Here is a 115,343-nt window from a genome sequence, read left to right as displayed (position 1 = left end):
AAACCTCTGCCTTGTTCACCTGCACGGGCAGCTTCAATCGCAGCATTAAGTGCAAGTAAGTTAGTTTGATCAGCTATTTCACTGATTGCGACGCTAACATTACTGATGTTCTGGGTGTCTTCAGCAAGCTTATTGAGGGCTGCTTGGCTCTGTTTAAAATCCAATTGTAGTTCTGCCATATGTTGGCTTAAATTGAGGGTATTTTGGCTGCCTTGCTGCACATGAATACTTGCTTCTTTTGCTAAGGTTTGTGCATCAGTGGCTTGTTGTTCAACAGCTTGTGCAGAACTACTCATGTCACTCAGTTGGCTTGAAATTTCAGCTATTTTTTGCTCTTGTTGAATTGCATCTTGACGGCTTGCATCACTTGCGTCTGCTAATAAGGTCGTCGCTTGATTAAGTTCGAGTGCCGCGTGCTGTGATTGTTCAACGAGCTCAGCAAATTGTTTCAACATAAAATTAATTTGGTGGCCAATTGCCGCTAACTCATCATCGCTTTCGAGATTTACCTCAATATTCAGCGAGCCACTCGCTGCTTCACTCACAGTGCTTGATAGTCGAGAGAGGGTACGGACCACAGCAAAATAAAAACCTGCGACTAAATAAAGTGCTAACACTATAAAAATAATTGAAGCAGCGAGCACACTATTACGAATAAATTTCGCGTCGGCCATCTGCTGACTTACTTTTTGTGTTAAATGTGGTAGTAGTGTATTTGTGAAGTTTTCTAAGCTGGCGATGGTGTTGCTATTAAGCTCGGTAAATTGCGAGCGCGATAGTGCGATGGAGTCGGGGTCGAGTACTTGTTGCTTAATTACTTTATGATAGTTGAGCAGAGATCTTTTGGTGTCATCAACAGTACTTTGTAAAGTAATTTTGGTTGGTGCGTGATGAGTCATTGCAACCATCACTTTACTTTCAAGATTACTAATAAAATTTGGCAGCGCTTTATTTTGATTGGACAGCTGAATAAATGTATCCGGGGTAAAGCTACCACTACTTATAACAGTATCAGTAGCTTCTTTTACAGCATAAAAGTTTGCAACAAGTAATGGAAAGTCATCCACAATGGTGCGATTTAAAAAGTTGCTTGCTAAGTCGTTATCAGTGGCAAGATGACTTTTTATCGAAATTTTATTAAGGGAATCTATAACGTTGTCTGTTGATATATTAAAGTCGTTGGGGACTACTTTACTAAGATCATTATCCGTTACTGCTTGTAATAAAGGCACATAATTCTTCAGCCCGGTTAATTCTCTTTGATGCTGTGTTATCTGATTATTCAATTGCACATTTAAAAAAATCAAACTGATTGCCAAAGGGATCAGTAAAACACATACCACCACAACAATTTTTTTAGAGTAGTTTAATTTTCCCATTAAACTGACAGCGGGAAGAAGAAAGGCATTGGGTTGTGGCATAAACTCAGGTCCTGTTAAGTAGCGCAGTGGTATAAGTTTATAATAAGAACGGGTTTTTGCCTTTTTTTGTTCAAAAAAAACCACGCATTTGCGTGGTTTAGTTTATTCAATACTTTTACTCAGCTTACAGTTTAGCGAATGCGCGCTCTGCAGCTGCAATGGTAGCGTCAATTTCAGCATCACCATGTGCGGTTGACACAAAGCCAGCTTCAAAAGCACTTGGCGCAAGGTATACGCCTTCATCAAGCATTAAGTGGAAGAACTTTTTAAAGCGTTCTAAGTCACATTCTGTCGCTTGCTGGTAAGTGGTTACTGTTTCTTCAGATGTAAAGAAGAAACCATACATGCCGCCAGCGTAGTTGGTGGTAAGCGGAATGCCTGCTTTTTCAGCAGCAGCTTTAAAGCCTTCACAAATACGCTTACTTTTTGCTTCTAATTCATCATGAAGACCGTCAATATCTAGCAGCTCAAGGGCTTTTAAGCCTGCTGCCATGGCAATTGGATTACCTGAAAGCGTACCTGCTTGATATACTGGGCCAACAGGTGCGATGTAATCCATGATTTCAGTTTTACCACCAAATGCACCTACCGGCATACCGCCACCAATCACTTTACCTAAACAGGTTAAATCAGGTGTAATGTTGTAATACGCTTGTGCACCGCCTTTTGCAACGCGGAAACCAGTCATTACTTCATCAAAAATAAGCACTGATTTGTACTCATCACAGATAGCACGTAACCCTTCTAAGAAGCCAGCAACGGGTGGGATGCAGTTCATGTTACCTGCAACAGGTTCAACGATGATACACGCGATATCCTCACCGAATTTTGCGAAGATCTCTTTTACTTCATCAAGTTTGTTAAACGATACAGTCAGCGTATGCTTGGCAAAATCTTCAGGAATACCCGGTGAGTTCGGCACGCCCATGGTCAGTGCACCAGAACCTGCTTTTACCAGTAGTGAATCAGCGTGACCATGGTAACAGCCTTCAAACTTTAAGATTTTATCTTTGCCGGTAAAACCACGGGCAAGACGAATAGCACTCATGGTTGCTTCGGTACCCGAACTTACCATGCGCACTTTTTCGATTGATGGCACAAGTGCTTTTACTTTTTCGGCCATTAGGATTTCAGTTTCAGTGGGAGCACCGTAGCTTAAACCGTTTTCTACAGCTTCCAATACAGCTTGCTTAATCGCGCTGTGATTGTGGCCTAAAATCATTGGTCCCCAAGAACCAACATAGTCAATATACTTGTTATTGTCAGCGTCATAGGTAAATGCGCCTTCGGCTTTTGTAATAAACCGTGGTGTACCACCTACACCATTAAATGCACGCACCGGTGAGTTCACACCACCTGGGATAGAAGCTTGTGCTCTATCAAATAAATCTTGGCTAATTGTCATCATTTGTTCCAAATAAGATTAGGTATTTTGCTTACGGCTAAACCATGGCACTTCGGTTTCATATTTGTCGACGAGACCGTCAACACCTAGCGTTAATGCAAACAGCGCCATACGTACCAGTACACCATTTTGTACTTGACGGAAAATCGCTAGGTTATCGTTACTGTTTAAGTCGTTATCAAGCTCATTGGCATCACCACGGCTGTCGCGCGGCAGTGGGTGCATCAATACTGAGTTTGGTTTGCAGTGAGCATCATAAATCGCTTGGCTAATGCGGAAGCCACCGCGGTATTTATTTGCTTCTTCTTGAGATGGGAAGCGCTCTTCTTGAATACGTGTTTGATACACAATGTCGGCAGCAAGGTTGCCTTCCATTTGGTTAACAAGCTCAATCTGGTGACCGGCATTGGTGACAGCATCAACAATGTAATCTGGCATTTGTAAACCATCAGGAGCAACAAGTGAAAACTTGATATCTTTATAGTGACATAAAAGCTTTGACAGTGAATGTACAGTGCGACCATATTTTAAATCACCTACAAGGGCAATGTGCATACCGTCGATTTTACGATCAAAACGAGCAAGCTCTTTATCAATAGTTAATAAGTCAAGCAGTGCTTGGGTCGGGTGTTCATTTGGACCGTCACCGCCATTAAGTACAGGTACGGTTGAGCCACTGGCAAATTCTGCAACGGAATGTGCTTCTGGATGACGCATTGCAACGGCATCAGCGTATGATGAAATTACGCGAGCAGTATCATAAAGTGACTCACCTTTTGCTAGCGCAGAGGATTGCATTCCCGTTGTTTCACGAACGAGTCCGCCGAGTAAATTAAATGCTGTACCAAAACTTACACGAGTACGCGTGCTTGGCTCGAAAAATAAATTCGCAAGAATGGCACCTTCAAGTACCTTAGTGCGTTTTTGCTTTTTCGCATACGGTTCCATTTTTCGAGCAACATCGAAAATGGTTTCAATCGCATCGCGGTTTAACTCATTTACAGACAGAATATGTTGGCCAACAAAGTTTGACATGATTTAGGTCCTGAGCAGTTGTTTTCGGGCGCTAATATAGCAGATTTTTTAAAAACTTGGTTTCATTACTGCTAAGATCACAATCGCTAGCAATATTAAAACAGGTAATTCATTGAAAATGCGATAAAACCTATCGCTTCGTTTGTTTCTATCATGCTTAAAATCAGCCAGCAATTTAAAGCAATAGCCATGATAGATATAAAGCAGCAGCACCAGCTTGAGTTTAATGTGAAGCCAAATGCTAAGCCTTACCCATTCCATGCCGTACATATGCATTAGGGCAAAGCCGAATACACCGGTTAAAACGGCAAATGGGGTGACAAAAAACAGCAAGCGTCGCTCCATAATTTTAAGCATGGCGCTATTACTGCGCTCTTCAGTCATTGCGTGATAAACAAATAAACGAGGCAGGTAAAATATGCCGGCAAACCAAGCTACCATAAAAAAGATATGTAGCGCTTTAATGAGTAAAAGGGTGTTCATTATTGTTATGTCCTAAAGCAGTGCGTTGCGGATCATTAAAATCTGGCGAATATCGTCCCAGCGAATAATGCCTAAAATATCATTGTCTTTGAGTTGATCATATACGTAGATAACACCTGAACGGTTGTCTCTAAGTATTTCAAATGCATCACCAAGAGTTGACTGGCTGCTCACACCTTGCATTTCAATATAACGAATTTTAACGCTTTCTTCCGCGGTTAAGTTTAAGTCATATTCTGCTAGACGATAGCCATTGTCCTGATCAAACACTATCAGTGGTGTTTGCGCATCTGCAGCATCAAGTGACTCAGCGATAAGCGCTTTATCATCACTGTAAAGTAAATTGAATTTATCACTCATTTCCTCAATAACACCGACTTTTTGTAGTGCTTCAACTGCTGGGGAAACTTGGTATTTCAGACCTTGAAAATCGAGCTGCTGTAAGAAAATAGAGCGATTACCAAAGCCTTGTAGTGCGGTTAAGTAGGCAGACACAATGACCAACATTGCGGGTACAATAATGGTATGGCTAGCGGTTAACTCCATAACGGTCATTAGAGCAGCAAGCGGGGCATTTAATGTGGCAGCAAGTAAACCTGCCATGCCAAGCACCGCATAGGTACCTGTTATATTAACATCAGGGCTAATAAAGGCTGCAAAATAACTCATTAATGAGCCTAATATAACGCCGAGACCAATAACCGGGCCAATGATGCCGCCAGGAATACCTAATCCTAAGGCAAATAACGTCGCTAATAACTTTGCTATTAAAATGGTGGTAAGCAGTTGCACTTGTTCTGGTGAGCTCACTGCAATATCAATTGCGCTCATTCCTGAGCCCATCGCTTGCGGCACTAAGTAGCCAATCGCACCCGTAATAATGCCTGCTAAAATTAAGCGTGGGAACATATTTACCGTTTTAAATGTACGAATTATAAGCATTAAGTTTTTGTTAAAACCATAAGCAACCGCCCCGAGAACTATGCCGCAAACAATTAAATATGGGTAATGCCAAGGTGGAATTGATTCTACTGTAATAAGTGCAAGCTCAGAATCAGAACCAAATACAAACTGGGTTGTGATGGCGCCGGTTACTGATGCCAGAATGACAGGTACGAAAATATGTACTTTGTATTCTCTTAGTACTACTTCCATAACAAAGATTACTGCCGCAAGGGGAGTATTAAATGAGGCAGAAATGCCTGCGGCAACACCACAGCCTGTTAGGGTACGCATTGCATTAAAGGGTAAATGTAGGTAGCTGGCGATGACACTTGCACCGGCGGCACCCATATGAACTGAAGGGCCTTCTCGCCCAACTGAAAAACCGCTGATCAGTGCTATTGCACCACCAACAAATTGGTTCACTGCATTCCAAATTGGCATCTGCCCGTAATTCTGTTTAATCCGGTGAATCACATAGGGGATGCCTAAGCGGTAGTGCTTAAAACCTGTAAGGTAGGCAAATGTTGCAATAAAAACGGCCGCAATAATTGGCAAAATAAGGCGGTCGGTTTCAGGTAGCTGGGTAAAGTTGTCATATTCAGAAACAAAGCCACTTTGACCTATTAACACAACCAATCTAAACATGATGATTAGCATTGCAGCCACAAGACCGGCCAATACACCTAGTAACGCTAATTGAATACTCGATTTTGGTCGAGCAACGACCCTTCTTAAGGCCGCCAAATTGTTGGTTACTTTTTGGCTAAATGTCATGCGCTTGTTGTCGATAATTCAATGGCTTAATTATGACGTAATTATAACAGCATATAGCCAATAAAAAATAAGATAATTTACCCAATAGTTAATGATCTAACGCAATAAATGCGTTAGATGTTTAGCCACTTAAATATCATCAAAGGGAATAGCACTAAACTTGATTAAATTGGTCAGGTATTAGATAATTCGACCATTCACATATATGGGTCGAAGTATGTCTGATCAATTACCAATTAAATTTAGCGACAAAGCTGCAGATAAAGTTAAACAGCTTATTGAGGAAGAAGAAAACCCAGCATTAAAGCTACGTGTTTATGTTACTGGTGGTGGGTGTTCAGGTTTCCAGTATGGTTTTACATTCGATGAGAAAACCAATCCAGGTGACTTAGAAATTGAAAAAAGTGGTGTAACGTTAGTAGTCGATCCAATGAGTCTACAATACTTAGTTGACGGTGAAGTAGATTACACTGAAGGCCTAGAAGGTTCTCGTTTCTTTGTAAATAACCCAAATGCAACAACGACATGTGGTTGTGGGGCATCATTTAGCGTTTAATTTACAAAACGCACTATCCTATTTTAAAAATGCCACTTTTATGTGGCTTTTTTTGTTTCAAAAATCAGCCGTAAATTTATCTAAAAATGTCGAAGGTGTTACACTTTTTAACTTACATCTAAACGTGATAAAGATTATTATCAAACTAGAAAATATTGCCTAAGTTTGTTGGAGAAGGGAATGCACCTATTCAAAAAATTGAGTATTCAACTCAATGAAAAGCCTTATATTATCGCTGTTTTTATTACACTTCTTATTATTCTATGGATGATGTCAGGTGGGTCACAGGCCAATGAACAAGCAACAGAACAAACTGAGCAACGTGTTGCAAAAGTAAAAGTTGAAACCCTATACGCCGATACAGTAAACCGTACACTTCAACTTTACGGCCGCACTGAACCCAATAAAGTTGCTCGAGTTTCAGCGCGACAAGAAGGCGAAATTATTGAAATTTTGGTAAAAGAAGGCCAATTTGTTGAGCAGGGCAAGGTTATTCTTAAATTAGATAAATCTGATTTAGAGCAGCAAATTACAGCAGCAAAAGCATCATTAGAGCAAAGTGAAGTTGAGTACCAAGGTGCGGTGAAACTTAAGCAAAAAGGACTTAATGATCAATCTGCACTCGCTCGTGCAAAAGCAAGCCTTGAGCAAGCAAAGGCGAATTTAGCTAACTTGAAGTTATCGCTAGCGCGCACAGAAATCCGCGCGCCATTTTCAGGCATGATCAATCAGCGCTTAGTTGAACTCGGCGATTACGTAGGTCGTGGCGATCCAATTTTAGAATTGGCAGATTTAAATCCACTGATTGTGCGTGCCAACGTCACTCAAAAAGAAGTGATAGGGCTGAAAGTCGGGCAAGAAGTCGCTGCTTTATTTATTAACAACAAAACATACCCTGGCAAAATTCGCTATATTGCATCGGTTGCCGATGACAACACTAATACATTCAAAATTGAAGCCGCGTTTGATAACCCCAATATGCAATATCGCGCTGGTTTCTCTACTCAACTTGATATTACTTATGATGAAGTGAGTGCGATTCATTTAAGCCCGGCATTTATGGCGCTTGATGAAGAGGGCAATATTGGCGTAAAAACAATTGATGAGGAGAACCGAGTTGTGTTCTCGCCAATTGATGTGGTGAAGTCAGAAGCATCCGGTGTGTGGATGGCTGGTCTCGGTGATAAAGCAAATGTCATTACTTTAGGGCAGGGATTTGTGCGCATTGGTGACACAGTTGAGCCGGTTTTTGCAACTGAGCAAGAGTAGAGGTTATCTATGCGTACTTTAATTGATGCCTCATTGAGTCGCACCCGTACCGTATTATCAATTTTTATATTGTTAATTATTTCAGGTTGGGTGACTTACCAAAACATACCTAAAGAATCGAATCCGGATGTCACTATTCCGTTTATATACGTTTCAATCGTGCATGATGGCATATCACCAGAGGATGCTGAGCGCCTATTAGTTAGGCCAATGGAAATTGAATTACGTGCCATTGAAGGTGTTAAAGAAATGACAGCCGTTGCCAGCGAAGGGCATGCTTCTGTCACACTTGAATTTTTTGCTGGTACTGATCCAAAAGAAGCACTTGCTGATGTGCGCGATAAGGTATCTTTGGCGAAAGCCAAGCTGCCTTCTGAAACTGAAGAGCCTGAAGTACATGAAGTACTGATGGAAGACCAGCAACCAACAATCACCCTTACATTATCTGGAGACATTCCAGAGCGCGGCTTACTTACTATTGCGCGTAATTTAAAAGATGAACTTGAGTCTATTTCGAGCGTACTTGAAGTGGAAATAGGTGGTGAGCGTGAAGACATGGTTGAGATTGTTGTCGACCCACTTTTGATGGAGTCGTATGGTCTTGACCAAAATGATATTTACAGTTTGCTCACTAATAATAACCGCTTGGTTGCTGCGGGCACATTAGATACAGGTAAAGGCCGTTTTGCGGTAAAAATTCCCTCGGTTTTTGAAACCATTCAAGATGTAATGGAACAACCGGTTAAAGTGTCGGGTGATAAAGTCGTACGCTTTATGGATGTGGCGCAAATTAGGCGCTCTTACAAAGACCCTAATTCGATTGCCCGTATTAATGGCCAGCAAGCTGTTTCATTAGAAGTGAAAAAGCGTGCAGGCGAAAACATTATAGACACGGTTGATCAAGTAAAAGCCAAAGTCGAAGAAAGCAAAGCCATCTGGCCAAATCATATTAAGGTGACTTACACCGGAGATATGAGTAAAGACGTGAAAGATATGCTGTCAGACTTACAAAATAATGTACTGTCTGCCGTACTGTTGGTGGTCATTGTAATTATTGCAATTCTTGGCACGCGCTCAGCTTTTTTAGTTGGTGTGGCAATTCCGGGGTCGTTCTTAACAGGTATTTTAGTAATAGCGATATTTGGTTTAACGGTTAATATTGTTGTACTTTTTGCTTTGATTATGGCTGTGGGTATGTTGGTTGATGGCGCTATAGTTGTCAGTGAATTTGCCGACCGTATGATGAGCGAAGGGATGCCGCGTAAAAAAGCCTATGCGGTTGCAGCAAAGCGTATGGCATGGCCAATAATCGCGTCAACTGCCACTACGTTAGCGGCATTTGCTCCGTTAATTTTTTGGCCAGGTATGATGGGTGAGTTTATGAAATACTTACCTATTACCCTAATTGCTACTTTATCAGCATCCTTACTCATGGCGCTTGTATTTGTTCCGACCATTGGAAGCTTGATTGGTAAAGTGCGTCCGCTTAGAGATGAACAAAAGCAAAACTTATTACGTTCAGAAGAGGGAAACTTAACTGAATTAGAAGGGGTTACAGGGCGCTATGTTCGTCTACTGGATCGCGCAATAAGACGTCCACTGTTAAGCTTGTTTGCTGCTATCGGCTTTTCAATTTTAGTGTTTGTTGGCTACGGTATGTCTGGCCTTGGTGTCGAGTTTTTTCCTGACGTTGAACCCAATGGTATCAATTTAAAAGTGCGTAGTTACGGTGATTTGTCGATTTATGAAAAAGATCAAATCATGAAAGACATAGAGCAACGCATACTAACTGTTGATGGCATAAAAACGCTTTACTCTCGCTCTGGCGGCAAAGACATCGTTGGTTCATTGCGTATGAATCTAAAAGATTGGGATAAACGCCGTCCGGCGGATCAAATTATCGAGGAAGTTCTAGGCAATACCGCAGATTTAGCTGGGGTAGAAATTGAGATCCGGAAAGATGAAAATGGTCCAGGTGGTGGTAAAGATTTATCGATTGAACTCAGTTCGAAATTCCCTGATGTGCTCAATGAAGAAGCGCGTCGTATTCGTAATGCAATTGAAAATGATGGCGCGTTTGTCAATGTCGATGATTCAGGCTCTAAACCTGGTATTGAGTGGCAATTAAAGCTTAATCGAGCAGATGCAGCACGCTTTGGTGCTGATGCAACCATGTTAGGTGCCAATGTTCAAATGGTGACAAATGGTCTTAAGCTTGGCGAATATCGCCCTGATGATGTGGATGATGAAATTGATATTCGTGTACGTTTCCCCGCTGATAAACGTGATTTGGGCCGATTAGAAACCTTACGTGTAAAAACGCAACATGGTCAGGTGCCGATTACACACTTTATTGAACGAAAAGCTGTACAAAAAGTGGATACCATTAACCGTGTTGACAGTCATCGCGTGGTGACTGTAAATGCTGATGTTAAAGCTGGGCAACAACTCTCTAAAGCATTACCTCGTTTGCAAGCACAGCTTGAAGCACAAGGGTTAGATCCCCGCGTGAAGCTTAAAGTACGTGGTGAGAATGAAGAGCAAGACGAATCAATGGTGTTTTTGGAAAAAGCTTTCTTGGTTGCGTTGTTTGTAATGGGTATTATTTTGGTAACGCAATTTAATAGTTTCTATCAAGCAATGTTGATTTTAAGCGCGGTGCTGTTCTCTACGGTTGGCGTGTTTTTAGGATTGATTATCTTGCAGCAGCCGTTTGGCATTGTTATGTCGGGCATTGGGGTCATTTCGCTCGCTGGGATTGTGGTGAACAATAATATTGTATTAATTGATACTTATAATGTGTTGCGCAGACAGGGAATGGAGCAGCATGAAGCGATACTTCGTACAGGTGCACAGCGTTTAAGACCGGTATTATTAACAACCGTTACTACTATTCTTGGTTTAATGCCAATGGTTCTGCAAATTAATATTGATTTGTTTAACCGCGAAATTGCGTTTGGCGCACCATCAACACAGTGGTGGGTGCAATTATCTACTGCTGTGGCTGGTGGGTTGGCATTTGCGACGGTATTAACATTGGTTTTAACACCTTGCTTATTAGCACTAAGGAAAAAGTCTGTTAAATACCCAGAAGCAGAAATTGTGAAACATAAACTGGCAAGCTAGTTCGCATTCAACTGGCTGTCTTCACTTTTACCTTGTAATTAAAAAGAGCATCGAATGATGCTCTTTTATCTTAATCTGTTTTTGTTACATGTAGCATTAAGGTGAAGAAACCTAAAATAACGCCACTTAAAGCTAAAATGTAAAAAAAGCCTTTCTTTCCTTGTTTCAAAGGAACGTTATTTACTTTTAAAAAGTAAAACCACGCGATACATAATAAAATTGGTAAAAGAAAAAACAGTCTAATCATAGAAATGAATTCTTAGTTATTGTTTTTATAGGGTATAGCAAAATATTAAATCGTGCCAGCAATGCAACTAAAGCGTCTATTATGCTAGTGATTAAGGGTGACACCGCTGTCTATAAAATAGTAAATTTTTATGCAAGATAAATAATTACTTATATTAAATACTTCTGTTTTTTGCATTTAATCGCTATTCTTTGTGGATTAACCGCAAAATTTGTAGGGCAATTACTCAAAGTAGGTAGAATGTCTTAACTAAAATTTATACTAGATATTGTATATTTTAATCAATATTCTAAGTGTGGTTTTGTTTGGTAGATAAAATAAGTATTTCCAATCATCAATAGGAGAAGTAAACATGATGGGGAAAACGGTTGCATCTGAAGAGAATTCGCGCCTAACACAATGGCTTAAAGTAAAGCGCCAAGAAAAAGGCCACACGATGCGCAGCCTTGCACAAGTACTTGGCACGCCACATTCATTTGTTGGTAAAATTGAAAATCAAGAACGTCGTTTAGATGTGGTTGAGTTTATTCGCTACTGCCAAGCGCTTGAAATTGATCCAATTGAAGGCTTAACTATTTTAAAAAGTGAATAATCATTCGCTTCAAAATAGTTCATAATGATGCATGGATGCATTATTGTTTTTTATAAAAATCAGTTTCTAAGGCCATCAAACGGTCTTTTATCACATATAAAAATACTAATGATGGGATCACCATCAAGGCTGTAATTAAGAAAAACAGCGCCCAATTTCCTTCAAGATAATCCACCAAATACCCAGAAGAACCAGACAATAACGTTCGTCCTAAGTTACCAAGCGATGCTAATAGCGCATAATGGGTAGCACTAAAGGCGCGATCACACAGCATCGAGATAAACGCGACCATGGCAACTAATGACCAAGCTTGCGTAAATCCATCGACCAAAATTGCCATAGCATAGAGGCTTTCTTTTGGCCCTACCATGGCAATTAATGAGAACATTAAATTAGACGCGGCCATGGCAATACCACTAATAAATAAGCCTTTAACGATGCCATAACGTGAATTAAATAAACTGCCTAAAAAGGCAAAAACAATGGTAATAAGTCCAGTACCAAGTTTTGAATAGGTTGCGATTTGAGAGTTAGAAAACCCAATCTCTTTATAAAAAACAATCGACATTCGACCTAAAAAGGCTTCACCAATTTTAAAAAGAAAAATAAACGCGAGCAGGGCAAGGGCTGTTTTAACGCCATTGCGAGAGAAAAACGACTGAATGGGAGCTGCAACCGTCACCCAAAGCCATGCGCCAATGCGTTTAGTTAAAGATGAATCATTTTGAATAAATTCAGCTTCAAGGGCTTTATGCACGTACTCTCGATTTGATTTAGGTTCTTTTGCAAAAAATACCCCAAGCATCAGAGTTAGCATAACTATTGCTAAAACAAAGTATACGTGTGTCCACTGCCAACTTGGCAAATCCGCAATATAAAAAGGCATAGCACCGAGTAATGCATAGCCTGTCCACCACCCAGATGTTGCCATTGTTGCAGCTGCAGTGGTTTTGTGGGTTTCATTTTCATCGAGTGTATCAATACGAAAAGCATCGATAGCAATATCCTGAGTCGCCCCCGCCAGTGCAATAACAAAGCAACATAACGCTACAGAATACAGTTGATTTTGAATATCTACTTGGCTTAACCACAGTGTTGCAAACAAGATGCATACTTGGCTTAGTAAAATCCAACTACGGCGTTGGCCAAGGCGTTTGTGTAATAAAGGGAGTTTTACACGATCAACTAATGGCGACCATAAAAAGTTGATGCTATAGCATACAAATACAATGCCAAAAAGACCTATCATTGAACGCGAAAGGCCTTCATCTTTAAGCCAGGCAGACATAACTGAGCCGATTAATACCCAAGGAAAGCCACTGGAGATACCGAAGGCAAAAATGTTAATTAATCGGCGATCTTTAAAATAGCTAAGGTATTGCGAGACTGTAACCATAGTTGTTATGTTTAACCTGTTATTTTTATTGTCGATTTATGGTTTTATTGCAGAGGCTCAAGCACTTGCGCTTTTAAAATAACAACGGGTTCTTTTGGCACAAAACACCAGCCAAGTTTATCATGGCAACCTGTCTCAACACGCATAATTTTATCAAGCGTCTCAGTACCTTCAGTAACATAGCCGAATACTGCAAAACCCCACTCTCGACCTGGGTTTAAATGATCATTGTCATTCATGTTAAAGAAGAATTGGCGCGTGGCTGAATGGGGCTTACGATCTTGATACGCCATTGCGATGGTGTACATATCATTTTTTAAACCATTGCCGCTCTCGTTTGGAATTTCTGGGCCCATATAAGCGCCATCGTATTTTTTATCATAGCCACCACCTTGAATAACAAAGTCTCGCTCTTGTTCGGCATCATGTTCAACGCGATGGAAAACAGTATCTTCGTAGCCACCATCGACCACGTATCCTAAAAAGTTATTAACAGTAATCGGTGCTTTTCGGCGATCAAGTTCAACTACAATGTCGCCCATTGTGGTTGTGAGTTTGACCATTGGGTAGGCGTTATCTTTTTGAATAAATTCACCTTTTTTAACCAGGTTAGCGCTACTTGCAAAGCTTGCAACAACAAGTAATAGGGTCAATATGTATTTCATAAACGTTGCTCCTAGCGATTAACGGCAGTAATAAATTCAGGGTCGGTCACAATACGGGTAATCATTTCTTCAATAAGTCGATTTACTTGTTGTTCGATTTTAGCTTTATCAAACCCAAGCGGTGCTTCACTTTGTTTATTCCCCTTATAGCGCTTTGCAAAGCGATGCTCGGTCGTTTCAATTACAACCTCTAACTCAGCTTTTGTGGTGGTGCTGTGTTTATGTAACTGTTGAACAATTGTAGTGTTTAGCTGTTGAATGTTGACATCAAGTGCTTTGCCCATGCCACTATTGTCAGCGCCAACCTGTGCTAATGCCTGCTCAATGGCTGGCTTAATTGAATCTGCAATGTACTTATCTGCAAGTGCCTGTGTGCCATCACTATTTTTAATGGTCACTGTGGTGAAGCTGGCACGTCTATCATTGACAGATAAGCTGACATCTTGTTGTGCAGATTTTTGATGGGTTTGTGTGTAATTTGGGCTGAAAATAAATTGCTGCGTTGTTGAACTACAGCCAGCCATTAAACCCAATGTTAGTGTGAAAAGGGAGATTTTTAGTTTTGAGTTCATGATTATAATGCTCTCTTTTTAGCGCTTAAAACGACGAATTTCTTATTTGAACCTAATAGCTTATAGCCACCAAATAGGCGTTTTAACTTTTCATGGTAATTTAAATGACGGTTACCAACAATACGTAATTCACCACCTTCACGTAAACAGCGGAAGCTATCAACAAACATTTGCCATGCAATGTGATCGGTAACGGCTTGTTGTTGGTGAAAGGGTGGATTACATAAAATTAAATCCGCTGAGTTATGTTCGACACCTGTCAGACAGTCATTGTGCAAAAAGGTGCAGTTTTCTAGTTGTTCCGGTAAGTTAGTCGCAACATTATGTTTTGCAGATGCGACCGCCATGGCTGATTCATCTACAAAAGTAAGTTGTGCATTAGGGCAGCGTTCAAGCGTTGTTAAACCAATTACACCATTACCACAACCTAAATCGACAATGCGCTGTTTTTTATTGCCTTGAGGCAAGTAGTTTATAAAAAAGCGAGCGCCTATATCCAATGAATCACGACTGAAGACATTAGCATGGTTAGTGATGGTAAACTGCGTTTTTTCAAGAGGCCAAGTAATTGGAAACTTACTTTCTTGTGGCTTGTTGTGTTGTTTACTCAAGATTAAACGCGATTTTTTCACCGCTAATGAGGTTGTTGTTGGCCCTGAGAAGCGTTCAAATAATTGAATAGTAGATGAGTGAATGTCTTTTACCTTACCAGCCGCAATAATCGGGGTGCCTTGCTTTAAAATCTTGCTTAATTGGCTCAGTAAAAAGGTGAGGTAGCCTGCGTTTTTCGGTACTTTTATCAGTACTAAATCAATCTCGTTAGGCAATGTATCTAAACTTTTTAGAAAAACAGTATTGTCATTATTTAGCTGGTTTTGCTCTAAATTGTATTGAGCGGCTTGTTCAGCAACAAATGAATCATTTAAATGGTAGATGGTTGTATGGTTAAATGCACATGCAAGGGCGCCAAAGCCATCATTAATAATAAGAACGTTTGTGTTACTTGTGACCTGTAGGTTTTCTTCAATATAATTAACTAAATATTCGTCAGCAGCATCCCATGCTTGTAGACTCGCATTTTTTTGTTTAAGCGGAAAGCGAGAAAGCGTATAGGTTTTATCGCCTAGTTGTGCGATTTCATTTACCTGTTGGTCTGAAGGGGCTTGCGACATATCACGTTATAAATTTAGTTGTAAAGGTGCATAGTTTATCATGGCTTGGAATGATTCTAACAGCATTGAAAGAATAAATAGGGCAAAGCAAGTTTTGCCAGATTTTTATTATTTTGAGCAGTTTATTACCGAATCAAAAGCAAATGCTTTGTACCAACAACTTGCCTGCCTTAATTGGCAACAACCTACACTTACCGTTTTTAACAAGGAACACAAGATCCCCCGTAAACAAATTTATATGGGGGACGAGGGGACAGGGTATCGCTACTCCAATCAGTTGTTTTTGCCTGAGCCGTGGCAAGGCAGTGTGCTTAACCTAAAAAATACTTTAAACAATTGGTTTAGCACACAATTTAATGCTGTTTTACTCAATTGGTATCGAACGGGGGAGGATAAAATGGGGTGGCACGCTGATAATGAAGCTGAGCTTGGTTTTTCACCAACCATAGCTTCTATTTCACTCGGTGCTGTACGTAAATTTAAAATAAGAGAAAATAGTACAAAGCAGGTCACCGACTTGCCACTGGCTAATGGTAGCTGTTTGCTGATGACGGGGCGCAGCCAGGAAAATTACCAGCATTCTTTACCGGTGCAAAAAAGGGTTGTTGATGGTCGAATAAACCTGACTTTTCGCACTGTTTGTGGCGTATAATGGTGAAAACTTTTAATGAGAATTAAATTATGTCGATGTTAGAGCAAATTGAGTCTAAGCTAAAAAGCGCGTTTTCATACGAACATTTAGAAGTGATAAATGAAAGTCATATGCATAGCCGAGGCACTGAGTCGCATTTTAAAGTGGTCATTGTTAGCAATGACTTTGAAGGTAAACGTTTACTGCAATGTCACCGTATGATCAATGACGTGTTAGCGGACGAATTAGCACACCATATTCATGCGCTGGCGATTCATACTTATACACCAACACAATGGCAAAATGCCGATATTCCAAACTCGCCAAAATGTTTAGGTGGCTCTAAATTTGATTCTTAAATAAAAAGGCTTATGCCTTTGTCCTCTTGTCCAACCTAGAAAGCCTAACAGGTTGGACTTTTAACCCTGTTAATTAAGTGTTACATTTTCCCTTTTGAAACGATAATAATAATTAACATGGATGCAGTCAGTTCCAATTCGTCTTCAACAACTTTACTCAAAATAGCGCATAAGATAGATAGATTTATTGATTTTATTGGGCGCAGCATTGCTTGGTTTAGCTTTGCCATGGTGATATTGATGTTTGCTATTGTGCTATTACGCTATGGTTTTAGCCTTGGCTGGATTGCACTGCAAGAATCTGTACTTTATCTCCATGCCTATCTGTTTATGTTGGGATGCAGTTATGCACTCAAACATGATGAGCATGTGCGTGTTGATGTGTTCTACCGCCGTTTTTCCCCCTTCAAAAAAGCCCTAGTGAACCTATTTGGACATTTAATTTTGCTGTGGCCTGTGGCTATTTTTGTTTTGCTAGTGAGTTTTGATTACGTTTCAGTGTCTTGGCAAATAAAAGAGCAATCGCAAGAGGCTGGCGGTTTACCGTTTGTCTATCTTCTTAAAAGCTTAATTCCAGCGATGAGTATTCTCTTACTGATACAAAGTGTGAGTGAGATTTGTAAAAGTTTAAATGTGTTACTCGAAAAGGAGAAAGTGTAATGGAATACATGGCAATTCTTCTTTTTGTATGCGTTTGTTTAGTGCTGCTATTAGGTTTTCCTGTGGCATTTTCACTTGCTGGTACTGCTCTGATATTTGCCGGTATTGGCAGTCTGTTTGGTATTTTTGATGGTGCGTTTCTGCACGCATTGCCCAACCGCTTATTTGGTATTGTAACGAATAGCACTTTAATTGCCGTGCCGTTATTTGTTTTTATGGGTGTCATGCTAGAGAAATCAAAAGTTGCTGAAAATTTACTGGATGCCATGGCTGTGGTTATGGGTAAACGTAAGGCGGGTATGGGCATTGCGGTAACGTTAGTTGGCATGTTACTGGCTGCAAGTACCGGCATTGTTGGCGCCACAGTTGTTACTATGGGTCTACTTGCTTTACCAACAATGTTAAAGCGTGGCTACAGTGAGCAATATAGTTGCGGCATTATTACAGCAACCGGCACGCTTGGTCAGATTATTCCACCTTCAATAGCATTGGTATTATTGGGTGATGTGTTATCCAGTAGTTATCAGCAAGCACAGCTAAATATGGGTATCTTCTCACCTGAGAATGTCAGCGTTGGGGACTTATTTGCAGGCGCAGTGATCCCTGGCATGATTTTAGTGGGGCTTTATATTCTTTACTCCGTGTTTGTTGCGATACTTAAACCGGAACAAGTCCCAGCATTACTTGATGAAGATATTGAGCATATTAAAAAACGTAAGCAAGTGTCTCTGTTTGTTGCGCTTGTACCGCCATTGATGCTGATTTTTATTGTACTTGGCTCCATTTTATTTGGCATTGCTACACCGACAGAAGCGGCTGGAGTGGGGGCATTTGGCGCCATTATTTTAGCTATTTGGCAAAAGCAGTTTAATCTTGCCAATTTGAATGCGGTGATGCAAAGCACCACGAAAGTAACCGCAATGGTATTTATGATTCTAATTGGTGCATCACTGTTTTCATTAGTGTTTCGAGGCTTTGGCGGTGAAGAGTTAATAGCTGAGATGTTTGAAGCATTACCTGGTGGTTTATTGGGTGCAATGCTTGTGGTAATGATTGTGATGTTCTTACTCGGCTTTATTTTAGATTTTATTGAAATTACGTTTGTAGTGGTGCCAATCGTTGCACCTATTTTACTGATGATGGGAGCTGATCCAATTTGGCTTGGCATTATGATAGCCGTGAATTTGCAAACGTCATTCTTGACGCCGCCATTCGGCTTTGCATTATTTTATTTGCGCGGTGTTGCACCTAAAACAGTGTTAACTTCGCAAATTTACAAAGGCGTGATACCTTTTATAATTATTCAATTGATTTTATTAGCGTTAATGGCTGCATACCCAAGTTTAGTGACTTGGTTACCTAGCCAGCTTTATTCATAAAATTATTGCAATGGAACGCATGGAGGAAGCATGAAAAAAATAAGTACACTGATCACTTCGATTGCCTTGGCAATTGGTTTAAGTGGTTGTGGTCAAGAACAACAAGCAAGTAATGCAAAAGCAAATGCAACACAAGCCCAACAAACGTTTAAGTGGAAATTAGTAACCAGTTGGCCAAAAAACTACCCTGGACTTGGCACCGCCCCTGAGCGTTTTGCGCAAAACGTAGAGGCCATGAGTAATGGCCGCTTAAAAATTAAAGTTTATGGCGCGGGCGAGTTAGTACCGGGTTTTGAGGTCTTTGATACCGTATCGAGCGGTACCGCTGAAATGGGGCACAGTGCAGCCTATTATTGGAAAGGTAAAATTCCTGCAGCGCAATTCTTTACGGCAATTCCGTTTGGCATGAATGCACAAGAGGTTAACGGCTGGTTGCACCACGGTGGTGGTATGGAATTATGGAAAGAGCTCTACGCACCTTATAACTTAATCCCTGCTGCTGGTGGCAATACCGGTGTGCAGATGGCTGGTTGGTTTAAAAAAGAAGTGAATAGCGTTGAGGATTTAAAAGGTTTAAAAATGCGTATTCCGGGTTTAGGCGGTGAAGTACTTGAAAAACTCGGTGGTGTGCCACTTTCTCTTACCGGTGGTGAGATTTTTACCGCATTACAAACGGGTGCAATCGATGCGACGGAATGGGTTGGTCCATACAACGACTTAGCCTTTGGTTTAAATAAAGCAGCTGAGTTTTATTATTACTCGGGCTGGCATGAGCCAGGTGCAAACTTAGAGTTTTTAATTAATAAAGAAGCGTTTGCTTCATTACCAAACGATTTACAAGCGATTGTCACATCAGCAATGCGCACAGCAAACCAAGATATGCTTGATGAATACACAGCTCGCAATAATACAGCACTGGATCAACTTAAGAACAAGCATAATGTGAAGCTTCGTAAATTTTCTCCAGAAGTAATGCAGGCGCTTAAAGCGGCGACCATGGAAGTAATTAGTGAGCAAGCACGTAATGATGAAGCTGTGGCAAAAGTTTGGCGCTCTTACTCTGAATTCTTGCAACAGGTGAAAGCCTATCATCAGATTTCGGAAATGGAATATTATTCGAATCGATAACAAGATAAGATGTTAGGGGGCGTAAGCCCCTTTTTTGTGAAAATTATTTGCTGATCAGACCTGTTTATCAGTGCTTTGCTTTAAACTAGCAACAATTTTAAAAGATTTTATTAGGTAAAAGTGGAATTAACTTATGGTTATCAAGCCTAAAATTCGTGGTTTTATTTGTACAAATGCACACCCAGTTGGTTGTGCGGCTCATGTAAAAGAGCAAATTGATTATGTGAAGTCTCAGGGCCAATTAGAAAATGGCCCTAAGAATGTTTTAGTTATCGGTGCATCTACTGGCTACGGCCTTGCATCACGAATTACTGCAGCATTTGGTGCAGGTGCTAAGACGCTTGGTATTTTCTTTGAAAAAGAAGGTACAGAAAAGAAAACTGGTTCAGCAGGTTGGTATAATACAGCGGCTTTCCAAGCTGAAGCGGAAGCGGCTGGCCTATGGTCTAAAAATATTAATGGCGATGCATTTTCTAATGAATTAAAAGAAAAAACAGTTGCAACCATTAAAGAAGAGCTTGGCAAAGTAGATTTGGTAATTTACAGCTTAGCGTCACCACGTCGAACCGATCCTAATACTGGCGAAACATACTCATCAGTACTTAAGCCAATTGGTAATTCTGTAACTACTAAAAACTTAAATACTTCTAAGCGTATTATTGATGAAGTAAAAGTAGAAGCAGCTAACGACGAAGAAATCGCAAATACGGTTAAAGTAATGGGCGGTGAAGACTGGGAAATGTGGCTTGATGCGCTACAACAGGCTGACGTGCTTGCTGATGGCTTTAAAACATCTGCTTATACCTACATTGGTAAAGAATTAACATGGCCAATCTATGGGCATGCAACAATTGGTAAAGCAAAAGAAGACTTAGACCGTGCCGCTGCCGCAATTAAAGAGAAAACAGCTAGCCTTAAAGGCGAAGCGTATGTTTCTTCGTTAAATGCTGTTGTAACCCAAGCGAGTTCAGCAATTCCAATTATGCCACTTTACATCTCAGGTCTTTTCAAAGTGATGAAAGAAGATGGCACGTACGAAGGCACAATTGAACAAATCGATGGCTTATTCCGTGAAAATCTTTACGGTGAAAATCCACGTTTTGATGATGGCGGTCACTTATTCCAAAACTACAAAGAGTTGGAAGATGATGTTCAAGCACGTGTTCAAACGATTTGGGACACTGTAGATACTGATTCAATTGACGACTTAACAGACTATGTTAGCTATCACAATGAGTTCTTAAAGTTATTTGGATTTGGTATCGACAGCGTAGACTATGACGCTGATGTTAATCCAGTTGCAGATATCGAGTTAGTATAAACTTTTAATCTTGCGATCAGAGTTCAGAAGTTGGGTGCTATACAGCGCTTTCATTCTGAACTCTCAATTCTATAAATCTTCTTTTCCTGAAAAATTCTCACGTAACACTTTTGGCTAATTGATTTAATGGTAATGATGATCGGCCCAGTGATTTTGTACGTTTAGATACTTGTAAAGTACAAATTTTAGGCTTTAATTTGTAAGCATAAATTTCAATTTAGACTCGCATAGTCAACCGAAATAATGTTAAAATTCGGGGAATATGTATAGATTCGATTGTATTGCCTAATATTTGCACTTTCGTGAATGTTTGGTGGTACATGGTAAGATTTTTCAGTTTCTTTTCATTAATGTAATGCAAGTGCGTATGATCAACATAAAAAAAGGTCTGGACTTGCCAATTGAAGGCGCACCTTCGCAGGTGATTCATGACGGTTCTGCCGTTAAACGAGTCGCTGTGCTGGGTGAAGAATTTATTGGTATGCGTCCTACCATGCATGTTCGTGTGGATGACCAAGTCAAAAAAGGCCAAGTTCTTTTTGTAGACAAAAAGAACCCTGGCGTTAAATATACTGCACCAGCCTCTGGTGTTGTTAAAGAAATCAACCGCGGTGCTAAGCGTGTTTTGCAATCTGTTGTTATTGAAGTTAACGGCAGTGAGCAAGAAACCTTTGCGTCTTTCTCGGCAGGTGAGTTAGCGAGCCTTGACCGTGCAAAAGTGCAAGAAGTACTGGTTGAATCAGGTCAATGGCCGGCGCTTCGTACCCGTCCATTCAGTAAAGTTCCGGCATTGGATACAACGCCAAGCTCGATCTTTGTTACTGCAATTGACACTAACCCATTAGCAGCAGATCCAGCGATTGTTATTGCTGAGCAAGCTGAAGCGTTTGAAGCAGGCCTAGCGGTTGTTTCTCGCTTAACTGACGGTAAAGTGTTTGTTTGTAAAGCACCTGGTGCAACAGTTCCTTCTTCATCTGTAGCTCAAGTAGAAGTACATGAGTTCGGTGGTAAGCACCCTGCAGGTCTAGTAGGTACTCACATCCACCACTTAGATGCTGTTTCTACTGAAAAGCAAGTATGGCACTTAGGTTACCAAGATGTGATCGCATTCGGTAAGCTTTTCCTTACGGGTGAAATCTTCACTGATCGCGTTGTGTCTTTAGCAGGTCCAACTGTTAAAAACCCTCGTTTAATCAAAACTCAACTCGGTGCATCAACAGATGATATCGTTGCAGGTGAGTTAGAAGATGGCGAAAACCGTGTGATTTCTGGTTCAGTACTTTCGGGTACTACGGCAAACGGCCCTCATGCTTTCTTAGGTCGTTACCACACTCAGATCACAGCACTACTTGAAGGTCGTGAAAAAGAATTCTTTGGCTGGATTGCTCCAGGTGCAAAGAAATTCTCTGTAACACGTACTTTCCTATCGCATTTAGCGCCTAGTCGTTTATTTAAAATGACGACATCAACAGGTGGCTCAAGCCGTTCTATGGTTCCAATCGGTAACTATGAGCGCATTATGCCTTTAGATATCCTTCCTACTTTATTACTTCGTGATTTAATCGCAGGTGATTTAGATGGTGCGATTTCGCTAGGTGCACTTGAGCTAGATGAAGAAGATTTAGCGCTATGTACCTTCGTTTGTCCAGGTAAATACGAATATGGTCCAATCCTTCGTGAACGCCTGACTACTATTGAGAAGGAAGGTTAATCCCATGGGCTTAAAGAAGTTTCTTGAAGATATCGAGCCGCATTTTGAACCAGGTGGTAAGCACGAAAAATGGTATGCGTTGTATGAAGCAGCTGCGACAATTTTCTACACACCAGGTCATGTAACGAAAACTGGCTCTCACGTACGTGATAATATCGACCTAAAACGTATTATGATCTTAGTATGGATGGCAACATTCCCAGCTATGTTCTTTGGTATGTTTAACATTGGTCACCAAGCGTCTATCGCGCTTGCAAATGGTTTCGCTCTAGGCGATTCATGGCAAGTAGCGTTATTCCAACTATTTGGCGGTGAATTAACTGCAACTTCTGGTTGGGGCGCGAAAATGTTCTACGGTGCCTGCTTCTTCCTGCCAATATATGCAACTGTATTTGTTGTAGGTGGTTTCTGGGAAGTGCTATTTGCATCAATTCGTAAGCACGAAGTTAATGAAGGTTTCTTCGTAACATCGGTACTATTCGCACTTATCTTGCCTGCAACTATTCCGCTTTGGCAGGTGGCACTAGGTATTACCTTTGGTGTAGTTATGGCGAAAGAAGTATTTGGTGGTACAGGCCGTAACTTCTTAAACCCAGCACTTGCGGGTCGTGCGTTCTTATTCTTCGCATACCCAGCTCAGATCTCAGGTGATACTGTGTGGACTGCGGTAGATGGTTTCTCAGGTGCAACATACCTAGGCCAAGCTGTTGTTGGTAGCATTGACTACAACAACATGGAGCTATGGTTAAATGCATTCTACGGCTTTATTCAAGGTTCAGTAGGTGAGACATCAACACTAGCACTTATGATTGGTGGTTTAGCGCTTATCTATTTCCGTATCGCTTCATGGCGCATCGTGTTAGGTGTGTTTGCTGGTATGGTTGCAACATCGTTCCTACTAAACGGCATCGGTTCTGAAACTAACAATATGTTTGCTATGCCTTGGCATTGGCACTTAGTACTAGGTGGTTTTGCATTTGGTATGTTCTTCATGGCGACCGACCCAGTTTCTGCTTCTTTCACAGATAAAGGTAAGTGGGCTTACGGTATTCTAATTGGTGTAATGGTTGTTTTAATCCGTGTTGTAAACCCTGCATACCCAGAAGGTATGATGTTAGCGATTCTATTTGCTAACTTGTTTGCGCCGTTATTCGACCACTTTGTAGTTCAGTCGAACATCAAGAGGAGATTGGCTCGTGGCTAGTAATAACGAATCTATCGGTAAAACACTTGGTGTTGTAGTAGGTTTATGTTTAGTGTGTGCGGTTGTTGTTTCTATGGCAGCTGTTCAACTTCGTCCACTACAGCAAGCAAACAAAACACAAGATGTTCAGCGTAATATCCTAGCAGCAGCTGGTTTTGCTGATGTTAAAGATGTGTCTGCGACATTTAATGCAAACATTGAAGCACGCGTTGTTAATCTTGAATCAGGTGAGTTTGTTGAAACTGATCCAAACAGCTTTGATTTTGAAATGACTAAATTTGATGCTAAGCGCAGCATTAAATTAGACAAAAAAGATGACAAAGCAGGTATTCAGCGCATGACAACTGAATCGCCAGTTTATTTTGCAAAAAATGACAGCGGTAAAGTTGAAACTATTATTTTACCAGTTCAAGGTTATGGCCTTTGGGGTATTATGTATGGTTTCTTAGCGTTAGATACTGACACTAAAACAGTTAAGGCGATTAACTTCTACAAGCACAACGAAACGCCTGGTCTTGGTGGTGAAATCCAAAACCCTAAATGGACTGCTCAGTGGAAAGAAAAGCAGTTACCAGTTGATATCGTAAAAGGTACAGCAGGTTCTGACGTGCATAAAGTGGATGGTTTATCAGGTGCAACGCTTACATCTGTAGGTGTTGATAACACATTCAAGTTCTGGACAAGCGATAAAGCGTTCGGTCCATTCCTTGCGAAAGTACGTGAAGGAGCATTGAACTAATGGCAAATTCAAAAGAAATGAAAGAAGTTTTATTGGGTCCAGTTTTTGCTAACAACCCAATTGCACTTCAAGTATTAGGTATTTGTTCTGCGCTAGCGGTAACATCAAGCCTTAAGAATGCGCTTATCATGTCAATTGCATTGACATTAGTAACGGCTTTCTCGAGCTTATTCATCTCGATGATCCGTAACCATATTCCATCAAGTGTACGTATTATCGTACAAATGACTATTATTGCATCGTTAGTAATCGTTGTTGACCAAACGCTTCAAGCGTTTGTATACGCAACGGCTAAAGAGCTTTCTGTATTCGTTGGTCTTATCATTACAAACTGTATCGTAATGGGCCGCGCGGAAGCATATGCGATGAAGTCACCACCAATGATGTCTTTCCTAGACGGTATTGGTAATGGTCTTGGTTACTCAGTAGTTCTACTTACTGTTGGCTTCATTCGTGAACTATTCGGTAAAGGTACACTGTTTGATGTTGAAATCTTACCATTAGTTTCTGAAGGTGGTTTCTATCAGCCAATGGGTCTTCTAATTCTTCCACCAAGTTCTTTCTTCATCATTGGTTTATTCATTTGGGTACTTCGTACTTATAAGAAAGACCAAGTAGAGAAGGCGTAAGAGGTAAGAGATGGAACATTATATTAATCTATTTATCAAAGCGGTTTTCATTGAAAACTTAGCGCTTTCTTTCTTCTTAGGTATGTGTACATTCCTAGCGGTATCAAAGAAAGTAACTACCTCTTTAGGTCTTGGTGTTGCAGTTATCTTTGTTTTAGGTGTTGCAGTACCGGTAAACAACTTGGTTTACCATAACTTACTTGCACCTGGTGCACTTGAGTGGTTAGGTTACCCTGAAGCTGATTTAAGCTTCCTTAAGTTCCTAACTTTCATTGGTGTTATCGCTGCACTAGTTCAAATTCTTGAAATGGCATTGGATAAGTTCTTCCCGCCGCTATACAACGCGCTGGGTATCTTCTTACCACTAATTACCGTTAACTGTGCGATTTTTGGTGCAGTAGCATTCATGGTTGAGCGTAACTATAACTTCACAGAATCAGTGGTATTTGGTATCGGTTCTGGTGTGGGTTGGGCGCTTGCGATTGTTGCACTAGCAGGTATTCGTGAGAAGATGAAGTATGCTGATATTCCTGACGGTCTTCGTGGTTTAGGTATTACCTTTATCAGCGTAGGTCTTATGGGTCTTGGCTTTATGTCATTCTCTGGTATTTCACTTTAAGGTAGCGAGGAAACTATACGATGGAAACTGTTGTATTAGGCGTAAGCATGTTCATCGCTATTGTTGTAGTGTTAGTTTTAGTGATTATTGCAGCTAAATCTAAGCTAGTACCAAGTGGCGATGTAACAATTGGAATTAATGGCGATCCTGAAAAAGCGATCGTTACTCAGCCTGGCGCGAAGTTATTAGGCGCACTAGCTGATGCGGGTATTTTCGTATCATCAGCATGTGGTGGCGGTGGCTCTTGTGGTCAGTGCCGCGTTGACGTTCATTCAGGTGGTGGCGACATTCTACCTACTGAGCTTGACCATATTACTAAAGGTGAAGCACGTGAAGGTTGTCGTTTAGCATGTCAGGTAGCTGTAAAAGGTGACATGGAAATTGAATTAGAAGAGTCAATTTTCGGTGTTAAAAAGTGGGAATGTACTGTTATCTCAAATGATAACAAAGCGACATTTATCAAAGAGCTTAAGCTTGCGATTCCTGATGGCGAATCTGTACCTTTCCGTGCAGGTGGTTACATTCAGATTGAAGCACCTGCTCACCATGTGAAATATGCAGACTTCGATATTCCTGAAGAGTATCGTGGTGACTGGGAGCACTTTGGCTTCTTTGGTCTTGAGTCAAAAGTTGATGAAGATACTATCCGTGCATATTCAATGGCTAACTACCCAGAAGAAGAAGGCATTATCATGCTTAACGTGCGTATTGCTACGCCGCCACCCCGTGATTTAAGCTTACCTTGCGGTAAGATGTCATCTTACATCTGGTCACTTAAAGAAGGTGACAAGGTGACCATTTCTGGTCCATTCGGTGAGTTCTTTGCAAAAGATACTGACGCTGAAATGGTATTCGTAGGTGGTGGTGCTGGTATGGCGCCAATGCGTTCGCACATTTTTGACCAACTTAAGCGTCTTAACTCTGATCGTAAGATGAGCTTCTGGTACGGTGCACGTTCTAAGCGTGAAATGTTCTACGTTGAAGATTTTGACGGCCTACAAGCTGAAAATGATAACTTCGTATGGCACTGTGCATTATCAGATCCACAACCAGAAGATAACTGGGAAGGTTACACAGGCTTTATCCATAACGTTCTTTATGAAAACTACTTACGTGATCATGAAGCACCGGAAGATTGTGAATACTACATGTGTGGTCCGCCAATGATGAACGCGGCTGTAATTAACATGCTGAAAGATTTGGGTGTTGAAGATGAAAACATCCTACTTGATGACTTCGGTGGTTAATTTAAACGTAAAAAGATAAACTTTTACGATACAATTCAGGCTCCTAAATCAGCTATAATGGTTTAGGAGCTTTTTTATGCAAGATTGAAAACTTATGAAACGATTCTTATATTCTGTTCTTTTCCTATTAATGGCTTTTTTGGTTGGTTGTGATCAAGCACCTAGCAAACCAAAAATGCAGGAAGTGTTGCTGCAAGGAAAGACAATGGGCACCACTTTTACAATTAAGGTGTTCGTGCCAGAGGAAAAAGTAACTGAACTTAGTTTGTTTAGTGATGTTACTGAGATTTTAAAAGACGTAAATCAATCAATGTCTACATACATTCCGGACTCTGAAATAAATCAGTTCAACCGTTTGCCTGCTGGTCAGAATTTTACTATCTCAGAAGATTTTCGCCGTGTTACTGCCGAGTCTATTCGTTTAGGGCAAAGCACAGGAACTCTGGATGTGACTATGGGGCCATTAATTGATTTATGGGGCTTTGGTCCAGATAACCGTCCTGAGACCATTCCTAGCGATGATTTGATCGCTGAAATTAAACAGTTAATTGGTGTTGATAAGTTATCTCTTACTAGCGAAGGTTTGATGAAAAAAGTTGATGGACTGGAAATTAGCTATTCAGCTACAGCCAAAGGGTTTGGCATTGATAAAGTTGCTGAATATTTGGATTCGCTCTCTCTTACCAACTATATGGTAGAAATTGGTGGTGAAATTCGCACATCTGGTCATAAACCAAATCATTCACCTTGGGTATTGGCAATTGAGCAACCAGATGCGGCTCCGGGTACACGCGAATTTCATAAGTTAATTAGGGTAAATGATATTGCTATGGCTACGTCAGGTGATTATCGTATATTTTATGATGTAGATGGTGTGCATTACTCTCACTTAATTCACCCTCAAACCGGTAAACCTGTTCGCCAAGATTTGGTTTCGGTTACTGTGCTTCATAGTTCAGCCATGACAGCTGACGGCCTAGCAACAGCTTTAACAGTTATGGGCACTAAACAGGCGATGCAATACGCCGAGCAGCATAATCTGGCAGTTTATTTAATCAGTAAATCACCAGAAGGGTTGGTAACACAATCAAGCACTGCATTTGAGCCTTATCTCTAATGCCACTTTATATTTAGCTGGGTAAAAAGTGTAGCTTATTACCCAGCTGATTGGTTTTTGTAAATCTACATTTAAAACTGCATTTCGTTCATCACCTGTTTTGGCTCAAGTATTAATCAAGTCGATGTTACATTCTTAACGTTTAAGACGTATAATTAGCAAAGTTTTTTAAGGGGCCCACTATGTCTATTTTTTTCCTTACATTTGGATTATTAGTTATTATCGCACTTGCAATGGCGGTTGGTGTTATTGTGCAAAAGAAATCAATGGCGAGTAGCTGTGGTGGTTTAGGTGCGATGGGAATTGATAAGGTCTGTGACTGCGATGACCCATGTGAAGCGCGTAAGCAGCGATTAGCGAAAGAGCGTCGTTGGAATAAAGATCGCATAATCTAAATGCTCACTTAAAAAAGGCCATCAGTTGATGGCCTTTTTAATTAACTAATTTATCTTATTCTACGTGCAATTCGGCTGCCTGTAACAGGTCTTAAGTATTGGCTTGGGTAGTCAAAGCTAAAAACTTTTCGCTTTTGGGTTTCAACTTTCGTTGTGCCGTTCAAAGCAGGTTCAAAACGCCACTTATTTAGTGCACGTGTGATATTGCGTTTAAAGCTTTTTCCAACACCAGATTGAAACTCAATATTTTTAACCTTACCTTCTGTACTCACTGTAAATGTAACAGCAATATCTTCCTGTCCTCGCAGGCTTGAATAAACACGCGGGTATGATGGCATAACAGATTCGATTAACTTCGCATCGACAAATTTTGGCTGTTCAACAGCTGGTTGAATAGCTTCAATAATGTCAGTTGTTTGCGCTGCTTGAACTGTTTCAGATTTCGTTATACTTGACGTATCTGTTTCTAATACTGCAGGTTGTTCAAACGTTCTAGTGGTAATAGGTGTTTGTTGTTTATTACTAGTTAAAAGCGCTTTTGATGGAACAGTTTTATTTTCTGTTGAGGGATCAGAAGCTTCGTCTGAATCACCTTTAGTTGCGTTGGTATTAATAGCTAAATCAGGAGTTGTCTCAATTTTTTGTGCATCGAGGGTCATCGATATGTCAGAAGTAGGTTTCGTTTGATAAACAACTTCTTTTTGCTGCGCTAAAGCAGGTTTTTTAGTCTGTTTAATCGCAGAAGCATCAGCTACAGCTGTGACATCATTTTCAAAAGTTTGAGCTGTTAAACCCTCTTCAGTAGCAGGTTCAGAGACAATAACAGTATCTTTTTTAACATCTATATTTACAGGCTGTGTTTTTTGAGTCTGAGTAAGCTTAGCGTCGAGCACCATAACTTGCTGATTTTCTGAACGGGGCGTAATTACAGGTTCAGCTTGTGTCATTGCTATTACTTTTGATGCAGTAAAAATACTAGGAATAACAAGTACGGCAGCTAAAGCTGCAAGCCATTGATTACCATATCGTGGTGCACAACTGTGCTGCCCAACAGCACGATGAATACGTGATTTCAAATCACCTCCTGTAGCTGCCATTGCCAACTCAGGGATGTTTTGTCTAAGTACTTCAGCTTCTGTGAGTGCGCGCGCATAGTGCAAATGGTTTCCACAGTGGCTAAGCGCAATATCATCACAACAATATTCACGCTCGATACGCGTTTGTTTCGAAATCCACTTAACTGCAGGATGGAAAAACAGCACTAATTCGACAAATGTTTGTATTAAATTCACTAAATAATCATAACGTTTAATGTGAGCTAGCTCGTGTGCCATTAACATTTCAAGCTGCGCGATTGTAAGGCCACTTACTAAGTTTGCTGGTAAAAGCACTACTGGTTTTACCCACCCAATGGCCATAGGGACTTGCGCTGATAATGAAATAATGAGTCGGGTTCGTTTTGCGACAGCAAGTTGTTGTTTTAAACACTCGAATATATCTTCAAGCTTATTTGATGGTTCAATGATATTAGTAGTTGTTAGCCTATGAACTTGCACCATTTGCCAGCCAAGTCTCATACTGAGGAGAGCCACACCACACATCCAAACAACGGCTATCAATGGCGTAAAATCTGAAAAGTATAATTGACCAATATCATTATGTAGAGATGTAACAGAGTCACTGCTCGAAGATATATAGTTAGATGTAACCGCAGCAGCGTGTTCTGGCTGAGAGATAATTAAAAAAGTTATTGTTGGGGCAATGACACAAAGTGTTAAACATAACAGTGATACTAAATATCGAAGTTCACTGTGTTTGTTGCTCGTGAGTTTTTTTACGCAAAGTAAAATAATTGCAATGGCAAAGCCTTGCCACAAAAAGTGTAATAGTGTTAGAGAGATAGAATGCAGAAGGTCACTTTCTAATAATGAGGGCAATATATCCATAGTGTTTGCTTACTTATTATTTTTTTCGAGAGAGTCTAAAAGGGTGCGTATTTCATTGATTTCTTTTGAGCTTGCTTCATCGCCAAGGGCGCGCATTACAAGGTCAAAACGCGAACCACCAAATGCTTTATTAACAATATCTGATAATAAAGAAGATTGCGTTTGTTCTACTGAATTTGCAGCAGAATAAACATGGGCTCGGGTTGACTCGTCACGAGTAACTAGCCCTTTCTCATGCATAATTTGCAGCATTTTCAGTACAGTGGTGTAGCCAATCTTTTGTGTTTCACTAATGTGGTCATGTAATTTTCGCACAGTAGCGGGCTGAATTCGCCAAAGTACATTAAGTATGTTTAACTCAGCACTGGTTGGTACGCGTTTATTTTTATTCATAATTACGTCACTTTTCGTAGATTATTCTTTACTCTAAGTGATTGAGTTAATTTGTCAACAAATTAACCCATGCATATTTTGTTTATAACGACGTGAGAGGTTGAGGCTTGCACCATCTTTCAATGTCACTATGTAATCGCCATTGTCAGTTGGGCGGATTTCTCGGATCGCTTGTTTTTTAATTATTGCCGAACGATGAATGCGAACAAATCCAAATGGCAGTAGTTGTTGTTCCATTGATGACAATGTTTGACGATGTAAAATGGTACGTTCGTTTTCATTTAAATGGAGTTCAACATAATTTCCTGCACCACCAACCCAACTTATTTCATCAGGCGTTAAAAATTTAATTCTCCCTGCGTCCTTTAAAATAATTTGTTGCTCTTCAGGTTGTCTTGGTGCGAGTTTTTGCATTAAGGAACTAACAAGGTCAATCTGCTTTTTCTCTGGAGTTAATATTTGGGCGAGTTTATCAAGAGTTTTACAAAGTCGAGAATTTGCCATCGGCTCGAGAATGAAATCAAATAAATCAAATTCAAACGCTTTTGCTGCATCGATGCGATTATTTGAAATAAGTATTATCTCGGTTGAGCTAGCCAGAGACTGCAATGTGAGCCAATCTTTTTCCTGAATTAGTTCGTTTTGTATAAAGAGCACTTTTGCACTGGTCTCTTTACAGGCTTTTATTAACTTCGTAAAACAAGATTCAACATTAGCCAAAGAAAAAAGCGAGTTATCGATTTGCTTTGATATTTCGTCTTTAAATGTTGGGTCGCTATGACCAATTACAAGATTAAATCTATCCATTTTATCCACCTAATTACGATGCCTTTCGTATTTAATATTACGAAAGTTGTCGTAATAGTCAATGAATAATTGTAAATGCTTATTGATGAATGGATTTTTATATTTTACAAGAGTGGGGCAAATGTCTTTGCCCCGTTGATTTGGTTAGTGTTTAAGTTGGTTTAAAGCATTCTCGCCCCAACCAGTTAACAGGTTATTCTTGAATACAAGCGGGGTACATTCATCTTTTGTGGTTTTACCGTCTGAATGAATAGAGTTTGTCGCATAATAAAGTACACGAAACTCAGTATCACCCTGTTTTACTAATTCAGAAAAACTTGGCGTACCTAATTTATTAATCACCATTTGGTACTCTTTGCCGAGTTCCATATTTGCAATTACTTTGCGATTTTTTTCGTGTGTTCTTTCCCAGCTAGAAGTGTGGCTGCTTTTGCCTTCACCGCCAACGGCAACAACACAGCCAGTTAATAATGGAAGAGATAGTGCAGATGCTAAAACTAAGTATTTCATAAATGTCCTTGAAAATAATTCGAGTATTATAATTTTTCTTTATGTAGCAGAAAGGGTGCCAATAATGAATTTTTATAAATATCATGTGCTTATATTTTAGTTGGGTCGTTTTAATAGTGAAAAAAACTAAAAAATAGTAACTTTGACTAAAAATAAAAACTTGCTGGTTCTTATTTAAATGGGTCATAATAAAACTGTATAAATAAACAGTGTTTCTATTTTGAAAAAATTTATTCATATCGATATGGATTGTTAATGTCAACATAAAACATAAAAAATGTTCGTTAAAATTTTTAAGTTCATTGTTTTTGCTGGGTTTATGGGTTTTGGTTTAGCGTACAAAAATGCACGTACATTAATTTCGTATTACTCAATATTTCTATTTCAGGCTCTATATGCAGAGAAAGATCGCGCACATTGATATGGATGCATACTATGTCTCGATTGAAGTCAGAGACAATCCATCATTAGCTAATAAGCCAGTCGCTGTTGGAGGCAAATCTGATCGCAGAGGGGTTCTTTCTACCTGCAATTATATCGCAAGACAGTATGGTGTCAGTTCGGCAATGCCAACAGGGTTAGCTCTCAAAAAGTGCCCTGATCTTGTTGTCGTTCCCGGAAGAATGGAAGTGTATAAAGAAACCAGCCAAATCATTCATGGCATTTTTGAAAAGTACACAGATAAAATTGAGCCTTTATCACTCGACGAAGCTTATTTAGATTTATCCGAATCCGCACTACATCAAGGCTCTGCAACCTTGATTGCTCAGGAAATTAGGGAGGAGATTCTAAAAGCTACAGGTTTAACTGCATCAGCAGGGATTGCACCGCTCAAATTCGTCGCTAAAGTAGCTTCAGACCTAAACAAGCCAAACGGCCAATGCACAATAGCACCAGATCAGATTTGGGAGTTTTTGGAGACATTACCGTTAAAAAAGATCCCCGGTGTGGGCAAAGTAACTTTTGAAAAGCTTAAGGCACTTGGATTTGAAACTTGCGGTGATATAAGGCGTTCTGATGAAGGATTCTTAGCAAGTAAGTTTGGGAAATATGGTCACGTATTGTGGAATCGTAGTCACGGAATAGATGATAGAGAAGTGCAAGTAACGCGTATAAGGAAGTCTGTTGGGGTTGAAAGAACTTTTGAGTTTGATATTAGTGAGCAGAGTGAACTTGAAACCATAATAATTGATAAATTACTACCTGAATTAAAGCGTCGTTCATCAAAGTACCTTGAGACTCGTGCTATGAATAAGCTTGGCGTAAAGGTTAAATTTAACGACTTTCAACAAACAACAAAAGATCAGAAAGCTAATGAGATTAGCTTAGATTTGTTGAAGGTACTGTTATCAGAAGCAATTATTAGGGGGCAGGGAAAGCCTGTTAGATTGCTTGGAATTCATATCGGGCTACAAGAACCTGAAGAAAATAGCGTGCAGCTCGGTTTAGGGTTTGAGTAGCACTTCTCCTTATCATTAATAAATATTCAATAAATATTATCTATTTAAAAAGTATTTTAAAATTATTATAGCTATCTTAAAATATGCTAATTGGCTACTCAGAGAAGCCTGTTCCCACCATAGCGAACGAAATGGATATACTCTGGCTTTTAAAAATGTAAACACACTCAAATAAAAAGCAAAACAACGCAGGTGCTGTGGGCCTAGTGTTGTACTGTTTTGGTGTATTTATGTCTTTAGAAACGGAAGAACTGCTTAGTAATATAAAAAGGCAGTCTAAGCGACTGTCAAAAATTTTATCTTGTCCGCTTGGGCAAGCCCAAGAAAATCTAGCTATTTGTATCTACCAATGTACTAGCTATAGTGACTTTTTAAATAAGGTCCAGTCTGGTTCTTTCGAAAACCCCTTATTAGCCTTGACAGCATTGTCGCCCCAATCAGAATTATTTTTATCAAAATTATTAGCCAACAACCTAGATAGAATACTTGGAAATTTTTCAAAAAAATTTCCCGGTTTAGATATCAACGAGGAAATGGTGGTTTCCCTGTTTGGGCTTGGCTTTGAAGAGTTCAACGCCAAGATTTCAAATCAATAATTGTACAAATACGTAACTTGTTTTTTTATTTTTGGCCGATATCATTTAGATAAAGGCTGCGCGGACAGCCTACGCCTACGCATATTCTCAATATGAACAGTGAAGCGGAGCATCCGTAAAAATTAGTGATTCAAATAGTCAAATAAGCAATGTGTTTGTAGGCCATTGTTCGTTTGCAGTATTGTTTGGAGAACTAAATGATTTCACTCTATCAGCTAAAAAATAAACTAAATAAACAAGCTAAAGATTTCTCATTACTTCTAGATATACCAGATTTATATGCCCAAGGACTTTGGAGCAGAGGTGTTTATAGCTGTATTCACTTTACACAAGCACATGAGCGTTTGCATGAGGCTTTTGATAGCCACAATCTTAATTCAATCCTAGAACATGACTCATTTAAATATTTGATGATCAATGAATATGATGATCGGGAAATCATAGAGTCATTGCATAAAAGAATCACTTCAATGGCATCTGAAATTGAAAGTTTGATGCTTGTTGATATTGATACATTAGAACTGATTTCAACGATATACAAAGTTTTAGGTTTGCCCGAAGATGCTCAATTTATAGTTAACACTGGTGCTGACTTTAGATTAGAGTGGCGACCATATTTTGATGCCTTTGATGACCAGTTAATAGTTCAATATGCTGATTTGAAGTTGCATGGTTGCTACTACAGGTTAATCGCTTCAAAATTTCCATTTGAACAACTCTCGATTGAGAATGTTAAAAAGTATATGTACATCAATCATGTGAATCATGAAGGGGAATTTGAGGGCTGTATATCCGAAGGGAATAGTTTCTCTAAACATGAAGATTGGTTAATGTTGACATTTGAACTCTTCACTAGTGGCAAAGTTAGTAAAATTCCATTTAATCCAATAACGTTCAAAATTGAGGGAATGCGCTATCTAATTTATGGCTTCCCACTTGTTCCTTCACTCGTATCTGATTGGCACAAGCCGGAGCTATGCCTAAATGTTAAGAACGTAGATGGCGATCAAAAATTCATAGTTCGTATTGATCAACAAACCCTTGTTTTCTATGCACGCCGTGTTGATACCAATTTTTTTAATACGATTGACTATGAAGAATACATTTCATTGTATCAATCTACCGTTCTGTCTCACTTTGATGTTGACAACAGTTTACTAAAGGTCGATGGGGTTAAGTATCTAAGTTTCTTTCGTCCTTTTTGTGCAGAAGATATGAAAGGAGCATATGTATGAGACCTAGAATTAAACTAACGAAAGCCACACTTATCTCAATTCAATCTAATACAGAGGAAACAGTTGAACAGGTGCTTTACGCTACCTTTGCTGAGGATAATGAAAGCGGTAAAAAAGGTGAGGCTTTGTTCACTACAAAAATTATGGAAGTCAATGGTCTCGAATATAGAACCTTTGGCGCGGATTTTTATACTTTAGATGGTGAACCAAAAGAGTTCGATGTAAGTGTATTTGAGTTCAATTTAATGCATGAGTGTATGTACTCTCCTGAGGAATTTTTAGAATTTCGGGAAATTCTCCCATCTGGCTATTAATTGGGAGTTAACAAATGGATAAAACCTATTTGAAAGATGCCTGCATAGTATCTGCCTACGACTATAAAGAATTTGAAAAACAATTTCTCGGCGAGTTTTTATCAGTAGTTGTTATTGACGATGAAACATTCAGGTTTAGGCCATTTGAGCAAATCGTGACTTCAAAGATTGTTAGTAAATCTGATGTCGAGGATAAATTAGAAATCATCACACATAATGGGAGTTATTATGTGATTGATGCTGACCATAAGTTAATTGATATTTCGTTTGTTAAACTGGTTGTTATGAGAGCAGGAGCTTATTCAGCAGATCGAGTTTTAGAAATGAGGGAGCAACTTAAGTCTCGAAATAAAAGTCTTTGAATAACGAAGATAAGAAGACTGACGAGATTATTATGTGTCACTTATACCGTTGAAAAATTTGACGATAATCAAATATTCATAAATGTTTACATGACATCAATTTACTTATTCGAACATTTGTATTAACATAGTGGGTGTATATTTTTATGAGAATTTTATGTCTAAAGCATTTTCAAAAGTCTTAGTAATAACGCTTATGCTGGTTGCCTTTGTAGGGCAAGCATTTGCGTATTCTGCTATGTCTTGCGAAATGTCATCAGGTTCTCACGAATCACACATGAACATGGATCATTCTAAAATGAGTCATCATGAAGGAATGAATCATGGTGATATGAATAAAAGCAGTAATGGTCAATCAGAAGATTGTTGTGATGTTGAATGTGTTTGTCCTGCAAATGCTTGTTCATCTACTACAGTACTAAGTTCCAGTGTTGACTCGACAGATATTCAAATATTGAGTGAATCTATAGCTGCTCAGCAATCTAATCAACCTCATTCAATTTCCACTTCCCTATATCGTCCACCAATTTTTGCCTAATACAGGATTAGTGCGTCCAAATTTCGCGCACATGTAATTAATTTTTCTGTTAGTCAATATAGCGTCGTAGCGCTATAGCTATTTTCCAGCGATGTCTGGGGGCAAAAATGATCAATAAGTATTTAAAAATAGCAGTTGTAATGCTGCTTTCACCTGCGTTTGCAAACGCTAATGAACATAAACATACACACAATAACGACGTAACACCTTTGGAGTTAATCGTTTATAAAACCCCTACTTGTGGGTGTTGTAAAAAATGGATAACTCATATTGAAGACAAAGGGAACGTTGCGCATTCCAAAGATTTCCGAAACATCGGCAATATCAAAACTAAGTATGGTATTAAGCCTAATTACCGCTCCTGTCACACGGCAGTGAGCAGAAATGGATTTGCCTTTGAAGGTCATGTGCCTGCTAAATTTATTCAGCAGTTCTTATCAGAAGAGCACCCGAATGCGATTGGGCTTTCAGTTCCAGCAATGCCAGTTGGCTCTCCCGGTATGGAAGTCGGTGACCGCTTTATGCCATACAACGTGTTAATTCTATTTAAAGATGGAACGAGCGAAGTCTATGCAAAAGTTAAGGCATACGAGGAGCAATTCTAATGAAATTGAACGCTTCAAACCTTACTTCACTTTCAACTGCACTAATACTCGGATTATCCGTATTCTCAGCTCAAGCTGAGAAAGTGGTGTCACTCGAACAAGCTATCACTTTAGCTCAGGAAAATGATCCTTGGCTTCATGGTAGCCGATTGAAACAAAGTGCGGTTGAAAATAGAAGTATCGCTTCAGGTACTTTGCCTGATCCGAAAGTATCTCTAGGGATAATGAATTTACCAACAGATACTTGGGATTTAGATCAGGAAGGAATGACTCAGCTAAAGGTTGGCGTCTCTCAAATGTTTCCGAGAGGAGATAGCCTAGAGATCAAACAAGACCAGTTAAAAATTGAATCCACGAAATTTCCACTGTTACGCGAGAATCGTAAAGCGAAGTTGAAAAGCCAAGTGTCACAGCTTTGGTTAGATGCCTACTTAGCCCAACAAACCATTAAATTGATTGAATCGGATTGGGCGCTTTTTGAGCAGATGGCGGAGGTGGCTAAAGCTAGCTACTCAAACGTTGTTGGTAAAACCAGACAGCAAGATGTTATTCGTGCTCAGTTGGAAATCGTGCAGTTAGATGACAGATTAACTTCGCAAAAGCAGAAACTAGAAACGACAATCGCTCGTCTTAATGAGTGGCTTCATATTTACGATTCTGCTCGCTTAAATGAATCATTCAACTTTGATGCACAACCACTAGAGTTTAGCGTTTCAAAAGAATTGCCTTCGATTCGATTAAAGAATCCAACCGTTCTTAAAGCATCTAATTACTCACGAAATCGATTGGCTCAGGAACTTGCGAATCATCCAGCAATACTTGCAATTGATGTGAAACGCAAAGCTTCAGAAAAAGGTGTTGAATTAGCTAAACAGCAATATGAGCCGCAATGGGGTGTCAATGCAAGCTATGCCTATCGTGACAATATGCCTTCTGGTGATAACCGAGCTGACTTATTTTCTGTTGGGGTAACGTTTGACTTACCGTTGTTCACAGAAAATAGGCAAGATAAGCAAGTTGCAGCTTCTATTGCTGAATCAGAAGCTGTTAAAACCGAGAAGTTATTGCTGACAAAACAAATGATCAGTGCGTTGGAAAAGGAGCTTAGACAGCTTAAACGCTTATCTGACAGACAATCTATCTATCAAGACCAACTCCTTAAACAAACTCATGACCAAGCGGAAGCGTCTTTGACGGCCTACACCAACGATGATGGTGATTTTGCCGAAGTTGTTCGTGCAAGAATCGCAGAATTAAACGCCAGAATATCAGCCTTAAGAATTGATGTTGATGCACTTAAAACAGTTGCTCGCATCAACTATTTCTTTGCGCATTCTCAATCTAAATCAAATGCTGAACATAAGCCAATGCACACTTCGCACAAAACTAATCAGCACTTATCCAATCAGCAATTTGGAGAAAAATAATGTCAACGAATACTAAAACAGCTATTGCCATCATTATTGGGGCAGCATTAGGGGCAGGAGCATTAAGTTTATATCAAGGTTCAGGTTCAAGCAGTAATGGCAATGAGGCAACATCAGGAGAGAAAAAACCGCTGTATTGGGTTGCACCGATGGATTCAAATTACCGCCGGGACAAGCCCGGTAAGTCGCCTATGGGTATGGATTTGATTCCTGTTTATGAGGACGGTGCATCTGGTGATGACTTTGGTCCCGGAGCAGTAAAAATAGCACCTCATGTAGTGAACAATTTAGGAGTTCGTACAGCACCAGTTGAACTTAAAAACATGCATACTGAAATATCGACTGTAGGTTACGTTCAATATGATGAAGATAAGCTAATTCATATCCATCCGCGTGTTGATGGTTGGATTGAAAAACTCTATGTCAAAGCTGCTGGTAATCCTGTAGAAAAAGGTCAGCCTCTTTACACACTGTATTCTCCTCAATTGGTTAATGCTCAAGAAGAACTTTTGATAGCTTTAAAGCGCAATAATAGTTCCTTAATTACGGCAGCCAAAGAGCGCCTTAAGGCGTTACAGCTTTCGGAAGGCTTTATTCAAAAGCTGGAAAAGACACGAAAGGTTGAGCAAACTACCACTTTTTATTCGCCACAGGCTGGAGTAATTGATGGCTTGAAAGTAAGAGAAGGCTTCTACGTTAAGCCCGGAAATACCTTGTTAAGTATTGGCAAGCTTGACCAAGTTTGGGTTGAAGCAGAAGTTTTTGAACGTGATGCGGCTTTGATTAAAGAAGGGTTGCCAGTATCAATGACTCTGGATTATTTACCGGGTGAGGACTGGGCTGGTGTTGTTGATTATGTCTATCCAACGTTGAACAGCAAAACTCGTACTCTTAGAGTGCGATTGAAATTCGACAACACAGATTACCAGCTAAAACCAAACATGTTTGCACAAGTCTCTATTCACGCTAATCAAGCTGATAACACCATACTCGTGCCTAGAGAAGCCGTTATTAGGACAGGTAAACAAGATAGGGTAGTACTTGCTTTAGGTGAAGGGCAGTTTAAATCAATTGAAGTAACCATCGGTCGGGTTGATAGCAACAATATCGAAATTTTAGACGGGCTTAATGAAGATGATGTTGTGGTGACATCAGCTCAATTCTTGATTGATTCTGAATCAAGTAAAAGCTCTGACTTTAAACGAATGACTCATGATGAAGTACCTAACTCTGTTTGGATGCAAGGTGATGTTAATAGTGTCATGGCTGGGCACCGCATGGTTAATATCAGTCACGGCCCTGCTGAAGCTTGGGATTGGCCTGAGATGGTTATGGATTTTACTGTAGCTGAAAAAGTCGATATTGACTCATTAAAGTCTGGTCAATCTTTGCACTTTGAGGTGAGTAAAACCGAAGATGGTGGATATGAAATTACTGGAGTTCATATCATGAATGAGTCTGCTGATATGAGTGAAGAAGTATCTTTTGCAACAGTATCAGGTCTAATCAATACGATTGATACTGATACACGGATTCTAAATATTAGCCGAGGCCCAATAGATAAATGGGATAGACCTGCTGCGACGATGGATTTTATCGTCGAGGACAACATAGAAATAGTTGATTTCAACGTTGGAGATAACGTCATTTTTACTTTTGAGGTGAAAGATAATTTGGTTATCACTGAAATTTCTCTTGAATCAGATGAGCAACATAAGCATGAACCAAAAAGTGCTGTTGACCATTCAAACCATTAAGTAGGGAGATAAATGATGATTGAATCAATTATTAGATGGTCGATAGGCAATCGCTTCTTCGTTATCTTAGCTACCTTAATTTTGATTGGTGGTGGGCTATTTTCAATAAAGAATACGCCTGTTGATGCACTACCAGATTTATCTGACGTTCAAGTAATAATTAAAACGAATTACCCCGGTCAGGCACCGCAAGTTGTTCAAGATCAGGTTACTTATCCACTGACAACTGCAATGTTGTCTGTTCCCGGCGCTGTTACTGTTCGTGGCTATTCATTTTTTGGTGACTCATTTGTTTACGTCATCTTTGACGAAGACACTGACTTATATTGGGCAAGGAGCAGAGTACTTGAATATTTAAGTCAAGTAGCCCCTTCGCTACCCGCTAGTGCGCGTCCACAACTAGGGCCAGATGCGACAGGTGTTGGCTGGGTTTACCTATATTCTCTTGTAGATAAAACGGGCAACTTGGATATTAGCCAATTGCGTAGTATTCAAGATTGGTTCTTAAAATATGAATTGCAAACTGTCCCCGGAGTGTCAGAGGTTGCTGCCGTTGGTGGAATGGTTAAACAATATCAAATACAAGTCGATCCCGATAAGTTAAGAGCCTACGGTATACCACTTAGTCACATTCAAATGGCCCTTAAGCGTGGTAACCAAGAAACAGGTGCCTCTGTTGTTGAAATGGCTGAAGCAGAGTACATGGTTACCGCTACTGGCTATATCAAAAGTATTTCAGATATAGAGTTGATCCCTCTCGGAGTGAACGAACAAGGAACGCCACTTACTATTGGCGATGTGGCAGAAGTCAACCTAGGTCCACAAATGAGACGGGGCATCGCTGAACTTAATGGTGAAGGAGAAGTTGTTGGTGGTGTGGTTGTTATGCGCTTTGGTGAAAACGCACAAAAAACTATTGATGGAGTAAAAGCCAAATTAGAAGAGTTAAAAAAAGGTTTACCCGAAGGAGTTGAAATAGTTACGGTTTATGATCGCTCTGGCTTAATAGGAGAGGCCGTAGAAAACCTATGGAGTAAATTGCTCGAAGAGCTTGCTGTCGTCGCGATTGTATGTGTTGCATTTCTGTTTCATTTGCGATCTTCGATTGTTGCAGTTGTCACTCTACCTATTGGCATCTTAGCTTCATTTATCATCATGCATATGCAAGGTATCAATGCGAATATTATGTCATTAGGTGGTATCGCTATTGCAATTGGTGCGATGACAGATGGCGCTATAGTGATGATTGAAAATATGCATAAGCATATGGAAAAGACACCGCTAACAGATGAAAATCGTTGGCAAATAGTCTCAAAGGCGGCAAGTGAAGTCGGTCCTGCATTATTCTTTAGTTTGCTCATCATTACAGTCTCATTCTTGCCAGTGTTTATCTTAGAAGCGCAAGAAGGAAGGATGTTTTCACCTTTAGCTTATACAAAAACATATGCAATGGCTGCATCAGCAGGCTTAGCGATAACATTGGTGCCTGTATTAATGGGGTACTTTATTCGAGGCAAAATTGTTTCAGAAAAGAAAAATCCGTTAAACCGATTGCTAATTGCTATTTACATGCCTGTTTTAAAGCAAGTAATGAAGTTTCCAAAATCGACAATTGTAGCAGCAATATTAGTGACTATCGTCGGTTTTTGGCCTGTTGATAAGATTGGTAGCGAGTTTATTCCTCCTCTAGATGAAGGAGATTTAATGTACATGCCGACTACATATCCGGGGATCTCTATTGGTAAGGCAAGAGAGATTCTACAGCAAACCGACAAGCTAATTAAAACAGTGCCTGAAGTTGAAACTGTATTTGGTAAGGTCGGAAGAGCTGAATCTGCAACTGACCCTGCACCGTTAACTATGATTGAAACCTTCATTCAGTTGAAGCCTCAAGAAGAGTGGCGTGAGGGAGTGACAACAGAATCTTTAAAAGCTGAGTTTGATAAGTTGGTTAAGTTTCCGGGCTTAACTAACGCTTGGGTTATGCCAATCAAAACTCGTATTGACATGTTAGCAACGGGTATCAAAACGCCAGTAGGGATTAAAGTAGCAGGATCTGATTTAAATACGATTCAAGAGATTGGACAACAAATAGAGCAATTGTTACCTGAGGTGACCGGGACCGCTTCAGTTTATTCTGAACGAGTTGCAGGTGGACGATATATAAAAGTTGATATTTCTCGTGAGAAAGCAAGTCGTTTTGGATTAAACATCGATGACGTACAACAAGTAGTTTCAACTGCTATTGGTGGGATGAATGTCACTCAAACAGTAGAAGGTCAAGAGCGTTATCCTGTCAACTTGCGATACCCACAAGATTATCGTGACTCTCCAGAGCAGTTGTCGCGCTTGCCTGTTGTCACTCCAAATGGACAACGCATCGCACTAGGTGACGTAGCTGAAATAAAAGTAGAAGTAGGCCCTCCGGGGATCAAGAGTGAAAATGCACGTATTAATGGTTGGACGTTCATTGATATAGAGGGCGTTGACGTAGGTACTTATGTTGAAAGTGCAAAAGAGCATTTAGCTAAAAATCTTATATTACCAGCAGGTTATTCGATTACTTGGGCTGGTCAATACGAATATATGGAAAGAGCCAAAGCCAAGCTTACTTACGTTGTTCCATTGACGCTCGCCATTATTGTTATTTTGCTTTATTTGAACTTCAGAGCGTTTAGCGAAGTTGCGATCATCATTGTGACTTTACCGATGGCAATGATCGGTGGGTTATGGTTGATGTATTTAGAAGGGTTCAACTTCTCTGTAGCAGTTGGTGTAGGCTTTATTGCTCTGGCTGGAGTAGCTGTTGAGATTGGCGTAATAATGTTGGTATATCTCAATCAGGCGCTCGCTGAACTTAAGGAAAAAGCGAAAGAGCGAGCAGAACTCATCTCAGAAGATGAATATCAAGATGCCTTATTGCACGGTGCTGGATTACGTGTTCGTCCTGTAATGATGACAGTAGCGACAATCATTATCGGCCTAATGCCTATTTTATATGGTACAGGAACAGGCTCTGAGGTAATGAGTCGTATTGCTGCACCAATGGTAGGTGGGATGACAAGTGCAGTCCTGCTAACTCTAATTGTTTTACCCGCGATTTATTCAATCGTTAAAAAGCCCGAAGTAAACGCCTTTAACAAGGAACTTTCTAACTCGGAGCTAAAAAACAATGCTTAGAAAAGCTAGGAAGTACCATAAATGGCTAATGGCATTTGTAGGGATACAATTCCTTTTCTGGTCGATTACTGGTGTGTATATGGTGACTTTGGATATTCACTATATACACGGCGAGTCATTGGCTAAGAGTGAGAAATCCAAAATAGATTTAGAAAGTGTCAACTACGCCATTGAAGAGCTTACTAGTGATTACCCTAAAGCTAGCCAAGTCTTGCTGACTCAAAGCATGGGCCGTCCCCATTATTCTTTTGTTAATGGAGTGCAGGGAAAAGTGGCAATTGATGCTAAAACTGGGGCCGTTCAGGCCCTTGTGGATGAAGCCAAAGCTAAAGAAATAGCGCGATATCACTATGCACTGAATCATGAAGTCGACAAAGTCAGATTGATAAAAACTGTTACAGATATGCCTGCTGAATTGTCATCAAGACACTTACCAGTGTGGAGAGTAACGTTTGATCAATTTGCCACACCTACGTTTTATATAAGTCAACAAACTGGGGCTGTTGTAGCCAAGCGACATGATTTCTGGCGTTTGTTTGATTGGATGTGGCGGTTCCACATTATGGATTACGATGATGGTGAAAATGTATCTAACTGGTTCTTGTTTTTAGTTGCAATTTTGGGGCTTGTGGCAGCTATTGCAGGTGCCGTCTTGACTTATTTTAGAGTGTTCTCTGCAAATAAAAAGGAAGTCATTTGATGCGACTATTTAAGTTAAATACAGCTATACATAAATGGCTTTCTTTAGTGGTTGTTTTACAGCTCCTTATCTGGTTAGGAACGGGTCTTTATTTCAATCTGATGGATCACAGTAAAGCCAGTGGTAACGAACTTAGAGTTCATTCTCATCATGAAGGTAAGGTTACAGATTTTAGCTTAATTCCTATTAAAGACATTGCTAGTGAAGCACCACAGGAAGTAAAACTTATATGGGTTTTACATCAGCCTTACTATCATTTTGTATTCGATAGGGGACAGCATAGCTACCAAAAACGCCACTCAATGCTATTTGATGCTGTAACAGGAAAACCATTTATTCTGTCTGAAGAACAAGTGCTAACTATGGCAAAAAACTCCTACTTAGGTGAGGAGAAGTTAACTACTCCAGTGTTATCTCAGCCTCCATTTTCTGATCACGTAAGTCAGCAAAACCCTATGTGGCAAGTTGTCGTTGAGGACGAAAATAATACAACTATTTATTTAGATAGTGTTACGGGTCAGGTACTTCGCCATGCCAATGATGATTTCAGATTAAAAGCTTTAATGATGAAGCTTCACTTTATGGACTATGGCAATTCTGGAGGATTTAACCACTGGTTGATCATTGCATTTGCTTTTGCAACGCTATTCCTTTCAGTTACTGGCGTAACTTGGCTGATACAACAGTATCGAAGTGGTTTGCTGAAGCTAAGTTGGGCCAGCAAAAGGAAAAAAGTGGCTGTGACTTTCTCCAATGAAAATACCATTACTGACATTTCAGTAGTAGGTAGCTCAACAGTATTAGAAGGACTAGCAAGTTCACATGTATACCTACCGTCAAGTTGCGGTGGTGGTGGTACATGTGGCAAATGCACTTTTTTAAGTTCAACTCAATTACCTATCAGACTTCCTGATGAGGAACATATATCTGAGGAACAGCTCAAGGAAGGCTATCGGCTAGGTTGTCAGCATAGGTTCTCCGAAATAACCTCGATTGAGGTTAATACAGATCGCAATATTGAAAATCATGAACTGGTTGTTGTTGCGACTAACTTCATTACTCCTTTTATCAAGGAAGTGAAGTTTAAAGTGAAATCAGACAAAAAATTAGCATTCAAAGCTGGTGCATATATGCAATTTGATGTGCCAGCAGGGATGAATAGTTTGCGTCCAGATGACTTGCCTAAGCATTATGAAAAATACTGGGAAAATTATTCTCACGGTAAATTTTCACATGATGGCGTAACTCGTCACTATTCCTTAGTTAACTTTGACGAAGAAACTGATGAGTTAACGTTTAATATCCGCTGGCAAACAGCAAAGGATGGTTTTAGGGCTGGTGTAGGTTCAAGCTATTTAGGTTCACTCCAAGTCGGTGAAATGATTTCTGCAAGAGGTCCGTTTTCTGAGTTTTATGCAACTTCAAATAAAAGGGTGAGTCGCGTCTTCATCGGTGCTGGCTCAGGGCTTGCTCCTTTGAGAGCTATCATTTTTGAGCAGTTGAAGAAACGTCAATATGAAGGTGACTTGATTCTCATCTATGGTGCACGAACTGAAGATGATTTGCTGTACCACGACGAGTTGAACTCATTGTGCGAGCAGCATGATAACTTTTCTTATATTCCAACACTTTCTAATCCTTCTGAGCAATGGCAAGGGCGTTCAGGGTATGTACAGCGAGAACTTCTGTCGTATGCGAGCCAAAAATCAAAACTACTTTCGACAGAGTTCTACTTGTGCGGTCCAGAAGCAATGATGAGTGAAGTGGAACGAATAATTACTGATGTTGGTATACCCAGTAATCAAATTTTCAAAGACAAATTTAATCGTTAATACATAAATTAAATAGAGGTAAGTATGAAAACATTAATTAAATTTTTAACTGTAATAAGCATTGCTTTTAGTAGTGCGGCATTTGCACATGTGCATCTAGAAAAAAGCGTGCCTGCTGACAATGCAATGCTAATGAAAGCTCCTGAAAAATTAGCATTAGCATTTAGCAAAGAGGTTCGAGTAGTCAAAATCACATTGAAAAACAAAAATGGTGAAAAGATTAAGTTTGGTTTCAAACCTACTAAAGAAGCTAGTACTGAATTTACATGGAAGTTACCGAAACTAACACCTGCTAACTATGTGGTTGATGTGACTTTCTTAGGTAAAGATGGGCACAAAATGAAAAAAAGCTTTGGCTTTATGGTTCACTAACGAAATAGGACAATTGTAATGGAAATGTATATCTGGAATGCGGTCATTGTACTGTCAAAAATTGTGTTCTATATAGGTTTTGCTTGTATTGCTGGGTATACATCTTTCGGGCAAGCTTTTGAGAAAAGTGAACCTTATCCTAATTTGACAATAGAGAATCTAAAATGGATGAAGGCTTCGATAATTGTAGCCTTGGTTGCAAATGTAACTTGGTTCTTTGCGAATACTGGCGCGATGGCAGAAGAGGGGATTCAAGGTGCGTTTGACCCCGATATGTTAGACATAATGTTGGACTCTTCTATTGGTGATGGAACGATACTTAGAGGTCTAGGGTTGGTTCTAGCAATATTCGCAATAACGTCAAACGCTATATTCAAACCTGCTGTGCGGAAAAACAGCGTAAAACAAACCATTTTAGTGCTTAGTCTTACGATACTTACATACACTTTTAGCTTATTCGGTCATGTATCGGAACTAGGAGTGTTCGAAAAAGTATTGCTAATGCTCCATGTGCTTGTTATGGCTTGGTGGTTCGGAGCATTGATTCCGCTTAAACAAGCTTGTCTTGAACAGGACTATGATCAGCTCTACTCAATAATGGATAAATTCGGAAAGCAAGCAAGTATCGCGGTGAGCCTATTATTGGTTGCTGGTCTTTGGTTAGCTTTTCAATTAGTCGGAACTTTTTCAGCACTGTTTAGTTCAAGTTACGGGCAAACATTGTTGCTTAAATTAGCTCTTGTCGTTTCGATATTGGTCATCGCAACTAAGCATAAATTAAAACTCGTCCCACAACTTAAAAATAACGATGGTAGAGAAGCACTATCTAAATCTATTTCGATAGAAATGGTAGTAGCTTTTGCCATTTTATCCATAACAGCAGGACTTACTAGTGCTGTAGGCCCTGCAAATTAAAACTTAAAAGAGAAAATGAAAATGAAAATAATAAATATATTACTCGTTTTATTAATGACGTTTAGTTTCGCAGTAAACGCTCATGGTGATAAGAACAAAGACAAAGGTCTGTTTAAAGGTATAGATACCCCTGCCGCAAAAGTTGTTTTGGCATTTCATCAAGCACTAGAAACGGGCAATAAGGAGCTAGCAAGAGCACAGTTGGCTGATGATGTGACTATCTACGAGGGAGGTCGTGTTGAAAGAAGTGCTGATGAATACGCCCATCACCACATGCTGTCGGATATGAAATATCTTGCTTCTATGAAGAGTGAAACACTTGAACATCAAGTAACTATTCTTGGAAATACCGCTATATCTGCTTCACGCAGTCATACTAAAGGTACTAACAAAGGTAAAGAGCGCGATTATCAAAGCATGGAAACGATGGTTCTGGAAAAACAAAACGGTGATTGGAAGATTAAGCACATTCATTGGTCACATTAATTTATTGGTCAAACAACGGAAAACAACAAATGACTAAATATATATTAATTAGCATTCTGAGTGTGATCGCATTTTTTTCAAATGCGCATGATAAAAGTCGCATAGATGATGAAAAGCAAATTACTCATATCATTCATCAAATTAAATATGGCTGGGAAAACGGCGATGGTAAGCCTTTTCGTAAGTACTTTCTTGACTTCAAAGGAGCAAGGTATTTTGAGTCGGGCGGTCAAAATGTTGGACTTAACGATTTAGTAGAACATCACGTAGAACCAGAAAAGGATGCGTTGGTTTTCTTGAGCTTGGATTTCTCCAATATCCAAATACATATTGAAGATGAATTTGCTTGGGCACTTGCGGATACAGCGGTAAAAGGTGAGGTGAGAAAATCAGGAAAAACTTTCGATAAAACAGGCTTCCAAACGTTTCTATTTAAGAAAGTAGATAGTGAATGGAAAGTGCTCCATACGCATTCCTCAGCAAGAAACCGCCGTTAGTTGATAAAAGCAGGAGTTTTAGCTAAGTCGATAAAAGGACTTATCGCTATCTAGATAACTTAAGTTGGTTATAAAGGGTGTAGTCGATGATTATTTAAATAATTATCGTTTTGATTGTTGTTATTTTTAAGTGTAAGAGAAATGAATTGTATTGTTAAACTAGTAAAAAACTCGATAAGCATAAGTTTAATTTTAGGTTTTAGTCATACGGCTTTGGCGGAAGTAAATAGCCCAAATAGTATTGAGCGCTTGACCATTGTTGGCAAACCCAATGACGTCTATAAAATTCCGGGAAGTGCTCAGGTTTTAGCTGAAAAAGAATTAGCCACCTTTGATTACTCTGACATTATGCGAGTACTAACGAGTGTTCCCGGTGTATATGTGTTAGAAGAAGACGGTTATGGTCTAAGACCAAACATAGGAATGCGGGGATCGGGTCAAAACCGGAGTGAGAAGATAACGGTTCTTGAAGACAATGTGTTAGCTGCACCAGCGCCTTATTCAGCTCCTTCTGCATACTACTTCCCAACCTTTGGGAGAATTCAGCAGGTAGAAGTTCATAAGGGAGCATCGAGTGTGCTTTATGGTCCTCGAAATATAGGAGGAGCTATTAATTTGTTATCTAGACAAATACCAGAAGAGAACCTTTCAGGCTTTTTTCAAGTGAACGGGGGACAAGATGGTTTCGCTAAAATACATACCTATGTAGGAGGACAAGGTGATAATATTGGTGGCTTGATTGAGGTTTTTAGTTATCAAGCCGACGGCTTTAAAGATATTAATCAAACGGAAGTTGATTCGGGCTTCAACAAAAATGATGTATTGATGAAAACGATGTTTAGCTCAGATGCTTTCTTTGGTACTTATCAAGAAGTCGAATTTAAACTGAAGTATTCAGATGAAAAAGCCAACGAAACATACATGGGGTTAACTAATGAAGATTATTCTAAAAGCCCTTATAGCAGATATTCTGCCTCTCAGAAAGACAACATTGAAACAGATCACTTTCAGATCCAAGTAAATCACTTTGTTCAACTAAATAGTTTATCTTCAATCGTTACAAGCTTGTATTTTAACGACTTTAATCGTAATTGGTATAAAGCGAGTAAAATTGGAGGGAAAGGTTTATCTGACGGTGGGATTGAGCTAGCGGCTATGTTTGATCATGGGTTACTAGACGAACCGCTAAACGTCGATTTGAAAGCAAATAATCGAAGTTACATATCTAAAGGGCTTCAGTCTCACTTCGACTTCGATATTGAAGAGCATGACCTAAAACTAGGCATAAGAGTTCATTATGATGAAATGGATAGATATCAGTGGGTAGATAGCTACAATCTGAATACAGACTTTTCCATGACATTAACCTCTGCTGGAGTAGCTGGTACTGATTCAAACAGAGTTGATAGCGCCGAAGCGTTATCTCTATTTTTATTAGATGATTATCAGCATGACGATCTGAATATTCGGTTTGGGTTTAGATTTGAAGATGTAGAGATTAAAAGAAAAGACTGGGGGAAGACCGATCCAAGTAGAACTAACTTACCTAAAGAAACTAAAAATTCTTCATCAGCTTTTCTACCTTCTTTAGGCTTCACATTCGCTATGACAGATAACTTTGTTGTATTAGCCAACGTCAATGAGGGGTTTTCTCCTCCAGCTCCCGGAAATGAGAGTAGTGAGGCAGAGAAAAGTACCAATTACGAAATTGGCTTAAGAAGTAGTCTAGGTTCTGTTAACAGCGAGGTCATAGTTTTTTATTCGGATTATAAAAATATGCACGGAAACTGTACGGTCAGTCAGGGCTGTAGCGATGATAATGTGGGTGATCAATATAATGCGGGTAAAGTGCAAGTAGAAGGGGTGGAGTTAAAGCTAGGGTATGATTTCACTGCGAGTAATATTCGTTTTCCTATAAATGTCTCATACACCTATTCAAAGAGTATGTTTAAGAATAGCTTTAAATCCAAGTTGGATACTTGGGGAGAGGTTTATTCAGGTTTTGAATTACCGTATATCCCTGAAAATCAATTACAGCTATCACTAGGGGCACTTGGAGAAAGTTGGGAAGGAAACTTACTCGTTAGGTATGTTGGGGAATCGCGTTCTTCGGCGGGTAAGGGAAAAATACCTTTTGAACAATTAATCGAAGCAAGAACACTACTAGACTTTCGAGCGGTTTATGAACTATCTGATAAACAAAGAATGAGTCTTAGTGTAGATAATTTGTTAGGAAAGAAATACATGGTTTCTCGCGTACATGGGTCGATTATGGTTGGAAAACCGCGCTCAATAATATTGGGGTATGAATACTCTTTCTGATTTGAGTTTATTTAGGTCGATTATTTTTTATAGGGGCTAATCATGAAAGTAGCTTATTTTGGCGGAGATATGTTTTTTTCCTGCTTTAAGTCAATTTTAGATAAAGGCTTTGATGTTGTTAAGGTATATATTAATGAGCCAATATGCAGTGCCTTCAAAATTTCACATTACTGTGAAAAATTAGGAATTGAACAGGTGTCAACTAGACCCTGTTATGAGGATTTATTGCGGTTAATTGACGACGGAGTTGAGCTATTCGTTGTTGCTAGCTACAAATTTAAACTACCTCAAACAAGAATCAAATATGCAATCAACATTCATCCGACTTTACTGCCTGCTGGCCGAGGTCCCACTCCTTTACCCTATGTTGTTGAAGCCCCATCTTTAGCAGGTGTCACAATTCACAAATTGTCAGATGAATTTGATGCTGGCGATATCATTATACAAGAGAAGTTATTGGTTTGTGATGAAGAGTCCTCATCGTCGATAATGGTGAAGACAAGTTTAATCGCAGGTAAGTTGATAACCAAGTTTCTAAATAACATGGAAAAAACTTATGGAAAGGCTGTTCCGCAGTCTAGCGTCGAATCAAGTTATTACCCATTAATAACTGTAGAAGATAGAGCGCTTAAGTGGGGTATGGATATAGATCAAATAAGAAGTTTAGTTCGACGTTTTGGTCATTGGGGCATTTTTATGAAAATAAATAACAACCTAGCCTTAATACGTAATATTGAAACTAGAAAATTTGAACATGAAATGAGTGCAGGAACTATTATTTATGAAGATTGTGATCTATTAGCTATTGCCGTAATAGGTGGTTTCATATGTATCCCTAGCGATCGGTTATTTTAATGTAGGAAAAGGAGCTACGTTTATCTTCATTGGGTAATACACAATGCGAGACGCATCTTAGCGAGCAGTATAAAAATATTGTTTAAACAAATAAATATCAAATAATGTAGAAGTGCAGTAATAATATCTATTTTACAATTGAGTACGGAATTCGAGTGCTAATATAGTTAATCTTCGAGTTTTTCTGCAACTTTAACTGGTAGCATGAAAATTCGAATATATTTTATTACTAGAATCTTAGTGCTTATATATTGTTTTCTATTTGATATTATAAATACGTCACTTTGTGAGGCAGAGTATAAGAAAATTTAGTTAGTTAATTTAATGGTATAATTAAATCAATTTTAGGCTTTTTAAAATAAGTTGTAATCAAAAGTTTTCGTTCTAAAAAGGGCATCGGGTGCCTGTCTATTAGCGTGGAATTATGTTGAGGGAGAGTCTCAGATTAAACGCCGGAGTTTAATAACGCTAGAATTTGAAACTTACACTAATACTTCTCAAATGGTTTCGCAAAAATTTGATATTCATCTGAGTAAACAATTTTTCCGGGGGAATTAGTTATAATTTTCTCAACAACTACACCTTTGCTTTCTAACAAAAATGCAAAATCACGGACCATAGATATGTGCTCATTTGCTGATATCTTAAACCAGCTAATAAAGTTGTCAGATTTATTGGATTTCTGTTTGTTTAAATGATCTAGAGGTGATTCGAGGTGTAAGCTAAACCACCCCATTATTTTTTCAACTTGTTCTAGTTCGTAATCATAAAATTTATTTTCATCTTTCATGTAACGAATAGCATGAAAAATCCCTAATCGCTGATTAGAAAGTTCACAAATTTCATTTACGACAAACCGTATATACAAAAAGCACCTCAAACAACAATATCAATCTTTGACTTTACATAATAAAATTATTTACTTAACAATGTGTATGAATATTGAACTAAAATGTTGATAAATACAATACATATGTTACTCTATGCGATCTGAAAGAGTGGAAAAATGTTTAGCATGTTCAATTGGTTAAAAATAGCGATCATAACTATGTTGCTTTCGCAGCATGGCTTTGTTGTTGCCAAACCAATGAATTGTGAAGAACACCACAAGAACTCTTCAGATGTGCATATGTCGCAATCGAACAATAGTATGCATCATCAATCAATATCTAAAGATTCCCATCAGTCAATATCTAGCATTTCTCATCATCAAAAAGAAAACATGAAAGACTCAAAGCATGAGCATGCAGATGAAGAGTGTGAAAAATGTAAAGCTGGAGATTGTATTTGCTGCGAAGGTGGTTTTTGTGCGAGCTTTCATTTAACAGTTTTTCTATCTGAAAAGGAAAAAATTACTGATATTGATTTAAAACTTGAATCAATTGTACAACAGACTTCCCTGCCAAACTCTGGCGTTTACCTCTTGCCTTATCGCCCTCCAATTATTTGTTAGTTACGGGATTAGTGCGTCTTTTTTTCGCCAATCTCATCAAAACATAGTTACTTATTAGTTGGTTTAAAAACCAACTGTTTTGAACAATTAGCATAATATTTTTGGGAGGCATGATGAACATGCTCAAATTATTGCCTATTGCAATAGCTACTGCTGTTGTGAGTGGGCAACTTTTAGCGAATGAACAACAAGAAAATAGTCGCTTCGCAATAGCGGGGTATGGTGATGTAAAATACGAAGACAGTAAAGTAATGGATTCCAGTGCATTTAGTGCACGATTCATACCTATATTCTTGTTTAGTCTCAGTGACAAAATTCATATTGAAGCTGAAACTGAAATATCAATTGATGAACAAGGGGAAACCGAGGTCGAGCTTGAATATGCTGATATTCACTATTTCCTTTCAGACACTACTACCTTTACCGCAGGTAAATTTTTACTTCCATTTGGTCAATATGGCCCTTATCAACATCCTAGTTGGATAAATCGCTCAGTTTTCTCTCCCGGCATTTATGGTGGGATAGGTGGTCATGGTGGGTATCAACCTATGCAAGGTTTACTGCCAGTTATGAGTGATATTGGTGTTGGTATTCAACACATAATTCCTTTGGGTAAAAACCAGAAAATATTATTTGATTTATATATGACCAATGGTCTTGCTGCTGAAGCACCTCATGATGATGAAGAAGAAGGTCATGATGAAGAATCTATTTTGGAAGGGAATGAAGAAGTTGATGAGCATACTTTGGAGCTTCCAGAACTAGCATTTGAAGCAAGAAGTGGGGACAACAATTCTGATAAAGCACTTGGTGGTCGTATTGCCTACGCTTTTTTACCGGGAGTAGAGGTTGGCGCATCCTATTACACGGCAAAATATGATGATGATCAACAACTAGGTTTTACCGCAACTGGCTTTGATATCAACTGGATTGGTAACCACTACATTGTCAGAGGGGAATACATCAGAACAGAAGCCGATGCCTTCGAAGAAGATGAACATGAAGAAAACAAAGTGATCACATTTGATCGCAATGGTTGGTATCTCCAAGCAACCTTTATGGCAGGAAAAATGTTCAGTGTATTACAGGGAACAGATTTCGTCGTTGAATATGCCGAAACCAATAAAATTAACGAAGCAGAGCGTTGGGCTTATGGCATTAATTACTGGTTAGACAGTAGAGCTGTCATTAAGGCGACATATGAAGATACAACTGTTCACGATGGTGAAGATGATAAACGCTTCGCTATTCAATACAGCTACGGATTCTAAGGGGGTTACTAAAATGAAATCAATTTTACAAATATTACTGATTGTCAGTTTACTTCTTTTGTCTGCTTTTAGCTCTTATGCAAAAGAGAAAATTTCAGGTGCAGAAGTGATCAATAACAACTGTGCAAGATGTCATAACGCTCGTGCTGTTCATGAGTTTTCTATTCCTGAATGGAAAGTCATTATGCCGCACATGCGAGCAAAAGCACATTTAACAGGTCAGGAAACGAAAGCTGTTCTTGAATTTTTGGAGCTGACTAGCCAAAGCGTAGCTCAGGCAAAAAAAGTAGTGCCAGAAAACGCGATAGCGCCTGATGGAAAGCAATTGTTTACTCAATTTGGCTGCCAAGGTTGCCATTCATTGCAAGGTGATGGTGGCACTGTTGGCCCTGCATTAGATGAAACGATTAAAAACAAAGGGATCGGCTTCTTTATTAAGAAGCTCCAAAACCCTCAGTTTAACAACTCATCTTCACCTATGCCTAAAATGCCGCTAAATGAGCAACAGATAGAAGCAATAGCTGAGTACATTAAATCATAAGGAAGAGCTTGACCTGTGTCCTAGGCACAGGTCTAAGCTGCGGGTGAGAGTACACACTTAGGTGAAAAACTAAGGAGCAAATATGAAAGTAACAGAGCTGGCAAAAAGCCTTGGAACGACTGCTGATACGGTACGCTATTACACGCGATTGGGACTGTTAAAACCTGCTAAATCAGTGAACGGCTACAAGTCATACTCGAATAAAGAGGTATCGAGACTTAAATTCATTTTAAGTGCAAGAAACCTTGGTTTTTCCGTTGCAGATATCATGCAAATTATTAACGAATCTGAAGATGGCAAAAGTGCGTGCCCATTAGTCAGAAGCCTGATCAAAGAACGGCTTGAAGAAACCGATAAGCAGTTTCAAGCCATGCTAACGCTTCGAAACAAAATGTCATTAGCTATTTCACAGTGGGAAAAAATGGAAGATAAAGCGCCGACACCACATATGGTTTGTCATCTCATCGAAAACTTTGAACAAATATAAAAGACATAGGAGGAAAATGGTGACTACTAATACAAATATTGAAAACCAATCAGGTTGTTGTTGTCAGGCAAAAGCTCAATCCTCTTCGTGTAAAAGTAAGGAGAAAACCTTGGAGAAAGTATCACATAGCCAACAGCTCATCATAGAAGGAGCAGGGTGTGCTAGCTGTGTTGGCAAAATTGAAGGGGCTTTAAAGGCAACTCTTGGTGTAGTCAGTGCAGAAATGAATTTTGCTGATAGGACTGTAACAGTATCAGGGACAGCTAAAATCGAAGAATTGATCAAAGCTGTTGAGTCTGTGGGCTATAACGCGAAACCAATCGATGATAGCTCAGCAATAGAAGCGCTTGATGAGAAAGAGGCTGCTGATTGGGCATATTACAAAAAGCTAATGCGCGATACGTTTATTGCCCTTTCACTCGGCGTTCCTTTGATGATCTACAGCATTGTAGTTGGAGAAATGACAGTTGTAACCAACCTTGAACGTATGTCTTGGTTAGTTGTTGGCATTTTAACTTTTGCTGTTATGTATTTTTCAGGCAAGCATTTCTATATAGGCGCTTGGAAGAGCTTCAAAAATCATTCAGCCAATATGGACACTCTAATAGCTTTAGGAACAGGTACTGCTTGGGTGTATTCAATGGTTGTTGTGTTTGCACCTGACTCGGTTCCATTGATGGCACGGCATGTCTATTTTGAAGCTACTGCGATGATTATTGGCTTAATTGATTTAGGTCTGGCATTAGAAATAAAAGCCAGAGGAAAAACCTCTGAAGCTATCAAACGTCTTATCGGATTGCAGGCTAAAACAGCAACGGTAGTTCGTGATAATAAAGAGGTTCAGATAGGTATCGAACAGGTTTTGCTTCATGATGTTGTGAAAGTAAAGCCGGGTGAAAAAATTCCCGTAGATGGATTAGTCTTGGAAGGACACACCTCTATTGATGAGTCCATGCTGACAGGCGAACCAATGCCTGTTGAAAAAGCCGAAGAAGATGAGGTTGTCGCTGGTACTTTGAACAAATCAGGTATGATTTTGTTTAGAGCGACACGCGTTGGTAAAGATACCGCGCTTGCTCAGATCATCAATATGGTGAAACGAGCGCAAAATTCTAAACCTCCTATTGGTCGCTTGGCCGATGTGATTTCCGCCTATTTCGTTCCTGTTGTCATGATCATCTCAGTATTAAGTGCTCTTGCGTGGCTTAACTTTGGTCCTGAGCCTGCCATTGCTTTTGCCATTGTTTCAGCTACTACCGTACTAATTATTGCCTGCCCATGTGCTTTGGGTTTAGCAACTCCTATGTCTGTCATGGTCGGAGTTGGAAAGGCAGCAGAAGCTGGTGTACTCATTCGAAACGGCGAAGCACTGCAAACCGCTTCTAAAATCACAGCCATGATTTTGGATAAGACGGGCACCATTACTGAAGGATCACCCAAGGTAACCGATATTGTTTTAGCAAAGGCTACAGATGAAAATGAGGTGTTACAGCTTGCTGCAAGTTTAGAGAGTGGTTCGGAGCATCCTTTGGCTCAAGCGATAGTTGAAAGTGCGTTAGAGAAAAATATCGAACTGCTAAAAATTAAAGCCTTTAACGCCATTACAGGCTTTGGTGTTGAAGCACGCTGTGATAATAAAGAACTGCTTTTCGGCAACGATAAACTAATGAAGTTAAAAGGCATAGATCTTACTGGCTTTGTTGGGCAAGCCCAGTCTTTAGCAAAAGAAGCTAAAACACCAATGTACTTTGCTGTTGATGGCGAATTGGCAGCAATTATTGCTGTTGCAGATCCTATTAAGTCAGACTCTATCTCCGCTATCAAACGTCTTCAGGCTAATGGTATACGCGTCATCATGCTTACAGGTGATAACAAGGAAACCGCAGCCGCTGTTGCTAAAAAAGCGGGCATAAGTGAGTTTCTTGCTGAAGTGCTACCAGAAGATAAAGCCAATAAGGTTAAAAAGTTACAAGAGAGTGGCGAAATTGTTGGTATGACAGGTGATGGCATCAACGATGCTCCGGCACTAGCGTTAGCTGATGTTGGTTTCGCTATAGGCACAGGTACAGACGTAGCCATAGAAAGTGCGGACATTACCTTGATGCGTGGTTCATTGCATGGTCTTGCCGATGCCATTGCGGTAAGTAAAGCGACTTTACGTAATATCAAACAAAATTTATTTGGCGCATTTATTTACAACGTAGCAGGCGTACCTTTTGCAGCAGGTGTTTTATATCCTTTCTTTGGCATTCTACTTAGCCCTGTTATAGCTGGGGCAGCAATGGCGTTTTCGTCATTGACCGTTGTGTCAAATGCGAATCGACTTCGCTGGTTTAAAGCAAAAGAGCATTAAGGAGAATCACGATGATGGTAATTAACTTATTAGGCTTAGCATTAATCGCACTGATTGTTTGGTGGTTCTGGTTATACAAACCTAACAAAATTATTGCGAATAACAATGAAGTGTTAATTGAAGTAAAAGATGGTGTTTATTCACCATCGTCAATTCAAGTGTCAGCTAGCCAACCTGTCACCCTGAAGTTTATGCGCAAAGATCAATCACCATGCTCTGAAACACTGCTTATTCCATCATTGGAGATAAGCGAGCAACTTAAATTCAACGACATTACTCAAATTACCTTGGCGAATTTGTCACAGGGGGAGCATGAGTTTCATTGTCAAATGCGAATGTATCGTGGTGTATTGAAGGTCGTGTAGGGGGGGCTTATGAATATGAAAAAAGTAACCGCCATTTTTGATGAAATGGTACTGACGAGAGTGGAAGAGGCATTACTTTCACATGGCTATAAAAGCTTTACCTTACATAAAGCAATGGGAAGAGGGGCATATGCTGATACTTATAACAGAAATCACTTATCTGAACATATAGTGATGACCATTTATGTCGCCTTCGATGATGCGGAACATGTTGCTAAAGTTTTGCTTGATGCAGCGTATACCAACGTTGAAGGAGAAGGACTAGTTAGTATCTCCCCTGTGGATAATCTCTTCTGGATAAATTCTAAGTCTGAAGCTTCAGCGGAAGATTTACGGTCTGTAGGAGGCCAACATGAAAAATGAACACCCAAAATTTTGGTCAACACCGACAGGATGGGCTGCATTATTGCTTATTGCAGCAGCCACCTATTTTTTAATCTTTGAACATGGTCAACATGTTGTGCAATTTCTTCCTTATTTGATTTTATTATTGTGCCCGTTGATGCACGTTTTTATGCATGGAAGTCATGGTAAACATGGTCACGATCATTCGCATGCACCTGATGAGAAAAAGGAGGAGAACTTTCAAGAACTCACTGAAAAAAATACCGCCTTTCGAGATGGCTACATACAAGGGTTAGAGGAAGGGCGAAAAGAATCTCATCACAAGGAGAACGATAATGAATGAGACATATGATTATGGCTTATGGTCAATGGTGATACTAAATTCGGCAATATTTATCTTCTTTGCCTTTAGTTTCGTAAAGCCAAAAACATCTACTGATTGGCGAAGTCTTGGTGCATTCTCTGCTTTTGTGGTCGCCCTATTTACTGAAATGTATGGCTTTCCTTTAACCATCTACTTCTTGTCAGGATGGTTAACTGAAAAATATCCAGAAGTAAACTTCTTTGCACACGAAAATGGGCACTTATTACATACATTTTTTGGTTTTGAAGGTAATGCCCATTGGGATCCATTGCATATTGCTAGCATGGTATTTATAGCTGCTGGTTTCTTCATGCTGTCGTCAGCATGGAACGTATTACATCATGCTCAAAAACACCATCAAATCGCTACTACAGGATGGTATGCAAGATGTCGCCATCCCCAGTACGTAGCTTTTATTCTAATCATGTTCGGCTTTTTATTACAGTGGCCGACAATCCCAACACTTGCGATGTTTCCAATCTTAGTCGTTGTTTATGTCAAGCTAGCGAAACGTGAAGAAGTACAAGCAATTGCTGAGTTTGGTTCGGAGTACCACAAATATATGGAATCGACACCAAGCTGGATTCCAAATTTTAATAAGAACATAGAAGGTAATAATCATGAAAAGGTTAGGTAAATCAATTTTATTTGTTGGCTCACTACTGGCAGTCACAAGTTCATTTGCACAAAGCAACGAGCTTAAACATGAAGGTGCTGGCAAATCTATGCATCAAGGCTTGACAATGTCGCATGAAAATATGGGAAAAATGCGTAAAAAATTTATGGAAATGAAAAAGGAAATTCATGCGATCAAAGCTGAAAATAACTCTGAAAAGCAAAAACAGATGATGGCTGAACATTACAGCTCAATGATGAAAATGATGCAATCGATGCACAAAAACATGGAAGAAATGCCAATGTATAAGCAAATCAAGATGGCTGAACATCATCTGGAAATGATGGAAAACATGATGCCTGAATTGAAAGAAAAGATGGCAGAAATGAAAGATATCAATCGACAACATTCACACTCACATTAGGAGACAAGTTATGAGTGATTTAGATCATAGAGTTGGCGTTAGAGAGCAGAATTTAGTTGTTCGCAATTTGAGGTTAAGTAATGTCACAGAAGAAAACTGTGACCAACTAGTCAAAGAAATTGATCAACTTTTTGGTATAGATGAAGTCAGTTACAACATAAAAGAAGGTGAAATACACCTAGCTTACGACGCAGTAAACATAAACCTTGATGGGGTAGAGGAAGTCATTCGTAAACATGGTGCCGATGTTCATGATGATTGGTGGACACATACCAAAGAAAGCTACTACAAATTTGTTGATCAAAACGTAAAGGATAATTCAGAGCATAAGCCTTGGAGTTGTCACAAAGCTCCTCCGGGTGCAAGTCGGAAAAATAAGTAAGTTCAATCAATTTATAAGCTAGATGAGGAAAAAATGATGAAAACTCTCAATGTAAAAATTCTACTGATATTCGTATTTGGCCTCTTTTTAGCAGGTTGTTCCAATACTCCTTTTTATCACAAAAATATGATGAGGGGCCAAGTGGTTGAGCAGTCTGCTGGTAGAACCCTAATTTGTATTGGGGCTAAACATGGTGCGAAAGTGGGACAAAAATACAGTGTTATTCGATTTCATGAGGAAATAGCGCCCAGTGAAGGTGATGATCCGTACACCATTGAAAAAGTGGGGACGGTACAAATTACTAAGATCGTAAATGATCATTTTGCCACAGTAAAACTCCTGTCTGGTGACATCGAGGCGAAAGACATGGTTGAACTTGAAGAGTAAAAGCTCTTTCAAGAAGAGCGTCCAATTATGGTAGGGCTGTATAGCAAATTGCATTTGCCCTGCCATTTCATTCTAGATTGTATTGCTGTGATGAATAACAAACGAGAGTGTAATGAAATTAAATAAACATATCCTTAAAGCATATGCTATGGGGATTGATACTCACCAAGAGCCAGTCGTTTACATGCGGCAAGATTGTCATATTTGCCGTGCTGAAGGATTTAGTTCAAATGCTCGTGTACTTGTAGAAGCGAATAATAACAAATTAATCGCAACATTAAACGTTGTTCGTAACGAGACATTGTCTTCAGATCAAATAGGTCTATCTGATATTGTTATGGTTGGATTAGATGCAATTGAAGGGCAACCTTTGCGAATAGCTCATGCACCCGTGGTCAATTCTTTGGGGTTTGTAAGAAAAAAGATCTTTGGTTTTGAATTGAGCGACGAAGAAATATCTCAAATTATTGCTGATATTAGTGCGCATAAATTTAGCGATATAGAAATTGCTAGCTTTTTAAGCGTTTGTGCTGGAAAAAGGCTAAGTATTGATGAAATCATATCTTTAACTAAAGCGATGGTTAGCTGTGGCAAAGTGCTAGAGTGGGAAAACCATCGTAAAGTGTTTGATAAACACTGTATTGGGGGTTTACCGGGTAATAGAACAACGCCATTGGTTGTTTCTATTGTGAGTGCTGCTGGTTTGATCATTCCAAAGACATCATCAAGAGCTATCACTTCCCCAGCAGGCACGGCAGATACTATGCAGAGCTTAACAAGTGTTAGTTTAAGTATGGAGGAAATTAAAAGAGTTGTTAACAATACGGGAGCTTGTTTGGCTTGGGGTGGAGCTGTAAACCTTAGTCCAGCAGATGACATGCTTATTCGTATAGAACGAGCATTAGATCTAGATGGTGAAGGTCAGCTTATTGCATCTGTCTTATCTAAAAAGATTGCTGCGGGTTCAACACATGTCATCATTGATATTCCAGTAGGAGAAACCGCCAAAGTTCGAATGAAGGAGGATGCAGAGCGACTAGCAATGCTATTTACTCAAGTAGGTGAAGCGTGTGGTATCAACGTTAGATGTTTGATTACTGATGGTTCGAAACCCGTAGGGTATGGCATTGGCCCTAGTCAAGAGGCAAAGGATATCTTGGCCGTTCTAAAATGTAGAGGTGGTGCCCCAATTGATCTAAAGGAACGCTCACTTATTTTGGCTGCAAACTTGTTTGATATGGATAATGGAGAAGGGCTGGAATCAGGGCTGCTTCGTGCAAGGTCAATTTTAGAAAGCGGAGAGGCTCTAAGCCAATTTAACAAAATTAGAGCAGAACAAGGTGAAATAAAAGCGTTAATAAATTCAAAATATAGTCATCAAGAGCTATCCAGTACTAGTGGGAAACTAGAAGTAATTGATAACCGAAAACTTGCTCGTCTTGCCAAGCTCGCTGGAGCACCTTTCTCTTTAAATTCAGGCTTGAGGCTACATACTAATGTCGGTAGTCAAGTAGCTGATGGAGAACCTTTATTTACGTTATTTAGTGATAGCCAAGGTGAAATGAGTTACGCACTAGATTACTACTTAAACAATCTAGATATGTTCAAAATTCAAGGATAGTTTATGAATTCTTTAACCAAAAAAGTTATTGTTTTTTCTTTAAATTCAGACTTGTTAGCTGCTAGCTTAAGTGAGAAGTTAGGTGGTCATCTAGGTCAATATAGTTCACGTGATTTCCCAGATGGTGAGTCTTATCTGCGCATTGAGAGTAATGTAGAAAATAGTCATTGCATTGTTGTGGCAGACTTATCCCACCCTAACAAAAAGTACCTGCCTCTCATTTTCTTGCTTGATACATTGAAAGAGTTGGGCGCTAAATCTGTCGGTTTGGTCGCACCTTATCTCAGTTACATGCGGCAAGACAGACGATTCATAGATGGAGAAGCCATCACATCCAAGCTATTCGCAAAATCTATTTCTAAGCACATAGATTACTTAGTGACAGTAGATCCACATTTGCACCGTTATCATTCCTTGGATGAAATATATTCGGTGCCTAGCGTTGTAGTGCAAGGAGCACCTGTCCTAGCCCAATGGCTTAAAGGACAGTCAAATTTGTTTTTAGTTGGTCCTGATTCAGAGAGTGAACAATGGATCATTAGTATTGCCAAAGTAAGTGGTCATTCTTTCGTTATTGGCGAAAAAAATAGGAAAGGTGACCGTGATGTAGAAGTATCGTTGCCAGATCTCAGTGCTCAAGCTGGCTTAGCTGCTGTAATAATAGACGATGTTATTTCTAGTGGACAAACGATATTAAGCTGTATTTCAGCGCTGAAGAAAAAGGGAATTAAAGATATTAAGTGTGCTGCCGTCCACGGTATTTTTGCTGATGGCGTTGACCAAAGTTTGCTGGAATCGGGTTTGTCATCACTTATTACGACAAATACCATTACTCACCCTTCAAATGGTGTAGATATTTCTTCTGTGCTTGTAGAGCCTGTTATTGAATGTTTGTCAAAAGTTAAGGGAGTATCAATATGAAAATTACATTTTTAGGTGGTACTGAAACAGTTACAGGATCTAAGTATTTAGTCGAAACAGCTACGACAAAATTGCTAATTGATTGTGGTTTATACCAAGGCTACAAATGGTTAAGAAAGAGGAACCGTGAGCCATTACCCTTAAATATTAATGAATTAGATGCCATTGTTTTAACGCATGCCCATTTGGATCATTCAGGGTTTATTCCAGCTATTTACAAACAAGGCTATCGTGGACCAGTGTACACCCACAGTGCAACATTAGGACTTTGTTCTATCTTGTTGCCGGACAGTGGACATATTCAAGAAGACGATGCCAAGTTCTATAGTAAGCATAAACTTAGTAAACATGAAACGCCCGAACCTTTGTATGACAAGCAAACGGCTCAAGATAGCTTATCTATTTTTGAAACTGTTGACTTTGAAGAAGAAGTTATAGTTGGCGATATCACCTTTTATCTGCAACCAATAGGCCATATTCTGGGGGCTGCCAGCATTATTTTAAAAGCAAATGGAAAAACTATTGGGTTTTCAGGCGATGTTGGCCGTACTAATGATCTGTTAATGCCGCCTCCTAAGGTATTACCCAAATTGGATTTGTTATTGCTTGAATCTACATACGGTAATCGAGAGCACTCTACTGACGACCCTTATGATCAAGTTGCAGATATTATCAATACAACAGTGAAAAAAGGAGGTGTCACCCTTATTCCCAGCTTTGCCGTTGGCAGAACCGAATTAATTCAACATATTCTTGCGACCCTGATTGAGCAAAAAAGAATACCGAAACTTCCTATATTTCTTGATAGCCCTATGGCGATTAATGTTTTTGATTTTTACTGTCAATACAACGAATTAATTGAGCTTTCAAAAGAAGATTGCCACAAGATGTGTAACGTTGCGTCTTTTGTGCGAACTGTAGATGAGTCTAAGTCTTTATCGGAAGTCGCCATGCCGCACATTATCATTGCAGGAAGTGGCATGGTGACGGGAGGGCGCATTCTTCACCATCTTAAGAGACTTGTCGGGGATTATCGCACGACTGTTTTATTTACTGGCTATCAGTCTGGAGGAACTAGGGGCGGGAAAATGTTGTCCGGCGTTGACACAATTAAGATTCATGGCAAATGGTTCCCGATGAAAGCTAATGTAGAAGTGGTACATGGCCTGTCTGGGCATGGTGATTTTAAAGAATTAACTCAATGGCTATTGTCGTCACCCTTAAACAAAAATACTCCCATACAACTTGTGCATGGCGACCCTGAAGCAAGCGAAACATTTCGAGATTATTTGAGTCAACATACGGGTTTTGATGTTAGTGTTGCAAGTTATAAAAGCATCATCAAGGTTGAATAACCCTATTTTAAGCAAGCCGCTAAGTAATGAAGGAAAGTACAATGAAGAGCAGAACCAAGATTCTTATTGTAGGTGGTTATGGAAATGTAGGGCACTTTATTGTAGCAGACTTGGCTAAGGATTATTCTGGCGATCTTATCATAGCGGGTCGAGATTTATTGAAAGCCCAAGTAACAGCAAAAAAGTTTGGTGATAAAGTTTCAGCTAAAGTTTTAGATGTAAATTGCAACGTTTTTCAGGAAGAAGCATTCTCAGATGTTAAGCTGGTGATCATGTGCATAGATCAGCGGAACACTACATTTGTTGAGTTTTGTATCAATCAAGGCATAAATTACATCGATATTACAGCAAGCTATGAATTTATTTATCAGCTTGAAAAATGTCATTCATTAGCCGTTAAAAATAAATCTACTGTCATATTAAGCGTAGGTGTTGCTCCGGGTCTAACAAATTTGCTGGCTAAGCTTTGCAAGCAAAATAATGAGTTAGTTAAATTCATTGATATTTATATTCTTTTAGGTACGGGCGGAAAGCATGGTGACGCTGCATACCGTTGGATGCTTAAAGACATAAACGATACGTTTCACTTTAATGTATCAGGGAAAAATGTAACGTATTCCTCTTTTACTGAAGGAATGTCCACCACTATTGCTGATGAAGTAAACACTAGGACCTTTTATCGTTCAAATTTTTCTGACCAACATGTCATACCGCAAACCTTAAACATTAATTCAGCCAGCACGTATCTTTGCTTTGATTCTAAATTATTAACCACGTTAATTGTTTTTCTAAAATGGACAGGAATAAGTAAGCTGCTAAAAATTCATTGGTTTCAGCGGATTACCATTAAGTTATTCAAGTTATTCAATTTAGGTAGTGAAGCTTTTTTTATTAAAGTCATAGGTAAGGATTCTAATGGTAAAAATTCTGCAAACTCATTTAGTTTAACAGGAGTTAATGAAGGTAAAGTGACGGCCAGTGTAGCAAGCCAATTAGCCCGAATTATGTTGAAAAGTAATGTTAAAAAAGGCGTTCATCATATTGAAAATATCGTACAACCGAAAGAATTTGTTTACCAACTTGATGTGGAGCTAGTCATTAAACCAGTGAGGGGAAATTAATTATGAAACTTAACGAAAAAGCTTTTTCGTTGGCTTGTGCCGCAGCCTTTGCCATTGTTTGGAGTGTGTGTTCAGTTGTGGTTATGGTGATGCCGGAGATGATGTCAAACATGACCTCCAAGATGTTACATACAGATTGGCAAATTATGGGCTGGCATATGTCAATAACCTCAGCAATATGGGGAGGCATACTCTGGGCTTTACTAGCAGGTTTAATTGGCTGGCTGATTGCTAAGATCTATAACATGCAATCAAGTAATTAAAGAAGGCAGAATTTATTGAAATTTTTTAGATGAAACTATCTAAATTAACAATAATTCAGTATTGATAAGCTAGTTATAGCTTTAGAATAGCTAAATGCTATTACGTACTTTAAGTCACCACGCTAATATTAGCATGGTGACTTAAAAGCTAGTAGTTATAAAATTATCGCGATAGCTCTTTTATTTTTGCTTTTGAAAACCAGTTAAATAAAACAGGTAAAACAAATAATGTAAGTAGTGTTGCAGTTACTAATCCTCCCACGATAACACTTGCTAACGGCCTCTGTATTTCCGCTCCAACGCCATTGGACATTAACATCGGTATTAAACCTAAAGCAGATGTTATTGCTGTCATAAGAACAGGTCTTAAACGCGATATAGCTCCGTCAAATACAGCCTTATTAACTTCTATGCCATCTCTAATTCGCTGATTAATACTCTCGACCATCACTACACCGTTTAGTACAGCAACGCCAAATAGTGTAATAAACCCAACGGAACTTGGTACAGATAGGTATTGCCCAGATAAATATAAAGAGAATACCCCTCCTATCACAGCAAGAGGAACGTTTACTAATATGAGCATTGCTTGGCCAACAGAGCCAAAAGCGAAATAAAGTAATAATGCTATTAGAGCAAGTGAAAGTGGGACAACGATAGCCAATCTATTTTGAGCACGTTGCTGGCTTTCGAATTGCCCCCCGATAGAAACAGAATAGCCAGCAGGTAAATCTACCTTATCAGTAATTGCTTTTCTGATATCTGAAACAACACTCCCCATATCTCTATCTTGCACATTTGCTTGAATAACAACGCGCCTTTGAACGTCATCTCTTCTTACTTGTGGAGGTCCTGATTCATACGAAACTGAAGAAACATCACCTAATCTAACCCAAGCACCAGTAGGAGACTGGACGCGTATATCAGCAATAGCATCCTTATTTTGGCGATATTCTTCCTTGATGCGCACATATATATCGTAACGCTCATTGCCATTGATGATCTGTCCAGCTTCAACACCGCCTATGCCATCTTGTACAACTTCCATTATATCGCTAACTGACAGACCAAACCGTGAAAGTTCTTGTCTATTGGGCTTTACAACAAGTTGAGCTTCGCCTGCAATTTGCTCCAATGCAACATCTCTAGCTCCTTCGATACCACTTATTACAGTTTCAATCTCTTGGCCTTTTGTTGACAATATATTAAGGTCTGGGCCGAATAATTTAATCGCTAGCTGAGCTTTTACACCTGATAATAGTTCATCTACACGAGTTGAAATGGGCTGAGAAAAATTAAGTAACAGGCCCGGATATTCTTCTAATGACCTCTCCATTTTTTCTTGCAGTTCATAGCGGTTTGTTGCACTTGTCCAATCAGATGTTGGTTTCAGACCAATATAAATTTCAATATTGTTCACTGGTTCAGGATCACCTCCTATTTCAGCTCTACCAATACGACTCAAAGCATATGTGACTTCTGGGAATGCCAACAGTTTTTCTTCTAAAATAGGAGCTACCGTCAAAGCGGTGTCTAAGCTTGATGACGGAGCAAGTGTAACTCTTAAATTTATTGTTCCTTCCTCCAGCTCTGGAACAAATTCAGTTCCTATGTAGGGGATTGTAGCGAAAGCAGAAACCACTAGAATTATTGATATTGAAACAACCAGCTTCGTGCGATTAAGTGCGAATTTAAGCCCTTTCCTATATATCTTATCTAAAGGTTGTAATACAAAACTTTCTCTTTCTTTCACACCTTTGTGAAACATGTAGGTAGCTAATGCAGGGACAATGAAAAGAGCAACTACGATAGCCGATATAACGGCTAAGATGATGCTTACTGCCATTGGTTGGAATAGCTTGGCTTCAACACCTTCAAAGCTAAATAGTGGCGTGAACACAACTAAAATGATCGAAGCAGCAAAGAATACTGGGCGAGCAACTTCTTTTCCGGCTTGTTTAAGACGTAATTTAATACCGTGAACATCGTTTTCTACATCATGTGGATCGTTATCCGATAAAGAAACGCGTTTTTTCACACTTTCTGCGTGAGCGGGGTCAGGTGTATTCAAATGCTTAAACATATTTTCAACCATTACCACAGAGCCGTCTACTAACATTCCGATTGCTACCGCAATGCCTCCCAAAGACATCAGGTTTGCAGAGATCCCCCACCAAGACATTATCATTAATGCAATTCCAATAGAAATTGGGATTGAGATGAGAACAAGAAAGGTTGCTCTTAAGTTCATCAAAAATAATGCAAGAACAATACAGATGAAAATAAACGCTAGTATCAGAGCATTAACGACGGTGTTTACAGCTTGTTCTATTAAATCAGCTTGATCATAGAAAGGTTCGAATCTAACTCCTTCAGGCAGGGCTTGATTAATTAATGGAATTCTTGCGTTTATGCCGTCAATAGTAGCTTTTGTATTTGACCCCATTCTTTTAAGCACAATACCAGAAACAACTTCACCTAAGCTTTCAACTTGCCCATTTTCGTTCCTTCTAGTCATTGTGACAGCGCCTTGCCGAATCTCACTACCAATTTCGACTTTGGCAACATCTGATATTGTGACAACAGCTCCGTCTAGTGTCTTAACTGGAACTTGCTTAATATTTGTGATGCCAGCTTCGCCATTTTCAAACCAACCTGTGCCTCGAATGACGAGTTGCTCTTGTCCTCTATTCATGTACCAGCCACCAACATTGGCATTATTTGCATCAAGCGCTTTAACTATATCCTCTTGTGTTAACTCATACGATAAGAGTTTAGATGGTTCAACATTAACTTGATATTGCTTAACACTACCACCGAAAGATAAAACATCTGTAACACCATCTACAGGCATGAGTAATAATTTGACAATCCAGTCATTTAGGCTTCTAAGTGACATCGCATCATATCCAGTATCATAGCTAGATATCAAAAGGTATTGAAACACTTGACCTAGACCAGATGTGTTAGGTCCCATTTCAGGCGTGCCGACTCCTTCAGGTATAAGCTCCTTGGCAGCTTGAAGCCGCTCAAAGACTAACTGCCTTGCAAAGTAGATATCAGTACCTTCTTTAAACACGACAGTCACGCCAGACAAACCTGTTTTGGAGATAGAGCGTACTTGCTCAACGTCTGGCAAAGCGTACATAACGGCTTCTATCGGATAAGTAATAAGTTGCTCTACTTCTTCTGCTGCGAGTCCGGGAGCTTCTGTATTTACGGCAACTTGTACATTAGTCACATCAGGAAATGCATCTAAATTTAGTTTCGGAATCATCATAATCGCGCTTACTACAGTAGCGATTAAAGCTATTATTATTAGGAGTCGATTATTTATGGAAAAATCTATTATACGATTAAACATACCCGTTCTCCTTAGTGATTGTGCGGATCAAATCCGCTTTTAGCAATTTCAGATGCAACAAAGAAGGCTCCTTTGGTCACAATACGGGTTCCACTATCTAAGCCAATAATTTCTCTCAAATTTCCTAAAGATCTACCCAATTTTATTTCTGTTGCTTTGAACTCACCCGGATGATCTTCGACGAAAACAGTCCAATCACCATCCGCGCTTCGGATTAGAGCGTCTTCTGGCACTGCCATCACTTTATCTTGAGTTGCAAACTTGAAGTTAACTTTCACGAACATACCAGAATGAAGATTGTCGTCTTCATTGTTAACTGCAAGTCGAATTATTCGTGTTCTAGTTATAGGGTCTATTGTGTGTGCTTCTTGAATTACTTTTGCATTATACGCTTGACCTTCAAAAGTAACGTAAGCTTCAGAATCTATAGATACTTGCAAATTTTTATTTGGTGAAACTCTTGCTTCAACCCATAATTGCTTTTCATCGGCTATCATCATAATCGTATCACCAGCAGCAACTCGTTGGCCTTGAATAAAGTCATCCAGTAAGACAACACCTTCTCGTTGAGCTATTAATGAATATTGACCAAATGTACTAATATCTTTGTTCGAAATATTAGCGATCGACTTTTCAGTTAAGCCTAAAGCGATGAGCCTACCATATGTGGCTTTATATGTGGTTTGCGCTTGTAACAAACGACTTTCACTGACTGTTTTATTACCTAGTGTTTTTATTCTTCGCCACTCTGTTGACGCTACTAGGTAATCAGCTTGTGCCTGTGCCACAGTCTCGCTAAATAAGGTAACTAATGTTTGCCCTATTTCAACATGTTCACCGAGGGCAGCATGGCGGCTAATAATGACAGATTCTGTTCTCGGTGAAACAACATAACTACTGTAGCCATTTGCTTTAACCTCTCCGGGCGCATAAACGGTACTGAAATGGTATTCTGGGTTAATACTGTCTACTTTGATGGTAGCTAATGACATTTTTTGAGGGCTTAGGGTTATACCTTCTTCATGTTCCTCTTCGGTTTCATCATTTTTCTGATTGTTTATTGGGTTATTTTGATGCGTTAAATCATCATGTTTGTTTTCTGAATGCCTATGTTCTTGTTCATTATCATGCTTATGTTCGTCTACTTCCTGTTGACGTTGGACACTCGTTTTATTTTCAGTGTTAAGAGGAAGAGCATAAACTTGATTGTATGATAAAAGCTCAAGAAAAATACTTCCAATTGCTAATATTAGAATTTTACTTTTGATTACTGTATTCATATCATTTACCTATAATTCTTTTTAAATTTGAAAAATCTTCACTAGTTGAACTGAATGCCTAAATTTCAAATTTGGAAATTTGTCCAATGCTCTGAATGAAAGATACTTCGGAAAGCTTGAATTGTTTCTTTAGTTGAATGCCTGAGAGTAGTCCTTCGGTACGCTGGCTAAACGTGAATAAATAGTCCGAAGTGTTTATATCACCAGCTTCCCACCTAGCATTTAGCAAACTCAAACTATTACCTAATCTGTTTTGCATGAGGTTTTTCCACTTTTCAAAGTACTTTTTATTTGTGATGAGTGATTCAAATTTAGCTTGAGCTTCAAAAGATTGCCTTCGATATTTTGATTGGAAATTTGCCTCTGCTGCTATAGCTTCTAAATTGGCAGCTTTCATTACATCAGAGTAGTCGTTTCTAATGTTCATAGGCATAGAAAAAGTTAGACCAACTATATTGTCGTCATTATTTTTTCCTGCGCTAATCCCAATAGTGGGATTAGCTTTATACTCTATGGACGTTAGTTGGGCTTTTAACTTCTGTTCGTGCCATAGAGCTTTTGCCTGAAGAACAGTTGGGTGCTCTTCAATCCATTCTTTCTTGAACGTGTAGTTTTCAATATCAATTGAAAAAGAAAGCTTGTTTTGGAGTTCTGGTGTCCAATCTGGTAATAATTCTCGAACTTTTACTTCGGCAGTTTTCAAGGCAGTCTGATATTCAGCTATCTGAATGAAAACTTGTGATAGGTTTAAATAAACTAACTCCGCATCTAAAGGCTCAAGAATTCCTGCATCTAGCTTCTCTTCTACAATATTGAGTAAAGTTTTGAGTTGCTTTTCTCTTTCAATGACGAGTAAAGATGCTTCTTTGGCTGCTTGCCATGTAACGATGGCCTGAATTGCATTAGCTTTTTTGGACTCTAGTAAATCCAATAATTGCTGCTGGCTAGCATAAAATGCGATTTTACCAATTGAATCATTGATAGCACGTTTATCCCATAAATCGATTGTTTGACTTATTCCGATTGAATAATTGTTAAAGTCACCTTCTTTATCGAAACTAGCTTCAAAATCGGGGTTATAAACCGCCTGTGTTAGGCTTTTTGCCCGATAGTCACTTGCTTTTAGTAATTCTCTCGCTTCAATAACTTCAGGATCTTTGTTTATTTGGGTGTCTATCCACGTAACGTTTTCTTGTTTACTGTAAGCTATACTGGTAAAACTTACAGCCACGGCTAAAGTCAGGAATACACCTGAATGTTTTACATATTTATACATAAGACTCTTAATCTATTTATCAGTTAATCAAACCCATTCATCCGTTATAGATGACTATTAGGGCAGTTAAATATTTAATATGATTAAGATATAGGAGGGCGCAAAATAGCGTCTAAATATTCTTTTGTTTGGTCGAATTGATTAGGAATATTATTGATAGTAGTTAATGTAACGGAAATATTAATATTATCAATGATAACCCAAGAGAGATGACTTCCACTGCAATGACCACAGTGATGACAATCACTAATATTATGACCGTCTTCACTATTTTCTTCACCATTGCTGCTCATATCATTTTTATGATCATGTTGAGTTTGAATGTGATCAATATCTATTTGATGCAATTGAGATGTAGCAGACGCGAAAGCAGATAACGATTGTAAAACAATCGAAACAACTAATAGCAATTTGATAACACCTGTAAAATTCAATTTAATCACCTTTCAAAACAAGCATATGCAACATACCAGAAAACGGTTGAATCAGCTAGTTTTTATTCCTCATTATCTCGGCAGACTTCATCTGGAAACTCAAATTCAATAGTAGTGTGAGACAAGTTAAAATGAAAAAGTTCCTTTGCTATTATATTTTTTAATTCGAGAAGTTTTTCAACATTATAGTTCTGAGCTAATTCTAAATGAGCTGTTAGTACATGTTTTTCACCGTCTAATGACCAAAAATGCATATGGTGGACTCCTAGAACTTCAGGGATCCTAGTTAAAACGTCTTCGATATCATCGTGAGATTTTTGATCAGGTGTCCCTTGGAGGAACAGTAACAATGTAGCTTTTAGGTTTTTGAGAACATTAAATAAAATGAAGAGTGTAAAGCATATTGACAGCAATGGATCCAATATAGGCAGCTCCACAAAGAGTAGCACAATTGAAACGATTAGAACTGCGGCCCAACCTAAAACATCTTCTAGGAGGTGCCATGTTAGGACTCGCTCATTTAACGTTTTTCCAGCTCTTAATTTGTAAACAGCATAACCATTTACTGTGACTCCTAATAATGCTAACCCTAGCATTCCTTCAACCATAGGCATTTCAGGGTTAAATAGCCTAGGAGTAGCTTCAAGCAAAATCCATATTGAACCAACAACCAACACAAGACTATTTACTAATGCGCCAAATAGGGATAGCCGTTTATAACCGTAGCTAAATCTATCAGATGGCTTTTTATCGGAAAAGCGGCTTAAAATCCACGCAAAACCTATTGAAAGGCTATCGCCAAGATCATGTACAGCATCAGCCATTATAGCGGTGCTATTAGTTAACCAGCCACCTATGAATTCTATTATTGTAAAGGATACATTTAGAAAAAATGTCCAACCTATTCGGCTGTCTTTGTCGTCAGCATGATTATGGCTGTGATTATGCATTTTCGCCTCTAATGTTTTTTCATCTCGAATGGCTGCAACATTCAGTTAGTGCAAGAAAAAATATAACGGCACTGAAGTAAAAAACAATAAAGCAAGTGTATTTCAACTCAATTTTACTAATATTCATTGAAGGCCGTAATTATTTGTTTAATAGTTCAACTTTAAAGTCTATAGTTACTATAGAGTCAAGCTAAAAGTTAGAATTTCATGAAAATAGGTGAACTTTCAAAAACGACAGGGTGTTCTATACAAACAATTCGGTATTACGAGAAAGAAGGATTGCTTTCTATTCCTGAACGTACAGAAGGGAATTACAGGTTATATGGCGATCTGGCTTTAAAAGAGTTAGAGTTTATAAAGCATTGTCGAAGTTTGAATATCCCCTTAACAGATGTAAAACGACTTATTGAACTGAAAAATAAGCCTGAGGAAAGCTGTGCAAGTGTTAATAAGCTCATTGCTCAACAATTGACCTTAGTTAACAATCGAATGAGAGAACTCGAAGCACTAAAAGCTGAGCTACAACAAATGGCAAGTTTGTGTACAACTGAAAACACCGTTGAAGCGTGTGGAATAATTAAGTCACTTGATAGTTAGAATTGTCATTCATTTTCTCTCTGCATGTGTACGAATGTGGGTGTTTCATTTCGTTCATGTACGAAATTTGTTTAGTGGACTTTCGTTCACTTAATTGGTAAGGTGTACGAAAGTTATAGGTTACGTACATATGAAAGTTGGTTTTGCGAGAGTTTCTACAAAAGAGCAGGATCTAAAGATTCAACTGTCCAAGTTGAACGAATTTGGTTGTGAAAGAGTTTTTCAAGGAAAGCAGTCGGGGACTTCAATAAAAAATGAAGAAAAATTACTGGAGTTGATTGATTTTATCAGGGAAGGGGATGAAGTAATTGTTACTCGCCTCGATCGCTTGGGGCGGTCGTTAAAATCTATTCTTGAGGCTATCGAGAGTATTCACAATAAAGGAGCCTGTCTAAATATAATAGATGGCTCACTTAATACTAAAAATGATAACCCATTTGCTACTGCAATGATAAACCTGTGCGGTGTTTTCGCTCAGTTAGAGCGAGACCTCATTAAATCTCGAACAGCGGAAGGGCGCGAAGAAGCCAAGGCTAAAGGTAAACATATAGGGAGAATGCCTGCTCTTTCTGACAAGCAAACCAAAGAGCTTTATAAGGCTAGGTTAAGTGGGGATTCAATTTCAGCACTAGCCAGAAAATACAATGTTAGTAGAGCAACAGTTCATAGAAGCATAGAACGATTAGAGCAAAGAATTAATACTTAAATAAATTTAACTCAAAAAGGCAAGGGAATGACAAAGATTGTTGAGCTTGAAATAAATAATTATCGAGGAATAAATTCCTTTTACCAAAGGTTTGATCGTGATGTCATATGTCTTGTAGGTAGGGGAGATAGCGGAAAAACAACAATTCTTGAAGCTATAAAATCAGTCCTTTCGCCCGTTTGGAATTTATCCTTTTATGATACTGATTTTTACAATCTAAATGCAGATAAGCCTATTGAAATTATCGCATCCCTATCACACGTGCCAGAAAAATTGCTATTGGAGGAGAAATATGGCCTTTGGTGCAGAACTCTTTGTCGTGAAACAGGTGTTGTTATAGATGACATATCCGCTGGAGATATCTCAGTACTTACTATTAAGTTGACTGTTGATAAAGCTCTGGAACCCAAATGGACGGTACTTAACGGTAGGAGAGAAGATGAAATCAGAATATCGGCTGGTGACCGTTCAAAGCTAAACTGCTTCATGATTTCAGATTTTATTGATAGCCACTTTTCTTGGAATAAAGGAAATCCACTGAATTCATTATTAAAGTTACATGACGTTAACGCTGATAAGGAAAAGATCGTCCTAGATGCGATTCGAGATGCAAAAGAAAAAGTTGATAGGGCAGACTATGCGCACTTTAGTGGTGTGACGGAAGCGATAAAAAGGCAAGCGGCGAGTTTAGGTTTAAATTTAGAAGGTGTTCAGACTACCTTAGATTTTAAAGATATTAGTCTAAAAGAAGGCAAAGTGAGTCTTCATAGAGGTGATGTTCCATTCCGTTTGATGGGCAAAGGTTCTAAACGACTTGCCTCTATGGCCATACAAACAGCTATTTCAAGAGATGGTGGAATTGCTTTAATAGATGAAATTGAACAAGGATTAGAGCCTGATAGAGTGAAGCAAGTTGCCAGAACTCTAAAAGATGAAAATGACGGCCAAGTAATTATAACAACCCACTCACGTGAGGTTGCTATAGAGCTTGAGGCACAAGACCTTCTAGTGGTCAATACCAATAGGGCAACTGGTGAAGTTAATTCTAATTTTTTAGATTTGAATGATAGCCAACTGCAAGGAGCTATAAGAGCGTGTCCTGAGGCATTTTTTTCTAAGAAGGTAATAATATGCGAAGGAGCAACAGAGGTCGGCGTTTGCCGAGCTTTGGATATTTACAGGCTCAGAGTGGGCAAAGGTCCAATGTGCATTAGTGATTGCTCATTTGTTGATGGTTCAGGCCACTCATTTACTGAAAGAGCTTTGAATACAGCGAGTGCGGGGTTAATTGTATCTGTGCTATGCGACTCTGATGTTGACGGTGATTTGAATCCTTCCAAAGAATACTTGAGAGAGTCAGGAGTTCAAATCTTTGATAGTGACGATGGACACTCTTTTGAGGATCAAGTGTTTGATGATCTTCCTTGGGCGGGCATTCTTGATTTGCTCAACTACGTAACTGAAGTTCATCAGAAAACGGAAGACTCACTCATGAATTCTGTTAGGGCAAAGTACGATGGAGAGTTTCCTGAAAATTGGAAAGAAATGGATACAAAAAAGATGAGAGAGGCTATTGCTAAAGCCTCTGTTGTTAGGAAGAAGGAGTGGTTTAAGAGTGTCGGTCATGGTGAGCAACTTGGTCACATTATCTTTAGGTATTTTGAGGAAATCAAAACGACAAGTCTTTATCAAACTTTAAGTAAACTCGATAATTGGATCGATTAGATATGGATTTCGAAGCGTTTGTAAACAGTGAAAAAGCACTTCTAATTGCACCTGCTGGGTATGGTAAAACCTACACACTCTCAAGATGTATGGAGTATACCAAAGGTAAGAGTTTAGTGTTAACTCATACTCATGCTGGGGTTGCATCTATAAAGCAGAAATTGAAAGATGCTGGAATTCATAACAGCAAGTATTCAGTGGAAACAATTACGAGCTTTGCTCAAAAGTATGTAGATTCATTCTACATAGGAGATAAACCTCTACAGGAAGATTCCACTAATTACTACCCTTTTCTAATCGGTGAATCTGCATCTATCTTTTGCAACTCAGTCGTCGAAAATGTCTTGAAAATAACATATTCAGGGATGTTTGTAGATGAATATCAGGATTGTACTTATCACCAGCATTTAATGCTTAGTAAAATTATGAATTTCATGCCTACAAGGATTCTTGGTGATCCCATGCAAGCAATTTTTAACTTTAATGGTGAGCTAGTTAATTTTGATGAACACCTCGATGACTTTGAAGTTTTTCCTTCTTTAGAAGTACCTCATAGATGGAATCAAGTTGGAGCGAATGAGTTGGGAGATGCACTTTCTCGAATTCGAGAACAGCTAAAAAATGAGGAAAGAATTGAGCTTGAAAATTATTTGGGCACAATTGAGGTTGTTGTTGCCCAAGAGCGTGACTTATTTAATTTTCGTTCAGATTATTGCCGAACTTTGAATTCTCTTCGCCGGGAACATAGCTTGTTGGTGATACACCCAAATTCAGTTAATAACGCTCCTAGATTGAAGTTCTCCAAAATGTTTAAAGACATAAGTTCGATTGAAAGTATCGACGATAAGGATTTTTATCGTTTAGCCAAATCAATTGATAACCTTGATCATACTCAATTAGTTATTGAAATTAGAGATATCGCTTACACACTATTTAATAAAACGGGAGTGAATAACTGGTTTAATGATAAAGGGTTTAAAAACAAAAAAGATGGTGAGTCCAAGTTACGAGTAATTAAACTGCAACGCATGGTTGATTCCTATTCCTCTATAGACTCTCTTAAGAATATTCTATGCGAGATAAAAAGCTTACCTGATATTGACTGCGTGAGAATAGAATTATTTAAGTCGCTTTTAAAATCTATTGATATATCAATATTAAAAGGTATCTCTGTGCTTGAAGGTATGAGAGAACAAAGGAATAACATAAGACGAGCTGGACGAAGAGTTGAAGGCAAGCACATAGGTACGACTTTATTAACAAAAGGGCTAGAGTTCGATGTCGTAGTTATTCTAAATGCTCATAAGTTTGGTTGTCCAAAGCATTTATATGTAGCCCTTACGAGGTGTCGAAAAAAGTTAGTGGTGATAACCGAAGATATGACGCTAAGCCCTTATCAATAATACAACAGTACTAGCATTTCTTTTGTTATTTTGAAATGCTGACAAGTGTGATTGAGCAATGCTTCAAACTAGGAACTAAAGACTTAATAAGGAAACTATAATGGCAACTACAATGTACTTTGAAGAAACTTTAAAAGATCAAGGTGACAAAAATTCAATGGATGTTGAAATAGGCTGTTCTTCTTTCTATAGAGACAGCAGCATATATATAAATGTAGATGATAAATTGGTAATTATGGACCCAGAGCAAGCAAAAAGGTTTGTTCAAGCAGTAGTTAGTGCGGGTCAATACTATGGTTTCATAGAGTAAAATAATTGTAGACCCAGATACTTCAATGTGTCTGGGATACTCATTTTAGGGAAGTTTTAATCTTAAAACTATTCGTCAAAACCATCGAAGTTAGGAGCTAACCATAAGTTCTCTACACCATAGAGTGCTAACCTGTTCTTCAGTCTTAGACGGAAATAGTGTTCTCCTCTTGTCACTTCCTTAGCGCAATCTACATAAAGCTTTTGAAGGTAATACCCAACGGAAGAGGCTCTTACTTTTTTCTTAAGTACCCCTTCTTCCATATTGAATTCACTATGAAGGGCGGTTGGAGTTGGAAAATCTGGATGAGGCTCAATTTCTAATTGAACAATTCTATTCCACTGATCGTCTTGTGTTTGAGTTTCATGTTCGAAAACATCTGCTTCAATATTTCTAGATGATTGAAGTCTAGAAATCACAAAATCAGCAAACCTTTCTTTCTTTCTATCAAACCCTCTTAAATGCCATCGAGTTCCATTGTATATAAATGCGTGTGGGATTATTACTTTAGTACTTAAGCCGCTCGATTTAGAGAAGTAATCCACTTCGACAGCTTTCTTGTTGAAGATTGCTCTAGAGATAGGAGCGATAATTTCAATGCTAGGACTGTCGATCATATCTAGAATATCGTTGGATATGTAAGCTCTGTTAGTACTTTGTACTGTTCGTCCCGTTAATTGATTTAAAACTTCTGAAGATTCAAATTCAAAAATTGATTGCCAATTCTCATTTAACGCGAAATTCCTAGAATTCCTAGAATGATCAAAATTTAAAGGGGCAAGTTCTTTATATTTTGCGATATCACGGCTCGCAGCAGCAGTGCCAATTCCAAACTTCTCAATTAAATCAGATCTAGAGAACATTCCTAAAAACTTAAGTGAAAATTCGATATAACGTAATCGTTCAATTTGTGTATCTGGAATTTCTTTTAAATCAATCATTTACTTGTAACTCAATGGTGTTCAATAGTTTGCAGTTCTTTTATAGCATAAATGTATGCTGACTGTACAGTTGAACTGTTTGTAGTGGATCATCAGGTTTTAAAATAATTAATTCAAAAATATGTTGACTGTATCTTAAGTATACATTAGTGTGTTCCATAAGCTTTGATTGGATAAAAAAAGCACAAACAAAAGGAGGGGGATTAATAAGTAATAAGAATGAATAGGATCACAAATCATGAGTATTGATTTATATAAAAATAATTACGCAGCGCTAACTGCAAAACAATTAAGGTTGCTAACTGAGTTACTAGAGCAAGCATGCCAAGCTCTAGAGCTATCAAAGGCGATGAGACAGCGAGCTGAAGATAGCTATAAGGCTGTTGGAAAATGGTTAGCTGAAAGTGAAGACCCTCTGTTCGATGATGTCGAAATTTATCCTCAAGGCAGTCAAAGAATCGGTACTACAAACAAGCCGCCATTTAGAGCCGAGTTCGATTTGGACTTTATTTGTTACTTGCCTAAAGCTGAAGGAATACACCCGGATGTTTGCCGAGCAATGGTTATTGAAAGGCTTAAAGAACATGGCACATACAAAGATCTAGTGACAGAGCTTAATAGAGGTTGCCGAATTAACTATGCGGATAACTTTCATATGGATATCACACCCGGTATCCCAGATCAGAACCACGCAAATGAATTTGGCGCAATTTCAGTTCCTGATAAAAAGCTTAAAGAGTGGAAGGCATCAAATCCAAAAGGTTATGCGAGAGACTTCGATCAAATTGCAGAACTTGTGCCTGCATACTCGGATGACGACGAGTCGCTATTTGCTATGGCGGCATTAGAAGCAAGAAGTATTGAAGAGTTACCCAAGCATCAAGGCTTTAAAGGTATTCTTCGCCGATCAGTTCAAATTATGAAACAACACAGAGATTTATTGTTTCACGAGAACAAAGAATATGACGGGAAAGCCCCAATTTCTATTATTCTGACCACGCTTGCCTCAAGAGCATATCGAGATGCTATTAAGAACCGGGTTTATGGCAATGAGCTGGAAGTACTGTTGGCTGTCGTAGAGTCAATGACCAGCTACATAGAAACCAAGTACGTCGATGGAAAAATAGAGATTTGGGTAACCAACCCTAAAAATGAACACGAGAATTTTGCTGAAAAGTGGAATGTTGATCCTAAAAGAATTGAGGCATTTCACTATTGGCACCGCAATATAATTGGGAAGCTCGAAGAACTAGCTAGCGTTAAGTCAATTCATTTAATTAGAGAGAAATTAAATCAATTGATTGGTGAGAGCGCTTCTGAAGCTGCTGTTGATAAGCATTTTGAAAGCTTGAACGAGGAGAGATCTAATAACAACTTGTTTGTTGCGAAAACAGGAGCGATTTCTACAGCGGTAACAAGCACACCTGTGAAGTCGAATACATTCTTTGGAAAGTAGTTTTGAAAAAGTATGCAAACGACACAGTTAGCTTAGACAAGCAACTTTATAGATTGAAGAAGAAGTTCCCACAGGGCAAAGGATACATCAAACAAGGGACGTTGGTCTGGCACTGCAATTTAATGTTAGGAGATGAATATGGGGATTACAAAATTAAGCTAATTTACGATTTACATTCATCGCCTAAGGTTTTCGCTGTTGAGCCTAATTTGTATGAACTAACAGGTGGTGTCGAACCACCGCATATTTATATTTTTAACGAAGATGTGACAAAACTCTGTTTGTTTTACCCGTCTTCAAATGAGTGGTCTTCTGATAAGTACTTGAGCGAAACAGTTGTTCCTTGGGCTTGCCTTTGGTTTATGTACTTTAACGGATGGATGGCAACTGGAAAGTGGTACGGCGGTGGTAAGCACCCAGAGCCAAAGAAAAACAACATCAGAGGTAGAGTATTTTAGAGCATGAAGAAGTACATACATATATTTTTAAACTTTTTTATTAAGTTAGCCGAATTAAAGAGAAAGCCGTCGTTGAATTGGGCTGCAAAAGCAATTCTTGGTGCAGCACTTGCGACATTGCTTTCTTCTAGTTTTAGTCTTGAAATCCCAATTCCAGCACTGGATACAACGCTCACGTTTGGTGGTGCTGATTTATTCACTTTCTTTGTGTTACTCGTTACTGCTCTAGCGATATTTGGTTACACAGAATACAGAGATGTAAAAGAAGCTGACGATTCAATTCTAACAATTATTCGTCATATGGGGCTGGTTGATAATGAGATAGATGATCTTAGGAATTACCTGCCTAAGAAACTAAGGCGTATAAAACCTCAACACTTTGTGATTTCTTATGAAAACAGCAATAAGACTACAGACAAGAGCGAGCTTAATAAGCAGCTTGAGCATATTCGTAGAATTCCCGCTCACTTAACTGATACAGGTCATGCCGGAAATAATGCAAAGAAACATATTGCCTATGGTGGAGTTGCACCAGTTCCAATGCTGGCAGCGGCGGGACATGTTATTAGCAATATGCAAAATGTTCATATTGGCGACTGGGAGAGACAGAAAAAGAGATGGCATTTCAATAGCCAATTTGATGACGGTGAAGAGTTAGTATTTCATGTTGATGGTGATGATAACGCTGATGCTGAATCTGTTTCACTTGCTGTCTCATTCAGTATTCCCGTCAACCTTAAATGTATTCATGATGAGTTTTCTGAAAGCCCGTTGCATGTTGTGACGCTTCCATCAGGTGAGCATAAGTATGACAGGCTGTGCAGTGAAGAGAAGCAAGATAGGCTGGCAATTGCCATCTTGGAGTTTATTAACAATAAACTAATTCCCAATTACTCAAACTTAGGAGAGATCAATGTGTTTGTAACAGCGCAAGCATCATTTATTTTCAGGCTTGGCTCGGTAATGAATCAAGGGCATTTACCTAGAGTCATATTCCATCATTATGACAGGAATAGAGACGGAGCCAAACATCCTTGGGGAGTGGTGTTAAATGACAATGAGATGGGTTACAAGGTGGTGTAATGAAGTTAGTTAAACATTTTAATGAGTTCCTTAAGAATGAAGTCAATTTAAACCAGCACCGTATTGATACGCTCGAATACAGAGTTCAAGTAGTAACGAACTTTATTAAGGGCAGCGATAGTTTCAAGTCGGCTTTTATCGAAGCGATACCGCAAGGAAGCTATGCTCACCGAACCATTATAAAGCCAACGGCTAAGAAAAAGGTTTTTGACGCTGACGTTGTTGTTTACTTGAAGCCAATCGACGGATGGGAAGCCAAAGATTACATCGAACAGATCTATAAAACGTTTAATGCATCGAAACATTATCAAGGCAAAGTTTCCCGCCAAACAAGATGCGTAAAACTCAACTATGCAGGTGAGTTTCATATCGATATTGTTCCTTGTATAAGAAGCAAGTTCTTATTCACAGAGACTGAGAGAGTATGCAATAGACTGACTAACGAATTTGAATCTTGTTCTAGTATCGAGTTTAGCAAATGGGTACAGAAAAAGAATGCCGTGGCTGGTAACAACAATCTGATCAAAGCTATACGTTTATGTAAATACCTACGTGATTTCAAGCAAACTTTTTCGGTGAAGTCTATATTGTTGACGACGTTGCTGGCATCGAGAATCACGCTTTCTGAAGAGCTGTTTGGAACCGATAGTTTCAAAGATCTGCCAATGTCTTTAAAAACACTGTTCAATCGCCTAGATGAGTGGCTTGATGAACAGGATGAAATGCCAATTGTAAACAACCCGGTAGATGATGATGAAAACTTCAATCGTCACTGGGATGAAGACAAGTTTCAAAACTTCAAGAAACAAGTCAAAAAATACAATGGGTGGATAAATACTGCTTATCAGGAGATGGATAAGGAAGAGTCCATTAAAGGGTGGAGAAAGGTATTCGGTGATAAGTTTGCACCAGAATCAACAGCTAAAGCAGTAGAAAAGCAACAATCATTACCAAGCCATTGTGAGAGGCTCAGGTGGCCGATGGCGACCTCCCCACAAAAGTTAAATGTAAAAGCAGTTTTGCAGAAAGATAAATCGTCAGTCTCTATAGGTGATTTAGCAGCATATAACACGATACCTAAGCATCATTGGATCAGATTTAACGTTAAAGATACATTGGATCATCAAACTAGTATTTTTTGGCAAGTCGTTAATACTGGTTCTGAAGCTGCTAATGATGATTGCTTACGTGGTAAGTTCTTTCAGGGTAGTACGATTCACAAAGAGTCTACTCTCTATAGAGGAACACACTGGGTGGAAGCTGTTGCCGTTAGGCAAGGGGTATGTATAGCCAGAAGCGGCCCAATCGTTGTAAAAATTGCTTAAAAGTAAGGACTGAACTGCATGAAAAGGATATTTATATTAGCTTTTTTAGTTTTCTTCACCTCATTTACTTCGGCTGAAAAGCTAAATAAGGAAGAGGGTTACATATACATCGCCACGTTTAATGTCTTTAAGCTTGGCTCTGTGGCCTCTAAATACACCGATAGTATCACTACGGAACAAATACCAGAGCGAATAACAAATCTAGCTAACGTACTAGCCGTTGGTGATTTCGATCTGATTGCGCTTCAGGAAGTAGCTTTTGGCGAAGGAGGCGAAAGAGCTGTTAGTGATCTGATAAATGCCCTTAAAGATAAGCATGGCCTAGAATATCGAGTTGTTCATTCGCAGCATATAGGCCGAGGCTTAATGCCAGAAATGATCTCATTTTTGTTCGATCCTAATGAGGTTAGTCCATCCCAAATCAATAACGACTCTTTTACAGAATTAATCAAGATTGAAGGTCGCGATTTAGTTAACAGTCAGTGGAAAGCTGGTCATTTTGACTTCAACCTCATTTCTGCCCACCTTGCTTGGGGAAGCGAAGAAGATAGGATTGATGGTTTCAAAAAAATTAATGACATACTGAAGAAACCAAGTGACTTCGCTTCTGATCCAGACATCATTATTTTAGGAGACTTTAACCGATTTGGTGATGGTCAAGAGTCGGTCAAGTTTATTGAGTATACACAAGACAAAATACTAGCGCCGAACATCACTATTTTTGACCCTGCATTCAATGAGAAAAAATCTGTAAGGAAGAAAGATATTGTCGGTAAAGGAGTTCCAAATGATAACCCTCAGTTACTTTCTACCACGGTAGCCAAAAACACTTATGTCTACGATGCTTTCATCATGACTGGCGACGTCAGAGAAGAATTTGATGGTAGTACAACACAGCCTATCTATGGCGTTGATTTTGGAATTATAGCTTTTGATGAAGTTGGTGCTTTTGGCTATCAGCAAGGGGCTGAAAAGTTAAAGCACAACGATTTGAAAGTCGCTTTTTCGGATCATCGACCGTTGTGGATGAGATTCAATGTTACCAAGGCTGCCAATGCTGATGAGGCTCAAATCGCCGAGCAATTTTTTTATACAACACCTCATGGAAAACGGTATCACGAGAAGAGTTGTTCTACCATTCAGCACAGTCATAGCTTGAAAGAATGGAGTGATATCGAAGCACTTGCATCTCATGGCTTTCGACCATGCAAGGTATGCCTTGAATAGACAAAATATTTTTAATCAGTAGTAATAGTGTGGGCCTATGCAGTATCAGTACCCTAGTTGGAGCGTATTTTTATTCAAACGTTTTGATTTTATTTCCGATTTTCGTCGAGATGATGAAGAATTAAAGTTATCTTTCGGACGCTCCAACTACATCATGCCTATATCTAAACTCCCTAGGGATATTGATATAACAAAAGGAGTTTTTTGGACTGATATAACGCTAGAGGCAAATGAGCAACGCTTCACGTTCAGAATTCTAAATAGACACCTTCCCGACCAATTCAAAAATGTATATAGAGAACATGTAACCGATTGGTACAGGGAGAAAGCCGACAAGATTCGTCCTAAATTGTTAAAGCTCTATGAAGAAGTAAGAGTATTTTTACTACCGACACAATACATCAGAACGAGTACATTCAAAGAATTCATGAAGGATAAGCAGGACATCAAGCTAAATATCGCTTGGATGTATGAATTCTGTTCAGATGATGATTCAGAGACGCTGAAAAAACTACAAAAATTTTTTGAAGATCCATTTCATTCTTTTGAAAAAGCAAATGAAAGGTTTATTGAAGTCGAACGAAAACGCTACGAATCCGTTATTAGTAGTTTAAATGAATCACAACAAAAAGCGTGCATCATTAATGATGATACAAACATTGTGTTGGCGGGAGCTGGTACGGGTAAGACAAAGACTTTGGAAGTTAGAACTAACTATCTCATCCAGTCAGGTAGGTATGAACCTAAAGAGATCCTACTGATTGCTTTCGGTAATGATGCGAAAGAGGAATTAATAGCGAGAGTCGGCAAACCTAACAAGGTTCAAGCTGTTACTTTTCATGGCTTTGGTCGAGCCATTGTAGAAGGAAAGCTTGGCCGTAAGGTGTATCCTGACGAAATAGCCAAAGACGAAAAGAAGCTACGAAAATTTGTTGATGACGAGGTTCAAAGATTACTAAACGAAGATGATCAGTTTGTCGATTTGACTATTACCTACTTTGATGACTTCCTATTTCCTTATAAGAATCCTTTCGAATTTGAGTCTCTTGGTGAGTATTACGAATACATAAAAACGAATGAGATTAGAGCATTTTCAACAGACACCGTTAGAAGCTATGAAGAAGTGAATATAGCTAATTTTTTATATCGTAATGGTATCAAGTTTGACTATGAACGATTGTATCCGGGTGACATTTCTAAGTCAGGCTTTCCAGATTATCATCCTGACTTTTACTTGCCAGAATACGACATATATATCGAGCACTTTGGTGTGAATGAAGACTTAATCGCACCCAAGTATATGAAACCGGAACGATATAAAGCAGGAATATTTAAGAAAAGACAAATACATGATGATAATGGCACTGATTTGATTGAGACGTTTAGCTATATGCAGAGTCAAGGAACGCTACTTAAACATCTAAAAGAAGAACTTATTAAGCGAAATGTTGTATTCAAACCAATCCCTAAAGACGAGTACTTGGATGATTTAAAAGAGTTAGGCGCGATTAGAAAGCTAGCTGAGTTAGCCGCTAACGCTATCAAACTTACAAGAACAATGAATCATAACGTTGAGACGTTGAGAGCATCCCTTGAAGCCTCCGGTAACATGAGCTTACTAGCGGCTGTTGATGTGCTGGCTCCATTACTAAATCATTATGAAAGCTATTTGGAAGATCAGGGAACTGTCGATTTCAACACAATGATTAATGATGCTATTGGAATTATTAAGTCGCCTAATTTCGATTGCCCATATAAGGTAATAATGGTTGATGAGTACCAAGATATGTCAGGTCCTAGAGCAGATATATTGATGGCCCTTCAAGAGCGTGATCCTGAGTTGGTTATTTATGGTGTGGGCGATGATAGACAAGCAATATTCAGGTTTACCGGGGCAGATCTTTCTCTAACGTATGACTTTTTTAAAGAGTTCGGGGCTGGCAAGAAGGAAAGCCTCGACGAGACATATCGTTTTAATGACAAAGTAAACAAGGTTGCAACTAGGTTCATCACGGAAAATGAGTTGCAGAATAAAAAAGAGTTCAAAGCAACACCAGTGAATGACGCTAGAGTTCATATTGTTAAAACAAGTGAAAAAGAGCAAGAAGAAACGATTAATGCTGTCATTGATTGGATCGGTGAAAACTATGGTGCTTGTAGTATTTTACTACTGAACAGGTACTTGTATAAGAAACCAAGTTACTTAAGTGAACTGAAAAGAAACTGTAAAACTAAAGGCATTAAGTTAGATTTCAATACATGCCATGCAAGCAAAGGAAAAGAAGCCGATTTCGTCATAATGATGGATATGGAAAAAGGAAAAAATGGGTTTCCTTCAGAGAAAATTTCACATCCTTTAATCGAGTTTTTATTACCGAAGCTTGAATCTTTTAAATATGCCGAAGAGCGTAGGTTATTCTATGTAGCGCTAACCAGAACAAAAGAGCGGGTGTTCATTCTATCAAATGAAGAAAATTGCTCTGAATTCGTTAAGGAAATAAGAAAGTATGGTAAGAAATACATTGATGAATCGACTATTGAACCAAGCCTCTTAGCATTAAATGTAACAGATGAGCTATGTCCTAAATGCGATACAGGACGGATTGTAAAGAGGGGTAAAGGTGGCTTCTTTAGCACTTGTTCCAATGATCCGCAATGTGATTATACAATTAATTACTGCAAACGTTGTGCTGGCCCACGTAAAAGAGTCGGTGAAGTTTATGTTTGTATGGATGAGACTTGCAAGACCAAAACTCCTGCATGTCCTAATTGTGACGGTGATTTAAGACCAACTTCAGGAAAAAATGGGCCGTATTGGGGCTGTTATAAGGGTTGGCAAAATTGTAAAGGGAGTCAAAACTGGTCTATTTATATAGATGATCCAGATGTATTCTTAGAGGAATAACCATCAAGCAATACGCAGTGTAAACTTACTTTATAAGTTGAGAGTTATTAGGCGTTACTAACGCCTCACTGTCATGTTTTACGCTTGGACAATAAAGGGTTTATAAAATGCGGATAACCAATCCCAATACACTTATACTAGCGCTCGCAAATATGAGGCTTGAGTCGTTAACCCTACCAGAAAATGTCGAAGTTTTGCTGAATAAAGCTTTAACGGATTCGAGCGTTACGACTGAACAAATACTTGAATTGCTTCGCAATCTACACAGATAGCCCATGACATAAAGCTAAAACTATAAAAGGCTGAAATGTAGTTGGTTGATGTTTAGATGTAGTAGCTCATATCTGATCATGCAGTTTCGATGAATAGGTTTAGATTTCATCTGACAGACAGCTATGAGCGAATTACAGACTTTCGCTTCTGAAACATAGGGAGCATAGCTCCCTATGCTTTAGACTCGCCTAATTGTGAGGAGATAGATTAAACCTGCTCACTAGGGTGACCCCACATCAAAGGCTCCGCATAAGGTCCTTTAATTGATGAGGTGGATTCGCCAACTCCATCTAATGCTCCTACGGTTAGCTCTCTCGCAAACCAGCATTCCAATGGTGCCTTGGTTCTTACAGGAGGTAAAACGTTGTGTGGCGTACTGTAACGATTACCATAATGGAATGGCTCCCCCATGACAAAAATCACATCAGCATCAAGTTGTTTTTCAGCCTCGTCCATTAACCTCGTAGCGTAGCCTTTCCTTTGGTATTCCGGCAGAACTGCTAATGGAGCTAAAACATAACACTTTAAATGTGGTGCATTATCAATTGTTATTGGAGTATAACAAGCATGTGCTACATCTTTATAAACAATAGAAAAACTGCCATCTGCAATTAGGTTGTCTGCAAATTCAGCATACAACTTAGCATGCCTTTCATCATATAAACCTCCAGCATTTGCAAAAGCTTCATATTGAATTTGGTATGGTGTATTCATTTATTGAATCCTTTTATTTTGATTCTGGGCTAGATAGCATCTAACCCAGACATTTGTTTAGAGTGAACTGAGTGCAAAGCTACTGGTGTTATCCGCGCCCTGAGGTATCCCAAAACATCGGGTTCATAAACGGTTTGTTAGCATACGTTTTCCCACCAAGTGTATTTAAAACACCTTTATTAAGTTCAAGAACCATCCATGATTCAGGTATTGTAAGTAGGTCAGGATAAGGCGTTTGCTTATCAGTAGGGACGAAGCCGTATTGTGGGTAGTACGTAGGTACACCTAATACAAAAATTGCATCTGTTCCTATTGATTTTAAATGCTCGATACCTGCTTGCATCAATTCTCTACCAACTCCAAATCCACGCTGGTATTCAGGCAATACACCAATTGGAGCAAGTAAGTAACACTTTTTCTCAGGGTACTCTTCAAACACGAATGGTGTAAAAAGCACATTACCTACCATTTTTCCTTCGCGCTCAGCACTTATAGAAATAGTGTCTGGCTCCGCTAAAAATGCTCCAGCAAGTTCAGACGTTTCTTTTCCTTCTTCACCAAATGCTAAAAAGTGAATGTTTTTAATGATTTCTTTTTCAGATGATTTCATCTTTTAATACCTCTTAAGTAAATAAAGCAGATGCTTTTGATTTACTGCGCTTAGGCGTATTTGAAACAAGAAATTTGATATTCATTAGGATGTATTGGGATAACTCTCAGTGACCATCAAATTTGTTTCTAAACAGCCTTTAGAGCGCAGTGTTTTCTTGACAGTCACAGCAGAGTGAAGTGGCTAGCATATAACTGCTAGCTCATTCGCAACATTGTAAGTGTCAGGATTTTTCTGGCTCTAAAAGCGTTGAAACATTTGAGAACGGACAGAGCTAGCTCCTAATCGAGTAATTCGATAAGGTTGCCCTTTCTTTGAGCTGATGAGTTTCTTACTTTTCAAGCGTTTGAAGACATCAAGTGTACAATTAGACAGAACTAGACCGTCATTCGTGTAACAGATAACTTCATGGATTTTACCGTTTTCACGGCTATATTGAATTTCGCCACCTAGTGCGAGTACGTGTAGAACGCGTTGGTCGTTTTTTGATATATTCACTGGAGTAATCCCAAATAGTAATTGCATATGAAAACACTCCCTTCATTAAATAAATGATGGGGGTTAATTTAGTTTTCTATGTTCACTAGTCCTTTGGACTATGAACTTACAATTACCCGATTCTCTAGCAAAAACTCTCCAACGAATGTAGATATAAATTAAAACGCGGCGATTTTAGGTGATAGGGTTGTGTATGTCAAGTGTGTTTTTTGAACAGGCATTTAAAATAGTAAGGTTTAAAGAATCATTTAATTTAGTATAGAATGGCTGTTATCGGCACATATGCGACTATCAGATTTGATTAAGTTCTATTATTCGAATCTGACAGGTCAAGTTAAGACTTATTCATATAAAATTTTTTAAATCAGTCTATTATTAAAGTTGACTCTTTAGCTCCAATAGAGTTTTTACCCGTATAAAAATCAACAAACCATGTGTACTTGTAGCCAAGTTGCTCTCTAAACGCTGTTAGTTTTGAATGATCTTTAAATCTATTTTCTTGATTGTTAGCCTTCTTTATCTCAATAGCTAGAAGGTTTTCATCTGTTAACCTACGATGAACTATAATGTCGGGAACAACCGCTCTGTCTTTAATATCTCCATTTTCGGTTAACGCATATTTGAGTTGTTTTATACTGTACATATTACGATTGTATTCACAATCAACATGCCAGTCTTCAATAGTGTTTTCAATCATGCGTGCTAAGCGATTGGATATTGCTTGCTCACTTGCATTGATTTGTAATAGCGAACTCTCTTCGGCAATAAATCGCTCTAGCAATTCTTCTAGGTTTAGCTCAATCTCTTCAATAAACATCAGCACTCCCAAATAGTATTTAACTTAAAATAAGCTCATTTCCGTTGAATAGAATGTGAAAGAGCGGAACAGAGAAAATTTCATTCTGTCCCGCAAAAATCATATTTGATATCCTAGTTTTTAAGCTTGCTCTTGAGGTGATTTAATAAGTCTTCTGTCTTGACCTTTTCACCTTTTCTATAAGACAAAATCTTCTTCAGTGTAATTTTATAATTATCTGGTTTATGTTCTAAATTACATTCACTGTAATATTTCAGTATGAAATCTCTAATTTCGTAACCTTCACTACGATTTATATAGAGACGATCTAATTTAACAGGTGGTTCATCACCACCTGTTCGCGTCCATGATAAATCGGTGTTATCTTTTAGCCATTTAGTTACTTGACTTTCCTTCGACATATTTAGTTTTCCTTTTTGTTAGTAATCATGATGCTAAAATCTGTGACTTCCTTTAAGTCAGGAAATTCACCTTTACCTCCCCACATATGCTTTGCATCAAGAAACAGATAGTAGAGATATTTGTGATATTTTTGATAGAACTCAGATAGACTGAGGTTGCTTACTCTTTCATGATCTACATGGCCTGAAACTTTATTTCGGTACTTACGAAACTCAGATGCAAATTCAACAGGCACTTTTATTTCATAATAGGAAATATGATTCACCCACTGTGGTGCATGACCACCTCTTATTGCGTCCCTATACTGATCAAATATTCGTTGCGCATGTAAGGAAACGTAGCCTTCGATAACTTTAATTCTCTCGCTACCTTTCTTATTGGTTATGTTCTTCTTTTTGGCATCTCTGGCGTGGCAAGCTTGTAAAAACTCCCATAAATGATGAATAAAGCTAGCGTAAGCATTGTAAGCCCTATACGAGACTTCTCTATTTTTCTCTTTCAGGACCATGTATTCAGAGTGCTTACAAAAAGATTGGAAAGCATCTTCACATCTGAAGTACTCGTGAACCGTCGCTTTACAATGATCTGTATCTATTTTTTCCCATGCTGTACTGTTCACTACATTTCCTTTGCTTAACATTGACCACTATGTTCTCAGTAAGAAAGTTGAATTAATTTTTCAAACTAAAACTATCATAACAGTACGAAATTATATCGAATAAGATTTTTCACCTCATGCTATTAGGTCAATAGCAATTTGGTCACTCTCGTTACTTTAAAAGTAATAAAGCTTGAATAGCGGCACAGCAATAATAGAAATTACGTTTTGCGAAATAATCACATAACAAGTTATAGCCCCCAAGTCGGCAGGTGTGCCGACTTGGAATTTTACTATTGTAAGATACTTTAATAGCCTGAAATTAAAAGTCCCACATTTGATAGAGTATTAGTTAAACAGTAACTTTTTAATCTCTGGTCTCATTCTAGACATCAACGCATTAATTTGCGCCTCAGCATTCTTTTTTTCCAGCCCTTTATAATCTTTTTTTACCTTCGCTATCTCTTCAACTAATTCGCCTTTAGACGATTCATATTTACCGCGAGATTTTTTTCCAAATTTTTTAAGTCTTTCTTCTTTCTCTTTAGTAAGCTGGAGGTTAATTTGATTGAAGAACTTTTTTATATCGTCAAAGCGGCTTAAGCTGGTAACGTTAGTGTGTCTGATTCCCGCTTTTCTAGACGCCTCTCGCATAGAGAATGTATATGACTTTTCCTTTTCGAAATCACCTGTCAAACGGTGCCTGTTAATATAGTCCCTTTTTTCTTTTTCAAGCGCTAAAAAAGCCTGATAGATCTTATGGGAGCAATTCTTATCTGAGACCCAGTCAGGTTTTTCATCAGCTTTCTCTTCGAAATAATCCATCATACGAAAGACGCCCTTCTATCAATTATCGGTGACAATATATTCAAAACCTTGTGCATTGGGTCGAGGCTTCTAATATGTTTAAAAGCATTGTAAACCAAATCAAATGACTCTTTCAGAAATGCTTTGGGAATAGACTCACAATCGTTTAGCAAAGCTACATCTTTCATGATTGTGAAGTATATGTAGTCTATGTTCGTGTGCTGAGTCAGATTATTACTACAACCTAGACAATATTTTGGTGCCGCTTTTTCTCGTCTAGGAATACCATTCTCAGCACATTTAGCTTTTGCTTGATTCCGTCTCTTAAGTAAGCAGAAGCCCCACGGATTAGCCTTAATAGATACAAATTCGGATTCAATAAACTGGTTCAGTTCTACTTCAAAACTTTTCAAGTTAACTATTTTGGTCTTCTTAAATGCACGTCTTAAATAGCTAGATAGTTTACCTGCATATCCTTGACCTTTTTTCTCGATGAAAGATTTAACCACCGAATTGATTACATCAACTTTAGCTTTATCATTAATTGGACCATTAGCTTTATCAGCAATGTAGGCCAACCACATGGATGGACTAATATGCTTAAACTGGCTTCTAATCATCCAACCAACATCACCATCAAATCTTCTATAGACAGCTTCTGCCCACATGTGCCTTAAGGCATGTGGGGTAGGGTAGATACAATCTGAAACCAACTCACTCGAAAGTTGCTTTGTCAGTGTTGCAATAGGTTTCTCTGTAATCTGGCTGATGAATGATTTAGTTTCTTCACTAAAGTTTTCATCAAGAACTGACATTAATTCGGGGGAAAGTGTGCGATCTTTATACCTTAAAACCCAGTTGTTCTTTGCTTTACACTCATTATTCATTAAGTGGAATGCGACTACGGGCAGTTCTTTTCTAATTCTAGCTTTTGCTTTCTTCAGCATAGGATCTCGATCAAAGTGTTCCCATTTTTCATCGATATACTTCTTCTCCAACTCTTTAAGCTTCTCGAAATCGTTGTGAGATAAACATTCACCATCTTTGGCTTTTTTCTTAAGAGTCTCCAAAATCTCTATTTGCTCAATTATATCGAAAGGTTCATAGTGAGTTGCAAAATGTACCCACATAGATTGAACAGCTCTTTGTAATGGAGTGGCAGATGCACTTGGCTTTTTGTTCGAGCTTTCAACAGCGTAAAGGCATGGTAAGTCATTCCCGCTACTAAGAAAATCTCTCATTAATCTAATTTTTGAGAAAGCACTATATGTAATTTCTCGGTTTAACAGTTTATCTCCATGTGTTTTAGGTACTACCCAATTCACCATGTAACGATTAGGGAAGCGCTCTTGGTCGATGAAGTCTAGATTGTCTTCAACTTTTATTGCATTAAAGTTAAAGCCAAATTCGCTCTCTCTCCAGCCAAGATTTGACGCTATATCTGTAAATCCTGCCGCCAAAACCTTCCTATAAAATTGAATTATATATCCATTCTTAGAGCCTGTAGGTTCTTCTAAACCAATTCCGATGTAGAAATCTTGATCTGGTAGCTCTTGCTTATGTTGCCGTTGTTTCTTATTTACAGCTATGCATTCTATTGTTGCTGAATACGAATCGATGACTTTATCGAAATTTATATAGTCATTATCAATTTCGTCGATCCAGCATTTGATCTTTTCCTGACTTTCACCATAAATGAGTTGGTCGCAAATGAAATTTAGCTTATCAACTTGGCTTTCTGTTAAACTCTCAATATCTAAATGAGCAAAAAATTCAACTCTATTGTCTCGATCTAACTGACTCATATGTTTATGATATTTCGTGAAGTAAGCAAGAAAACGAGCTTCAACAATCGATTTTAAAGTTTTCGTTTTTGCGAGATTAATGTTTCGTTTTTTCGCTATTTCTTCAGGAGACAAATTTAACAAGCAGAGACTTGCATAGGCTTTCGTATCCGGCTTTACGGGCCAACCTGCTTTTTCTACTAATTCGCCCGCATCCTGAGATGTCTCATAAAGCGCTCTAGCCAAAGCGTAATGCTTGTTAAAAAAGGAAGAACAATGCTCGATGTAGTACTTTCCATAATCTAATTTCAAGTAGTTAAAAGATTTACCAGCCTTCCAGTCTTTCAACGACATTTCGCCAGAAGAAAGAGTCTCAATTACTTGCTTCTCAGCGAGAGTTACACATTTAGCATTAATACTTGAGTGAACTAGTGAAAAGTCGCTTCTAGCTATAATTGACTGTTTTATGTCATTCAGTGAGGCACATACCCTGTAAATAGCATAAGACTTAAAATTTAGAGTTTTTAGTACTTTGCCCTTGTCGTAAGTGTGGGTCAGCAAATATTCAATATAGTGTTCAATATTTTCTTTATTAATAACCTTGGTGTTGTGCTCGACTAAGAAGTTGACCAATAGACAAAGTCCATTAAACGAAGCTCTATAAGATTCTAAGCTCTTATAGCCTTGTGTTGTTTCCAACCAATAAACTTTGAGCGCAATAATGGTTTCTTCAACTTGCGCATTGAATGTTGTAGAGTTTGTTAGTAACTGATAAATGACAGAAAAATTGAATACGAACTCTTGCCTTTCAGATCTAAATTTCCACTCTAGGCTTAAGAATTCATTATCTAAATTACCTAATCTGGAGACAAGCCGAGCTTGCAGCTCATCATAGTCCAACTCTTCAATTGCTGATGTGTGATGTGTGAGCGAATATTGAGGTTTCATTATGCGACTCCTCCTTGCAACTCACTTTCAAAAAGATCAGGAAGTCTACTTTCAAGCTTTTTGTGCTTCTTATACACTTCTGCCAGTAAGGATTTATTAGAAAAACGTTGAAGGGTGTCTTCTATCCACAGTGTTCTAGGCAAAACCTCAGATTCAAAGAACGGAAGGTTACGCTTAGCTATCAAGGCTCCAAATTTTTCCACTTGGCTTAGATAATGGATCATATTAAGAGCGGATTCTTGAGTTTCAAATACTATTTGATCTCCAAATCTGTCATCTTCAACCTCTGCATCAATCGCAATACCAAGTGTGTTTATTTCATAAGTATCACTTTGAGAAGCTTTACGCAGTGAAGTTTGTAGTTGCATATCACGAGCTTTTTTTAATATCTTGTCGATACTAGGCTTATAAAGGTTCTCAGATAGATCATTCATTACTAGCCGTGATATACGGCCTCTTTGGTTGACGGCATCCTTGTTGGCTTCTCCTATGTAACTTAATCTTTCTACCTCAGCATTGTGGGAGTTCTGATTAACAAGATCGCCTTCTCGGTACTGGTCGTAACGACTATGCACTGATGAATTCTTAATATGAGAAAGTTTGAATAGCGAAACAGGAACCGCGTCACTATATTTCTGAGTATATACTTTTCTTGGCTCGTCAATTTTATCTCTGTTCTCTTGGTAGAAAGCGTCAAAAGCTGGAGCTTTTGATTTATCAAGAGCAAGGAATGCCTTTAAGAAAATTGGTTCAATGTCTCTTTTTTGATGCTCCTCGACTACTAGTTTGTTTATAACTTTGTCATCTAAGATTCGAGTAAGTAAAGCGGCATAACTAGGTTGAGCTTCACCCTCATTATTTCGCGTCACATATCTAATCGCTGGAATTTTGTTGTTGGAAAATAGATTTTCTCTCGACTTTTCTACGTTTGCAAAATAGCTTTCTAGTGCTTTAGATTCAACTAGCTGGCCGTCCAATATGGGGTGGCTATGTATAGTGTCGCTTCGAGACTTGTACGATTGACTGAAAATAGAAATCAAGCTTCCTGAGTTATTGTACTCACGAATGAATTGTCCAATCTGCCCATTGCTTACATCACTAGGTTGAATACATAGTGTTGATATTATCCACGCTGCAAGAAGCTCCTCTAAAGGATTGGTAACTTCTAGGTGGTTTGGCTCAAAAAGCAGTGGACAATTAAAATTCTGCTTCAGTTGAACATTATTCTCTGAATACTGTAATGGTGGCTGTGTCAGCGGTGAAGCCGAAAGCTCATATTCCAATGTCGAAAACATTGCTTTACTGAATGTGTCTAACTTAAGGATTCTATAAGTCGGAGATTTCTTTTTCTCTTGTGACTTCCTGAGTTCAAACTGTTCATGAACTATCCAAAACAAAGTATTTGAGTATTTTCTTCTCGCGTGTGTTGCGACTTTATTAAACAATTTTTCTTTATCTATTGTTTCTAACTCTGAAGATTCTATTTTCGATATATCAATCAAAGAAAAAGCGCTCATCGACTTCGACGTTAGAATCGAATTTATCTCCTGTTTCGCACATAAAAGTAGTTGAAGGACAGTACCTACTGTTATTTTAAAGCTATCCATCAAAATCTTTGCACTTTCTAGCTTTAAATAAGATTTCTCTCCCATAATTGGTCTTATCCAAGGTAAGCTAAACCATGAGCTTAGTGTGAACTGTGTTCTGCCTTCTGCTTCACTTAATGTAGTGCTGTTTAACAACATTATTAAGTAATAATATTGCTCATCAGATAGGTGCAATGAGCCTAAACCATGCTTAATTAAGGGAATTAACTTGTCTAGTCCGGTAGACTGAGGCAAAAGCTTTCTCTCATTTATGCAATATGCTTCGTATTGGTTGAGTACGTCATATCGAGCAACAGGATCAATTTCAAAAGTGTTTAACCAAATCAGAAAATCTCTAACACTTCTTACGTGAGATCTGGTTTTAGCTTGTTCGTTAAAATAGTCTGATATCATCCCATCAGCGATTGCGAGAAAAATCGCCTCAGAAAGCGAATTGAAGATATTGTCGTTAGGGCCAACAAAATGTTTGTTTCCTGAGTTATCAAAAATAGCAATTCGTCGTGGACGAGGGTCTACCATTTTAGGTTTCTCTGGTAAAAGTGCTTTGAACCCTTCTTTAGTCTCTTTTCTAATAACATCGACATAGTTAATCTCATCATTTGCAGCTACCTCTGACACTGAGAATATATAAGGGTTTTCTGCTAAATTCTCTTTCATGCTGCTTTCTCCACTATATTCATGTAGTCGCGCATTACGACGTAGCGCGTTGTAGTTTTGTAGGCATCACCATTACGGTCTAGAGAGTGACCTAAGGCATTTGCTACTTCTCTTAGTGCGTCATTTTTACCATTACCTTCCTTAATTTTCTTGTCGTATAGTAAGGTCGCAAATGTATGACGTAAGCAATGGAAAGAGTGGTATTCATTTAGGCTTGAAACGATTGACTTTAGATGCCTGAATACAGTACTTGCATGCTTTGTTGATATCGCTTTGCCAAAGTGACTATTTGACGCATTTAGAAGTAAGCCGTCTGGCTCAGGATATTTACTGAGGGCGACAATATCAGCCCTTTCAGTTTCTATATATGCCTCGATATCTCTTATCATGTTTCTAGGAATGTATAGAAACCTTGATTTTCCTCCTTTGGTGTACTTTGACTTAAGCTGATATTCGAAATACTCAGTCTTGATAGGGTAGAGAGAAGTGTCATTTTCTTCTTTTTTGTATCGTTCAACAATTTCGTTTAAGCCGTCTTTACCATGCAATACTAAACCTGCACACTCTTTAGCTCTTAAACCTAAACGATATCCACATTGAATAATTAAATTGTCAGCTTTGGTTTTCGGAGCTAACAATAGCTCATTTATCAAATTTGAATGAATGTACTTGATTTGAAAGTTATATGCTTCTTTCTCAAGGAGCTTCTTTCTTACCTCTTTTTTTATTCTTATTGATCGTTGGTTTGTAATCCCTAAATGAGTAAGGAAGTTGTAGTAAGCAGCAATGGCTGCTTTCATACCTTTTAAAGTTGTGTACTTCTCGATTTGATTTGGATACTCATGATTCAAAAATAAACTAATATCTTCATTGTCAGCTATTTCAGTACAGTGCTCTAGATCGTCATCTGGCAAAGAGTTAGATTCACAATACTCTAGATACTTAAGCAAATGGCCAAGGTAAGTTGTCTCAGTGTTACGAGAAATGTCACTCCTAATTAGAACAGTCTTCTCTTCAAACTCAGAAGTTTTAAATCTGTCTTTACTCGATATTTTTTTAAAAGAATAGACTGAACCCGTGCGAGTCAAGTCGATAGAAAATAGTAAAGGTAGTACTACTAAGTTACCTTCGTTGTCATAAAAGACGTGAAGCTCTTCAAAATGTTCGCCTTCTATAGTGATATTTTTATACTTAACTTTCTTCATTTATTGCTCTTTTTTTATGCTTGGAATATATTAATACTATACGTACAAAATTAATAGTTAAGTTTAGTGTTGCATAAAGGATTGTTTTTATGCTGCTGTTGAAATGCGTGACAATCCTGAGTTAAGAGATAAGCCGATTGCTATTGGTGGAAAACACCGAAGAGGTGTGTTAGCCACAGCAAATTATATTGCACGTCAGTATGGCGTGCGATCGGCAATGTCAAATTATAAGGCGTTGCAACTTTGCCCAGACTTGTTGATAGTTCCTGGTCGAATGGCGGTTTATAAAGAAGTATCTAGCCAAATTCGAACGATTTTCGCAAAATACACTGATCTGGTTGAGCCACTTTCTCTTGATGAAGCTTATCTTGATGTAACAGATTGCACTCAACATTCTGGCAGTGCAACATTAATTGCCAATGCCATTCGAGAAGAAATTTTTAAAACAACCGGGCTTACTGCTTCAGCGGGCATTGCGCCAATAAAGTTTGTTGCAAAAATTGCTAGCGATGAGAATAAGCCAAACGGTTACTGTTTAATACCGCCACATCGAGTTGGAAACTTTCTAAAGCAGCTTAATCTTAAAAAAATTCCCGGAGTAGGGAAGGTTACACTTGAGAAGTTAAATGCATCGGGTTTATTCGTAGGGGAAGATGTACTTAATTTAGGCTTAAATCAAATGCAGATAAAGTTTGGTAATTGGGGAGCCGAACTATTTAAAAAATGTAATGGTGAAGTGATTGGCAGCATCAACTTGTCGCGCATGAGAAAATCATTGTCAGTTGAACATACCTATGAATATGATAAAACAACACTTACACAGTGTTTAAATGAGCTGCCTAAACTGAGAGCGGAATTAGATGCTCGTTTAGCTGCCAAAGGGTTATTGAATAAAGTAAGTAAATTGTCAGTGAAAGTTAAATTTAATGATTTTGTTTCCACAACAGCAGATTTTAGTTGCAATCAATTAGATGATGCTATTTTTACCAGTTTATTTGAAAAAGCATACTCACGTGGCGGAAATAAAGGTGTTCGCTTATTAGGTATAGGCGTAGGCCTTGGAGAAACGCAATTACAGCATGAGCAACTAGCAATGTTTGAAACTTGAATTATTTAAATTAAGCCCCATATTTAAGCCATCTTTTCTAAACTAGCACGAGTGTTTTTCGTGTTATTATTCGTTCAGTAAGGTTTTAAAATGACTTCACCCAAGGCGCTTCAAGCGGCATCAATTTCAGCGTTACCTCAATATGTTGATAGTTTAATTATTATCACCCCAGACTTAGCTTTATTACCCGAAGAATTCAAAGAAAGTTTGCTTGCTACTGCACAACACGACAAGCGCATTGGTCAAAAAACACTTCTGTTAGTTAATGAAGAAGCACCAGGAAAACGCTTAATCTTGGCACCAACAGGGCCAATAAATCGAGACTATGATGATGTGCGTCGTTATTTTGATGCAGCGAAACAAGGCATTGTTGAAGCTCTTCAGGCTGGGGCAGTAAACCCTGCTATCTTAGTTCTTGGCCATGACAATGAACGTTATCAACAAGCACTGAGTGTAGCCTATTTAGGTGCCTGTCAAGCATTATGGCAACCTCTTGAAGCGCGTGAATACCATGGTTCAAGTATCGAACCAATCCAATCTATTACAATGGTAGGTGAGTTTGATAGCCATTATGCTCATGCGATTGCAATGGGTCAGTATGCGGCACGTGATTTATGTGGTACAGAACCGGAGCGTATGGCTCCTCCTCGGTTTGCTGAATATTGTGAAAGCCTGTTTGAGAACACCTCAGTGTCTGTTGAGGTGATTTCTGATACGCAGTTTATTGATGAAAACTACCCTATGCTGAGCACTGTTGCACGTGCATCATACGCTGTTGAACGTCATCAACCTCGCGTAGTGAAATTAGAGTATGTGCCACAAGGGGATATTGAAAGAACTCTGTTATTTGTTGGTAAAGGCTTAGTTTACGATACAGGTGGTGCTGACTTAAAAGTGGGCGGTGCTATGGCTGGTATGAGCCGTGATAAAGGTGGTGCAGCATCGGTTGCAGGCTTTATGAAAACAGTTGCTGAACATCAACCTAAAGGCGTTAAAGTGATAGCGTATTTAGCTGTTGTTCGTAACTCTATTGGTTCAGACTGTTTTGTACCTGACGAGATTATTACAAGCCGAGAAGGTGTTCGTGTTCGTATCGGTAATACGGATGCTGAAGGCCGTTTAGCAATGGGTGATTTACTAAGTGAAATTAAAGATGTTGCTAAGGATGAGGTGAACCCTGTTGTGTTTACTGTTGCAACACTTACCGGCCATGCTGCACGTGCAATGGGCCCTTATACTGCACTTGTTGAAAATGGTGCTTCAAGAGCATTAAATCTATCTCAAAATATCGCTCATCAAGGTGATTTATGGGCTGATGGCTCTGAAGTATCGCGTGAACGCCGAGAAGATTATAGCTTTATCGCGCCAAAAACACTCGCTGATGATGTCCTTTCAAGTAACAATGCTCCATCAGCAATCACTGCTCGTGGGCACCAGTTCCCAATGGCATTCTTAGCGGTTGCTTCAGGTCTTGATAAGCATGGCGCAAGTTCAGAGTTACCTATTCCATATATCCATGTTGATATTGCTGGTAGTGGTGTAGAGGGCGGTGATTGGCAGCATGGTAAGCCAACAGCTGCTTCGCTCGCAAGCATTTACGCAACATTTTGTAACTGAAGTTAGGAAAGTAATCACACTCTTTCAATAAGAGCTTTTTAAGGCCAGCTTTAATTGCTGGCCTTTTTGTTAGTCAAGTTTAAAGCGGTTTACAACTGTGCTCATTTCTTCACTGCTGGCAATTAGCTCCGTACTTGCTGCATGTAATTGGTGAGTGTTGTTCAGTGATTCATCTGCCATACCAGCTAACTCGCTAATACGCATATTAGCCTCGCTTGCGGCTTGGCTTTGTTCATCAGTAGCGCGTGCTATCTGGCTGTTCATATCAGAAATAATATTCATTAATTCATCAATTTGACTGAGCACTTCATCAGCTTTACTTGCCTGGTTAACCGTTTCTTTTGATGTTACCTGTGACGAAGACACTGCGGAAACGGCCTCTTGCGCTCCTTGTTGCAGCTTTTGAATCATTTGTTGGATTTCTTCAGTGCTCTGTCCTGTTCGGCTTGCCAGTGTTCTTACTTCATCAGCTACAACCGCAAACCCTCGGCCTTGTTCGCCAGCGCGAGCGGCTTCGATGGCCGCATTGAGTGCCAGTAAATTGGTTTGTTCAGCAATGCCACGGATCACATCAAGCACAGCACCAATATTGTCACTCTCGGCCGCAAGTGAAGCAACGACCTCGCTAACATGATCTATGTTATCCGATAGAGATTCAATTTGGTTAATTGTTTGGGTAACTACACCTTTACCAGCCTGTGTGTTTTCCCGTGCTTGATTGGCTGCTTGCTCGGCTGCATTTGCATTATCACTTACTTCCCTTATTTGTGCGGTCATTTGTTCCATAGCGGTTGCTACTTGCGTCGTATTATCTGATTGCATTTGAATGTACTGTTGGCTGTTATCACTAGTTTGTGCAACGTTATTTGCTTGAAACAGCACCTGTTGTGATGCATTCGAGACTTGTTTTAACGAGTTACGCATTTTATCGGAAAATTCATTAAAATAACCTGATAAACGGGCAATCTCATCGTTGCCATCGGTCGTTAATTTACGGGTTAAATCACCGTCGCCATGGGCAACGTCTTTCATTAATTTGGTGGCTTGAATCGTCGGCGCGATAATACTTTTGCCGATAAGGTAAGCCAATGCTCCCACAAGTAAAATAATGACAATTGTTTGGAACAATAATTTAGTTGCCTGCTGAGCAAAGAGGGTATCTAAGGTATCTAAGTAAATACCAGAACCGATAATCCACCCCCAAGGACTGAAACCTTTAACATAGGATATTTTATCAACAGGATCTTTTGCGCCAGGCATAGGCCATTGATAAGGTACAAACCCTTCTCCTCGTTGTCGCACTATGTTTGCCATTTCAATAAACAGAGCAACGCCATTCGGATCTTTAACGTTTGATAGCGATTTTCCATTAAGCTCTGGTTTCATCGGATGCATGATCATGCTTGGCGATGTGTCATTAATCCAATAATAATTATTATTTTCATAGCGCATTGCACTAATGGTTGATTTAGCTGCGTTTTTTGCTTGCTCTTCTGTTAGCTCTCCACTGATTTGCTTTTTATGGTAAGACTCAATAATACTGTGAGCTGCCTCAACCAAACTTCGCGTTTTTTGATATGACTCATCTTTTAATAATTGATATTGAGAACTTAAAGTTGCAATGCTTAATAAGGTAAGCCCTAACACAATTAACCCGACTAAAATGGCTAATCGTTGTTGAATAGTGATGCGGCGAAGTGTTGTCATAATGCCACCCTTAATTGAGTTGTTGTTTTAATATTAGACTATAAATTTTGAAATATAATTTGACCTAAGACATTCTTTTTATAAAAGAAATAGAAAAAGCGGGCAAGCCCGCTTTTAATCGATAAGACTAATTGATGAGAACTTATTTCTTAAAATGGCGATTAAAAAAGTCAGTAATTGTTTGGTGAAGGTGGGTTTGTACTTTTTTACCACGTAGGCTGTGTTTCGAACCCGGATAAGTCATCATTTCAAACTGTTGTGCGTTGTCTTGTAATTGCTTAAACAGCTTAGTCGCATGGGTAAATAAGACGTTATCGTCAGCCATGCCATGGTAGATCATAAGCGGACCAGCTAACCCTTCGGCATATGGAAATACTGCACTTTTTTCATAGCCTGCAGCATTCGTGTTTGGATGACCAAGGTAGCGCTCAGTGTAATGTGTATCGTAAAGGGCCCAATCTGTTACAGGTGCACCCGATACGCCCGCTTTAAAGTAGTCACCCGCTTTAAACATCGTCATGAGTGCCATATAACCACCATAACTGTGGCCATAAATACCAATTCGTTCAGCATCTACATAATCGAGAGTACGTAAGAATTCAACGCCTTTAATTTGGTCTTGAACTTCAATTTCGCCTAAGTGTTTGTAGATAGGATCTTCAAACTTTTTACCACGATTATATGAACCACGATTATCTAATTGAAATACGATGTAACCTTGCTGAACCATATATTGGAAGTATAGGTTTTTACTACGCCAACTATTAGTAACACGCTGTGCATGTGGACCGCCATAAACATTGACCATAACCGGATACTTTTTACCGGCTTCTAGCGTTTTTGGCTTAAACAGTCGGTAATGCATTATTTGTCCATCTTCGGCTTTTAGCGTGCCATATTCAGGATCAACTAAATCGTTTAGGTAAGGCGTTAAAGGGTGCGCATTATCAAGGCGATTTGGCTCTAACCAAGTTATAAAGTTACCTAAATTATCGCGAAGTGACACTTGAGCAGGCTGATTTACACTTGAGCTGCGGGCGATAAAAGTCAAATTGTCTTTAGCCATAACAACAGAATGGAATTTGCCTGTTTCAGTTAAACGACGAGGTGTCGATTTTTCAAATAACTTTGCTGAGTAAAGATGGCTCTCAAGCGGCGTATCAGCACGCCCTGAAAAATAAATCAGGCCATTTTCTTCATCAATGCTCTTAATGCTCTCTACAATCCATTCTCCCTGAGTAATTTGACGTACTAGTGTGCCGTCAACTTTGTAAAGGTATAAATGTTTATAGCCATCTCGTTCTGATGCCCAAACAAAGTGCTTTTTATCATCGAGAAAACGCAAATCAAAGTGCAGGTTAATCCAAGTGCTACTTGTTTCTGTAAGTGCCACTTTCTGTTTTTTGTTATCACTATTATAAAAACGCAGCTCTAGGCGTTGTTGAGAGCGGTTTTGCCATTGGTACGAGAGTGTTTTATCGTCGTTTAACCATTTAGCACGAGCAAGATAGATATCTTTCTCTTCACCCATGTCAACCCAATCAACCTGCTGAGAGTTTAGGTTTACAACACCTAGTTGAATATCAACATTATTAGTGCCAGTAAACGGGTAGCGTTGGTTAAATAGCTTCACTTCATCTGCATAGATTTCATTGCGAATGGCTTCTGCAACAGGAGACTCATCGATGCGAGTGAAAGCAATGTTAGCTTCATCTCCACTCCACCAGTAGCCTGTCATTCGGCTCATTTCTTCTTGTGCAACAAATTCGGCCATACCATTTTTAATAGTGCCGCCACCATCTTTCGTTAACTGAATCTCTTGACCGGTTGCAAGATTTTGCACATATAAATTTTGCGCGCGAATGTATGAAACATAATTGCCCTTTGGTGAAATTTTTGCATCTGTTTCAAATTCAGGCGTATCGGTGAGTTTGCGCGATTGTTGTTTTGCGAGGTCGTAGTAATAAATATCACCGTTTAATGGGAATAACAGTGCTTTCCCATCTTTAGACCAGATGTACTCCATGATCCCTTTACCAAAAACGCGCATACGTTCACGACGTGCTTTTTCTTCGTCAGATAAGGTTTCAGGGCCAGAAAAAATAGTATTTGAGTCAACCAATAAACGATTGGTTTTATCTTTTAAACTGTATTCCCAAAGGTCGTAGCGGTTGTAATCTTCTTTCTTGCCTTGTAGGTAAGTAACACGGCTACCATCAGGCGAAAATTTAAGTTTTACTGGTGCTTTACCAGCTAAGCTCGGATCGGAAAAAATTCGCTCAAGGGATAAAGGTTCAGCAAAGGCTGCTGTACTCATTAAACTTGCCCCTGCGAAAGCAATCAATGTTCTTTTCATTATTTACTCTTGGTTACTGTTATGTGTGATGGCTAAATGGTATGTAGATATAGATCTAATGGCAACTAATTGCTATAAACGACGGGAATGCAATAAAAAGGTAAGTTAATGTTTGAACTCGCAAAAGAGCTGCAAAGAGATTGTATCGAAATAGCAGATTGGTCACTTTGTAAAGTATTACTGATGAATGATAGCCAATATCCTTGGTTTATTTTGGTACCTAAAGTTGAAGGGGCGCGCGATATTATTGATTTAAGTGAATCAGAACAAAATGTTCTGCACCTTGAGTCACGTCAATTACAACACTTAATCCGTGAGGTATTCTCTCCTTATAAGCTTAACGTGGCTGCACTGGGTAATGTGGTTGAGCAATTACATATTCACCATATTGCTCGATATCAAGATGATATCGCTTGGCCTAAGCCAGTGTGGGGAACTTTTCCTGTTAAACCATATAGTAATGAGCAACTACTTAGCTTGCTTGAACAATTTAATGTACCCGAATAAATAATTTAACGCGGTACGATATTTAGGCTAAGCTTATTTTAAAGGGCTTTGAAATATAACATAAAACTATAATCAAAATTCGCTTAAATATGTTGGTTGAAACCACTTGGTTACTTGGTGCAACGAGTTCGCTCGGGCAAACAGAAAATTATAAAAAGGACGATTTTTATATGTCTACAGAAAATGCATTACTTACCATTCTTGTTGAGAAAATTAATAACGATACACTCGTTTTACCAACCCTACCTGAAGTTGCAGTTAAAGTAAGAGAGGCTGCGGACAATCCTGAAATTAACTTAATGGAAATGAGTGATGTAATTGCGCATGACCCTGCGCTTTCAGCTCGGATGATTAAAGTTGCTAACAGTGCATTCTTAGGTCGTTCAGTCAAAGTTTCAACATTAAATCAGGCAGTCACCCGCATTGGTTTAAGGCAAATTAAAAATATTGCAACTGCGATGGCGATGGAACAACTATTTGTTTCAAAAAATAAAATTGTTAAAGAGTATTTATCAAAAAGCTGGCTAAAAACAGTTGATGTCGCCTCATCGGCAATCGCTTTATTGAACTTGCATTTAAAAGACAATAAACATAGTTCACTCAATATCGATACTATTACGTTGGCGTCATTGGTTTACAACATCGGTATTTTACCTATATTGACCGAAGCTGAGCGTCATCAAGATGTGTTTGCTAACCCTCAGTTTTTAGCACAGGCTATTCAAAAACTAGGTGGGCGTATTGGTGGCCAAATTATGCGAGCTTGGGACTTCACAGATGATTTTGTTGAAGTGTCAGAGCTTTGGGCAAGTTCAGAATATAGACCGGAAAAGCCTTGTTATGTTGATTTTATTCGCATTGCGGCGATTAGCCAGGGTTTATTAAATGTTTCTGACAAAAATGCTGCACTACAAGGCTATGTTGATAAAGGTGTTTTAACAGATGTTGGCGTGCTGGAAAGTGATGAGTATAACGAATTACTTAATGACGTGAAAAGCATGTTTGCTTAAGCAATCAAAAATCCGGAAGAAGCAATCAGATTACACTTTTTGCTTCTCCATTAATTAGTAAATTACTCTAGTTGGTATTTGTTTGGTTAGCTAGCCTTATTGGTTTATCCATAATTAGCTGTGAGATAGGCACCAACTCAATCCCTTCTTTTTCTAAAGCATGTATTGCACTCGGTAAAAATTTAATTGTTTCAGGGTAGGGGTGAGCAATTGCAATACCGCTGCCAGATTTTTTAGCAATGTGGATTAACTGCCTAAGTCTGAACATCATTTGTTTTTCGCTAGGAATATTATCTAGAAATACATGCCTTGACGCATTCGCCACACCAAAAAGTTTTGCCATATTTTGTGCCTGACTGTCTTTTGATGTTTTACTGTCGACAAAAAATAAATCACGATCTCTTAGAATTTCCATGGTCCATGCCATTGGTACAACTTTTTGCGTCAAAAAAGACCCCATATGATTATTGATGCCAATAACTTTCGGGTAATCATCAAGTGCTTCAATAAGTTGTTTTTGCAGCGCGTATTTATCCATATCTGAAGTTAGGGCACCCGGACCTAAGGCTTTCCCACTCACAGCTTCCATTGGTACATGCAAAATCACATCTCGATCGAGTATTGCTGCTTTTTTAGAAAATGAGTCTGCATAAGGAGTGTAGGGTAGTATCGCGTAAGACAATTGACCAGAAATCTCTAATGCACTTAAGTCGTTTGCATGATTACCAATGTCATCGATAAGAATAGCGACCCTAGCAGCAAAAGATTGCACACTGTAAAAATTTAAAATTAATAAAATTAAGTAGATAAATGGGCGCACACGTATTCTTATTATTTTTATTGTAAGTATGGGCTCATCCCGAGCCCTTCTCAAAATCTAATTAATGATGACTTATTTTTCCAACAATTGCCACGCTTTTTCTAGTTGAAGATCATGAACCTTGGCATTAACAAATGAGTCGGAATCACCCGCTGCATAATGTTCACTCTCTCGTTGCAATACGGGAAAATCAGGTAATATTCCAGTGCCTTCGATTGAACGGCCACTAGGTGTGTAGTATTTCGCTGTTGTCAGTTTTAAGGCAGTTTGACCATCACCAAGTGGAATGAGAGATTGTACTGAGCCTTTACCATATGAGCGAGTGCCAACTAATTGCGCTCTATGATTGTCTTGCAGTGCACCAGCCAATATTTCAGCCGCTGAGGCTGAGCCTTCATTAATCATAACAATAATAGGTGCGCCATTAAGTACATCACCTTCTTGCGCGTAATATTCTTGATTTGCTTCGGCAAAGCGTCCTTTAGTACTGACAATCACACCACTTTCTAAAAATAAATCAGAGATTTCGATTGCACTGTCTAAGATACCACCGGGGTTGTCACGTAAATCGATGATTAAACCATTGATATCACCCGCGACTATTTGTGAAAGATGCGCTAACTCTTTTGCAACGTCATAAAGGGTATGATTATTAAAGTTAATAATTCGAAGATACGCTACGCCTTGATTATTAATGCTTCCTCTGACGCTTTTAAGGTCAATTTTTTTGCGCTCTACCTCAAAAAACAAAGGGTCTAGATGTCCGCTGCGAGCAATTGTGAGTGTAACTTGTGGTTGCTGTTTTTGGTTAATTAATTGCGATACATGTTTGATGGTTTGGTTAATAACCGAAGTACCATTAACTTTAAGTAATATGTCACCTTTAATTAAACCAGCAGTATGAGCTGGGGAATTTTCTACAGCAGCGACAATCACTATGTGCTCTTCACGTTGCTCAACCTCAATACCCAATCCGGTATAGCGACCATTCGCAACGTTAAAAAGTGCTTCAAGCTCGTTTTGATCGAGAAACTCAGAGTGGGGGTCGAGCTGTTTAAAAATAGACTCAATTGCATGTTGGTTGAGCTTTTTAGCATCAATATCATCAACGTAAAAATGTTGAATATTCGCTAAAACTTCAGCAATTGAAACTTGTGCGGCTGCTTTTGATTCAGCCCACGCAGGTGCGAATGAAATAACACAAACCAAAATGCTTATTTTTAATGTGTTAAGAAAAAAAGTCATTGGCTCACTCCTCAAATGAGGTGTAGCCAATTTTGAATCCTAAATTCGTCTACACCATTTAACAGGGTTTACCGCTCTTCCCTTATGCCGTATTTCAAAGTATAGACTAGGATTTGATTGTCCACCGCTTTGTCCGACTAATGCGATTTGTTCGCCAGCTTTAACTTTATCACCAACGTCTTTTAAAAGTGCTTGGCTGTGGCCGTAAAGACTCATAAATCCTTTACCATGATCGACGACAATTACCCAGCCAAACCCTTTTAGCCAATCAGCAAAAAGTACCTGGCCATCTGCAATTGTTTTAACTGGTGCGCCTTCCTTGCCACTCATAAGTACGCCTTTCCATTTCAGGCTGCCATGCTTTTTTTGACCAAAACGGTGTGTGAGCTTGCCACGGGAAGGCCAATCTAATTTGCCTTTGCGTTTTTGTAAGCCAACCAGCTTTACTTCGCTTTGGGCTAAGTCACGACTGAGTTGTTCTAACGTTTGTTTTAAAACTTGTTCATTTTGTTTTAAATAAACCAGTTGTGATTGTGTTTTTTGTAATGTTCTTTTTAGCGTATTGAATTCTGCCTTTTGCTCTTTTTTTGCAATCAGTAAGGCATTTTGTTGTTCTTCTTGTGTGCTTAAAAGTGCTTCGAGCTGAACCTGATTTTGCGCTAACAACTGACGGCTGTTTTCTAATTCAATTAAGGTTGCTTTTAGCTTTTCAAGTTCTTTTATTCGTGCATTATTAAGGTATTGATAGTAATTAAGCGTGCGCTCTACATGTTGCACTTGATCTTGGCTGAGCAATAATTTTCCATAATCATGGTTGCCCGTCATAAACGCACTTTTAAGTTGAGCTGCAAGGGCGGCTTGCTGCTTTGCTTTATCACTTTCAAGCGATTTAATTTTATCTTTTAGAGTGGCTTGCTCGGTAAGGTTTAACTCAACGTCAAACTTAAGTTGTTTGAGTTTTTTTGAACTGGCGGCAATTGCTACATCTGCTTTTTTTAGGGCTTGTTCAATTGTGTTTAGCAGTGCCTGTTGCTCTTTAAATGTTTTATTAGTGTCTTTGAGTTGCTGTTGGACTTGGTTTAAATCGTCTTTAGTACGCTCAGTATTAGCTTGTATGGAACAAGCTAATACTGACAAAACAAAAAATAAATAAGAGCAGCGCATTGGTTAGTTTAACTTCATAATTGTTTCACCAGTCATTTCGTCTGGTTGTTCCATACCCATTAAATGAAGCATTGTAGGTGCCACATCGCTTAATTTCTTTCCTGTTAGCGCAGTGGCATTTCGACCAACGTAGATAAATGGTACTGGTTCGCTGGTGTGCGCGGTATGTGCTTGACCTGTATTTGGGTTGACCATTTGCTCAGCGTTACCGTGGTCGGCCGTGATAAGCGCTTCTGCGCCTGTTTTTTCTAACGCTTCAACTACACGACCAATACAGCTATCTACGGCTTCACACGCTTTAACCGCAGCGTCGAATACTCCTGAATGACCAACCATATCACCATTCGGGTAGTTACAAATAATTGCATCGTATTTACCAGACTCGATTGCCTCAACTAGCTTGTCAGTAAGCATTGTCGAGTTCATTTCTGGTTGTAAGTCATAGGTTGCCACTTGTGGTGATGGTATTAAAATACGTTCTTCACCGTTGAATTCAGCTTCGCGTCCACCGCTAAAGAAAAAGGTTACATGTGCATATTTTTCGGTTTCAGAAATACGCAACTGGGTTTTATCATGTTTTTCTAACCATTCGCCAAATACATTGGCAAGTTTTTCCGGTGGGAAGGCAACGCTTGTTTTAATATCCGCTGCATATTCAGTTAACATAACAAAGTCAGCAAGCTTGGGTGCCTTTTGTTTGGTAAAGCCTGCGAAGTCTGCATCGACAAAAGCGCGAGTCATCTGACGTGCTCTGTCTGCACGGAAATTCATAAACAATACTGCGTCGCCATCATTGATGGTAGCAGCTGCACCGTCTTCTAAAATAGTTGAGGCAGACACAAATTCATCGTTTTCATCACGCTCATAAGCCGCATTTAAAGCATCTAAAGGGTTGTTGAAACTGTACTCAGATTGACCTAGCGTCATTAGGTTATAAGCGCTTTCAACACGTTCCCAGCGGTTATCTCGGTCCATTGCAAAATAACGGCCTACTAAACTGGCGATTTGACCAACGCCAAGTGCTTCACATTTAGCAACAATATCTTTAATTGGCTGCTCTGCGCTTCGCGGCGCAGTGTCACGGCCGTCTAAAAAGCCGTGAACGTAAATTTTCTTAGCGCCACGTTTTGCTGCAACTTCAATAGCAGCAGTAATATGTTCATGATGAGAATGCACGCCACCTGGGCTTAAAAGTCCCATTAGGTGAACGGCCTTATTGTTTGCAACCGCTTTATCGATGGCATTAACTATGGCAGGGTTTTCTGCAAACTCGCCATCGTCAATTGCTTTGGTAATACGTGTAAAGTCTTGATAGACAATGCGACCTGCCCCTAAATTGACATGGCCAACTTCAGAATTACCCATTTGACCATGAGGTAAGCCTACATCTAAACCAGAACCTGAAATAAGTGTGCTTGGGTATTCTTTCCATAGACGATCCATAACCGGTGTATTTGCAGCTAAAATTGCATTACTTTCGGTTTTTTCACTGTATCCCCAACCATCTAAGATAATCAGCACTAATGGTTTTTTCTGTAAAGACATTCTCATTCCTCATTCAAATAGAATTGCGCGAAGCACTGCGCTTAAAATAGCCGGTCTTTTATATCATTTTTTCACCGCGGATTCAGCAGTTAAGCTGCATGCTTTTAAAATTTTCAATTGAAACCCTAGCAGAGCTAGAATTTAGTTATATCATCCGTGTATACTTGGCCACTTTTAATGTAAAGAAAAATTGAGAATGTAATGGCACAATTTGTCGAATTTGTTACTAACAACCTGATTTTATGTTTAATTTGGGTTGGCTTATTAGGCGCCATTGTTCTTGGGTGGTTTAAATCACGCTTTTCGGCGATAAAACAGGTTAACCCTCAACAACTCACACATTTAGTGAACCGTGAAGACGGTCGTGTTGTTGATATACGTGCCTTAAAAGACTTTAACCAAGGTCATATTGCGGGCAGTGTTCACCTTGCAGCAGAAAAAGCAAAACAAGGTGAATTTGTTGGCCTTGAAAAGTTTAAATCTGACCCAATTATCTTGGTATGTGTTTCAGGTATGACTGCACAGTCTATTGCAAATGGGCTGGTTAAAGCTGGTTATGAACAAGTAAACGTTTTATCGGGTGGTATTACCGCTTGGCAAAATGCAAACTTGCCGCTTACAACAGGAAAATAATCATGGCGAACATTGTTATATACACTAAACCAACTTGTCCTTTCTGTATTAGAGCCAAAATGCTACTAACACAAAAAGGCGTTGAGTTTTCTGAGATTGATATTGCAGCTCAACCAGAACTTCGCGATGAAATGATTGCAAAAGCAAACGGTGGTTACACCGTACCGCAAATATTTATTAATGACCAACATATTGGTGGTTGTGATGATATGTTTGCACTAAACGATGCGGGTCGTTTGGATAACTTGCTTGTTTAAAACAAAATTTAGGAAATTAAAATGACAGAAGAGAATCAAAACTTAGGCGCAGAACAACAAGCAGAAGGTCCTCAGTTTGCAGTTCAACGTATTTATGTAAAAGACGTTTCATTTGAAACACCAAATTCACCTGCTATCTTCCAAAAAGAGTGGGCACCAGAAGTTAAACTTGACTTAGATACGCGTTCAAACAAGCTAGATGAAGGTGTTTTTGAAGTAGTACTTTCAGTGACTGTTCATGCGACTATTGGTGAAGAAACAGCATTCTTATGTGAAGTTCAACAAGCAGGTATTTTTGCAATTGGCGTTGCGAATGAAGGCCAATTAGCTCATATGCTTGGTGCTTTCTGTCCTAACGTGTTATTCCCATATGCACGTGAAACAGTGTCAAACATGGTTAACCGTGGCACTTTCCCACAGTTAAACCTTGCACCAGTTAACTTTGATGCATTATTTGCACAATATGTGCAACAACAAGCATCACAAACTGCTGACGCATAATTTTATATGACTACTTCAGCAGAAAATGCTGTTGCAGTACTAGGGGCGGGCTCTTACGGGACCGCCCTTGCTATTTGTTTTGCTCGTAACGGACACGATGTAGTTCTTTGGGGACGAAACAAAGAACATATCGATGAGCTCGCAACAGCGCGTGAAAATCAGCGTTACTTAGCGGGTGCAGCATTTCCAGATACTTTGACATTGAACGATGACCTGGCAAATACAGTGTCCTCTTCAGATGTGGTGCTGGTGGTTGTTCCTAGTCATGCATTTGCCGATACATTGGCTGCAATTAAACCTCATTTAAGACCTTCAGCAAGTATATTATGGGCAACCAAGGGGCTTGAACCAAATACAGGGCGCCTTCTTCAACAAGTTGCCGCTGAAGTACTTGGGGATGAAGTTAGTTTAGGTGTGTTATCTGGACCAACGTTCGCTAAAGAAATGGCAATTGGTTTACCTACTGCAATTTCCCTTTCATCTGCTGATACACAACTCGTTGATGATGTATCAGAAATGCTGCATTGTGGCCGTTCATTTAGAGTGTACTCAAACGACGACTTAGTCGGTGTACAACTTGGTGGTGCAATCAAAAATGTGATTGCAATAGGTGCTGGCATCTCTGATGGTTTTGGCTTTGGTGCCAATGCACGTACGGCACTGATCACGCGAGGCCTGGCTGAAATGACGCGTTTAGGTGTTGCCCTAGGTGCAAAAACGGAAACTTTTATGGGCATGGCGGGGCTTGGTGATTTAATCCTTACCTGTACCGACAACCAGTCGCGTAATCGCCGTTTTGGCTTGGCATTAGGTAAAGGCCAATCGGTTGAACAAGCGCAGCAAGAAATTGGACAGGTGGTTGAAGGCTATCGCAATACCAAAGAGGTATTCTTATTAGCTGAACGCATCGGCATCGAAATGCCGATTTGTGAACAAATTTACAATGTGCTTTATAAAGGACAAGATGTAAAATTGGCAGCAATGAACTTGCTTGGTCGACAGAAAAAAGCAGAAGCTTAATTTTAATAAAGGCTTTAACTCGGGTTAAAGCCTTTTTATTATCAATTACTTAATTCGATTTAGGTTGGTTAATCAATACCTTTGTTTGCTCAATAAACTTTTCCAGTTGATCACAAGGCAAGGGTTTACTAAAAAAGTAGCCCTGTACCACATCACACCCCATAACATGTAAAAAATAAGATTGTGCTTCGGTTTCAACACCTTCTGCAACCACATCAATATTGAGGTATTTGGCTAGCCGAATAATAGTTGCTGTAATATTTCTATCTTGTTCAGAGTGTTCGATATCTACCACAAATGAGCGATCAATTTTAAGCCGATCAATAGGGAATTTTTTCAAATAACTTAATGAGGAATGGCCAGTACCAAAATCATCTAGTGCAATTGTAAAGCCTAAGCGTTTTAACTTATGCATTTGTTGTAGCGCAAATTCAGGGTCATTCATCATTACACTTTCAGTGATCTCGAGTTCCATGCAATCACCAGTGATTTGATATTTTTGCAAGTAATTTGTTAAATCTTCAATTAAGTCAGAACGTTGAAAGTGAATTGCGGATAAATTTAAAGCAATTCTGCCATTGATTTGCACACCTTTAGTTTGCCATTGTTTAATCTGGCGGCAACATACCTCAATTAATACTCTTGTTAATGGAATAATGGCATTGTTGGCTTCTGCCACAGAGATAAATTGCGCAGGGCTACGAATTTCATTATTACCATCAGGCCAACGGGCAAGCGCTTCAACACCACATACCTGATTAGTTCGAGTATTAAATTTGGGTTGATAATATAAGGTGAATTCTTTATCGATAATGGCGCGATTAATTTCGTTTTCGATAGACAAGGATGCAGGGGTATGGGTTTTAATTGCTCGATTAAAGATTTGAAAGGTGTTTTTACCATTAGCTTTGGCGTGTTGCAGTGCTGAATCGGCACTGCGTAGTATCGATTCACTATCAAATCCGTTGTCAGGATAAATGGCAGCACCAATGCTTGCCGATAAACAAAGCTCTATATCATCAAGTCGTATCGTTCTGGCAAGTTCTGAAAGTAGTTTTTCGCATAGACTCTTAATATTGAAGATGTTTAATGGCGAAAAAATATGGGGAGGAAGTAAAATTCCAAACTCATCTCCACCAAGATTGGCAAGTGTGTAGTTAGGAGGGAGTGTTTGTTCGAGCCTTTGCGCCGCTAATTTCAGTACTCTATCGCCATAGCTATGACCTAGACCATCATTTATTTTGAAAAAGTTGTCTAGATTAACAATCAAAACACAAAATTCAGGTTGAGTACTTGAACTCGCGTTAATGGCAAGAAT

The 115,343-nt window shown here is 39.0% G+C and carries 109 protein-coding genes (2 of these 109 cut by a window edge); 72 read left to right on the top strand and 37 right to left on the bottom strand.

All coding sequences use genetic code 11. The features are described 5' to 3' along the window. The 5 genes from OM33_RS14490 to OM33_RS14470 all read right to left on the bottom strand — a co-directional run. Positions 1-1,421: the 5' portion of a methyl-accepting chemotaxis protein gene (locus tag OM33_RS14490; protein ID WP_038643455.1), read on the bottom strand. It extends 409 nt beyond the left edge of the window; only the first 1,421 of its 1,830 coding nucleotides appear in the window; it begins with the start codon at positions 1,419-1,421; the stop codon falls past the left edge of the window. 124 nt (positions 1,422-1,545) lie between these two features. Beyond that, positions 1,546-2,826: a glutamate-1-semialdehyde 2,1-aminomutase gene (hemL, locus tag OM33_RS14485; RefSeq protein ID WP_038642754.1), complete on the bottom strand. Its 1,281-nt coding sequence runs from the start codon at positions 2,824-2,826 to the stop codon at positions 1,546-1,548. A gap of 18 nt (positions 2,827-2,844) precedes the next feature. Further along, positions 2,845-3,861, bottom strand: coding sequence for an aspartate carbamoyltransferase (locus OM33_RS14480; RefSeq protein WP_038642752.1), 1,017 nt, complete (start codon positions 3,859-3,861; stop codon positions 2,845-2,847). A 48-nt stretch (positions 3,862-3,909) separates the two neighbouring features. Beyond that, on the bottom strand, positions 3,910-4,344 hold the full coding sequence (locus OM33_RS14475; protein ID WP_038642750.1) for a CopD family protein: 435 nt from the start codon (positions 4,342-4,344) through the stop codon (positions 3,910-3,912). 12 nt (positions 4,345-4,356) lie between these two features. Beyond that, positions 4,357-6,063: a chloride channel protein gene (locus OM33_RS14470; RefSeq protein ID WP_052141030.1), complete on the bottom strand. Its 1,707-nt coding sequence runs from the start codon at positions 6,061-6,063 to the stop codon at positions 4,357-4,359. A gap of 217 nt (positions 6,064-6,280) precedes the next feature. On the opposite strand from OM33_RS14470, the gene erpA reads away from it, so the two are divergent. From erpA to OM33_RS14450, 4 genes are all read left to right on the top strand, one after another. Beyond that, entirely contained in the window at positions 6,281-6,619 is a 339-nt protein-coding gene (gene erpA, locus OM33_RS14465; RefSeq protein WP_038642748.1) for an iron-sulfur cluster insertion protein ErpA, read from the top strand. Between the two features lie 180 nt (positions 6,620-6,799). Further along, positions 6,800-7,888, top strand: a complete 1,089-nt coding sequence (locus OM33_RS14460; protein WP_038642746.1) for an efflux RND transporter periplasmic adaptor subunit — start codon at positions 6,800-6,802, stop codon at positions 7,886-7,888. A 9-nt stretch (positions 7,889-7,897) separates the two neighbouring features. Beyond that, positions 7,898-11,014 (top strand): efflux RND transporter permease subunit, encoded by a 3,117-nt coding sequence (locus OM33_RS14455; protein ID WP_038642744.1) that lies wholly within the window; start codon positions 7,898-7,900, stop codon positions 11,012-11,014. A gap of 599 nt (positions 11,015-11,613) precedes the next feature. Next, on the top strand, positions 11,614-11,853 hold the full coding sequence (locus OM33_RS14450; protein WP_038642742.1) for a helix-turn-helix domain-containing protein: 240 nt from the start codon (positions 11,614-11,616) through the stop codon (positions 11,851-11,853). A 40-nt stretch (positions 11,854-11,893) separates the two neighbouring features. On the opposite strand, the gene OM33_RS14445 is transcribed toward OM33_RS14450, so the two are convergent. Genes OM33_RS14445 through OM33_RS14430 form a run of 4 tightly spaced genes read right to left on the bottom strand, consistent with a single transcriptional unit; the run spans position 11,894 to position 15,658 of the window. Then, a complete protein-coding gene (locus tag OM33_RS14445; protein WP_038642741.1) occupies positions 11,894-13,258 on the bottom strand; it encodes an AmpG family muropeptide MFS transporter in 1,365 nt (454 codons plus the stop codon). Positions 13,259-13,293: 35 nt separating this feature from the next. Further along, a complete protein-coding gene (locus tag OM33_RS14440; RefSeq protein WP_038642739.1) occupies positions 13,294-13,914 on the bottom strand; it encodes a peptidylprolyl isomerase in 621 nt (206 codons plus the stop codon). A gap of 11 nt (positions 13,915-13,925) precedes the next feature. Next, positions 13,926-14,486 carry a YajG family lipoprotein gene (locus OM33_RS14435; protein ID WP_038642737.1) on the bottom strand — a complete coding sequence of 187 codons (561 nt, stop codon included), beginning with the start codon at positions 14,484-14,486 and terminating at the stop codon, positions 13,926-13,928. A 2-nt stretch (positions 14,487-14,488) separates the two neighbouring features. Next, positions 14,489-15,658, bottom strand: coding sequence for a methyltransferase (locus OM33_RS14430; RefSeq protein WP_052141029.1), 1,170 nt, complete (start codon positions 15,656-15,658; stop codon positions 14,489-14,491). Between the two features lie 40 nt (positions 15,659-15,698). Between OM33_RS14430 and OM33_RS14425 the strand changes: the two genes are divergently transcribed. The 14 genes from OM33_RS14425 (at position 15,699) to nqrM (ending at position 28,797) form a co-directional block, all read left to right on the top strand. Next, a complete protein-coding gene (locus OM33_RS14425; RefSeq protein WP_038642735.1) occupies positions 15,699-16,310 on the top strand; it encodes an alpha-ketoglutarate-dependent dioxygenase AlkB family protein in 612 nt (203 codons plus the stop codon). 29 nt (positions 16,311-16,339) lie between these two features. Continuing rightward, positions 16,340-16,648 (top strand): BolA family protein, encoded by a 309-nt coding sequence (locus OM33_RS14420; RefSeq protein ID WP_038642733.1) that lies wholly within the window; start codon positions 16,340-16,342, stop codon positions 16,646-16,648. A 117-nt stretch (positions 16,649-16,765) separates the two neighbouring features. Further along, positions 16,766-17,308 carry a TRAP transporter small permease subunit gene (locus tag OM33_RS14415; RefSeq protein WP_038642731.1) on the top strand — a complete coding sequence of 181 codons (543 nt, stop codon included), beginning with the start codon at positions 16,766-16,768 and terminating at the stop codon, positions 17,306-17,308. Beyond that, positions 17,308-18,687: a TRAP transporter large permease gene (locus OM33_RS14410; protein WP_038642729.1), complete on the top strand. Its 1,380-nt coding sequence runs from the start codon at positions 17,308-17,310 to the stop codon at positions 18,685-18,687. Before OM33_RS14415 ends, OM33_RS14410 begins: the two co-directional genes overlap by 1 nt. Positions 18,688-18,717: 30 nt before the next feature. Then, on the top strand, positions 18,718-19,815 hold the full coding sequence (locus tag OM33_RS14405) for a TRAP transporter substrate-binding protein (RefSeq protein WP_052141028.1): 1,098 nt from the start codon (positions 18,718-18,720) through the stop codon (positions 19,813-19,815). A gap of 133 nt (positions 19,816-19,948) precedes the next feature. Continuing rightward, on the top strand, positions 19,949-21,136 hold the full coding sequence (gene fabV / locus OM33_RS14400; protein ID WP_038642727.1) for an enoyl-ACP reductase FabV: 1,188 nt from the start codon (positions 19,949-19,951) through the stop codon (positions 21,134-21,136). Positions 21,137-21,503: 367 nt separating this feature from the next. Then, a complete protein-coding gene (locus OM33_RS14395; protein WP_038643448.1) occupies positions 21,504-22,847 on the top strand; it encodes a Na(+)-translocating NADH-quinone reductase subunit A in 1,344 nt (447 codons plus the stop codon). A 4-nt stretch (positions 22,848-22,851) separates the two neighbouring features. Then, positions 22,852-24,051, top strand: coding sequence for an NADH:ubiquinone reductase (Na(+)-transporting) subunit B (locus OM33_RS14390; protein ID WP_038642725.1), 1,200 nt, complete (start codon positions 22,852-22,854; stop codon positions 24,049-24,051). After that, the gene (locus OM33_RS14385; RefSeq protein ID WP_038642723.1) at positions 24,044-24,790 is read left to right on the top strand and encodes a Na(+)-translocating NADH-quinone reductase subunit C; all 747 of its coding nucleotides are present in this window, start codon (positions 24,044-24,046) and stop codon (positions 24,788-24,790) included. Before OM33_RS14390 ends, OM33_RS14385 begins: the two co-directional genes overlap by 8 nt. Beyond that, positions 24,790-25,419 carry an NADH:ubiquinone reductase (Na(+)-transporting) subunit D gene (locus OM33_RS14380; RefSeq protein WP_038642721.1) on the top strand — a complete coding sequence of 210 codons (630 nt, stop codon included), beginning with the start codon at positions 24,790-24,792 and terminating at the stop codon, positions 25,417-25,419. The genes OM33_RS14385 and OM33_RS14380 overlap by 1 nt, the downstream gene beginning before the upstream one ends. A gap of 10 nt (positions 25,420-25,429) precedes the next feature. Then, on the top strand, positions 25,430-26,038 hold the full coding sequence (gene nqrE / locus OM33_RS14375; RefSeq protein ID WP_038642719.1) for an NADH:ubiquinone reductase (Na(+)-transporting) subunit E: 609 nt from the start codon (positions 25,430-25,432) through the stop codon (positions 26,036-26,038). A gap of 20 nt (positions 26,039-26,058) precedes the next feature. Continuing rightward, a complete protein-coding gene (nqrF, locus tag OM33_RS14370; RefSeq protein WP_038642717.1) occupies positions 26,059-27,285 on the top strand; it encodes an NADH:ubiquinone reductase (Na(+)-transporting) subunit F in 1,227 nt (408 codons plus the stop codon). A 94-nt stretch (positions 27,286-27,379) separates the two neighbouring features. Continuing rightward, a complete protein-coding gene (locus OM33_RS14365) occupies positions 27,380-28,402 on the top strand; it encodes an FAD:protein FMN transferase (RefSeq protein ID WP_038642715.1) in 1,023 nt (340 codons plus the stop codon). Positions 28,403-28,584: 182 nt separating this feature from the next. Continuing rightward, on the top strand, positions 28,585-28,797 hold the full coding sequence (gene nqrM / locus OM33_RS14360; protein WP_010561776.1) for a (Na+)-NQR maturation NqrM: 213 nt from the start codon (positions 28,585-28,587) through the stop codon (positions 28,795-28,797). 50 nt (positions 28,798-28,847) lie between these two features. Here the strand turns inward: nqrM and OM33_RS14355 are convergent, their stop codons facing one another. From OM33_RS14355 to OM33_RS14340, 4 genes are all read right to left on the bottom strand, one after another. Further along, positions 28,848-30,743 (bottom strand): M56 family metallopeptidase, encoded by a 1,896-nt coding sequence (locus tag OM33_RS14355; RefSeq protein ID WP_038642713.1) that lies wholly within the window; start codon positions 30,741-30,743, stop codon positions 28,848-28,850. Between the two features lie 9 nt (positions 30,744-30,752). Beyond that, positions 30,753-31,136 carry a BlaI/MecI/CopY family transcriptional regulator gene (locus tag OM33_RS14350; protein WP_038642712.1) on the bottom strand — a complete coding sequence of 128 codons (384 nt, stop codon included), beginning with the start codon at positions 31,134-31,136 and terminating at the stop codon, positions 30,753-30,755. Between the two features lie 54 nt (positions 31,137-31,190). Continuing rightward, complete coding sequence (locus OM33_RS14345; RefSeq protein WP_052141027.1) at positions 31,191-31,943, bottom strand: LytR/AlgR family response regulator transcription factor; 753 nt, start codon at positions 31,941-31,943, stop codon at positions 31,191-31,193. 144 nt (positions 31,944-32,087) lie between these two features. Next, complete coding sequence (locus OM33_RS14340) at positions 32,088-32,453, bottom strand: DUF3192 domain-containing protein (RefSeq protein WP_038642711.1); 366 nt, start codon at positions 32,451-32,453, stop codon at positions 32,088-32,090. A gap of 395 nt (positions 32,454-32,848) precedes the next feature. Here OM33_RS14340 and dinB (OM33_RS14335) point away from each other — a divergent pair, with 395 nt between their 5' ends. The 18 genes from dinB (OM33_RS14335) (at position 32,849) to OM33_RS14250 (ending at position 51,906) form a co-directional block, all read left to right on the top strand. Further along, positions 32,849-33,913, top strand: a complete 1,065-nt coding sequence (gene dinB, locus OM33_RS14335) for a DNA polymerase IV (protein WP_081991094.1) — start codon at positions 32,849-32,851, stop codon at positions 33,911-33,913. Between the two features lie 230 nt (positions 33,914-34,143). Beyond that, positions 34,144-34,509, top strand: coding sequence for a hypothetical protein (locus OM33_RS14330; RefSeq protein WP_038642707.1), 366 nt, complete (start codon positions 34,144-34,146; stop codon positions 34,507-34,509). A 197-nt stretch (positions 34,510-34,706) separates the two neighbouring features. Beyond that, complete coding sequence (locus tag OM33_RS14325; protein WP_038642705.1) at positions 34,707-35,744, top strand: hypothetical protein; 1,038 nt, start codon at positions 34,707-34,709, stop codon at positions 35,742-35,744. Continuing rightward, entirely contained in the window at positions 35,741-36,058 is a 318-nt protein-coding gene (locus OM33_RS14320) for a hypothetical protein (protein WP_038642703.1), read from the top strand. Before OM33_RS14325 ends, OM33_RS14320 begins: the two co-directional genes overlap by 4 nt. A gap of 14 nt (positions 36,059-36,072) precedes the next feature. Further along, complete coding sequence (locus tag OM33_RS14315) at positions 36,073-36,420, top strand: hypothetical protein (RefSeq protein ID WP_038642701.1); 348 nt, start codon at positions 36,073-36,075, stop codon at positions 36,418-36,420. Between the two features lie 157 nt (positions 36,421-36,577). Continuing rightward, positions 36,578-36,958, top strand: coding sequence for a hypothetical protein (locus tag OM33_RS14310; RefSeq protein WP_038642699.1), 381 nt, complete (start codon positions 36,578-36,580; stop codon positions 36,956-36,958). Between the two features lie 107 nt (positions 36,959-37,065). After that, on the top strand, positions 37,066-37,563 hold the full coding sequence (locus OM33_RS14305) for a DUF411 domain-containing protein (protein ID WP_038642697.1): 498 nt from the start codon (positions 37,066-37,068) through the stop codon (positions 37,561-37,563). After that, positions 37,563-38,990, top strand: a complete 1,428-nt coding sequence (locus OM33_RS14300; RefSeq protein ID WP_038642695.1) for a TolC family protein — start codon at positions 37,563-37,565, stop codon at positions 38,988-38,990. Before OM33_RS14305 ends, OM33_RS14300 begins: the two co-directional genes overlap by 1 nt. Further along, positions 38,990-40,747: an efflux RND transporter periplasmic adaptor subunit gene (locus OM33_RS14295; RefSeq protein ID WP_038642694.1), complete on the top strand. Its 1,758-nt coding sequence runs from the start codon at positions 38,990-38,992 to the stop codon at positions 40,745-40,747. The genes OM33_RS14300 and OM33_RS14295 overlap by 1 nt, the downstream gene beginning before the upstream one ends. A 15-nt stretch (positions 40,748-40,762) precedes the next feature. After that, positions 40,763-43,927, top strand: a complete 3,165-nt coding sequence (locus OM33_RS14290; RefSeq protein ID WP_038643444.1) for an efflux RND transporter permease subunit — start codon at positions 40,763-40,765, stop codon at positions 43,925-43,927. After that, positions 43,920-44,627, top strand: a complete 708-nt coding sequence (locus OM33_RS14285) for a PepSY domain-containing protein (RefSeq protein WP_038642691.1) — start codon at positions 43,920-43,922, stop codon at positions 44,625-44,627. The genes OM33_RS14290 and OM33_RS14285 overlap by 8 nt, the downstream gene beginning before the upstream one ends. Further along, positions 44,627-46,459: a 2Fe-2S iron-sulfur cluster-binding protein gene (locus tag OM33_RS14280; RefSeq protein ID WP_038642690.1), complete on the top strand. Its 1,833-nt coding sequence runs from the start codon at positions 44,627-44,629 to the stop codon at positions 46,457-46,459. Before OM33_RS14285 ends, OM33_RS14280 begins: the two co-directional genes overlap by 1 nt. A 24-nt stretch (positions 46,460-46,483) precedes the next feature. Beyond that, positions 46,484-46,831 (top strand): copper resistance CopC family protein, encoded by a 348-nt coding sequence (locus OM33_RS14275; protein ID WP_038642687.1) that lies wholly within the window; start codon positions 46,484-46,486, stop codon positions 46,829-46,831. An 18-nt stretch (positions 46,832-46,849) separates the two neighbouring features. Continuing rightward, positions 46,850-47,746, top strand: coding sequence for a copper resistance D family protein (locus tag OM33_RS14270; protein ID WP_038642685.1), 897 nt, complete (start codon positions 46,850-46,852; stop codon positions 47,744-47,746). A gap of 15 nt (positions 47,747-47,761) precedes the next feature. Further along, positions 47,762-48,232 (top strand): YybH family protein, encoded by a 471-nt coding sequence (locus OM33_RS14265; protein WP_038642683.1) that lies wholly within the window; start codon positions 47,762-47,764, stop codon positions 48,230-48,232. Between the two features lie 29 nt (positions 48,233-48,261). Continuing rightward, on the top strand, positions 48,262-48,729 hold the full coding sequence (locus OM33_RS14260) for a YybH family protein (RefSeq protein WP_038643442.1): 468 nt from the start codon (positions 48,262-48,264) through the stop codon (positions 48,727-48,729). A 141-nt stretch (positions 48,730-48,870) separates the two neighbouring features. Continuing rightward, a complete protein-coding gene (locus tag OM33_RS14255) occupies positions 48,871-51,051 on the top strand; it encodes a TonB-dependent receptor family protein (protein WP_038642681.1) in 2,181 nt (726 codons plus the stop codon). A gap of 42 nt (positions 51,052-51,093) precedes the next feature. After that, a complete protein-coding gene (locus OM33_RS14250; protein ID WP_038642679.1) occupies positions 51,094-51,906 on the top strand; it encodes a formyltransferase family protein in 813 nt (270 codons plus the stop codon). 487 nt (positions 51,907-52,393) lie between these two features. Here OM33_RS14250 and OM33_RS14245 read toward each other — a convergent pair whose 3' ends face one another. Continuing rightward, on the bottom strand, positions 52,394-52,696 hold the full coding sequence (locus OM33_RS14245; RefSeq protein ID WP_199922458.1) for a hypothetical protein: 303 nt from the start codon (positions 52,694-52,696) through the stop codon (positions 52,394-52,396). A gap of 216 nt (positions 52,697-52,912) precedes the next feature. On the opposite strand from OM33_RS14245, the gene OM33_RS14240 reads away from it, so the two are divergent. The 17 genes from OM33_RS14240 to OM33_RS14160 all read left to right on the top strand — a co-directional run bounded on the left by OM33_RS14240 (position 52,913) and on the right by OM33_RS14160 (position 66,175). Next, complete coding sequence (locus OM33_RS14240) at positions 52,913-53,359, top strand: hypothetical protein (protein WP_038642676.1); 447 nt, start codon at positions 52,913-52,915, stop codon at positions 53,357-53,359. A gap of 119 nt (positions 53,360-53,478) precedes the next feature. Continuing rightward, a complete protein-coding gene (locus OM33_RS14235; protein ID WP_038643440.1) occupies positions 53,479-54,630 on the top strand; it encodes a porin in 1,152 nt (383 codons plus the stop codon). A 13-nt stretch (positions 54,631-54,643) separates the two neighbouring features. Beyond that, positions 54,644-55,171, top strand: coding sequence for a c-type cytochrome (locus OM33_RS14230; protein WP_038642675.1), 528 nt, complete (start codon positions 54,644-54,646; stop codon positions 55,169-55,171). Between the two features lie 82 nt (positions 55,172-55,253). Continuing rightward, positions 55,254-55,658 (top strand): MerR family transcriptional regulator, encoded by a 405-nt coding sequence (locus tag OM33_RS14225; RefSeq protein ID WP_038642673.1) that lies wholly within the window; start codon positions 55,254-55,256, stop codon positions 55,656-55,658. A 109-nt stretch (positions 55,659-55,767) separates the two neighbouring features. Further along, the gene (locus tag OM33_RS14220) at positions 55,768-58,011 is read left to right on the top strand and encodes a heavy metal translocating P-type ATPase (protein WP_038643438.1); all 2,244 of its coding nucleotides are present in this window, start codon (positions 55,768-55,770) and stop codon (positions 58,009-58,011) included. 11 nt (positions 58,012-58,022) lie between these two features. After that, entirely contained in the window at positions 58,023-58,376 is a 354-nt protein-coding gene (locus OM33_RS14215) for a cupredoxin domain-containing protein (RefSeq protein WP_038642672.1), read from the top strand. A gap of 9 nt (positions 58,377-58,385) precedes the next feature. After that, a complete protein-coding gene (locus tag OM33_RS14210) occupies positions 58,386-58,739 on the top strand; it encodes a P-II family nitrogen regulator (protein WP_038642670.1) in 354 nt (117 codons plus the stop codon). Beyond that, on the top strand, positions 58,729-59,064 hold the full coding sequence (locus tag OM33_RS14205) for a DUF2933 domain-containing protein (RefSeq protein ID WP_038642668.1): 336 nt from the start codon (positions 58,729-58,731) through the stop codon (positions 59,062-59,064). Before OM33_RS14210 ends, OM33_RS14205 begins: the two co-directional genes overlap by 11 nt. After that, positions 59,057-59,722 (top strand): methyltransferase family protein, encoded by a 666-nt coding sequence (locus OM33_RS14200; protein ID WP_038642666.1) that lies wholly within the window; start codon positions 59,057-59,059, stop codon positions 59,720-59,722. Before OM33_RS14205 ends, OM33_RS14200 begins: the two co-directional genes overlap by 8 nt. Further along, the gene (locus OM33_RS14195; RefSeq protein WP_038642664.1) at positions 59,706-60,125 is read left to right on the top strand and encodes a hypothetical protein; all 420 of its coding nucleotides are present in this window, start codon (positions 59,706-59,708) and stop codon (positions 60,123-60,125) included. The genes OM33_RS14200 and OM33_RS14195 overlap by 17 nt, the downstream gene beginning before the upstream one ends. 10 nt (positions 60,126-60,135) lie before the next feature. Beyond that, the gene (locus OM33_RS14190; RefSeq protein ID WP_038642662.1) at positions 60,136-60,507 is read left to right on the top strand and encodes a hypothetical protein; all 372 of its coding nucleotides are present in this window, start codon (positions 60,136-60,138) and stop codon (positions 60,505-60,507) included. Between the two features lie 33 nt (positions 60,508-60,540). After that, positions 60,541-60,894 carry a hypothetical protein gene (locus tag OM33_RS14185; RefSeq protein ID WP_234402701.1) on the top strand — a complete coding sequence of 118 codons (354 nt, stop codon included), beginning with the start codon at positions 60,541-60,543 and terminating at the stop codon, positions 60,892-60,894. Between the two features lie 112 nt (positions 60,895-61,006). Beyond that, on the top strand, positions 61,007-62,515 hold the full coding sequence (locus OM33_RS14180) for a thymidine phosphorylase family protein (RefSeq protein WP_038642657.1): 1,509 nt from the start codon (positions 61,007-61,009) through the stop codon (positions 62,513-62,515). A gap of 3 nt (positions 62,516-62,518) precedes the next feature. Next, positions 62,519-63,436 carry a ribose-phosphate diphosphokinase gene (locus OM33_RS14175; protein WP_038642655.1) on the top strand — a complete coding sequence of 306 codons (918 nt, stop codon included), beginning with the start codon at positions 62,519-62,521 and terminating at the stop codon, positions 63,434-63,436. Beyond that, complete coding sequence (locus OM33_RS14170) at positions 63,433-64,791, top strand: MBL fold metallo-hydrolase RNA specificity domain-containing protein (RefSeq protein WP_038642653.1); 1,359 nt, start codon at positions 63,433-63,435, stop codon at positions 64,789-64,791. The genes OM33_RS14175 and OM33_RS14170 overlap by 4 nt, the downstream gene beginning before the upstream one ends. Before the next feature lie 41 nt (positions 64,792-64,832). Next, on the top strand, positions 64,833-65,912 hold the full coding sequence (locus OM33_RS14165) for a saccharopine dehydrogenase NADP-binding domain-containing protein (protein ID WP_038642651.1): 1,080 nt from the start codon (positions 64,833-64,835) through the stop codon (positions 65,910-65,912). 2 nt (positions 65,913-65,914) lie between these two features. Next, entirely contained in the window at positions 65,915-66,175 is a 261-nt protein-coding gene (locus OM33_RS14160; RefSeq protein WP_038642649.1) for a DUF5676 family membrane protein, read from the top strand. Positions 66,176-66,338: 163 nt separating this feature from the next. On the opposite strand, the gene OM33_RS14155 is transcribed toward OM33_RS14160, so the two are convergent. From OM33_RS14155 to OM33_RS14135, 5 genes are all read right to left on the bottom strand, one after another. Then, positions 66,339-69,539 (bottom strand): efflux RND transporter permease subunit, encoded by a 3,201-nt coding sequence (locus tag OM33_RS14155; RefSeq protein ID WP_038642647.1) that lies wholly within the window; start codon positions 69,537-69,539, stop codon positions 66,339-66,341. 11 nt (positions 69,540-69,550) lie between these two features. Further along, positions 69,551-70,819 (bottom strand): efflux RND transporter periplasmic adaptor subunit, encoded by a 1,269-nt coding sequence (locus OM33_RS14150; RefSeq protein ID WP_038642645.1) that lies wholly within the window; start codon positions 70,817-70,819, stop codon positions 69,551-69,553. Between the two features lie 58 nt (positions 70,820-70,877). After that, positions 70,878-72,095 carry a TolC family protein gene (locus tag OM33_RS14145; protein ID WP_038642643.1) on the bottom strand — a complete coding sequence of 406 codons (1,218 nt, stop codon included), beginning with the start codon at positions 72,093-72,095 and terminating at the stop codon, positions 70,878-70,880. Positions 72,096-72,178: 83 nt separating this feature from the next. Continuing rightward, positions 72,179-72,538: a hypothetical protein gene (locus tag OM33_RS14140; RefSeq protein ID WP_234402700.1), complete on the bottom strand. Its 360-nt coding sequence runs from the start codon at positions 72,536-72,538 to the stop codon at positions 72,179-72,181. A gap of 53 nt (positions 72,539-72,591) precedes the next feature. After that, positions 72,592-73,479 (bottom strand): cation diffusion facilitator family transporter, encoded by an 888-nt coding sequence (locus OM33_RS14135; RefSeq protein WP_038642639.1) that lies wholly within the window; start codon positions 73,477-73,479, stop codon positions 72,592-72,594. 207 nt (positions 73,480-73,686) lie between these two features. On the opposite strand from OM33_RS14135, the gene OM33_RS14130 reads away from it, so the two are divergent. The 5 genes from OM33_RS14130 (at position 73,687) to OM33_RS14110 (ending at position 78,220) form a co-directional block, all read left to right on the top strand. Then, positions 73,687-74,076: a Cd(II)/Pb(II)-responsive transcriptional regulator gene (locus tag OM33_RS14130; protein WP_038642637.1), complete on the top strand. Its 390-nt coding sequence runs from the start codon at positions 73,687-73,689 to the stop codon at positions 74,074-74,076. A gap of 130 nt (positions 74,077-74,206) precedes the next feature. Beyond that, complete coding sequence (locus OM33_RS14125) at positions 74,207-74,782, top strand: recombinase family protein (protein ID WP_038642635.1); 576 nt, start codon at positions 74,207-74,209, stop codon at positions 74,780-74,782. 27 nt (positions 74,783-74,809) lie between these two features. Beyond that, positions 74,810-76,507: an ATP-dependent nuclease gene (locus tag OM33_RS14120; protein ID WP_038642634.1), complete on the top strand. Its 1,698-nt coding sequence runs from the start codon at positions 74,810-74,812 to the stop codon at positions 76,505-76,507. Between the two features lie 2 nt (positions 76,508-76,509). Beyond that, positions 76,510-77,910, top strand: a complete 1,401-nt coding sequence (locus tag OM33_RS14115; RefSeq protein ID WP_038642632.1) for a UvrD-helicase domain-containing protein — start codon at positions 76,510-76,512, stop codon at positions 77,908-77,910. Positions 77,911-78,010: 100 nt separating this feature from the next. Continuing rightward, positions 78,011-78,220, top strand: a complete 210-nt coding sequence (locus tag OM33_RS14110; RefSeq protein ID WP_038642630.1) for a hypothetical protein — start codon at positions 78,011-78,013, stop codon at positions 78,218-78,220. A gap of 68 nt (positions 78,221-78,288) precedes the next feature. Here the strand turns inward: OM33_RS14110 and OM33_RS14105 are convergent, their stop codons facing one another. Beyond that, a complete protein-coding gene (locus tag OM33_RS14105) occupies positions 78,289-79,161 on the bottom strand; it encodes a WYL domain-containing protein (protein WP_038642629.1) in 873 nt (290 codons plus the stop codon). A gap of 238 nt (positions 79,162-79,399) precedes the next feature. On the opposite strand from OM33_RS14105, the gene OM33_RS14100 reads away from it, so the two are divergent. The 6 genes from OM33_RS14100 to OM33_RS14075 are packed head-to-tail and all read left to right on the top strand — an operon-like array spanning position 79,400 to position 87,615. After that, complete coding sequence (locus tag OM33_RS14100) at positions 79,400-80,617, top strand: nucleotidyltransferase domain-containing protein (protein ID WP_052141025.1); 1,218 nt, start codon at positions 79,400-79,402, stop codon at positions 80,615-80,617. 2 nt (positions 80,618-80,619) lie between these two features. Continuing rightward, the gene (locus tag OM33_RS22090) at positions 80,620-81,075 is read left to right on the top strand and encodes a hypothetical protein (protein WP_052141024.1); all 456 of its coding nucleotides are present in this window, start codon (positions 80,620-80,622) and stop codon (positions 81,073-81,075) included. Positions 81,076-81,078: 3 nt separating this feature from the next. Further along, entirely contained in the window at positions 81,079-82,158 is a 1,080-nt protein-coding gene (locus OM33_RS14090; RefSeq protein WP_038642627.1) for an SAVED domain-containing protein, read from the top strand. Continuing rightward, positions 82,158-83,483, top strand: a complete 1,326-nt coding sequence (locus OM33_RS14085; protein ID WP_038642625.1) for an SMODS domain-containing nucleotidyltransferase — start codon at positions 82,158-82,160, stop codon at positions 83,481-83,483. Before OM33_RS14090 ends, OM33_RS14085 begins: the two co-directional genes overlap by 1 nt. Before the next feature lie 18 nt (positions 83,484-83,501). Then, on the top strand, positions 83,502-84,710 hold the full coding sequence (locus OM33_RS14080) for an exonuclease/endonuclease/phosphatase family protein (protein ID WP_038642623.1): 1,209 nt from the start codon (positions 83,502-83,504) through the stop codon (positions 84,708-84,710). Positions 84,711-84,747: 37 nt separating this feature from the next. After that, positions 84,748-87,615, top strand: a complete 2,868-nt coding sequence (locus OM33_RS14075; protein ID WP_038642621.1) for a UvrD-helicase domain-containing protein — start codon at positions 84,748-84,750, stop codon at positions 87,613-87,615. 480 nt (positions 87,616-88,095) lie between these two features. On the opposite strand, the gene OM33_RS14070 is transcribed toward OM33_RS14075, so the two are convergent. From OM33_RS14070 to OM33_RS14025, 10 genes are all read right to left on the bottom strand, one after another. After that, positions 88,096-88,602 carry a GNAT family N-acetyltransferase gene (locus OM33_RS14070; RefSeq protein WP_038642618.1) on the bottom strand — a complete coding sequence of 169 codons (507 nt, stop codon included), beginning with the start codon at positions 88,600-88,602 and terminating at the stop codon, positions 88,096-88,098. An 88-nt stretch (positions 88,603-88,690) separates the two neighbouring features. Then, positions 88,691-89,212, bottom strand: coding sequence for a GNAT family N-acetyltransferase (locus tag OM33_RS14065; protein ID WP_052141023.1), 522 nt, complete (start codon positions 89,210-89,212; stop codon positions 88,691-88,693). A gap of 240 nt (positions 89,213-89,452) precedes the next feature. Further along, the gene (locus tag OM33_RS14060) at positions 89,453-89,737 is read right to left on the bottom strand and encodes a YjhX family toxin (protein WP_407681041.1); all 285 of its coding nucleotides are present in this window, start codon (positions 89,735-89,737) and stop codon (positions 89,453-89,455) included. Between the two features lie 337 nt (positions 89,738-90,074). After that, the gene (locus OM33_RS14055) at positions 90,075-90,527 is read right to left on the bottom strand and encodes a hypothetical protein (RefSeq protein WP_052141022.1); all 453 of its coding nucleotides are present in this window, start codon (positions 90,525-90,527) and stop codon (positions 90,075-90,077) included. A 113-nt stretch (positions 90,528-90,640) separates the two neighbouring features. After that, a complete protein-coding gene (locus OM33_RS14050) occupies positions 90,641-90,928 on the bottom strand; it encodes a hypothetical protein (protein ID WP_038642616.1) in 288 nt (95 codons plus the stop codon). Positions 90,929-90,930: 2 nt separating this feature from the next. Further along, positions 90,931-91,548, bottom strand: coding sequence for a hypothetical protein (locus OM33_RS14045; protein ID WP_234402699.1), 618 nt, complete (start codon positions 91,546-91,548; stop codon positions 90,931-90,933). Positions 91,549-91,875: 327 nt separating this feature from the next. Next, positions 91,876-92,355 carry a hypothetical protein gene (locus OM33_RS14040; RefSeq protein WP_038642614.1) on the bottom strand — a complete coding sequence of 160 codons (480 nt, stop codon included), beginning with the start codon at positions 92,353-92,355 and terminating at the stop codon, positions 91,876-91,878. Then, the gene (locus OM33_RS14035; RefSeq protein ID WP_038642613.1) at positions 92,352-95,066 is read right to left on the bottom strand and encodes a hypothetical protein; all 2,715 of its coding nucleotides are present in this window, start codon (positions 95,064-95,066) and stop codon (positions 92,352-92,354) included. The genes OM33_RS14040 and OM33_RS14035 overlap by 4 nt, the downstream gene beginning before the upstream one ends. Continuing rightward, positions 95,066-97,330 (bottom strand): hypothetical protein, encoded by a 2,265-nt coding sequence (locus OM33_RS14030; protein ID WP_038642611.1) that lies wholly within the window; start codon positions 97,328-97,330, stop codon positions 95,066-95,068. The genes OM33_RS14035 and OM33_RS14030 overlap by 1 nt, the downstream gene beginning before the upstream one ends. Further along, a complete protein-coding gene (locus OM33_RS14025) occupies positions 97,327-98,535 on the bottom strand; it encodes a tyrosine-type recombinase/integrase (RefSeq protein WP_038642609.1) in 1,209 nt (402 codons plus the stop codon). Before OM33_RS14025 ends, OM33_RS14030 begins: the two co-directional genes overlap by 4 nt. A gap of 73 nt (positions 98,536-98,608) precedes the next feature. On the opposite strand from OM33_RS14025, the gene dinB (OM33_RS14020) reads away from it, so the two are divergent. Then, on the top strand, positions 98,609-99,643 hold the full coding sequence (gene dinB, locus OM33_RS14020; protein ID WP_038642606.1) for a DNA polymerase IV: 1,035 nt from the start codon (positions 98,609-98,611) through the stop codon (positions 99,641-99,643). A 90-nt stretch (positions 99,644-99,733) separates the two neighbouring features. Continuing rightward, positions 99,734-101,260 carry a M17 family metallopeptidase gene (locus OM33_RS14015; RefSeq protein WP_038642604.1) on the top strand — a complete coding sequence of 509 codons (1,527 nt, stop codon included), beginning with the start codon at positions 99,734-99,736 and terminating at the stop codon, positions 101,258-101,260. A gap of 69 nt (positions 101,261-101,329) precedes the next feature. Here OM33_RS14015 and OM33_RS14010 read toward each other — a convergent pair whose 3' ends face one another. Both OM33_RS14010 and OM33_RS14005 read right to left on the bottom strand, forming a co-directional pair. Next, a complete protein-coding gene (locus tag OM33_RS14010; RefSeq protein WP_038642602.1) occupies positions 101,330-102,967 on the bottom strand; it encodes a methyl-accepting chemotaxis protein in 1,638 nt (545 codons plus the stop codon). A gap of 142 nt (positions 102,968-103,109) precedes the next feature. After that, a complete protein-coding gene (locus OM33_RS14005; RefSeq protein WP_052141019.1) occupies positions 103,110-105,323 on the bottom strand; it encodes a S9 family peptidase in 2,214 nt (737 codons plus the stop codon). A gap of 108 nt (positions 105,324-105,431) precedes the next feature. Between OM33_RS14005 and OM33_RS14000 the strand changes: the two genes are divergently transcribed. Then, complete coding sequence (locus OM33_RS14000; RefSeq protein WP_038642600.1) at positions 105,432-105,830, top strand: HIT domain-containing protein; 399 nt, start codon at positions 105,432-105,434, stop codon at positions 105,828-105,830. 170 nt (positions 105,831-106,000) lie between these two features. Beyond that, positions 106,001-106,840: an HDOD domain-containing protein gene (locus OM33_RS13995; protein WP_038643422.1), complete on the top strand. Its 840-nt coding sequence runs from the start codon at positions 106,001-106,003 to the stop codon at positions 106,838-106,840. 67 nt (positions 106,841-106,907) lie between these two features. Here OM33_RS13995 and OM33_RS13990 read toward each other — a convergent pair whose 3' ends face one another. The 4 genes from OM33_RS13990 to gpmM form a co-directional block, all read right to left on the bottom strand. Continuing rightward, entirely contained in the window at positions 106,908-107,660 is a 753-nt protein-coding gene (locus OM33_RS13990) for a divergent polysaccharide deacetylase family protein (RefSeq protein ID WP_234402698.1), read from the bottom strand. A 72-nt stretch (positions 107,661-107,732) separates the two neighbouring features. After that, complete coding sequence (locus tag OM33_RS13985; RefSeq protein ID WP_052141018.1) at positions 107,733-108,905, bottom strand: S41 family peptidase; 1,173 nt, start codon at positions 108,903-108,905, stop codon at positions 107,733-107,735. A gap of 39 nt (positions 108,906-108,944) precedes the next feature. Next, entirely contained in the window at positions 108,945-110,069 is a 1,125-nt protein-coding gene (locus OM33_RS13980; protein ID WP_038642598.1) for a murein hydrolase activator EnvC family protein, read from the bottom strand. Positions 110,070-110,072: 3 nt separating this feature from the next. Then, positions 110,073-111,614, bottom strand: a complete 1,542-nt coding sequence (gpmM, locus tag OM33_RS13975; RefSeq protein WP_038642596.1) for a 2,3-bisphosphoglycerate-independent phosphoglycerate mutase — start codon at positions 111,612-111,614, stop codon at positions 110,073-110,075. 201 nt (positions 111,615-111,815) lie between these two features. Here gpmM and OM33_RS13970 point away from each other — a divergent pair, with 201 nt between their 5' ends. From OM33_RS13970 to gpsA, 4 genes are read left to right on the top strand one after another with little or no spacing between them, the layout of a single operon-like run. Then, on the top strand, positions 111,816-112,247 hold the full coding sequence (locus OM33_RS13970; protein ID WP_038642593.1) for a rhodanese-like domain-containing protein: 432 nt from the start codon (positions 111,816-111,818) through the stop codon (positions 112,245-112,247). A gap of 2 nt (positions 112,248-112,249) precedes the next feature. Continuing rightward, on the top strand, positions 112,250-112,504 hold the full coding sequence (gene grxC, locus OM33_RS13965; protein WP_038642591.1) for a glutaredoxin 3: 255 nt from the start codon (positions 112,250-112,252) through the stop codon (positions 112,502-112,504). A gap of 21 nt (positions 112,505-112,525) precedes the next feature. After that, positions 112,526-113,005 carry a protein-export chaperone SecB gene (secB, locus tag OM33_RS13960; RefSeq protein WP_038642589.1) on the top strand — a complete coding sequence of 160 codons (480 nt, stop codon included), beginning with the start codon at positions 112,526-112,528 and terminating at the stop codon, positions 113,003-113,005. 6 nt (positions 113,006-113,011) lie between these two features. Continuing rightward, positions 113,012-114,025, top strand: a complete 1,014-nt coding sequence (gene gpsA / locus OM33_RS13955) for an NAD(P)H-dependent glycerol-3-phosphate dehydrogenase (protein ID WP_038642587.1) — start codon at positions 113,012-113,014, stop codon at positions 114,023-114,025. A 49-nt stretch (positions 114,026-114,074) separates the two neighbouring features. Here the strand turns inward: gpsA and OM33_RS22085 are convergent, their stop codons facing one another. Continuing rightward, a protein-coding gene (locus OM33_RS22085; RefSeq protein ID WP_052141017.1) for a GGDEF and EAL domain-containing protein crosses the window boundary here: on the bottom strand, positions 114,075-115,343 show its 3' portion. It continues 2,502 nt past the right edge of the window; only the last 1,269 of its 3,771 coding nucleotides appear in the window; its start codon lies off the right edge, out of view; the stop codon is at positions 114,075-114,077.

The sequence above is a fragment of the Pseudoalteromonas piratica genome, assembly GCF_000788395.1.
In the GTDB taxonomy this organism is placed as follows: Bacteria; Pseudomonadota; Gammaproteobacteria; order Enterobacterales; family Alteromonadaceae; genus Pseudoalteromonas; species Pseudoalteromonas piratica.
This window is presented reverse-complemented; position numbering and strand designations above follow the sequence as displayed.

Coding starts and splice junctions, on each gene's coding strand:
- OM33_RS14330 (WP_038642707.1), top strand. CDS start 34,144: ATGTCTTTAGAAACGGAAGAACTGCTTAGTAATATAAAAAGGCAGTCT.
- OM33_RS14125 (WP_038642635.1), top strand. CDS start 74,207: ATGAAAGTTGGTTTTGCGAGAGTTTCTACAAAAGAGCAGGATCTAAAG.
- OM33_RS14060 (WP_407681041.1), bottom strand. CDS start 89,737: ATGCAATTACTATTTGGGATTACTCCAGTGAATATATCAAAAAACGAC.
- OM33_RS14025 (WP_038642609.1), bottom strand. CDS start 98,535: ATGAAGAAAGTTAAGTATAAAAATATCACTATAGAAGGCGAACATTTT.
- OM33_RS14265 (WP_038642683.1), top strand. CDS start 47,762: ATGAAAATGAAAATAATAAATATATTACTCGTTTTATTAATGACGTTT.
- OM33_RS13995 (WP_038643422.1), top strand. CDS start 106,001: ATGTCTACAGAAAATGCATTACTTACCATTCTTGTTGAGAAAATTAAT.
- OM33_RS14035 (WP_038642613.1), bottom strand. CDS start 95,066: ATGAAACCTCAATATTCGCTCACACATCACACATCAGCAATTGAAGAG.
- OM33_RS14380 (WP_038642721.1), top strand. CDS start 24,790: ATGGCAAATTCAAAAGAAATGAAAGAAGTTTTATTGGGTCCAGTTTTT.
- OM33_RS14295 (WP_038642694.1), top strand. CDS start 38,990: ATGTCAACGAATACTAAAACAGCTATTGCCATCATTATTGGGGCAGCA.
- nqrF (WP_038642717.1), top strand. CDS start 26,059: ATGGAAACTGTTGTATTAGGCGTAAGCATGTTCATCGCTATTGTTGTA.
- OM33_RS14100 (WP_052141025.1), top strand. CDS start 79,400: ATGAGTATTGATTTATATAAAAATAATTACGCAGCGCTAACTGCAAAA.
- OM33_RS14175 (WP_038642655.1), top strand. CDS start 62,519: ATGAATTCTTTAACCAAAAAAGTTATTGTTTTTTCTTTAAATTCAGAC.
- OM33_RS14000 (WP_038642600.1), top strand. CDS start 105,432: ATGTTTGAACTCGCAAAAGAGCTGCAAAGAGATTGTATCGAAATAGCA.
- secB (WP_038642589.1), top strand. CDS start 112,526: ATGACAGAAGAGAATCAAAACTTAGGCGCAGAACAACAAGCAGAAGGT.
- nqrM (WP_010561776.1), top strand. CDS start 28,585: ATGTCTATTTTTTTCCTTACATTTGGATTATTAGTTATTATCGCACTT.
- OM33_RS14250 (WP_038642679.1), top strand. CDS start 51,094: ATGAAAGTAGCTTATTTTGGCGGAGATATGTTTTTTTCCTGCTTTAAG.
- OM33_RS14015 (WP_038642604.1), top strand. CDS start 99,734: ATGACTTCACCCAAGGCGCTTCAAGCGGCATCAATTTCAGCGTTACCT.
- OM33_RS14080 (WP_038642623.1), top strand. CDS start 83,502: ATGAAAAGGATATTTATATTAGCTTTTTTAGTTTTCTTCACCTCATTT.
- OM33_RS14030 (WP_038642611.1), bottom strand. CDS start 97,330: ATGAAAGAGAATTTAGCAGAAAACCCTTATATATTCTCAGTGTCAGAG.
- OM33_RS14110 (WP_038642630.1), top strand. CDS start 78,011: ATGGCAACTACAATGTACTTTGAAGAAACTTTAAAAGATCAAGGTGAC.
- OM33_RS14255 (WP_038642681.1), top strand. CDS start 48,871: ATGAATTGTATTGTTAAACTAGTAAAAAACTCGATAAGCATAAGTTTA.
- OM33_RS14180 (WP_038642657.1), top strand. CDS start 61,007: ATGAAATTAAATAAACATATCCTTAAAGCATATGCTATGGGGATTGAT.
- OM33_RS13980 (WP_038642598.1), bottom strand. CDS start 110,069: ATGCGCTGCTCTTATTTATTTTTTGTTTTGTCAGTATTAGCTTGTTCC.
- OM33_RS14075 (WP_038642621.1), top strand. CDS start 84,748: ATGCAGTATCAGTACCCTAGTTGGAGCGTATTTTTATTCAAACGTTTT.
- OM33_RS14185 (WP_234402701.1), top strand. CDS start 60,541: ATGATGAAAACTCTCAATGTAAAAATTCTACTGATATTCGTATTTGGC.
- OM33_RS14270 (WP_038642685.1), top strand. CDS start 46,850: ATGGAAATGTATATCTGGAATGCGGTCATTGTACTGTCAAAAATTGTG.
- OM33_RS14010 (WP_038642602.1), bottom strand. CDS start 102,967: ATGACAACACTTCGCCGCATCACTATTCAACAACGATTAGCCATTTTA.
- OM33_RS14200 (WP_038642666.1), top strand. CDS start 59,057: ATGAATGAGACATATGATTATGGCTTATGGTCAATGGTGATACTAAAT.
- OM33_RS14430 (WP_052141029.1), bottom strand. CDS start 15,658: ATGTCGCAAGCCCCTTCAGACCAACAGGTAAATGAAATCGCACAACTA.
- OM33_RS13985 (WP_052141018.1), bottom strand. CDS start 108,905: ATGACTTTTTTTCTTAACACATTAAAAATAAGCATTTTGGTTTGTGTT.
- OM33_RS14325 (WP_038642705.1), top strand. CDS start 34,707: ATGATTTCACTCTATCAGCTAAAAAATAAACTAAATAAACAAGCTAAA.
- OM33_RS14260 (WP_038643442.1), top strand. CDS start 48,262: ATGACTAAATATATATTAATTAGCATTCTGAGTGTGATCGCATTTTTT.
- OM33_RS14190 (WP_038642662.1), top strand. CDS start 60,136: ATGAGTGATTTAGATCATAGAGTTGGCGTTAGAGAGCAGAATTTAGTT.
- OM33_RS14365 (WP_038642715.1), top strand. CDS start 27,380: ATGAAACGATTCTTATATTCTGTTCTTTTCCTATTAATGGCTTTTTTG.
- OM33_RS14005 (WP_052141019.1), bottom strand. CDS start 105,323: ATGAAAAGAACATTGATTGCTTTCGCAGGGGCAAGTTTAATGAGTACA.
- OM33_RS14210 (WP_038642670.1), top strand. CDS start 58,386: ATGAATATGAAAAAAGTAACCGCCATTTTTGATGAAATGGTACTGACG.
- OM33_RS14315 (WP_038642701.1), top strand. CDS start 36,073: ATGGATAAAACCTATTTGAAAGATGCCTGCATAGTATCTGCCTACGAC.
- OM33_RS14300 (WP_038642695.1), top strand. CDS start 37,563: ATGAAATTGAACGCTTCAAACCTTACTTCACTTTCAACTGCACTAATA.
- dinB (WP_081991094.1), top strand. CDS start 32,849: ATGCAGAGAAAGATCGCGCACATTGATATGGATGCATACTATGTCTCG.
- OM33_RS14085 (WP_038642625.1), top strand. CDS start 82,158: ATGAAGTTAGTTAAACATTTTAATGAGTTCCTTAAGAATGAAGTCAAT.
- OM33_RS14440 (WP_038642739.1), bottom strand. CDS start 13,914: ATGAAATACATATTGACCCTATTACTTGTTGTTGCAAGCTTTGCAAGT.
- OM33_RS14340 (WP_038642711.1), bottom strand. CDS start 32,453: ATGAAATACTTAGTTTTAGCATCTGCACTATCTCTTCCATTATTAACT.
- OM33_RS14040 (WP_038642614.1), bottom strand. CDS start 92,355: ATGATGGATTATTTCGAAGAGAAAGCTGATGAAAAACCTGACTGGGTC.
- OM33_RS14120 (WP_038642634.1), top strand. CDS start 74,810: ATGACAAAGATTGTTGAGCTTGAAATAAATAATTATCGAGGAATAAAT.
- fabV (WP_038642727.1), top strand. CDS start 19,949: ATGGTTATCAAGCCTAAAATTCGTGGTTTTATTTGTACAAATGCACAC.
- OM33_RS14320 (WP_038642703.1), top strand. CDS start 35,741: ATGAGACCTAGAATTAAACTAACGAAAGCCACACTTATCTCAATTCAA.
- erpA (WP_038642748.1), top strand. CDS start 6,281: ATGTCTGATCAATTACCAATTAAATTTAGCGACAAAGCTGCAGATAAA.
- OM33_RS14475 (WP_038642750.1), bottom strand. CDS start 4,344: ATGAACACCCTTTTACTCATTAAAGCGCTACATATCTTTTTTATGGTA.
- OM33_RS14305 (WP_038642697.1), top strand. CDS start 37,066: ATGATCAATAAGTATTTAAAAATAGCAGTTGTAATGCTGCTTTCACCT.
- OM33_RS14240 (WP_038642676.1), top strand. CDS start 52,913: ATGTTTAGCATGTTCAATTGGTTAAAAATAGCGATCATAACTATGTTG.
- OM33_RS14425 (WP_038642735.1), top strand. CDS start 15,699: ATGGCTTGGAATGATTCTAACAGCATTGAAAGAATAAATAGGGCAAAG.
- OM33_RS14415 (WP_038642731.1), top strand. CDS start 16,766: ATGGATGCAGTCAGTTCCAATTCGTCTTCAACAACTTTACTCAAAATA.
- OM33_RS13970 (WP_038642593.1), top strand. CDS start 111,816: ATGGCACAATTTGTCGAATTTGTTACTAACAACCTGATTTTATGTTTA.
- OM33_RS14160 (WP_038642649.1), top strand. CDS start 65,915: ATGAAACTTAACGAAAAAGCTTTTTCGTTGGCTTGTGCCGCAGCCTTT.
- OM33_RS14130 (WP_038642637.1), top strand. CDS start 73,687: ATGAAAATAGGTGAACTTTCAAAAACGACAGGGTGTTCTATACAAACA.
- OM33_RS14470 (WP_052141030.1), bottom strand. CDS start 6,063: ATGACATTTAGCCAAAAAGTAACCAACAATTTGGCGGCCTTAAGAAGG.
- OM33_RS14435 (WP_038642737.1), bottom strand. CDS start 14,486: ATGAACTCAAAACTAAAAATCTCCCTTTTCACACTAACATTGGGTTTA.
- gpsA (WP_038642587.1), top strand. CDS start 113,012: ATGACTACTTCAGCAGAAAATGCTGTTGCAGTACTAGGGGCGGGCTCT.
- OM33_RS14275 (WP_038642687.1), top strand. CDS start 46,484: ATGAAAACATTAATTAAATTTTTAACTGTAATAAGCATTGCTTTTAGT.
- OM33_RS14280 (WP_038642690.1), top strand. CDS start 44,627: ATGCGACTATTTAAGTTAAATACAGCTATACATAAATGGCTTTCTTTA.
- OM33_RS14115 (WP_038642632.1), top strand. CDS start 76,510: ATGGATTTCGAAGCGTTTGTAAACAGTGAAAAAGCACTTCTAATTGCA.
- hemL (WP_038642754.1), bottom strand. CDS start 2,826: ATGACAATTAGCCAAGATTTATTTGATAGAGCACAAGCTTCTATCCCA.
- OM33_RS14245 (WP_199922458.1), bottom strand. CDS start 52,696: ATGAAAGATGAAAATAAATTTTATGATTACGAACTAGAACAAGTTGAA.
- OM33_RS14205 (WP_038642668.1), top strand. CDS start 58,729: ATGAAAAATGAACACCCAAAATTTTGGTCAACACCGACAGGATGGGCT.
- OM33_RS14290 (WP_038643444.1), top strand. CDS start 40,763: ATGATTGAATCAATTATTAGATGGTCGATAGGCAATCGCTTCTTCGTT.
- OM33_RS14065 (WP_052141023.1), bottom strand. CDS start 89,212: ATGAAATCATCTGAAAAAGAAATCATTAAAAACATTCACTTTTTAGCA.
- OM33_RS14145 (WP_038642643.1), bottom strand. CDS start 72,095: ATGTATAAATATGTAAAACATTCAGGTGTATTCCTGACTTTAGCCGTG.
- OM33_RS14150 (WP_038642645.1), bottom strand. CDS start 70,819: ATGAATACAGTAATCAAAAGTAAAATTCTAATATTAGCAATTGGAAGT.
- OM33_RS14050 (WP_038642616.1), bottom strand. CDS start 90,928: ATGTCGAAGGAAAGTCAAGTAACTAAATGGCTAAAAGATAACACCGAT.
- OM33_RS14480 (WP_038642752.1), bottom strand. CDS start 3,861: ATGTCAAACTTTGTTGGCCAACATATTCTGTCTGTAAATGAGTTAAAC.
- OM33_RS14460 (WP_038642746.1), top strand. CDS start 6,800: ATGCACCTATTCAAAAAATTGAGTATTCAACTCAATGAAAAGCCTTAT.
- nqrE (WP_038642719.1), top strand. CDS start 25,430: ATGGAACATTATATTAATCTATTTATCAAAGCGGTTTTCATTGAAAAC.
- OM33_RS14455 (WP_038642744.1), top strand. CDS start 7,898: ATGCGTACTTTAATTGATGCCTCATTGAGTCGCACCCGTACCGTATTA.
- OM33_RS14310 (WP_038642699.1), top strand. CDS start 36,578: ATGTCTAAAGCATTTTCAAAAGTCTTAGTAATAACGCTTATGCTGGTT.
- OM33_RS14355 (WP_038642713.1), bottom strand. CDS start 30,743: ATGGATATATTGCCCTCATTATTAGAAAGTGACCTTCTGCATTCTATC.
- OM33_RS14070 (WP_038642618.1), bottom strand. CDS start 88,602: ATGAATACACCATACCAAATTCAATATGAAGCTTTTGCAAATGCTGGA.
- OM33_RS14235 (WP_038643440.1), top strand. CDS start 53,479: ATGCTCAAATTATTGCCTATTGCAATAGCTACTGCTGTTGTGAGTGGG.
- OM33_RS14135 (WP_038642639.1), bottom strand. CDS start 73,479: ATGCATAATCACAGCCATAATCATGCTGACGACAAAGACAGCCGAATA.
- OM33_RS14170 (WP_038642653.1), top strand. CDS start 63,433: ATGAAAATTACATTTTTAGGTGGTACTGAAACAGTTACAGGATCTAAG.
- OM33_RS14285 (WP_038642691.1), top strand. CDS start 43,920: ATGCTTAGAAAAGCTAGGAAGTACCATAAATGGCTAATGGCATTTGTA.
- OM33_RS14090 (WP_038642627.1), top strand. CDS start 81,079: ATGAAGAAGTACATACATATATTTTTAAACTTTTTTATTAAGTTAGCC.
- OM33_RS14055 (WP_052141022.1), bottom strand. CDS start 90,527: ATGTTTATTGAAGAGATTGAGCTAAACCTAGAAGAATTGCTAGAGCGA.
- OM33_RS14345 (WP_052141027.1), bottom strand. CDS start 31,943: ATGGATAGATTTAATCTTGTAATTGGTCATAGCGACCCAACATTTAAA.
- OM33_RS14230 (WP_038642675.1), top strand. CDS start 54,644: ATGAAATCAATTTTACAAATATTACTGATTGTCAGTTTACTTCTTTTG.
- gpmM (WP_038642596.1), bottom strand. CDS start 111,614: ATGTCTTTACAGAAAAAACCATTAGTGCTGATTATCTTAGATGGTTGG.
- OM33_RS14395 (WP_038643448.1), top strand. CDS start 21,504: ATGATCAACATAAAAAAAGGTCTGGACTTGCCAATTGAAGGCGCACCT.
- OM33_RS14405 (WP_052141028.1), top strand. CDS start 18,718: ATGAAAAAAATAAGTACACTGATCACTTCGATTGCCTTGGCAATTGGT.
- grxC (WP_038642591.1), top strand. CDS start 112,250: ATGGCGAACATTGTTATATACACTAAACCAACTTGTCCTTTCTGTATT.
- OM33_RS14105 (WP_038642629.1), bottom strand. CDS start 79,161: ATGATTGATTTAAAAGAAATTCCAGATACACAAATTGAACGATTACGT.
- OM33_RS14225 (WP_038642673.1), top strand. CDS start 55,254: ATGAAAGTAACAGAGCTGGCAAAAAGCCTTGGAACGACTGCTGATACG.
- OM33_RS14450 (WP_038642742.1), top strand. CDS start 11,614: ATGATGGGGAAAACGGTTGCATCTGAAGAGAATTCGCGCCTAACACAA.
- OM33_RS14420 (WP_038642733.1), top strand. CDS start 16,340: ATGTCGATGTTAGAGCAAATTGAGTCTAAGCTAAAAAGCGCGTTTTCA.
- OM33_RS14195 (WP_038642664.1), top strand. CDS start 59,706: ATGAAAAGGTTAGGTAAATCAATTTTATTTGTTGGCTCACTACTGGCA.
- OM33_RS14155 (WP_038642647.1), bottom strand. CDS start 69,539: ATGTTTAATCGTATAATAGATTTTTCCATAAATAATCGACTCCTAATA.
- OM33_RS14390 (WP_038642725.1), top strand. CDS start 22,852: ATGGGCTTAAAGAAGTTTCTTGAAGATATCGAGCCGCATTTTGAACCA.
- OM33_RS14350 (WP_038642712.1), bottom strand. CDS start 31,136: ATGAATAAAAATAAACGCGTACCAACCAGTGCTGAGTTAAACATACTT.
- OM33_RS14165 (WP_038642651.1), top strand. CDS start 64,833: ATGAAGAGCAGAACCAAGATTCTTATTGTAGGTGGTTATGGAAATGTA.
- OM33_RS14215 (WP_038642672.1), top strand. CDS start 58,023: ATGATGGTAATTAACTTATTAGGCTTAGCATTAATCGCACTGATTGTT.
- OM33_RS14410 (WP_038642729.1), top strand. CDS start 17,308: ATGGAATACATGGCAATTCTTCTTTTTGTATGCGTTTGTTTAGTGCTG.